A 114190-nucleotide genomic window follows, 5' to 3' on the forward strand; every position below is an offset into this window, starting at 1 on the left:
AGGACCTCCTCGCCCTACACGTAGAGGGCGACCCCGACGCCTTCGGGGAGATCGTTCGGCGTCACCGTGACCGCCTCTGGGCCGTGGCCCTGCGGACGCTGGGCGACCGCGAGGAGGCCGCTGACGCCGTCCAGGACGCCCTCGTCTCCGCCTACCGGGCCGCCCACACCTTCAGGGGCCAGTCGGCCGTCACAACGTGGCTGCACCGCATCACGGTGAACGCCTGCCTGGACCGCGCCCGCAAGGCGGCCTCCCGCAAGACCTCCCCGGTCGACGACACCGAGCGCCTGGAGCAGCTCCTGGAGCCGCACGAGTCCGCCTCGGCTCCCGCGGAGCGCAACGATCTCCACCGCCAGCTGCTGGAAGCGCTCGGCACGCTCCCGCCGGACCAGCGGGCGGCCCTCGTTCTCGTGGACATGCAGGGCTACCCCGTAGCCGAGGCCGCCCAGGTTCTCGATGTCCCGACGGGCACGGTCAAGAGTCGGTGTGCACGGGGCAGAGCCAGACTTCTGCCTCTCCTCACTCATCTCCGTCCGGAAAGCGGCGGTGGTGGCAAGGATCCCGGCGAGAGGCGGAACCGGACCCAGGGGACATCCGTCCCACCGGCAGCGGGTCCCGAAGCCAGGAGGCCGAAGGAGACGGATCCGCGCGATACAGGGCCGAGTGATTCAGCCGCAGTGAAGGGCGGAGGTGGGCGAGCGTGACATCCACGACAGATACAGCCGGGCACCCGGACGTCGCCGAGATCTCCGACCTCACCGAGGGGCTCCTCCCCCCGTCCAAGACAGCCGATCTACGTCGACACCTGGACGAGTGCGAGCTGTGCGCGGACGTCCACGCCTCACTGGAGGAGATCCGGGGACTGCTCGGTACTCTGCCCGGCCCGGCTCGGATGCCCTCCGATGTCGCGGAACGCATCGACGCCGCGCTCGCCGCAGAGGCCCTGCTGAGCGCGACGGCGCCTCATGACGCCGACGCGCCTATGCATGCGGGCGATGCCCGTGCGCTTTCCGCTGCCGACGACGGCAGGTCCGCCAAGGACGACGGCACGCATGTTTCACGTGAAACATCGACAGCATCGGACCGTCCGGCAGGTCACGCCCGCTCCTCCACCACCGGCCCCGGCCGCAAGGACCGCAAGAGGACTGGGCGCCGCAAGGTCGCCGTCCTGGGTGCCGCGTTCACGGCCGCCGCCCTGGGCCTCGGCACCGTACTGCTGACCTCACTCATGGGTGGCGGAGGATCCGGTCCCACGGCCGAGGGCGGGCAGACCACCGCCGACACCTTCTCGGCGGCGAAGCTGGAGAAGCAGGTCGACCACCTCCTCGCCACGAGCGGCAGCACCATCGGCAAGTCCCGGGGCCCGGACGAGAGCATGGGCGTGAGGGGCGGACCCGATACCGAGAGCCCGAAGATCCTCCGGGAGATCACCGTGCCGGAGTGCATCCAGAAGGGCATCGGTCGCGATGACGCGGCGCTCGCCGCTCAGGAAGGCACTTTCCAGGGCAAGGAAGTGCTGCTCGTCGTGCTCACCGACGCCTCTGACGCCGACAAGGTCACCGCTTATCTCGTCGACGCGAGCTGTGTGACACACCCGTCGACCACCAGTGCCAAGGTCCTTCTGACGAAGTCCTACGCACGTAACTGAGAGCCCGACGGTTCGTCTTCATCAGGCGCGGCAACCCCTACGGTGAGGCCTCACCGTGTGCCCGGACACAGTGGGAATGCACGCCCCTTAGGATCCGTTGGGTGGGGTGAGAGTTCTGAAAGGGGCTCCACCGGTCCGACGACGTATTCCAGAGACGAGGAATCAAGCCGTGAGCGACGTCCGAAACGTGATCATCATCGGCTCCGGGCCTGCCGGCTACACGGCGGCGCTCTACACCGCGCGCGCGTCGCTGAAGCCGCTGGTGTTCGAAGGTGCCGTCACCGCCGGTGGTGCGCTCATGAACACGACCGACGTGGAGAACTTCCCTGGCTTCCAGGACGGCATCATGGGCCCCGAGCTCATGGACAACATGCGCTCCCAGGCCGAGCGCTTCGGCGCCGAGCTCGTCCCGGACGACATCGTCAACGTCGACCTGAGCGGTGAGATCAAGACCGTCACCGACACCGCGGGCACGGTCCACCGTGCGAAGGCCATCATCGTCGCGACCGGCTCGCAGCACCGCAAGCTCGGTCTGCCCAACGAGGACGCCCTCTCCGGTCGTGGCGTCTCGTGGTGTGCCACCTGTGACGGCTTCTTCTTCAAGGACCAGGACATCGCCGTGATCGGCGGCGGCGACACCGCGATGGAGGAGGCCACCTTCCTCTCGCGCTTCGCCAAGTCCGTGACGATCGTCCACCGCCGGGACACCCTGCGCGCCTCGAAGGCGATGCAGGAGCGTGCCTTCGCCGACCCGAAGATCAAGTTTGTCTGGGACAGCGAGGTGGCCGAGGTCCAGGGCGAGCAGAAGCTCTCCGGCCTGAAGCTGCGCAACATCAAGACCGGCGAGCTCTCGGACCTGGCGGTTACCGGCCTGTTCATCGCGATCGGCCACGACCCGCGCACCGAGCTGTTCAAGGGCCAGCTGGAGTTGGACGAGGAGGGCTACCTCAAGGTCAGCGCCCCCTCGACCCGCACCAACCTCACCGGCGTCTTCGGCGCCGGCGACGTGGTCGACCACACCTACCGCCAGGCGATCACCGCGGCCGGGACCGGCTGTTCCGCAGCCCTCGACGCCGAGCGCTTCCTCTCCGCCCTGGCGGACGAGGAGAAGGCCGAGCCCGAGAAGACCTCTGTCTGACCCCCATCCACCCCACGCCCCGATCAGTTAAGGAGCCCGCCGTGGCCGGCACTCTGAAGAATGTGACCGACGATTCCTTCGAGCAGGACGTCCTCAAGAGCGACAAGCCCGTCCTGGTGGACTTCTGGGCCGCCTGGTGCGGTCCGTGCCGTCAGATCGCGCCGTCCCTCGAGGCGATCGCCGCCGAGCACGGTGACAAGATCGAGATCGTCAAGCTCAACATCGACGAGAACCCGGGTACGGCCGCCAAGTACGGCGTCATGTCCATCCCGACGCTGAACGTCTACCAGAACGGCGAGGTCGCCAAGACCATCGTCGGCGCGAAGCCGAAGGCCGGCATCCTCCGCGACCTCGAGGACTTCATCGCCGAGTGACGTTTCACGTGAAACACGAATGGGCCAACCCTCTTGGGTTGGCCCATTTGCTTTGGCGGGATACAGCACGGGTCAGAGAGGCCGCAGTACCGGTTCCTTCTGGACCGCGCCGAGAAGCCGGTCGATGGCCATCTCCACGTCTTCCTTCCACGACAGAGTCGTCCGCAGCTCCAGTCGCAGGCGCGGGGAGGTGGGGTGCGGACGGACCGTCTTGAAGCCCACGGCCAGCAGATGGTCGGCGGGCAGAACACACGCCGGCTCTTTCCACCGCGTGTCTCCGAAAGCCTCGATCGCCTTGAAGCCCCGTCGCAGAAGATCCTTGGCGACTGTCTGGACCATCACTCTGCCCAGCCCCTGGCCCTGATAGCCCGGCATGATGAACGCGGTCATCAGCTGCACCGCGTCCGGTGAGACAGGGCTCGTGGGAAACGCCGTCGCGCGAGGAACGTAAGCCGGAGGGGCGTACAGCACGAAGCCGACCGGCACTTCATCGACGTAGACGACTCGCCCGCAGGAACCCCAGTCCAACAGGACGGCGGAGATCCAGGCTTCCTTCTCCAGTGCGGCCGTGCCGGCCTTTACCGCTGCCTCACCGCTGACCGGGTCCAACTCCCAGAAGACACACGAGCGGCAGCGCTTGGGAAGGTCCGGAAGGTTGTCCAGCGTGAGCGGTACGAGCCGACGCCCCATGAAGGCTGTTCCTCGCTTCCTTCGCCCGCGGCATCGCGAGCGGCTGTCAGGGCGCTTCGTTCTCTGAGCAGGCTGCCGACGAATCCGCCGACCGCGCCCAGCCCAAGACCCGCGCTCACCAGTCCGGTGCGGCTCACCGTTCCCATGGACCCCGCCTCCCCTAAGAGGTCTGCCAGGTGGATGCGCCATACCCGATCGCATCGTATCGACGATGCGATTCCATCGATACCGCCAGAAAGCAAAGTGCGGGCCGTGTTCCGGTACACACCGGACACGGCCCGCATGAACGGGTCGGACAGCCGACCCGCCCGAGCCTCAGCCCTCGTTGTCCTCGTCGTCCTCATCGAGCAGGCTCTTCTGCAGGGCGAGCTTCTCGCCCGGAGCAAAGGTGGTGAGGATCCGCTCGAGGTCCTCCGGGGAGGCGAACTCGACGGTGATCTTGCCCTTCTTCTGGCCGAGCTCGACCTTCACTCGCGTCTCGAAGCGATCCGAGAGTCGCGTCGCAAGGTCGGACAGCGCAGGCGAAGGAACCGAGCCGGCCCGAGGGCCCTTGGACCGCGGGTTCTTCTGCGGGCGGGAGCCCATCAGGGTGACGATCTCTTCGACCGACCGCACGGACAGCCCTTCGGCCACCACGCGGTATGCCAGCCGCTCCTGCTCCTCCGCGTCCTCCACGGACAGCAGGGCCCGCGCATGGCCGGCGGAGAGCACTCCGGCCGCCACCCGGTTCTGGACCTTGGGCGAGAGCTTCAGCAGACGCAGGGTGTTGGAGACCTGGGGCCGGGAACGGCCGATGCGGTCAGCCAACTGGTCGTGCGTGCAGTTGAAGTCCTTCAGCAGCTGATCGTAGGCAGCCGCCTCTTCGATCGGGTTCAGCTGAGCGCGGTGCAGGTTCTCCAACAGCGCGTCCAGGAGAAGCTTCTCGTCATCCGTGGCCCGCACGATCGCCGGGATCGCCTCAAGACCGGCCTCACGGCAGGCCCGCCAGCGGCGCTCGCCCATGATGAGCTCGTAGCGCGAGGGAGCGATCTGCCGCACGACGATCGGCTGGAGGAGACCTACCTCCTGGATGGAGGTGACGAGCTCCTGAAGCGCGTCCTCGTCGAAGATCTCACGCGGCTGACGCGGGTTCGGCGTGATCTCGTCGAGGGGGATCTCCGCGAAGTGAGCGCCCATGGGAGCGGCAGGCGTCTCCACGGCGCCACTCGATGGCGGCTCCTCGGTTTCATGTGAAACAGGCGGCAGCGTAGCCACCTTGGCCGCGGCGACCCCACGGTCGGTCAGTACCGGCATGGCGGCCGGGGAGGCGGAAGCAGCTCCCCCTACCGCGGCCGGGGGCACCGTCTTCTCCGTCGGTGCAGCAGGGATCAGTGCGCCGAGTCCACGACCCAAACCCCTCCGTCGCTCGCTCACTGGATCCCCTCCACCATGCTCGGGTTGCTCTGGGCGCCGAAGTGGGCGTTCGTCGGGTCGTAGCTGACACCGACGCCCTTCAGCGCGATTTCTCGTGCGGCCTCAAGGTAGGACAGGGCGCCGCTCGAACCTGGATCGTAGGTCAGAACCGTCTGCCCATAGCTCGGCGCCTCGGAGATACGGACCGAGCGGGGAATGCTCGTCCGCAGCACCTCGTCGCCGAAGTGGTTGCGTACCTCGTCCGCGACCTGGGACGCAAGCCGCGTCCGGCCGTCGTACATGGTGAGCAGGATCGTCGAGACATGCAGGGCGGGGTTGAGGTGCCCCCGCACCAGGTCGACGTTGCGCAGCAGCTGTCCGAGGCCCTCCAGCGCGTAGTACTCGCACTGGATCGGGATCAGGACCTCCTGGCCGGCCACGAGTGCGTTGACCGTCAGCAGGCCGAGCGAAGGAGGGCAGTCGATGAGGACGTAGTCCAGCGGCTGTTCGTAAGCCTGGATCGCCCGCTCGAGCCGGCTCTCACGCGCCACCAGAGACACCAGCTCGATCTCAGCACCGGCGAGATCGATCGTGGCGGGGGCACAGAAGAGGCCCTCGACATCGGGGACCGGCTGGACGACTTCGGCGAGTGGCTTGCTCTCGACCAGCACGTCATAGATCGAGGGAACTTCGGCGTGATGGTCGATCCCCAGGGCCGTGGATGCGTTGCCCTGAGGGTCGAGGTCGATGACCAGTACACGGCCGCCATGCAGGGCCAGCGAAGCGGCAAGGTTGACGGTCGTCGTCGTCTTGCCCACGCCCCCCTTCTGGTTGGCGACCACCATGACACGCGTCTGCTCGGGCCGTGGCAGGCCCTCGCCGGCGCGGCCTAGCGCCTCGACCGCCAGTTGGGCAGCACGACCGATGGGAGTGTCGTCCATCGGGGGCGGTGTTTCACGTGAAACATCGTCCCCCATCGACTCGGTACGGGGACCGGGGACCGGATCGGTCATCGGTCCCGCGATGTTGGCGTCGGACCGCAAGGATTCACTCTCCTCGACTTCAGGCTCGCAATGAACAGAGCCTCCCATGTCTTCGGGGTCGTGAACCAGTGAGGCCTGTTGTTCTGTGGAGAAATCCACCTCTGTGGAAACCTCCGTGCCCCTCCAGGGGGACGGAGAGTCATCGGAAGCACCCTCCTTGAGGGCGCCGAGGGGCTTTCGGTCACGCGGTTCGGCAGCGCGGCCGCGGCTAATGATGCCGTGCAGCAGTGAGCGACGTTTCACGTGAAACACGATGCACAGCAGCGGTGGCCGAACTGTCGCGACACTCCGGCATGGGTAGGTTTGCCAGCTTGTGTGGAGTACGTCTCGTCGTCAGGACGGATCAGCGTCGTCGACGAGCTCGTCCCGTCCTGGCCGCCTTCGCACGCTTCGCCGCGAAGCGTACGCCGCCCGGGCTCTCCCCGACCTCGACGCGCACGACCGTGGACATCGGGTCCACCACGCCCTCGCCGACATGGTGGATCGACGTCTCCACCGCCCCAAGCTTGCTCAGAGCCGTCGCCGCGCTCTTCAGCTCCTCCTCCGCGGTGTCGCCCTTGAGCGCCAGCATCTCGCCGTAGGGACGCAGCAGCGGGATGCCCCAGGTGGCCAGACGGTCCAGCGGAGCCACGGCACGGGCGGTCACCACATGCACGGGCGGCAGCTTCCCCATGACCTCCTCGGCACGACCACGGACGACCGTCACATGGTCGAGGCCGAGCAGCTCCACGACCTCCGTCAGGAAGTTCGTCCGGCGTAGCAGTGGCTCCAGAAGAGTGATCTTGAGGTCCTCCCGGACCAGTGCCAGCGGGATGCCCGGCAGACCGGCCCCCGAGCCGACGTCGCACACCGTCACGCCCTCGGGAACGACCTCCGAGAGCACCGCGCAGTTCAGCAGATGGCGCTCCCACAGACGGGGCACCTCGCGTGGGCCGATCAGGCCGCGCTGCACACCCGCCTCGGCGAGCAATTCGGCGTAGCGGACCGCATCAGCGTAGCGATCGCCGAACACCTCACGTGCCTGTTCGGGCACAGGGGGAAGCTCCGCTGCCTCCGTCACGGGGGACCGTCCTTCCGTACCGCGCCGGCGCTCCGGGCGCCGATCACCAGAACCACACCGAACTAACAGGCTGACAAACTTCGGCCCCGCCTGCGCACAGACGGGGCCGGAGGAAACCGTAAGGACCGATCAGGCGGGAAGGACGACGACGAACCGCTGCGGCTCCTCGCCCTCGGACTCGCTCCGCAGGCCCGCCGACTTCACCGCATCGTGCACGACCTTGCGCTCGAACGGCGTCATCGGCTTCATCTTCACGGGCTCGCCGGTGCTCTTGACCTCGGCGGCGGCCTTGGCGCCCAGCTCGGAGAGCTCGGCGCGCTTCTTGGCCCGGTAGCCCGCGATGTCCAACATCAGCCGGCTGCGGTCCCCGGTCTCCCGGTGCACGGCCAGGCGCGTGAGCTCCTGAAGCGCCTCCAGCACCTCGCCCTCACGCCCGACCAGCTTTTGCAGGTCGCGGCTGCTCGCGTCGCTGATGATCGAGACAGCGGCGCGGTCGGCCTCGACGTCCATGTCGATGTCGCCGTCGAGATCGGCGATGTCGAGCAGACCCTCGAGGTAGTCCGCCGCGATCTCGCCCTCTTGCTCCAGGCGGCTCAGGGTGTCTGCACCCTCGGCAGCGGCGGAGGTGGTGCCTTCCGTCACGGGATGGGCTCCTTCTTACTTCTTGGACGGGGACTTGGGGCGCTGCGGACCGCCCTTGCGCTGCCCGGACTGGGCCTTGCTGCGGCCGCCGCTGCCGGGCTTGGGCGCGTCCTTCTTGGCGGCTTCGGGCTTGGCGTCCTCAGGCTCGGACTTCTCGAGCGAGGTCGGCTCGTCGCCCTGCTTCGCATGGCCGGACTGACGCTGGGCCTTGCTCTGCCGCTTCGGCTGCTGACGCTTGGGCGTCGCCGTGGTGGTCGGCGTACCGTCCTCGGCGATGGTCGCGACGGCGCCCTCGCTCTTCACCACGGTGCCGTCGGTCTGCGCCGCGAGACCGGCCTTGGTCAGGCCGTTGATGAACTTGCGCTCGGACTCGTTGCGGTCGCGGCCCTTGGCGACGATGGCCTTGATGATGGCGCGCTCGCTCCGGCGGCGGGTCTTGCCGTGGCTCGTGACGTGCTTGGTCAGGCGCTCCAGGTAGGCGGCCTGGGCCTTGGAACCCGGGGTCGGGTTGTTGTGGATGACGTACATCTGCTGGCCCATGGTCCACACGTTGGTGGTCAGCCAGTAGACGAGGACACCGACCGGGAAGTTGATGCCGAAGACGGCGAACATCACCGGGAAGACGTACATCAGCATCTTCTGCTGCTGCATGAACGGCGTCTTCACCGTGGTGTCGACGTTCTTCGTCATCAGCTGGCGCTGCGTGTAGAACTGCGACGCCGACATCAGGACGATCATGACCGCCGTGACGATGCGGACGGTGGTCAGCGAGGCGTCGAGGGCGGCGACGTCAGCAGAGCTGTCGGTGAACTTCGCGGCCAGCGGAGCCCCGAAGATGTGCGCCTTCTGCGCGCTCTCCAGCAGGCTCTGGTTGATGACACCGATGGTGTCGTTGTTCGCGATGCTGTTGAGCACGTGGTACAGGGCGAAGAAGAACGGCGACTGCGCCAGGATGGGAAGGCACGAGGAGAGCGGGTTGGTGCCCGTCTCCTTGTACAGCTTCATCATCTCTTCGGACTGACGCTGTTTGTCGTTCTTGTAGCGCTCCTGGATCTTCTTCATCTCGGGCTGCAGTGTCTGCATGGCCCGGGTCGCCTTGATCTGCTTCACGAAAAGCGGGATCAGGCAGATACGGATCAGAATCACCAGGGACACGATGGACAGGCCCCAGGCCCATCCGGTGTCGGGGCCGAAGATGGCGCCGTACACCGAGTGGAACTGGACGATGACCCAGGAAACGGGTGTCGTGATGAAGCTGAAGAGGCTGGCAATCGTGTCCACTAATCATGCTCCTTGGACATTGGACGGGGTCTCTGCGGCCGGGCTCGAAGGAACTTCACCTTCGATGGCCGTTTCGGCGGCGGAGGGCCCGCCCTTCCGTGCGCGCCACGCGTTGCGCACCATTTCGTGCCACCGTGGGCGCTTGCGCGGCGGGACATGATCCACACCGCCCAATGACCACGGGTTGCACCGCAGGATGCGCCAGGCGGTGAGCGCCGTGCCCTTGATCGCACCGTGCCGGTCGATGGCCGTGTACCCGTAGTGGGAGCACGACGGGTAGTACTTGCACACCGGCCCGAGCAGCGGACTGATCGTCCACTGGTACAGCTTGATCAGGGCCAGCAGTGGGTACTTCATCGCGCGCCCCCTCCCAGCAGCCGCTGCAGAGCGGCATCCAGGTCTCGGGCCAGCTGTGCATGGTCGGCATCACCCGAACCGGGCAACGCTCGTACGACTACCAGGCTACCGGGGGGCAGCTGGTCGACTCGGTCGCACATCAGATGGCGAAGCCTGCGCTTCACCTTGTTCCGCACGACCGCGCCACCCACAGCCTTGCTCACGACGAAACCCGCACGCGTCGGGGGAGCGCTCTCCCCAGGCGCGTGCGGGTCCGTGTCACCGCTACGAAGGTGGACGACGAGTGTCGGGCGGCCTGCCCGACGACCTCGTCGTACCGCGGTCGCGAAGTCCTCGCGCCGCCTCAGCCGGTTCTCGGTGGGCAGCACGACGTCATGACCTGATCAGGATCAGGCGGACAGGCTGGCGCGACCCTTGGCACGACGGTTCGCGAGAATCGCGCGGCCGGCGCGGGTGCGCATCCGCAGGCGGAAGCCGTGGGTCTTCGCGCGACGACGGTTGTTCGGCTGGAAGGTGCGCTTGCTCACTCGGGGGCTCCAGAGATAAATCGGTGTTTGGCGGGTGCCGTCCTGGCTGTCACCGTGCGCCCACGAGTAGCTCGCAGTTACGCCCGATTGCACCGCTTCCCGATCACCTGACGTGATCTGTGCCCATCGGAGGCAGGCGGCAGCAGCCATCGACAACTCGACCTGGTTACGGTACGCGCGGCTACGCCATCCGGTCAAACCAGAGGTCACCGGGAGACACTATCCACAGGCTGGGGACAACAACTTGAACCGCACCCGCCGCCCTGACTACCGTGGCTGGACTCCGATTCGTTCCCTTGTCCCCTTGATTCTGGCTCCACCCCTTTGAATCCCGACCCGTCCCACAATCACACGTTCGTGGGACCCCGTGAGAGAGCGTGCCCTGTGGCTGACGTACCTGCCGATCTTGCCGCAGTGTGGCCACGAGTACTGGAGCAGCTTCTCGGTGAGGGCCGAGGGCAGGGTGTGGAAGGCAAGGACGAGCACTGGATCCGGCGCTGCCAGCCCCTCGCGCTGGTCGCGGACACCGCCCTGCTCGCCGTACCGAACGAATTTGCGAAGGGCGTACTGGAGGGCCGTCTGGCCCCGATCGTCAGCGACACGCTGAGCCGCGAGTGCGGCCGTCCGATCCGCATCGCGATCACCGTCGACGACTCCGCCGGCGAGCCCCCGCCCCCGGCCCCGCCGGTGCCACCGCCCGCGCAGCAGTCCCGCTACGAGGAGCCCGAGCTCCCCTCCTACGAGAGCTACGGCCGCCACCGCGCCGACGACCAGCGGACCGGCGGCCCCGACCCGCTGCCCACCGCGCGCCCGGCCTACCCGGGCGAGTACCAGCGCCCCGAGCACACCCCCGGCAGCTGGCCGCGCCCCACGCAGGACGACTACGGCTGGCAGCAGCAGCGCCTCGGCTTCCCCGAGCGGGACCCGTACGCGTCGCCGTCGCAGGACTCCTACCAGCAGGACTCCTACCAGCAGGAGTCCTACGGCGGTCCCTCCCAGGACTACCGCCCGCAGCCGATGGAACGGCCGTCCTACGACGGACACCGCTCGGAGTACGAGCAGCACCGCTCCGACTACGACAAGCACCGCTCCGAATATGAGCAGCAGCGGCCCGACTACGACAAACCGCGTTCCGACTACGACCGTGATGGCCGCCGTGAGCTGCCCGAGCCGCCCGTCGGCTCCGGCCATGTGCACCGCGGCGGCCCCGGCGCCCCCGGCCCGCTGGCCGCGCAGCCCGCACCGGCGCCCGGTCCCGGCGAGCCGACCGCGCGTCTGAACCCGAAGTACCTCTTCGACACGTTCGTCATCGGCGCCTCCAACCGCTTCGCGCACGCGGCCGCGGTCGCCGTCGCCGAGGCACCCGCGAAGGCGTACAACCCCCTGTTCATCTATGGGGAGTCGGGCCTCGGCAAGACCCACCTGCTGCACGCGATCGGGCACTACGCGCGCAGCCTCTATCCGGGCACGCGCGTGCGATACGTGAGCTCGGAGGAGTTCACCAACGAGTTCATCAACTCCATCCGCGACGGCAAGGGCGACAGCTTCCGCAAGCGCTACCGCGAGATGGACATCCTGCTCGTCGACGACATCCAGTTCCTCGCGGACAAGGAGTCGACGCAGGAGGAGTTCTTCCACACCTTCAACACGCTCCACAACGCCAACAAGCAGATCGTGCTCTCCAGCGACCGGCCACCCAAGCAGTTGGTCACCCTGGAGGACCGGCTGCGCAACCGGTTCGAGTGGGGTCTTATCACCGATGTCCAGCCGCCCGAGCTGGAGACGCGTATCGCGATCCTGCGCAAGAAGGCGGTCCAGGAGCAGCTCAACGCCCCGCCGGAGGTACTGGAGTTCATCGCCTCCCGCATCTCGCGCAACATCCGCGAGCTGGAGGGCGCGCTGATCCGGGTGACGGCGTTCGCCTCGCTCAACCGGCAGCCGGTGGACCTGGGCCTGACGGAGATCGTCCTCAAGGACTTGATCCCGGGCGGCGACGACGCGACGCCGGAGATCACCTCCACGGCCATCATGAGCGCCACCGCCGACTACTTCGGCCTCACGGTCGAGGACCTGTGCGGCAGCTCGCGCGGCCGCCAGCTGGTCACGGCCCGCCAGATCGCCATGTACCTGTGCCGTGAGCTGACGGACCTGTCGCTGCCGAAGATCGGCGCGCTGTTCGGCGGCCGCGACCACACCACGGTGATGCACGCCGACCGCAAGATCCGCAATCTGATGGCCGAGCGGCGCTCCATCTACAACCAGGTCACCGAGCTCACCAACCGCATCAAGAACGGCTGACGGAGCAGGCCGGCACAGGGCCGCGAGGCCCGTTCGTACGTCACTGAGGGCGCTTCGGGACAAGATCCCGGGGCGCCCTTCGTCATGCCGCGGACGGCGGCTGTTCGAATAGCTGCCGGGTTACGGCCACTCTCCACAGATTCGGTGACTTTCTGGCGTCCACACCCTGGGGACTGGGAAGTTGTCCAGACTGTGTCCACAGCCGCCCCTGTTGAAGGACGATCGGTCCAGGTCAACTGCATGTGGATTCGTGGACGAACGATCTCCACAGACTGTGGACAGCGAGAAGATCCACAGGCTGTGCATGAAGTTGTCCACCGACAACCCACAGGCTGGGGCCAGTTGTCCCCAGCGATCCCCAGCTTCTCCACACCGCTGTCCACTGTTCGGCAACGCGACGCGCCTCGTCACCGGGTCGAGTGAAAGGCGTCACACAAAGGTGCCGGGTTGGCCTGTGGGAAAGGTGGGTAAAGCTGGGGACGGCGCTGGGGAGAAGTCGGCCCAGGCTGTGCATGGGGTGTGCAGAACTTTCCGTTCTCCACAGAAACACCCGGTTGTCCACTGCCGTCGCCCACAGGGCCCGTGGACAAAATCTCTGCTCTGAGCTGGGAAAACGTGGTTATCCACGGTATCCACAGGCCCTACTACTACTCCCAACTAGAGAGAGCTGGGAATCCGTTTCGAAGAGGGTCCTGTGCACAACTCGCTGTCCGGCTCCCGGCTGCCCCTCGTCACGACTTGACCCCGAGAGGCACCTACTGTCAGTGGGGTGCGTCAGACTGTTCCCGGTGTCCTTCCCCTCACTGGGGCCGACGACACCGAGACAGACGACGAAGCCAGGCAGGCCGAGAAGCGCCGGCAACAGCAGGAGGCGGCAACAGTGAAGATCCGGGTGGAACGCGACGTACTCGCGGAGGCCGTGGCCTGGGCGGCGCGCAGCCTCCCGGCCCGTCCGCCGGCGCCTGTCCTCGCCGGCCTCCTGCTGAAGGCCGACGACGGTCAGCTGAGCCTGTCGAGCTTCGACTACGAGGTCTCCGCTCGCGTCAGCGTCGAGGCCGAGGTCGAGGAGGAGGGCACGGTCCTCGTCTCCGGCCGGCTGCTCGCCGACATCTGCCGCGCTCTGCCCAACCGCCCGGTGGAGATCTCCACAGACGGTGTACGGGCGACCGTGGTCTGCGGCTCCTCGCGATTCACACTCCACACCCTGCCTGTGGAGGAGTACCCGGCCCTGCCGCAGATGCCGACCGCCACCGGCACCGTCCCCGGCGAGGTGTTCGCCTCCGCGGCCTCCCAGGTCGCCATCGCCGCCGGCCGTGACGACACGCTGCCCGTCCTGACCGGTGTGCGCATCGAGATCGAGGGCGACACCGTCACCCTGGCCTCCACCGACCGCTACCGCTTCGCGGTCCGCGAGTTCCTGTGGAAGCCGGAGAACCCGGAGGCCTCCGCGGTCGCCCTGGTCCCCGCCAAGACGCTCCTGGACACCGCCAAGGCGTTGACCAGCGGCGACAGCGTCACGCTGGCGCTCTCGGGCTCCGGCGCGGGCGAGGGCCTGATCGGCTTCGAGGGCGCCGGACGCCGTACGACGACCCGTCTGCTCGAGGGTGACCTCCCGAAGTACCGCACGCTGTTCCCGACCGAGTTCAACTCCGTCGCCGTGATCGAGACCGCCCCCTTCGTGGAGGCCGTCAAGCGTGTCGCCCTGGTCGCCGAGCGGAACACCCCGGTGCGGCTCAGCTTCGAGCAGGGCGTGCTGATCCTGGAGGCCGGCTCCAGCGACGACGCACAGGCTGTGGAAAGGGTCGACGCCCAGCTGGAGGGCGACGACATCTCGATCGCCTTCAACCCGACGTTCCTGCTGGACGGCCTGAGCGCCATCGACTCCCCGGTGGCCCAGCTGTCGTTCACCACGTCCACCAAGCCCGCGCTGCTCAGCGGCAAGCCCGCGCTGGACGCCGAGGCGGACGAGGCCTACAAGTACCTGATCATGCCGGTGCGCCTGAGCGGCTGAGCAGCCGACAGTTGTCCACAGGCCGGTGGAGAAGTCACCCCGGCCTGTGGGAGAACCCGCAGGTGAGGGCGTACGTATGAGCGCGTATGCCCACGGATGTGCGCGTGCGTCCGGGTTTAGGCTCTGGCGTGGGCACGCAGGTGCCTCACACGCCACAGCAACCTAAGGAACAACTGATGGAGCTCGGTCTCGTCGGCCTCGGCAAGATGGGCGGCAACATGCGCGAGCGGATACGCCGCGCCGGCCACACTGTCATCGGCTACGACCGCAACCAGGACCTCGCGGATGTCCACAGCCTGGAAGAGCTTGTGGGCAAGCTCCCCGGCCCGCGCGTGATCTGGGTGATGGTCCCCGCCGGCGCCGCGACCCAGTCGACGATCGACGAGCTCGCCGAGCTCCTCGAGCCCGGTGACGTCGTGGTCGACGGCGGGAACTCCCGCTGGACGGACGACGAGCGGCACGCCGAGGAACTCGCGGCCAAGGGCATCGGCTTCGTCGACTGCGGCGTCTCCGGCGGCGTCTGGGGCCTGGAGAACGGCTACGCGCTGATGTACGGCGGTGACGCGGAGAACGTCGCCAAGGTGCAGCCCTTCTTCGACGCCCTCAAGCCGGAGGGCGACTTCGGCGCCGTGCACGCCGGCAAGGTGGGCGCGGGCCACTTCGCGAAGATGGTCCACAACGGCATCGAGTACGCGATGATGCAGGCCTATGCCGAGGGCTGGGAGCTGCTGGAGAAGGTCGACTCCGTGACCGACGTCCGGGAGGTCTTCCGCTCCTGGCAGGAGGGCACGGTCATCCGCTCCTGGCTGCTGGACCTCGCGGTGAACGCCCTCGACGAGGACGAGCACCTCGACAGGCTCAGGGGTTTTGCACAGGACTCCGGTGAGGGACGCTGGACTGTGGAAGCCGCCATCGACCACGCGGTGCCGCTGCCGGCGATCACCGCGTCGTTGTTCGCGCGGTTCGCGTCCCGTCAGGACGACTCGCCGCAGATGAAGATGATCGCGGCGCTGCGCAACCAGTTCGGCGGCCACGCGGTGGAGAAGAAGTAGCCCGCTCGGCGCGTCCGGGCCGAGCACGACAAGACCGAGAAACGAGAACAAGTAATCCACACCCTGGGGATGCCGACCTGGCACCCTCGGGGGGTGGCCCGGTTGTCCACAACTGGGGACGGTTCAACCACACGTTGGGGGAGGTCGGCGAACGACCATGCACGTCACGCATCTGTCGCTGGCCGACTTCCGCTCGTACGCCGGCGTCGAAGTCCCGCTCGATGCGGGCGTCACCGCCTTCGTCGGCCCCAACGGCCAGGGCAAGACGAACCTCGTCGAGGCCGTCGGCTATCTCGCCACCCTCGGCAGCCACCGTGTCGCCTCCGACGCCCCCCTCGTCCGCATGGGCGCCGACCGGGCGGTCATCCGGGCGCAGGTCCGCCAGGGCGACCGGCAGCAGCTGGTCGAGCTGGAGCTGAACCCGGGCAAGGCCAACCGGGCCAGGATCAACAGGTCCTCGCAGGTCAGACCCCGTGACGTCCTCGGCATCGTACGGACCGTGCTGTTCGCGCCGGAGGATCTCGCCCTGGTCAAGGGCGACCCGGGCGAGCGGCGCCGCTTCCTCGACGAGCTGATCACCGCCCGCTCCCCGCGCATGGCGGGCGTGCGTTCCGACTACGAGCGCGTCCTCAAGCAGCGCAACACCCTGCTGAAGTCGGCCGCGCTGGCCCGCCGGCACGGCGGCCGCTCGATGGACCTGTCCACCCTCGACGTCTGGGACCAGCACCTGGCGCGCGTGGGCGCCGAGTTGCTCGCCCAGCGCCTGGACCTGATCGCGACGATCCAGCCGCTGGCCGACAAGGCGTACGAGCAGCTGGCTCCCGGCGGCGGCCCGGTCGCCCTGGACTACAAGCCGTCGGCTCCCGGCGAGGCGCACACACGCGAGGACCTCTACGAGCAGCTGATGGCGGCGCTCGCCGAGGCCCGCAAGCAGGAGATCGAGCGCGGGGTCACGCTCGTGGGCCCGCACCGGGACGATCTGCTGCTCAAGCTCGGTCAGTTGCCCGCCAAGGGATACGCCTCGCACGGCGAGTCCTGGTCCTACGCGCTGGCCCTGCGCCTCGCGTCCTACGACCTGCTCGGGGCCGAGGGCAACGAACCGGTACTGGTCCTCGACGACGTGTTCGCCGAGCTGGACGCCCGGCGCCGTGAGCGGCTGGCCGAGCTGGTCGCGCCCGGCGAGCAGGTCCTGGTGACGGCCGCGGTCGACGACGACGTCCCGCACGTGCTGACGGGGGCGCGCTACACGGTGGCCGAGGGGACGGTGGAGCGCGTATGAGCGAGAACCCGTCCGAGAACGCCCCCGACGCCCCCAAGAAGGCCCCCGAGCCCTCCGGCGTAGACCTCGCGCGCGTGGCGCTCAGGGCGGCCAAGGAACAGGCACGCGCGCGTGGGGACGCGGCGCAGCAGAAGAAGCAGGCACGGCGCGGCGGTGGTCTGCGCTCCGGCGCGCGCGCCGACGGCCGCGACCCCATGGCGCTCGGCTCCGCCATCAACCGCCTGATCAGCGAGCGGGGCTGGGAGACCCCGGCCGCGGTGGGCGGTGTGATGGGCCGCTGGCCGCAGATCGTCGGCGACGACGTCGCCAAGCACTGTGTGCCGGAGAAGTACGACGAGGACGAGCGGGTCCTGGTCGTGCGCTGCGACTCGACGGCCTGGGCGACGAACCTGCGGCTGCTCGCCCCGACCCTGGTCGCCCGCCTCAACGAGGACCTCGGCCACGGCGCGGTACGGCACATCAAGGTCAACGGCCCCGGCGGCCCGGTCCGCCGCTACGGCCCGCTGCGCGCCCCCGGCAGCACGGGGCCCGGCGACACGTACGGATGAGCGGGCCGGCCGACGGCGCCTGATCGGCCTTCTCGGCGTGTGCGGAACCCCCGCCGACGGCCCCGGAACCCCCGTAACAGCAGCCCCGAGAGCCCCGTCGGCCACAAGTGACCGACATCACATCAGTAGCCGTCGCCGGTCACGAAACGACGCCGACGAGCCCCTTCTCGTACGACCGCACGCGGTTGCGAATCGCGACCTGACTCCTAAGTAGCAAAGGGTTGACGGCCGGAAGCGCTGAGTGGCTCTGTGAGCCTCTTGGAGCCCCCATCCGTATATCGGGAGTCGGAAGAGGCAGGTTCAGGGCGGCACATGCGGACTCAGGTACCGGCAAACCCCCATCACTGTCGGCGCTACCGGTAGACTGGAGCCCAATCCCGCCCCAATCGTGGGGACCGTCCGGGAAAAGCTGAGCAACGCTGATCAAGGCTTACCAACGCAACATGCCGCAGCCGCTCCGGCAACCCGCCGACGAGCCTGGCTCGTGCTGTGCCAGAAAGGGCGCTTCGTGGCCGATTCCGGCAACCCCAACGAGAACATCCCGTCCACCGACGCCGGCGCCAGCAGCGCGGTGACCCCGTCGAACAGCGAGGTCACCGCCTCCTACGACGCCAGCGCCATCACCGTCCTCGAGGGTCTGGACGCGGTTCGCAAGCGACCCGGTATGTACATCGGTTCGACCGGCGAGCGCGGCCTCCACCACCTCGTGTACGAGGTGGTGGACAACTCCGTCGACGAGGCGCTGGCCGGTCACGCGGACACCATCGAGATCACGATCCTCGCCGACGGCGGCGTGCGCGTCGTCGACAACGGCCGCGGCATCCCGGTGGGCATCGTCCCCTCCGAGAACAAGCCGGCGCTCGAGGTCGTGCTGACCGTGCTGCACGCGGGCGGCAAGTTCGGCGGCGGCGGCTACGCGGTCTCCGGTGGTCTGCACGGCGTGGGCGTCTCCGTCGTGAACGCGCTGTCCTCGAAGGTCGCGGTCGAGGTCAGGACCGACGGCCACCGCTGGACGCAGGACTACAAGATGGGCGTCCCCACGGCCCCGCTCGCCCAGCACGAGGCGACCGAGGAGACGGGCACGTCGGTCACCTTCTGGGCCGACGCCGACATCTTCGAGACCACCGACTACTCCTTCGAGACGCTCTCGCGGCGCTTCCAGGAGATGGCGTTCCTCAACAAGGGTTTGACGATCAAACTCACTGACGAGCGCGAGTCGGCCAAGGCCACGTCCGGCGCGGACGAGGCCGGCGCGGACGAGACCGCCGAGGTCAAGAAGGTCACGTACCACTACGAAGGCGGCATCGTCGACTTTGTGAAGTACCTCAACTCCCGCAAGGGCGACGTGGTGCACCCGTCGGTGATCGACCTCGAGGCCGAGGACAAGGACAAGGCCCTCTCCCTCGAAGTCGCCATGCAGTGGAACAGCGGCTACAGCGAGGGTGTGTACTCCTTCGCCAACATCATCCACACGCACGAGGGCGGTACCCACGAAGAGGGCTTCCGCGCGGCGCTCACCAACCTGATCAACAAGTACGCGCGCGACAAGAAGCTGCTGCGCGAGAAGGACGACAACCTCACGGGTGACGACATCCGCGAGGGTCTGACGGCGATCATCTCGGTGAAGCTGAGCGAGCCGCAGTTCGAGGGCCAGACGAAGACCAAGCTGGGCAACACGGAGGCCAAGACCTTCGTGCAGAAGGCGGTCTACGAGCACCTGAACGACTGGCTGGACCGCAACCCGAACGAGGCGGCGGACATCATCCGCAAGGGCATCCAGGCAGCCACCGCGCGCGTGGCGGCCCGTAAGGCCCGCGACCTGACCCGCCGCAAGGGACTGCTGGAGAGCGCCTCGCTCCCCGGCAAGCTCTCCGACTGCCAGTCGAACGACCCCACCAAGTGCGAGATCTTCATCGTCGAGGGTGACTCCGCCGGCGGCTCGGCCAAGTCCGGCCGCAACCCGCAGTACCAGGCGATCCTCCCGATCCGAGGCAAGATCCTCAACGTCGAGAAGGCGCGGATCGACAAGATCCTCCAGAACCAGGAGATCCAGGCGCTGATCTCGGCCTTCGGCACGGGTGTGCACGAGGACTTCGACATCGAGAAGCTCCGCTATCACAAGATCATCCTGATGGCGGACGCCGACGTCGACGGCCAGCACATCAACACCCTGCTGCTGACCTTCCTGTTCCGCTTCATGCGGCCGCTGGTCGAGGCCGGGCACGTGTTCCTGTCCCGTCCCCCGCTCTACAAGATCAAGTGGGGCCGGGACGAGGTCGAGTACGCGTACTCCGACCGCGAGCGTGACGCGCTCCTGGAGATGGGCCGTCAGCGCGGCAAGCGCGTCCGCGAGGACTCGATCCAGCGCTTCAAGGGCCTCGGCGAGATGAACGCCGAGGAGCTGCGCATCACGACCATGGACCAGGAGCACCGCGTCCTCGGCCAGGTCACCCTCGACGACGCCGCCCAGGCCGACGACCTGTTCTCGGTCCTCATGGGCGAGGACGTCGAGGCGCGCCGCCAGTTCATCCAGCGCAACGCCAAGGACGTCCGCTTCCTCGACATCTGAGTCGGTCTCAGCTGACCGCACCAGGAAGGATCTTCACCAGCAATGACCGACGAGAACACTCCCGTCACTCCTGACGAGGGACAGACCCTGCGTGTCGAGCCCGTCGGGCTCGAGACGGAGATGCAGCGCTCGTACCTCGACTACGCGATGTCCGTCATCGTCTCGCGTGCGCTCCCTGACGTCCGTGACGGCCTCAAGCCCGTCCACCGCCGCGTCCTGTACGCCATGTACGACGGCGGTTACCGCCCCGAGCGCGGCTTCTACAAGTGTGCGCGCGTCGTCGGCGACGTCATGGGCAACTACCACCCCCACGGCGACTCCTCGATCTACGACGCCCTGGTCCGTCTCGCCCAGCCGTGGTCGATGCGCATGCCGCTCGTCGACTCCAACGGCAACTTCGGCTCTCCGGGCAACGACCCGGCGGCGGCCATGCGCTACACCGAGTGCAAGATGGCGCCGCTGTCGATGGAGATGGTCCGTGACATCGACGAGGAGACCGTCGACTTCACGGACAACTACGACGGCCGCTCCCAGGAGCCGACCGTCCTGCCGGCCCGCTTCCCGAACCTGCTGATCAACGGCTCGGCCGGTATCGCGGTCGGCATGGCGACCAACATCCCGCCGCACAACCTGCGCGAGGTCGCGTCCGGCGCCCAGTGGTACCTGGAGAACCCCGAGGCCTCCCACGAGGAGCTGCTGGACGCGCTCATCGAGCGCATCAAGGGCCCGGACTTCCCGACCGGCGCGCTCGTCGTGGGCCGCAAGGGCATCGAGGAGGCGTACCGCACCGGCCGCGGCTCCATCACCATGCGCGCGGTGGTCGAGGTCGAGGAGATCCAGAACCGCCAGTGCCTGGTGGTCACGGAGCTGCCGTACCAGACGAACCCCGACAACCTCGCGCAGAAGATCGCCGACCTGGTGAAGGACGGCAAGATCGGCGGCATCGCCGACGTCCGCGACGAGACGTCGTCCCGCACCGGTCAGCGCCTGGTCATCGTCCTCAAGCGGGACGCGGTCGCCAAGGTCGTGCTGAACAACCTCTACAAGCACACCGACCTGCAGTCGAACTTCGGCGCGAACATGCTGGCGCTGGTGGACGGCGTGCCGCGCACGCTGTCGCTGGACGCGTTCATCCGCCACTGGGTGACGCACCAGATCGAGGTCATCGTCCGCCGTACGCGCTTCCGGCTGCGCAAGGCCGAGGAGCGCGCGCACATCCTGCGCGGTCTGCTGAAGGCCCTGGACGCCATCGACGAGGTCATCGCGCTGATCCGGGCCAGTGACACGGTCGAGATCGCGCGTACGGGCCTGATGGACCTCCTGGAGATCGACGAGATCCAGGCCAACGCCATCCTCGAGATGCAGCTGCGCCGACTGGCCGCCCTGGAGCGCCAGAAGATCATCCAGGAGCACGACGAGCTCCAGGCGAAGATCACCGAGTACAACGAGATCCTCGCCTCGCCGGTCCGCCAGCGCGGCATCGTCAGCGCGGAGCTGGCGGCGATCGTCGAGAAGTTCGGCGACGACCGCAAGACCATGCTGGTGCCCTACGACGGTGACATGTCCATCGAGGACCTGATCGCCGAGGAGGACATCGTCGTCACGGTCTCGCGCAGCGGCTACGTCAAGCGCACCAAGACCGTCGACTACCGCGCGCAGAAGCGCGGCGGCAAGGGCGTACGCGGCACGAAGCTGAAGGAAGACGACATCGTCGACCACTTCTTCGTCTCGACCACCCACCACTGGCTGCTGTTCTTCACCAACAAGGGCCGGGTGTACCGGGCGAAGGCGTACGAGCTTCCGGACGCCGGCCGTGACGCGCGCGGGCAGCACGTAGCCAACCTGCTGGCCTTCCAGCCGGACGAGGCGATCGCCGAGATCCTCGCCATCCGCGACTACGAGGCGGTGCCGTACCTCGTACTCGCCACGAAGGCGGGACTGGTGAAGAAGACGCCTCTGAAGGATTACGATTCGCCGCGCTCCGGCGGTGTCATCGCGATCAACCTCCGTGAGATGGAGGACGGTTCCGATGACGAACTGATCGGTGCCGAGCTCGTTTCGCCCGACGACGATCTGCTTCTGATCAGCAAGAAGGCTCAGTCGATCAGGTTCACCGCCACGGACGAGTCGCTGCGCCCGATGGGCCGCGCGACCTCGGGTGTCAAGGGCATGAGCTTCCGCGAGGGAGACGAGCTGCTCTCGATGAATGTTGTTCGACCCGGTACGTTCGTGTTCACTGCCACCGACGGCGGGTACGCGAAGCGGACCGCGGTCGACGAGTACCGCGTCCAGGGTCGCGGCGGCCTCGGTATCAAGGCCGCCAAGATCGTCGAGGACCGCGGCTCTCTCGTCGGCGCGCTGGTGGTCGAGGAGACCGATGAGATCCTCGCCATCACGCTGGGCGGCGGTGTGATTCGTACGCGAGTCAACGAGATCAGGGAGACGGGCCGTGACACCATGGGCGTCCAACTGATCAACCTGGGCAAGCGCGATGCCGTCGTAGGTGTCGCACGCAACGCCGAGGCGGGACGCGAGGCGGAGGAAGTCGACGGCGACGTGGTCGTCGACGAGACCGCCGAGGGGGCCGCGACCGCCGGCACGGACGAGGACGCACCCTCGGCCGAGTAGCACGAGGAGAGAGTCATCGTGAGCGGAGCCACGGGCGCCGGATCGTCCGGTACCTCGACCGGTTCTACGGCCGGTTCGGAGACGGGCGGCGGCCGTGGCTCCGCCGCGCCTGCGACGGACACGCACACCACGCAGCTGAAAGCGATCAAGTCGCCGGCGAAAGGCGCTCCCGCGCCGGACGCACCCGGATCCCAGGGGGGAACCGTGACGGACACCCGAGGCCCGCAGGCCCAGCAGTACGCGGCCGGGGCGGCTCCGGGCGCCCAGCCGCAGCCCCAGCCCCACCCCGGGGCGGCCCAGCAGGCCGCTCCGGCGCCGGGCTCGCCGCTGCCCGGGGAACGGCAGTCGCAGCAGGCCGCAGGGCCCTACCACCCGCCGCAGGCGTACCAGACGGGCGCTCCGGCGGGCGCGGTGCGCCGGCCCCGCACGGGCGCGCGTACGACGCCGCGCACGCGCAAGGCGCGGCTGCGGGTGGCCAAGGCCGACCCGTGGTCGGTGATGAAGGTCAGCTTCCTGCTCTCCATCGCGCTGGGCATCTGCACGATCGTCGCGTCCGCGGTGCTGTGGATGGTCATGGACGCGATGGGCGTCTTCTCGACGGTCGGCGGCACGATCTCCGAGGCGACCGGCTCGAACGAGTCGAACGGCTTCGACCTCCAGTCGTTCCTGTCGCTGCCGCACGTCCTGATGTTCACGTCGATCATCGCGGTCATCGACGTCGTCCTGGCGACGGCGCTGGCGACGCTCGGCGCGTTCATCTACAACCTCTCCGCCGGCTTCGTGGGCGGTGTCGAGCTGACGCTCGCAGAGGACGAGTGAGGTTCGCCGAGGCCGGTTGACGGTTGCCGTCGGGAGGCGGTTCCAAACCTCTCCTGACGGTCCCCCGACAACCGATTTTGGGACTGCCCACGTCGTGCGCTAATCTTCAGGAGTCAGCGCGCGGGACACACACCGCAGAGCGCGGCGGGGCTATAGCTCAGTTGGTTAGAGCGCATCCCTGATAAGGATGAGGCCACAGGTTCAAATCCTGTTAGCCCCACATCGCGAAGAACCCCAGCCGGTCACGGCTGGGGTTCTTTCGGTATTCGGCAGCCTGTTTCCGGAGTCCCGGCAGATCTAAGCTCTGCGGATGACCTTGGAATGGGAACAGGTAATCGTGCACTCGGAGGATCCGGCTGCGCTGGGGCAGTGGTGGGCCGAGGCTCTGGGCTGGGTCGTGGTCCACTCCTCCGACGACGAGTTCGAGATCCGTCCGGCGCCCGATCGCATGCCGGGACTGGACTTCGTACGGCTCGACGAGGCCAAGCAGAGCAAGAGCCGGCTGCATCTCGACTTCCGGCCCGACGACCAGGACGCCGAGGTGGCGCGGCTGGAGGCGCACGGGGCCAAGCGCGTCGACATCGGCCAGGGCGTGCAGTCGTGGGTCGTCATGGCAGACCCCGAGGGCAACGAGTTCTGCATCCTGGGCCCACGGCGTCAGTAAGGGTCCCTGAGTGCGCGTGTGCCCGGTTGTCAGTGCCGGGTGAGAGCCTTTCGGCATGATCGTCGAACGGGCATACGCGCATGTCGCCGAGGACGAGCGGGAGGAAGGCGACGGCTGGCCCTGGTCGGTGCCCTGTGTGCGGCAGCTACTGGACGACGGCCTGAGATTCACCGCACCGGTCACGTTCCTGGTGGGGGAGAACGGCTCGGGGAAGTCGACCCTCGTCGAGGCGCTGGCGGAGGGCTTCGGCCTGGACTCCTGGGGCGGATCCGCGGGCTACAAGTACGCGACTTGGCGTGAGCCGTCGGTCCTGGGCGGCCGGATGAAGTTCGAGGCGACGGCAGCCGGTCGTCGCATGCTGCGCGGGCCTCGGACGCGCCGCAGAGGGTTCTTCCTGCGGGCGGAGACGGCGCTGGACGCGCTGGACCGTGAGCAGAAGTCGGGAAGGCTGTCCGGTGCCGCGGACGAGATGAGCCACGGCGAGGGCTTTCTGATGGCCTTCCGCGAGCGGTTTCAGGAGCCTGGGCTGTACGTCCTGGACGAGCCGGAGGCTGCGCTGTCCTTCGCTTCTTGTCTTCAACTCGTGGGGCTGCTGCACGAACTGGGGCGTTCCGGCGCACAGATCATCTGCGCGACGCACTCACCCGTGCTCACGGCGCTTCCTGGCGCCGAGATCATCGAGGTGGGTGACCACGGAATGCGTCCCGCCGGCTGGCGGGATCTGGAACTCGTCGATCATTGGCGGCGGTACCTCGACGACCCGTGGACCTATCTCCGGCACATCGTCGATACGCGATGAGACGGGGACGTGGACGGGCGAAGTGGTTCGCCGTGGTGTTGCGGGTTTCAAGCAGGTGGTGTTGCGAGGTTCAAGCGGAGGGTCACAGCTCGGGTGGAGCCGGGGGTTCAGCGCTGGTGCGGGACCAGTGGCTGCGCCGGTTGCGCGGCGTGGGCGCATTCTCGGGTGGTCGAGGCTGTCGCGGCCGCTTCCGTCTCGCTGAGCGGGCGGTGTCTGCAGCTGGGGGTCTTTCCGTGAGCCTCGGCTCGGATCCGCTGCTTCATCGTGGGGGGTAGCGCTCTGGCGTAGGACCACGCCCATTGCGGCATCGCCGGCACCGGCAGCTCGGCGCTGCGCTTGTCGTCGTCGCCGTTGCTCCGGCGGCTCGTCTCGGTGTGCGGTACGGCCGCGGCGGCGGTGTTGGTGACGAATCCGAGCGCGGTGCACAGCGCGAGGAAGGCGGTGACGACTGCCGTCCACAGGTTCATGACCTTGTTCCTGGTCATGGCCCCTCACTTTCGGGTTGGGCGATTTGCGTACTTTCCCAATGATGTGTATGGGCGCTCGGAAGTCATGGACCGACGCCCGTGGCGCGTCGATCTTCAGATGAACAGCACTCGAATGGACGCATGGCACTCGATGAGTGAGCGAAGATGGAGGAAAGGGGCCAAAGGTCACCGTCCGTCGGGGTGTGATCACCCTCCGATCGGAGCGGCGGCATCCGCTTCTACTGGGCTGTAGCGGCGGGCAGTTGAGCCCGGACTCAGGTCACCGATTGATATCGACCGGTGTGTATAGTCGGGCGCCAGAGGTCCCCTACGTCAAGGAAAGACGAGGTCGCGCGGTGAAGAAGCTTCTCCTGGTCGCACTGGCCGCCATCGGCGGGCTCCTCGTGTACCGCCAGATCCAGGCGGATCGCGCCGAGCAGGATCTGTGGACGGAGGCGACTGACTCCGTGCCCACGGGTTCGTGAGCCACGACATCGGATTGCACACAGACCCCGGTCGCCCGAGCGGCCGGGGTTTTGTGTACCCGCCGCAGCGCACGGCGTCCTCGCTTCGAGTTGCGCGAGCGGACCGGAGGTCGTAGAGCCGGGCTTTTCGGACGGCCGTGCGGATTGTGGGGGTGCCGCGCGGCCGGGCTGGGCAGGATGGGCGAGTCCGAGGTCCGGTTGTGGTGTGACGAGGGGTGGCGCGTGATGAGGCGGCGTACGGCGCGGTGGCGTCCCGCGAGGATGTGGCGCGGTTCCTCGCCGGTACGCACGCGTGCGGCCGGCCTGGTTGCGCTGCTGCTGTGCGCGACGGCCGCCCTGCCGGCGGGGCCCGCCCTCGCCGCAGGAACCCCCGGTCCCTACGCCTTCGCGCCGGACGCCCGGCCCGTCAGCGGCGGGGCGAGCACCGCGGACGCCGGGGCTATCACTCCGGGCGCGACCTACAGGAGCTCCCTCCCCGGCGCCGGAGAGACCCATTACCGCATCGACCTGGACGACACCTCGGACGCGTATGTCTCCGTGACCGCCGTCCCCGACGCCGGCAGCACGATCCACGCGGGCGACGGAATCAAGGTGTCCGTACGGGACGCCCAGGGCCGCTCCTGCTCGCAGGACACAGAGACCTTCGGCGTTGTCCGCAGCCCCCGTCCGATCGCGGCATGGGGCATGCGCGAGATCTCGGCCGACCGGCCCCACTGCGAGACGGCGGGTGCCTACGACGTGATCGTCGAGCGCGTCACCACGGCCGAGTCGGTGCCGGACACCTGGGACCTGGAGCTCTTCACGGCCACCGAGTCGCCCCTGAAGCAGGCCGGCGAGACGAGCGCCCCCGAGACCTGGGACTCCGCCTCGCCCGACCCCCTCACCGGCGACGGCGAGCGACGCAAGGGCGGTGCCGGGTTCGCCTCGGCGGTGCCGGTCGGCGAGGGCGTGTGGACCTCCGACATCCAGCCCGGGCGGACGCTCTTCTACAAGGTGCCGCTCGACTGGGGCCGCCAGCTCCACGCCACCGCCGAACTGGGCGCCGCGGACGGCGGCGACGGCTACGCGGTCGGCGCCCTGAACCTCGCCCTCTACAACCCCGTGCGCGGATTCGTCGACGACGCCGGCGCCAACTACGACGGCAGCGAGAAGGCCGCCGAACTCGACCCCCTGCCTCCGGTCGCCTACGAGAACCGGTACGCAGGCCCGGACCGGCTCGGCGCCATGCGGTTCGCCGGCTCCTACTACCTCGTGGTGCATCTGTCGGCCGCGGTGGCCGAGAGGTACGGCGACGGGCCGTTCGAGCTGACGCTGCGCGTGCAGGAGTCGGGCGCGGCGCAGGCCGGGCCCGGTTATGCGGGGGAGTCCGAGCCGGGGGACGTGTTCCAGCTCTCCGCGGGCGACCGGGAGGCGGCCGCGGCGGACGACGCCGGCAACGGGGCCGGGGGCATCGAGAACGCCGCGCTGACCGTGCTCGCGGTCAGCGGCATCGGGGCCGGGACCTTGGTGCTGGTGGTGCTGGGGGTGTGGGCGGTGGTCGCTCGGCGGAGGGTTGGGGCCTTGTAGGTGTGGGGCCAGAGGGCGGGGAGTGGTGAGCCCGCCGCTCAGGGGTTGGTGAGCCTGTCGTGCGCGAGGGGCTGGTGAGCCTGTCGTAAACGAGGGGCTGGTGAGCCTGTCGTAAACGAGGGGCCGGTGAGCCAGTTTTCAGCGCTGGGTCGGTGCGCCTGTCGCTCAGAGCCGGGCCAGTGCGGCTGTCGCTCAGAGCTGGGCCAGTGCCCAGAACCCCACGGCGTAGCAGGCCAGCGCCAGCAGCAGGAGCGGCACCGCGACCTTGGCGGGTGGGCCGGGGTGGCGCGCGGGGCCTCGGGCCCCTCGGCGGACGGCTCTGTGACCGCCGCGGCGGCGTTGCTGCGGAACTGGGGGAGCCGAAGGTGGAACCTGCGGGCTCTGAGCGGTGTACGAAGCAGTAGAGGCATCGACGCGCTGGTGCTGTGGCGGCGTCGTCGGAGGCTGAGGCGGGTAATGCGGCGTGTGCGGTTGGGGGGAGGACAGGACGTGCGTGGTGTCGTAGGGGGAGCTGTTGGCAGGGGGCTTGCCGGCCTGGGGACTGCCGGCCGGGTGGTGCTGCACGCCCTCGTGGCCGGGGCCGTGGTTGTGGCTGGGGCTGTCGCTGCCCGTCTGCACCCGGCCCTGGGTCGGTCCTTGCGCCGGTCCTCGTGCCGCGTAGGGCTGTGGCGAGGGCGTTTGCCCCTGCGGGATGGAGCCAGTGGGCTGCGGGAGCGGCAGGTGGAAGCTGCCGGTGTCCGACATGCTGACGGAGCGGCTGCTGTTGCTGTCGCTCGGCGGCTGGGAGGCGGGTGGCTCCGCCGCCGGACGGCCCGGATCGCTGTACGCGGCATCAGAGCTGGTGCCGGCCGCCCCGAGTCCCGTGCCGTCGCTCCGCACCGAGCCCACGCTTCTCGGATCAGGCCCGACCCCGTTCGCCGATCTCGGCGTCCCCGTCGAGCCCTCACCGAGCGGGAACTGCCCGGAGCCGGTCCGGTCCCCTTCGATGCCCGGAGCCCGCTTGAGCGGTCCCTCCGGTGCGAACCCCGGTGGCAGTGGACCGAGTTGGTCGAAGATCTCGATGATCTCGTCGTCGGGGCCGGGTTCCGGCAGCAGCTCGACGGCCGCGGCGAGGGCCTTGCGCGCCCCCGTCGCCGTGCGGAACCGCGCGTCCGGATCAGGTTGCAGCAGCGAGGCCACGACCTGCCACAGCGGTTCCGGAATGCCCTTGGGCGCACCCGGCGTCCCGTGCGTGGTGAAGTACTGGACGAGTGCCTTGGAGTCCGGCTTGGCGCCCTCCAGGAGGTACACCGCCACCAGCCCCACGGCGAACAGATCGGCGGGGAAGTCCGGTTCCGCGCCCATGAGTTGCTCGGGAGCGAGATAACCGGGAGTTCCCACCACGAGGTTGGTCTCGGTCAGACGGGGCTCGCCGAGCCGCATCGCGATGCCGAAGTCGGAGAGCCTGAGCCGCGGTCGCCCCGTGCCGGTGGCTTCGAGGAGCAGGTTGGCGGGCTTGATGTCCCGATGGACGACGCCTTCCGAGTGCACCGCGGCGAGCCCCGCGAGAAGCTGGTCGAGAAGGGTGCAGACGAACGAGGGCGGCAAGGGGCCGTAGTCCCCTATGAGATGGACCAGCGAGCCACCGGCCACCAGGTCCATGGTGAACAGGACCTTGTCGTCGTCGGCGGCCCAGCTGGCGGGCGCGAGCACATGGGGGTGATCGATCCGCAGCGCCTGTTCGCGGACGAACCGCAGCAGCGAGTGCGCGTCGCTCTGCTGTAACACCTTGGCGGCCACATAGCGCCGGCGGCGATGGTCGAAGGCGCGCCAGACGGCGCCGACGCCCCCGCGTCCGATCGGGTCGACCAGTTCGTAGCGCCCGGCGAAGACCTCACCCATGGCTGTGCGTCGCTCCTCCCCCTCCGGTTACCCCCCTTGCTTCCCCCACGACGAGCGATACGACTCCCCCTCGCTGACCGTCCTTCGCGGACTCCCCCGCACGACCCCCTCGTGCCCGCTCAGGACTCCAACCGTCGGCCCGGCTGCCGATACCCCCTCGGCGACCGGGCCAGGGGGTCAGTTCTGGTGGGACTGGTAGTGCGCGACCGCGTCGGAGGTGCGGCCGGCGCCGTACACCCGGAGGAACTCTGCCAGTTCCGGGTGGGTGGGGGCGAGGGTCTCAGCGGCCTCGATGATGTCGCCCGCGGCGGCGACCGAGCGCAGCAGCGACTGGATCTCGCGCACGACCCGCTTGACGGTGGGCGCGCCCGAACTGTTCGTCGTGTGCGTGGTGTTGCTGAGCACCGAGCCCCCCTGCGACTTCTTGATCTCCTCCATGCGCTCGGTGGCCTCGGCCGCGCTCACACTGCCGTCCGCGACCTGCCCCGCCAAGTCCTGCAGCAGCTGCACCCGCTGGACCACGGCGGGATTGCCGATCTTCGCCCGCTGCCCGCTCATCAGCTGCGACAGCATCGGTGCTGACAGTCCCAGTACCCCCGCGAGACGAGCCTGGTTGAGACCAAGATCGTCGATGAGCTTACGGAAGAGCGTCCCCAGCGGCTCCCCGTACCAGTTCCGCTGCAGATCCCGCGCTCTTGCGGTGGCTTCCTGCTGTGCGGCGTCCATTGCGTCTCCCCATCGCTTCCCCAAAACTGCGGTTCGCTGTAGCGAACCACGCCGAGCATCCTACGGAGAGTGGTCGTTTACCGGGACCCCCAATCCTTTTGCGGGATCCGGGGGGCGACCGGGTACTCTGGTCTTGGCGCCCGCCGGTATGGGGTTTTCCTCCGGCCGGACGTTCCTCTTTGAGGGGCCTTAGCTCAGTTGGTAGAGCGCTGTCTTTGCATGGCAGATGTCAGGGGTTCGACTCCCCTAGGCTCCACATATCAGCCCCCTGACCTACGGAAACGCAGGTCAGGGGGCTTTTTTGGTGTGCTGCTGCTCCTGAGTGCCCGTCAGGTGACGAAGGGCGTAGAGACGGCGAAGTGCCGTGGAGACGACAAAGTGGTGTGCGCCCACTCATGGGGTGCACACCACTTTTCGTCGCCTACGGCGCCCGGGCCGTGGGTGAGAGGTCGTACGCGAGAAGCCGTAACGGAAGGCCCTCAGATCACCGGCCTTCAGATCACCGGCCCTCGTCCGTCACCGGCCCTCGTCCGTCACCGGCTCTTGGCCGCCGCCGGCTCCGGCTCCGGTCCTTCAGCGGCCCTCGTCCCGCCGGGCGGCCTCCTCCTCGGCTTCCTTCGCCTGTACCTCCGGGTCCAGGCCGCTGCCGTCCACGGACGTCAGGCGGTTCGACTCGGGTACCTCCGTCGCGGCGGGCGGCTCGACCAGCCAGTCCGGGTTGGCCTGCTTGTCCCACCACTTCCACGCGGCGATGGCACCGCCCGCGAGGATGCCCAGCACGGCCAGCGTCTTCACGACGCGGCCGGTCCTGGCCCGCCGCTCGTGCTTGCGGACCAGTCGCTGGATCTCCTGCGGCGAGACCTGGCCGCGCAGCGCGGCCAGTGCGGCGGCACCGCGCGCGGCGGCCTCGTCCCGCACGGGGACGGCCGCGGCGACCGCCTGCTCGATCCGCGGACGGGAGTAGTCGGCGGCCTGTCGGGCAGCCTTTCGGGTACGGACGGCGGCTTCATGAGCGGCGAGGTCGACCTTCGGCGGCACATGGGTAAGGGCCTGCTCCAGCCGCGGTGCGAGATGCGCGTCGTACTGGAGACGGGCCTGGGCGCGGGCCTGCTCGGTGGCCTGCGTAACCATCGGCGCCAGCCGTACGCGTGCCTCGTGCGCATACAGTGCGGCCCTGTCCTTGGCGGTGTCGGCGTAGGGCGCCACCACTTCCGCGGCGTGCAGCACGCTGTCCTTCGCCGAGCCGGTCGCGGCGCGCACGCTGTCGATGCGGGTCACGGGATCCTCCTCCTCGGTGGCGTACGGTATTTCGACTTTCCACCCTTTTACGGATCATGCCTGTCGGAGCGCTCCGCGGCATGTGTGGTCGGGCATATGGGTGCCGAATTACTTGATCAATCCCAATAACGGACCAATGTGGTTCAACGGTGGCTTGTCGTCGACAATGCCACGGTTCGTCGCCTCTCGCCCCCGCCACGTACCCACTCAGTCACTTTTCTGCACGAGAAGCGCCCGGTTGCCTGCCGGTGAACGAGTGGCGGGCGACGGATCCCGCAGACCGTGCGAGGATCGGGGGGTCACAGGAAGACAACGGAAGGCAGATCGTGGCTGAGCAGCTTTACGCCACCCTGAAGACCAACAACGGCGACATCGAGGTCCGGCTCCTCCCGAACCACGCGCCGAAGACGGTCAAGAACTTCGTCGAACTCGCCAAGGGCGAGCGTGAGTGGACGAACCCCGAAACCGGCGAGAAGTCCACGGCCAAGCTCTACGACGGCACGGTCTTCCACCGGGTCATCAGCGGCTTCATGATCCAGGGCGGCGACCCCCTGGGCAACGGCACCGGCGGTCCCGGCTACCAGTTCGAGGACGAGTTCCACCCGGACCTCGCCTTCGACAAGCCCTACCTGCTGGCCATGGCCAACGCCGGCCCGGGCACGAACGGCTCGCAGTTCTTCATCACCGTCGCCCCCACGACGTGGCTGAACCGCAAGCACACGATCTTCGGCGAGGTCAACGACGGCGCGAGCCAGAAGGTCATCGACGCGATCGCGACCGCGCAGACGAACCCGCGCACCGACCGTCCCGTGAACGACGTCGTCATCGAGTCGGTCGTCGTGGAGACCCGCGAGGGCTGAGTCCGACACGTCCCGCAGGGAACCAAACGCCCCGCTCGTCCGTAAGGATGAGCGGGGCGGTGCATTAGGCGTGCATCGCGTACGACGACCTAGGGGACCTCATGGACCAGCAGGCCGGCAGCTCGCAGGACGCGCAGAGCCTGCCCGGCTGCTACCGCCACCCTGACCGCGAGACCGGCATCCGCTGCACCCGCTGCGAGCGACCCATCTGCCCCGAATGCATGGTCAGCGCCTCGGTCGGATTCCAGTGCCCCGACTGCGTCCGCGGCGGCTCCGGCACCGGGCACGCCCCCTCCGCCGCCCAGCCCCGCACCATCGCGGGCGGCACCGTCGCCGCCGATCCCCGGCTGCTGACCAAGATCCTCATCGGGATCAATCTCGCGGTCTTCATCGCCGTTCAGACCAGCGATCGGCTGCTGAGCGACCTCGTACTCGTCGGCACCTGGCCGCCGGCCCCGTTCCATCCCACCCAGGGCGTCGCCGAGGGCGAGTGGTGGCGCCTGGTGACCTCGATGTTCACGCACGAGGCCATCTGGCACATCGCGTTCAACATGCTCAGCCTCTGGTGGCTCGGCGGTCCCCTCGAAGCAGCCCTCGGCCGGGTCCGCTACCTCGCGCTCTACTTCTGCTCCGGCCTCGCCGGCAGCGCTCTCACCTATCTGCTCGCCGGTCCCAGCAGCGCCTCGCTCGGCGCCTCCGGTGCCATCTTCGGTCTCTTCGGCGCCACCGCGGTGCTGATGCGCCGCCTCCAGTACGACATGCGGCCGATCATCGCCCTGCTGGTGATCAACCTCATCTTCACCTTCGGCTGGGGCAACATCGCCTGGCAGGCCCACATCGGCGGCCTCGTGGCCGGCGTCGTCATCGGCTACGCGATGGTCCACGCCCCGCGTGAGCGCCGGGCCCTGGTGCAGTACGGCACATGTGCGCTGGTCCTGGCCGTGGTGGTGCTGATGACCGTGCTGAGGACCCTCCAGCTCAGCTGAGCCCGGACGTTATCCACGTGAGCGGCCCTGTTGTCCACAGCGTGTGGCGGATCTTGTGCGTACGGTGCGGGAACGGCTACGCCCCCTGCTTTTGACCTGTGTTTCCGCAGGTCAAGCAGGGGGCGTACAGGTGTTCGGGATGCCTTCGGGTGACCGGTGTGGCAGTCATACCGGCGTCAACCCCCGATGGGTTATCCACAGATCGTCGTCTTTTCCCCAGTCAGCTTGTGGAAATTGCTGCAAGGCTGTGGATAACTCAGCGGATAGCCCTGGGCAGAGCTGCGTTCACCGCGAGGTGGCCGAGGGTTCGGGCGCTACTTCCACTGGGTGGAGACGCCGAAACCGGCGGCGATGAAGCCGAAGCCCACCACGATGTTCCAGTTGCCCAGCGCCTCGATGGGCAGCGAACCGTCCGTCACATAGAAGACGACGATCCAGGCCAGGCCGAGGATGAACATGGCCAGCATCACGGGGGCGACCCATGAGCGGCTGTTCAGCTTGATGGCGGTCGCCTGCTTCGACTGCGGCGGCGTGTAGTCGGCCTTCTTGCGGATACGTGACTTCGGCACGAGGGTCTCTCCTGTCGATGCGCTGCGTGGCCGCGCAGGGAACTGGTCGGGCTCGGGGAGGTGTACAAGGGGACTCTGCTGGCTCCTCCGGGCGTCCGTTAGCGTAGTGCTTCCGCGGCGCCGAAGGAGATAAGGGTACGTTGAGCAATTCTGCCGACTCTCCCCCAACGGGATCCAGCCCTGCCCGCGGCCGTTTCCGGCCGGTGCGGGTGCTCACCGCGGCGGTCTTCGCTCTCGCCGGGCTGATTTTCTTCACCAGTTTCAATACGGCCAAGGGCACCAACATCCGCACGGACACCTCGCTGCTGAAGCTCTCGGACCTGATCCATGAGCGCAGTCGCGAGAACGGCGAGCGCAACGACGCGAACGCGTCCCTGCGTGACGACGTCGAGGCGCTCGCCGAGCGGGACGACGGCAGCACCGAGGCGGAGGACGCCAAGCTGACCGCGCTGGAGCACAACGCCGGCACCCAGAAGCTGACGGGCGAGGCCATCTCGGTCACGCTCAACGACGCCCCGCCGGACGCCACGGCCAAGCTGCCGGGATACCCCGAGCCGCAGCCCGACTACCTGGTGATCCACCAGCAGGACCTCCAGGCCGTGGTGAACGCGCTGTGGCAGAGCGGTGCCAAGGGCATCAAGGTCATGGACCAGCGACTGATCTCCACCAGCGCCGTGCGCTGCGTGGGAAACACCCTGATCCTCCAGGGCCGCGTCTACTCACCGCCGTACAAGATCACGGCGGTCGGTGACCCGGAGAAGATGCAGCAGGCGCTCGCCGCCTCGAAGGCGATCCAGAACTACATGGTCTACGTCAATGTCTACGGTCTCGGCTGGAAAGTCACCGAGGACGGAACGGTGACTCTGCCCGGCTACTCGGGCACAGTGGATCTGCAATACGCCAAGCCCGTGGAGTGACCTTCCCTGGAGCTGCCGGTGCGCGTCGTCGTGAGGACCGTCAGCGAGCTCTGCATCACCGTCGGCACCGCGATCGTCCTTTTCGTGGTCTATGTACTTTTCTGGACGGGCGTGAAGGCCGACAACGTCATGGACGACCAGATCGACCAGCTTCAGGAGCAGTGGGCGCAGAGTGCGGTGCGCCCGCCGGACACGGCTCCAGGCGGCGTCGCGGCGAGTCCGGGGGCGACCGCGAGCCCGCCGAGGCCGGCGCCGTACACGGCGGACAAGCCCTTCGCGATCATGTACATCCCGCGGCTTGGTTTCACGTGGAACAAGCCGGTGCTCGAAGGCACCGCCACCAAGACCCTGAAGAAGGGCCTCGGCCACTACGCGAACACCACCCAGCTCGGCCAGAAGGGCAACTTCTCGGTCGCCGGTCACCGGCGCACGTACGGCGATCCCTTCAAGGATTTCCCCAGGCTGCGGCCCGGTGACGCGGTGGTGCTGACCGACGGAACGACCTGGTTCACGTATCGGATCGACAAAGGCCCCTACAAAACACTGCCCGCCGACGTTGAGGTGATTGACCCTGTGCCCCGTAAGTCGGGGTACACGCGTGAAGGCCGCTACCTGACGCTGACCACGTGCGATCCCGAGTGGGGGCACAGTCATCGGCTGATCGTGTGGGCCCACCTGGACTCCACCCAGCCTGTGGAGGCCGGGAAACCGGAAGCGTTGCGCCGTTAGTCTGTTGGCTGTACGGCGTGAGTCTGAGTGCCGTGGTGCGACGGAAGGGACGGCATGTACGGCTGGATCTGGCGGCATCTGCCGGGGAACGCGTGGGTGAAGGCACTGCTCTCGCTCGCGCTGGCCATGGCCGTCGTCTACGTCTTGTTCAACTACGTCTTCCCGTGGGCCGAACCGCTCCTGCCCTTCAACGATGTGACGGTGGACAACCAGTGAGCGCGCGCATTCTCGTCGTGGACAACTACGACAGCTTCGTCTTCAACCTGGTCCAGTACCTCTATCAGCTGGGCGCGGAGTGCGAGGTGCTGCGCAACGACGAGGTGTCGACGACGCACGCCCAGGACGGCTTCGACGGCGTACTGCTCTCGCCGGGCCCCGGAACTCCCGAGGAGGCCGGCGTCTGCGTCGAGATGGTGCGGCACTGCGCCTCCACCGGGGTGCCGGTCTTCGGCGTCTGTCTCGGCATGCAGTCGATGCAGGTGGCGTACGGCGGCGTCGTTGACCGTGCGCCGGAGCTGCTGCACGGCAAGACCTCGCTGGTCGAGCACGAGGGCAAGGGCGTATTCGCCGGTCTGCCCTCGCCCTTCACGGCGACCCGCTACCACTCCCTGGCGGCGGAACCGGCGACGGTCCCGGCCGACCTCGAGGTCACGGCACGCACGCACGACGGCATCATCATGGGCCTGCGCCACCGCGAACTCCCGGTCGAGGGAGTCCAGTTCCACCCCGAGTCGGTGCTGACCGAGCACGGGCACCGGATGCTGGCCAACTGGCTGGTGGAGTGCGGTTACGAAGGCGCGGTGGCGAGGTCGGCGGGGCTCGCCCCGGTGGTGGGCAGGGCCACGGCGTGACCGCCCTGCGCCCTGAGCGCGAGTCCGGCGCCGCCTACGGGGAGTCCTTCGCGGACTCCTACAGCGGCACCGGCGACCAGGGGAGCTCGTACGGGCAGCAGCCGTACGAGGGCTCCGGTGCGCTCGGGGACTGGTACGGCGGGGAGAGTTACGTCACCCAGGCGCAGCAGGCCGCCGAAGCGCGGGACGCGGCCGGGTACGGCGGCGACGGCTACGGAACCGGCGGCTACGGCACCGAGGGCTACGCCGGTCAGAGCTACCGCGACCAGGCGCCGTCCGTGGCCCAAGAGCCGTACGCGGAGCCGTACATGCCGCCGGCGGACGACGAGACCGTGGCGCTGCGGGTTCCCGACCCGCCGCCCTCCCGTGAGCCCATATCGCCCTCTCCCGCCTCATCCGCCGCTTCCGCCTCTTCCGCCCCGACGGGTGGTCGTGCGGCCCGCAGAAAGGCCGCCAAGGGGCGTCACGGGCGCCATGGCGGAACACGCCAGGCGTCGGACGCGGCCGAGACGGACTCGGAGAGCTCCGGTGCTCCCCTCTCCCGTATGGAGGCCCGTCGGCAGGCCCGGGCGCGCAAGCCCGGTCCGGCCACGGTCGCCAGCCGGGCGATCGGTGAGGTGTTCATCACGACCGGCGTGCTGATGCTGCTGTTCGTGAGCTACCAGCTGTGGTGGACCAACGTCCGGGCACACGCCCAGGCGGACAAGGAAGCCAGCAGCCTCCAGGAGGACTGGGCCAGCGGCAAACGCAACCCGGGGAGCTTCGAACCGGGGCAGGGCTTCGCCCTCCTGCACATCCCGAAGCTGGATGTCGTCGTGCCGATCGCGGAGGGCATCAGCAACAAGAAGGTGCTCGACCGGGGAATGGTCGGCCACTACGGCGAGGGCAAGCTGAAGACGGCGATGCCGGACGCCAAGACCGGCAACTTCGGCCTGGCCGGGCATCGCAACACGCACGGTGAACCGTTCCGCTACATCAACCGGCTCGCCCAGGGCGACGAGATCGTCGTCGAGACGCAGGACAAGTACTTCGTGTACAAGATGGCGTCGATCCTGCCGGTGACGTCGCCGAGCAATGTGAGCGTGCTGGAGCCGGTTCCGCCGGGGTCGGGTTTCACCGGACCGGGCCGCTACATCACACTCACCACGTGCACGCCGGAGTTCACCAGCAAGTACCGGTTGATCGTCTGGGGCAAGATGGTCGAGGAACGGCCGCGCAGCAAGGGCAAGCCGGATGCGCTCGTCAGTTAAGGGCAGATGAAACGTGGCAGCGACCACCGAGGGCACGGAAGACCACACGGCCGCGCCCGCCTCACGACGTCCCCCTCGCCGTCGGCGCATGGGCCCGATCGCGACGGCCGTCAGCGTCTTCGGGGAACTACTCATCACGGCGGGCCTGGTACTGGGCCTGTTCGTCGTCTACTCCCTGTGGTGGACGAACGTCATCGCCGACCGGGCGGCGGACAAACAGGCCGACAAGGTCCGTGACATCTGGGCCCACCAGGACGACGACTCCGGCCGGCCCGCCGAGTTCGACGCCAAGAACGGCGTCGGCTTCCTGCACGTCCCGGCGATGACCAAGGGCGAGATCCTGGTCGAGAAGGGCACGACGTCGAAGATCCTCAACGACGGCGTCGCCGGCTACTACACCGACCCCGTCAAGGCGACCCTGCCGACCTCGGACAAGAAGGGGAACTTCTCCCTCGCGGCGCACCGGGACGGCCACGGCGCGAAGTTCCACAACATCCACAAGCTCAAAAAGGGTGACCCGATCGTCTTCGAGACGAAGGACAAGTGGTACGTCTACAAGGTCTACGCCGTCCTCCCCGAGACCTCGAAGTACAACGTCCAGGTCCTCGGCGGCATCCCGAAGGAATCGGGTAGGACCAAGGCCGGCCACTACATCACCCTGACGACCTGCACCCCGATCTACACGAGCCGCTACCGATACGTCGTGTGGGGGGAACTGGAGCGGGTGGACAAGGTGGACGAGCAACGGACGCTGCCGGAGGAACTCCAATAGCGCGTGGCGCGCTGTCCGAGGCACCGCTCTGGACTGCTGCGTCGATCATTTTCGGTCGCTGAACCGATGTGGGCATCGGGTGATCATCGCGCCTTGTCCCCGACGGGTGGCTCACAGCCGTCCAGCCATTCGGGCCTGGGACCCGGGGGCCGGTGGCGATCAGGCCCTGAAGGATCTCCGCGGTTCTCTTGTGGATAGATTGTGTGATTTTTGAAGTTTCTGCCGACTTCGCCGTACTTCGCGACCTGGCCGAAACTTGATCAACTTCGCCATAAGTCTCTTGAGCTGCCCACCTCCCCGAGCAATCATCTGAGCCGGTAATCGCCGGGAAGCCCTGCGTGAGGTGAGCGGGCCCCCTGGCAACCAATGGGGAGGAAACATCATGAGAAATCGTGCGCGCATAGCCACCACCCTTGCCGCCACAGCGGTTGTCACCGTCGCGTTCGCCGGTTCGGCGTCCGCCGCAGAGACCGCCAGCTGCTCGACGACCGGGGCGCGCGGCAGCATGGGGGCGACTTACCCGTCCGGGGACCAGTGGCCGTACGGCGAATTCAAGATTGCGTTGTCGGTTACGGACACGTCCGCCGATGGGCACCATGTACGGGTCCGTCTCCTCACCAAGCCGGTCGGGAGCCAGCAGGTCCTTCCGTGGGCGTGGCACTCCCTCACCTCGGGCTCGGGTAACACCCTCACCCTGAGCACCACCGCTCAGAGCTCGTACGGCATTCTCGAAACCGGGGTCGAGGTGGCGCGTTTCGAAGGCGGCACCAAGCTCAACTCCTGCACCGACTGGTCGTAACCGCCAGCCGGGCGCGACGACCGTTGAGTCACGCATCGAGCCCCGGTTCCCTGAGATCAGGGAACCGGGGCTCGGTCGTTCGGTTCGGGGGTCAGTCGTCCGTGCGGGCCGACACTCCGTTGACGCCCCCGAAGATCTGGCCGCCGTTGTCGCCGCCGCCGTTGTTGTTGCCGCCCTGGCCGAAGGCGACCAAGTTGACCGCAGTGCCCTGGGCGACCTGGGTGTTCGGCTGCGGGTCCTGGCTGATGACCACGGCGTTGTCGTCCTGGGATCCGCTGATCTGGCCGACCGACAGACCCGCCTGCTCCAGCGCCTTCTTGGCGTCCTTCAGCGACAGCTGGGTCAAGGTCGGGACCGTGGCCTGCTGCTGCTCGGCCTGCTTGCCGATCTGGATGGTCACCGTGGAGTCCTTGTCGACCGCGGAGCCGGCCGTCGGGGAGGTCGAGATGACCTTGCCGACCTGGTTCGGGTCCTGGGTGTCCACCTCTTGGCAGTTGCCCGACAGATCGTTGGCCTCCATCTGGGCCTTCGCCTCGTCACACGTCTTGCCGAGGACGTCGGGAACAGTGGACTGCTCCTTCTCCTTGGCGACGGTGAGGGTGATGGTGCTGCCCTTCTCCTGCTCAGTGCCGCCCTCGGGGTCCTGGCTGATGACGACGCCCGGGTTGCGGTCGGACTCCTCGGTCTTCTGCTGGACGTCGAAGCCCTTGTCCTCGAGGTCGGACTTGGCCTTCTCGTAGGGCAGGCCCTCCACGTCCGGCACCGACACCTTCGGCGCCCCGGTCGACACCACGATGTCGACGCTGGTGTTCTTGTCGACCTTGGTCTTGGAGCCGGGGGACTGCGAGCAGATCTTGCCCTTGCTCTGGTCCTCGCACTCCTGCTTCGTGACCTTGCCGATCGTGAGATCGACATTGCCGAGCAGGTCCCTCGCGCTGCTCTCCGTCTCGCCGACGACGTTCGGCACAGCCACCTGGCTGTTGCTCGCCGTGTCGCCGTCGAAGACCCACTTGCCGATCAGGATCGCGCCGACGAGAACCAGCACGGCCGCGACGGCCAACAGGATGGTGGAGGTGTTGGACTTCTTCTGGCGGCGCCGGTCCGGGCGGTCGTCGTAGCCGTAGCCACCGTCGTCCGGGTTCATCGGCGGCAGCATCGACGTGGCGCCGGCGTCCGCGGAGCGCAGGGCCGTGGTCGGCTGGTCGTCCGGGTAGCCGCCGTAGCCCACGGAACCCATGGCCGCGGTGGCGGCGACGGGCTGGCCGTCGAGGCACGCCTCGATGTCGGCACGCATCTCGTCGGCCGACTGGTAGCGGTAGTTGGGGTCCTTCGTCAGGGCCTTCAGCACGATCGCGTCCATCTCGGGCGTGATCTCGGGGTCGAAGACCGATGGGGCCTGGGCCTCTTCCCGAACGTGCTGGTACGCCACGGCCACCGGGGAGTCACCCACGAAGGGGGGCCGCACCGTCAGGAGCTCGTACAGCAGACAGCCGGTGGAGTACAGGTCCGACCGCGCGTCGACCTGCTCACCCTTGGCCTGCTCCGGGGAGAGGTACTGGGCGGTGCCGATGACGGCCGAGGTCTGCGTCATCGTCATGCCGGAGTCGCCCATGGCGCGGGCGATGCCGAAGTCCATCACCTTCACCTGGCCGTTGCGCGTGAGCATCACGTTGGCCGGCTTGATGTCGCGGTGGACGATGCCGCTGCGGTGCGAGTACTCCAGGGCCTGGAGGATCCCGATGGTCATCTCCAGGGAGCGCTCCGGCAGCAGCTTGCGGCCGGAGTGAAGCAGCTCACGGAGCGTCGAGCCGTCTACGTACTCCATGACGATGTACGGGATCGACACATTGTCGATGTAGTCCTCGCCCGTGTCGTAGACCGCCACGATCGCGGGATGGTTGAGCGAGGCGGCCGACTGGGCCTCCCGGCGGAAGCGGGCCTGGAAGGACGGGTCGCGCGCGAGGTCCGCGCGCAGCGTCTTCACCGCCACGGTGCGGCCGAGCCGGGTGTCATGCGCGAGGTAGACCTCCGCCATGCCACCACGACCGAGCACCTGGCCCAGCTCGTACCGGCCGCCGAGGCGACGCGGCTCTTCCATAAGCTACCTACCAGCCCTCTCCGTCGGTCCCGACCTCACCCTTGTGGGTGGGGCGGTGTGCCGTCCGGGCATACCGTACCCGGCTCATCTTGTGTGACCTGGCCAAGCCCGTAACCCGATACAGGACCGGTATCGCAACGTGCACCGATGTGAAGGGGACGTGAGCAGGTTCACTTCTTGCTCTTGATGACCGCCTCCATCACGCTCTTGGCGATAGGCGCGGCGAGGCCGCCACCGGAGATGTCGTCGCGGACCGCGTTCTGGTCCTCCACCACGACGGCCACGGCCACCGGGGCGCTGCCGTCGTCGAGCTTGGCGTAGGAGATGAACCACGCGTAGGGGTTCTCGCTGTTGTCCACACCGTGCTGGGCGGTACCGGTCTTGCCGCCCACCTTCACGCCGCTGATCCGAGCGTTCTTGCCGGTGCCGTCCTCGACGACCGTCTCCATCATCGACTGGAGCTTCTGAGCGTTCTCCGCCGACAGCGGCTTGCTCATCTCCTCCGGGTCGGTCTTCTCGATGGCGTCGAGGTTGTTGGTCTGGAGCTCGTCGACCATGTACGGCTTCATCAGCGTGCCGTTGTTGGCGACGGCCGAGGCGACCATGGCCATCTGGAGCGGCGTCGCGGCGGTGTTGAACTGGCCGATGGAGGACAGGGCCGTCTGCGAGGGGTTCATGTCGTCGGAGAAGACCGACGCGCTGGTGCGGGTCGGGGTGAACTGCTCCTCGGTGAAGCCGAACTTCTTGGCCGTCTCCAGCATCTTGTCGTTGCCGAGGTCGGAGCCGACCTTGCCGAAGACGGTGTTGCAGGAGAACTTGAGGGCGACCCGCAGCGTCGCGTTCTTGCAGGGGATGGTGCCCTCGTTCGGCAGCTTGGTGGTGGTGCCTTCCATGACCCACGGGTCCGGCGAGTCCGTCTTCGCGTCGGCGTCCGTGTACAGCCCGTGCTCCAGCGCCGCGGCCGCGGTGACGACCTTGAAGGTCGAGCCGGGCGGGTAGACCTCACGCAGCGCCCGGTTGAGCATCGGGTCGTCGGGGTTGTTCTTCTTCTGGAGCGCCGTCCACGCCTTGGAGTCGGTCGTGGTGGAGTTGCCGGCGAAGGACGAGGGGTCGTACGACGGGAAGGACGCCAGCGCCAGGATCTTGCCGGTGGACGGCTCCAGGGCCACGACCGCGCCCTTGCCCCGGTCCTTCAGACCTTCGTACGCGGCCTTCTGCGCGGCGGCGTTGAGGGTGGTCACCACATTGCCGCCCTCCCTCTCCTTGCCCGTGAGCATGTCGAGGGTGTTGCGGAAGAACAGCCGGTCGTCGTTGCCGGTGAGGATGCCGTCCTCGATGGACTCCAGCTGGTTGGCGCCGAAGGCCTGCGAGGCGTAGCCGGTGACGGGCGCCCACATGGGGCCGTCCTTGTACGTGCGCTTGAACTTGAAGTCGCCCGACGTCGTCTCCGTGTGCCCGGTGATCGGGTTGCCACCGACGATGATGTCGCCGCGAGGCGCGGAATAGCGGGCGATGAGGACGCGACGGTTGTCGGGGTCCTCCCTCAGGGTGTCGGCCTTGGCGTACTGCAGCCAGTTGTCCCGTATGAGCAGCGTGAGGATCAGCAGCCCGCAGAAGATGGCGATCCGGCGCAGGGGCTTGTTCACGGGCGGACCACCTGGGTCATCTCGGCGTCGGGGTTGGGGGCAGGAGCGGGCGCCGGGCGGCGAGCGGTGTCGCTGATGCGGAGCAGGATGCCGACCAGGGCCCAGTTGGCGATCACGGAGGAACCTCCGGACGCCAGGAACGGCATCGTCATACCGGTCAGCGGGATCAGGCCCATGACGCCACCGGCGACCACGAAGACCTGGAGCGCGAAGGCGCCGGAGAGGCCGACGGCCAGCAGCTTGCCGAACGGGTCACGGGCGGCCAGGGCGGTGCGCACGCCGCGCTCCACGAGCAGGGCGTAGATCAGCAGGAGCGCCATGACGCCGGCCAGGCCCAGCTCTTCGCCGAAGGTGGCGAGGATGAAGTCGGAGTTGGCTGCGAACCGGATGAGCTCGGAGTGGCCCTGACCCCAACCGGTGCCGAGGGTGCCGCCGGATCCGAACGCCCACAGTGCCTGCATGGCCTGCTCGGAATGGCCGCCCACGCCTTGCCGGCTGAGGGTGTACTCGCGCATCGGGTCGAGCCAGGCGTCCACGCGCTGCTGGATGTGCGGCTCGAAAGAGGCCACGCCGACGGCGCCGACCGCGGACATCAGCAGACCGAAGACGATCCAGCTGGTCCGCTCGGTGGCGACGTACAGCATGATGACGAACATTCCGAAGAACAGCAGCGACGTACCGAGGTCGGTCTCGAAGACCAGGATCAGGATCGAGATCGCCCAGACGACGAGGATCGGCCCGAGGTCGCGGCCGCGCGGCAGGTACAGGCCCATGAAGCGGCGGCTGGCGAGGGCGAGAGCGTCGCGCTTGACCATCAGGTAGCCGGCGAAGAAGACCGCGAGCACGATCTTCGCGAACTCACCGGGCTGGATGGAGAATCCGGCGACCGAGATCCAGATCTTGGCGCCGTAGAGGTTCTTGCCGAGTCCCGGCACCAGCGGCAGAAGCAGCAGGAACAGCGCGCCGACCATGGAGATGTAGGTGTAGCGCTGCAGGACCCGGTGGTCCTTGAGGAAGATCAGCACCACGACGAACAGCGCGATGCCCAACGCCGTGTACATCAGCTGTCGAGGTGCGGCGGAGCCGGCCTGCCCGATCTGCTGGAGCAGCTTGGACTGGTCGAGTCGCCAGATGGCGACGAGTCCGAGTCCGTTCAGCAGCGTCGCGAGCGGCAGCAGCAACGGGTCCGCGTACGGCGCGAACTTTCGTACGGCGAGGTGGCCGATCCCGGCCAGGAGGCCGAGCCCGAGGCCGTAGCCGAGCAGGCCGGCCGGTACCTCGTCATTGATCGCCAAGCCCACGTTGGCGTAGGCGAACACCGGGATGACGACCGCGAAGATCAGCAACGCGAGCTCGGTGTTGCGCCTGCTCGGCGCGCCGATCGCGCCGATCGTGGAAGTGTGATGCGTCGGCGAGTTCGTAGTACTGCTCATGGTGTGACGGGGCCTCTCGCGGCTTGCCTACTGCGTACCGCAGTTCGAAACGACCTTCTGCTCTTCCTCCGAGAGTGTGGGGCCGGGGCTTGGCGTCGCAGTCGGTGTCGGGGAGGTGGACGGGGGCGGGGACTTGGTCGACGCCGAGGGATTCGGTGTCGGTGTCGCCTTGGACGTAAGAGAGGTACGGGTGGTTCCCGTGGTACCTCCGGCCTCGCCCTCACCGGTCTTGGCGTTCTGCTCGCTCTGGGCGGCCTGCTGTGCGGCACGCTTCTTGCACGCGGTGGCCTGGAGCTGGAGTTCGTCGATCTTCGCCTGGGCGTCCTTCAGACCGCCCTCGGCGATGGTCGCCTCGACGAGCTTCTGCTGGTAGGGCGGCAGGTACTTGAGTTCGATCTCGGGGTGATCCTTCTCCACCTTCGAGAGCGAGACCCAGGCCAGGTCCTGGCTGATCCCGCGGTACAGGGCGACGTGTTCCTCGTTCGTGCCGACGTAGTACTGCGTCTGCGTCCAGCGCCAGCCGCCGTACATCCCGCCGCCGATGACGGCGAGCGCGAGGACCGAGTAGAAGGATCTCTTCAGCCACTTGCGGCCCTTGCGGGGCTTGACGAAGTCGTCGTCGGTGTAGTCCCCGAAGCCGCCCGCCGGGGCGTACCCGGTGGTGTCGCCGGAGCCGGGCGGGCCGAACTCGCCGCCCCCGCCGCCCTGGCCGGGCACCTGGCGGCCGAGCCCGGAGGCGCGTCCGGCCGGGGTCTGCATGATGCCGTTGTCGTGCAGGTGGTGCGGTTGGTTCTCGGCGACCGCGCCGACCACGACCGGGGTGTCGGACAGCTGCCCGGCGAGCGTGTCGCCGGTGTCCAGGTCGAGGACGTCCGCGACGATCACCGTGATGTTGTCCGGGCCGCCCCCGCGCAGCGCGAGCTGGATGAGCTCCTGCACGGTCTCCTGCGGGCCCTGGTAGCTGGCGAGGGTGTCCTCCAGGGTCTGGTGGGACACGACGCCGGACAGGCCGTCGGAGCAGATCAAGTACCGGTCGCCGGCGCGGACTTCACGGATCGACAGGTCGGGCTCGACATGGTCGCCGCTGCCCAGCGCGCGCATCAGCAGCGAGCGCTGCGGATGCGTGGTCGCCTCCTCCTCGGTGATGCGGCCCTCGTCGACGAGCCGCTGCACCCAGGTGTGGTCCTGCGTGATCTGAGTGAGGACGCCGTCGCGCAGCAGGTAGGCGCGCGAGTCGCCGACGTGCACGAGGCCGAGGCGCTGACCGGTCCACAGCAGGGCGGTGAGCGTGGTGCCCATGCCCTCGAGCTGGGGGTCCTCCTCGACCATCGAGCGCAGCTGGTCGTTGGCGCGCTGCACGGCCGTGCCGAGCGAGGTGAGGATGTCCGAGCCGGGGACGTCGTCGTCGAGGGCGACGATGGTGGAGATCGCCTCGGAGGAGGCGACCTCGCCCGCGGCCGCGCCGCCCATGCCGTCGGCGATGGCGAGCAGGCGGGGTCCGGCGTATCCGGAGTCCTCGTTGCCCTCCCGGATCATGCCTTTGTGCGATCCGGCGGCGAAGCGCAGTGACAGACTCATGCGCACCTCGCCCGTCGGCTCCGGGTACATCCGCACGGTGCCCACCCTCCGGTCGGGAGCGCGCCGGGGCCCTTGGTGTGGGCCACCGCTGCGTGCTCGCTCCGCTCGCTCATTGTCGTACTACTTCCGCAGCTCGATGACGGTCTTGCCGATGCGGATCGGCGCGCCCAGCGGAATCGGTGTCGGGGTCGTGAGCCGCGTTCGGTCGAGGTACGTGCCGTTGGTGGAGCCCAGGTCCTCGACGATCCACTGGCCGTCGCGGTCCGGGTAGATCCTGGCATGCCTGCTGGAGGCGTAGTCGTCGTCCAGCACGATCGTGCTGTCGTGCGCGCGGCCCAGGGTGATGGTCTGGCCCTGCAGCGCGACGGTGGTGCCGGTCAGGGTGCCCTCGGACACGACCAGCTTCGAGGGAGCGTTACGGCGCTGCCGGCCGCCGCCGCCCTGCTGGCCGCGCTGCTGCGGAGGCGCCGCGGCCTGCCTGGCGGCCTGCTGCTGCCGTCCGGCCTCCCGCCTGGACCCGCGCTGGGTGACACGCGTACCGAACAGGTCGCTGCGGATGACCTGCACGGCCACGATCACGAACAGCCACAGTACGGCCAGGAAACCCAGCCGCATGACCGTGAGGGTCAGCTCTGACATTGCCCCCGCTTCACCCTTCGGCTTGCCGGTAAATGATGGTGCTGCTGCCCACGACGATCCGCGAGCCGTCGCGGAGCGTAGCGCGGGTGGTGTGCTGCCCGTCCACCACGATGCCGTTGGTGGACCCGAGATCCTGGATCGTCGAGGGCGTTCCGGTCCGGATCTCGCAGTGCCGGCGGGAGACGCCGGGGTCGTCGATCCGCACGTCGGCATCGGTGCTGCGACCCAGCACGAGCGTGGCGCGGGAGATCTGATGGCGGGTGCCGTTGATCTCGATCCAGTAGCGGGTGCGGCCGCCGGCCGCGGGTGCGGCGGGAGGACGCTGACCGCCCGCGGGCTGCGGGTAGCCGTAGCCGCCGGGACGCCCACCGGGCGGCGACGGCGGCATGGGCGGGGCTCCCGCGGGCGCGGCGGGCTGCGGGTAGCCGTAGCCGCCCTGGGCGCCGCCGGGCCGCCCGGGCGGGGCGGCGGGTGCGGGGGCCTGCTGGCCCTGCTGATCGGTGGAGCCGGCGAGCGTACGGCTGCGCACGCGGTACAGGCCGGTGTCGAGATCGTCGGCCTTCTCCAGGTGCACCTTGATCGGGCCCATGAAGGTGTAGCGCTGCTGCTTGGCGTAGTCGCGGACCATGCCAGCGAGCTCGTCGCCGAGCTGGCCCGAGTAGGGGCTCAGCCGCTCGAAGTCCGGCGTGCTCAGCTCCACGATGAAGTCATTGGGTACGACGGTCCGGTCGCGGTTCCAGATCGTCGCGTTGTTGTCGCACTCGCGCTGAAGCGCGCCGGCGATCTCCACGGGCTGGACCTCGGACTTGAACACCTTGGCGAAGGTGCCGTTGACCAGACCTTCGAGACGCTGCTCGAACTTCTTCAGGACTCCCATGGGGCACCTCCTCCGTAGCCTGCTTGGTCCTGCATCCCGCCGGGCGGGCACTGCCTTACCTGGTACTGCTTACTGATCGTATCCACGCGCCGGTAAATCGGCTGGTTCCCCCTGTCGGCCCGGTCGACGGGTGTCGACGCCCTCGAAGTTCCCTCCGGAGCTCCCCTTCGAACTCTTCGAGGACACAGTCTTCCCATGGATCGTAGAGGCGGCCGCAAACCAGTGTCCCGCACCTGACTGTGGACCCCGACCGGCTTCTGGGGAGATGCCCAGGACCGGTACGAGGTTGATACGTGAACATGTACTCCCTGATACGGAGCGCGGGGAGCCGCGGATCGGTCACCGTGCCGGGGCCTTCGGCGACTGCGCTGGTGGGCGCCCGCACCGGCCCGGGCGGGCGGCTGCCTGCGGATAAGGGATGTGAACCCACCCTGGCCGCCGTGCTAATGTTCTGGGTGTCGGAAGGCGCCGGACCGCAAGCGAAGGCCCCGAGGACACACCCAATGCGCGGGTGGCGGAATAGGCAGACGCGCTGGATTCAGGTTCCAGTGCCCGCAAGGGCGTGGGGGTTCAACTCCCCCCTCGCGCACTCTCGAAGAGGCGGCATCGTCAACACGATGCCGCCTCTTCTGTTGTGTTCGCCACGTTGTGCTGTCCACCACCCTCGGGGCAGGGCGCCTTGGCGCCGTGACCTGTGATGAAGCTCTCAGGTCACGGCACGGGCCGAGTGCCGGGTCGGTGGCTCAGCCCGCCGCGACGACCGTGGCGAGCGTCACGGCGGCGGGCAGGGCCTGGACGAAGAGGATGCGGCGGTTGGCGGTGGCCGCGCCGTAGACGCCGGCGACGACCATGCAGGACAGGAAGAAGATCTGGACCTGGCGACCGGTCGGGTCGTCGGCGATCAGCCCCCAGACCAGGCCCGCGGCCAGGAAGCCGTTGTAGAGGCCCTGGTTCGCGGCCAGCGGCGCGGTGGCGCGGGCCATTTCGGCATCGAAGCCGGAGAGACCGCGGCCCGGGCCGCGCTGCCACAGGAACATCTCCAGCACCAGGATGTAGGCGTGCAGCAGCGCCATGAGGGCGACGAGGACGACTGAGATCGCATGCATGCGGTGATTGTGCCGGGGGGTTCGGGGGTGGGTGGGGGCGGGGCTGACGGGGCGTGGAGCCGGGGCCGGTGCGGGGCGGCGGTGGCTCCCCGGTAGGCGCGTCCTCGTAGGGGATGGGGGAGGCGTCGAGGCCGACCGGCCGCTACGCGTGCGTGGAGCCCCGCTGTGGCTTGCGGGGCTCCACGCGTGTGTGCGGCCGTCGGAGCCGCTGGTGTGGTCGGCGGAGCGGGCCGGTGCGCTCGGTGGATCAGCCCGTCGGTGTTACGCCGCGAGCTTCTGGGCCAGCTGCTTGGCCTTGGTGGTGGCCTCGTCGAGGGCGCGCTCACGGGAGGCCTCGAACAGGGGGACCAGCTCGGCCATCGCGGGGTTGGCCGGGGCCATCGTCAGCTCCGGGACGATGAAGTCGAGGTCGGCGCCGAGGAAGTCGGCCAGGATCGCCGACAGGTAGTTCTGCACGTACTCGTAGCCCTCGCGCGGGGTGCCCGGACCGTACGCGCCGCCGCGGCTGGCGACGACGGTGACCGGGGTGCCCTTGATCGACTGGGCGTCGCCCGCGGTACGGCCCATCAGCACCACGTTGTCCAGGTAGGCCTTCAGGGTCGACGGGATCGTCAGGTTGTACATCGGGGCGCCGATCAGCACGGCGTCCGCGCTCTCCAGCTCCTCGATCAGCTTCACGCGCTCGGCGAAGGCGGCCGCCTGCTCCGGGGTGTGCGTCGCCGGATCGGAGAAGCCCGCCGTGTGGGAGTGGGCGTCGATGTGGGGCACCGGCTGAGCGGCGAGGTCGCGGTGGATCACCGTGCCCTCGGGGTGCTGCTCCTGCCAGATACGCCGGAAGGTGTCGGTGACGGCACGGGAGGAGGAGGCGCCGGTCGAGAAGACCGAGGAGTCGATGTGCAGGAGCGTGGCCATGGGGGTCTCCAGGAAGGACGGGAGCGGACAGGGGGAATCCGTGCACAGGGACGTATCTGTCCGCAGGAACTGAAAGTTCGTACTCGACTATGGATAACACAGTCACTTACTTTTTTTCATCCCCGTACCGCAGGGCAGTACCCTGAAGGGCATGGCGGGTGAGCAGAGTCACGACGTGGCGCAGTGCAAGCGGGTCGACGAGGGGATCAGCCGCGTCTTCCAGCTGCTCGGAAAGCGCTGGACCGGCCCGATCGTGTCCGTCCTGACCTCGGGCCCCGCCTACTTCGTCGCCCTGCGCCGGGCGATCCCGGGCATCAGCGAGCGCATGCTCTCAGACCGACTCACCGAGCTCGCCGCGGCGGGACTGGTGGTGCGTGAGGTCTACGAGGGGCCGCCGCTGCGGGTGGTGTACCGGCTGACGGAGTCGGGGGCGGCGCTGGAGCCCGCGCTGGCCGAGTTGGGCGGGTGGGCGAAGAAGTACCTGGGGGACGGGGAGCGGCCGGAGGGCTGCTGAAGGTCATTGCCGGGGGGAAGGGAGTGGGGCACGCCCTGCCGTGGCTGAACCCCGCCGCCGGCCACACGCCCCTGCAAGCCACTTTGCTTTCGCCCGCCACCCACCCTTGCGGGCTCAGGCCCCCTCGGCCGCCCGCCCCCGTCGGCAGTAGGCGGACACCGGCACCGCCAAGCGGGTTTTCCACATCTGCGGAGTTGTCCACAGGGTCTGACGCGTTCCGGCCACCGGTTGTAACGTCGGCACGAGTTGATGTTCGTGCGTGAGCGGGGGAGGCGGTCGGTATGACCGAGGTCGGTGCCGAGGCTGTGGCGGCGGAGGCGGCTGCGGCGACGTCGGAGTCCGGGGAGCGCACGGCGTCCGCGGCGCGTCGGCTGCCGCGCGTCCAGGGGTTCGCCGAGTGGCCCGGCGGCGGATCGCCGAAGGAGGAGGGCAAGGAGCTGCGCAAGCGGGTACCGCGCGCCGAGCACGCGGTGTTCGACCTGGACGACTCCCGCCCCGGCGCCGTGGCCGCCGTCGAGGAGTCCAACCTCGGCCGGCTCACCGACCTCACCCCGATAAGGGTCGGCAGGATGGCGGCGACGCCCTTCGCGTTCCTGCGCGGCTCGGCCGGGCTCATGGCCTACGACCTCGCGCGCACCCCCATGACCCGGATCCGCGCCCAGATCTGCGGCGACGCGCACGCGGCGAACTTCGGCCTGTACGCCGACGCCCGCGGCGGCCTGGTCATCGACCTGAACGACTTCGACGAGACGCTGTACGGCCCCTGGGAGTGGGACCTCAAGCGGCTCGCCACGTCGCTCGTGCTCGCGGGCCGGGAGGCCGGCGCCGACGAGGACAAGTGCCGCAAGGCCGCGCACGACACCGTCGGTTCCTACCGGCGCACCATGCGGCTGCTGGCCAAGCTCCCGGTGCTGGACGCGTGGAACGCGATCGCGGACGAGGAGCTCGTCTCCCACACCGACGCCCATGACCTGCTCGGCACACTGGAGCGGGTCGCGGAGAAGGCGCGGGCCAACACCAGCGGCCGCTTCGCCGCGAAGTCGACTGCGCCGACCGAGGACGGCGGGCGCAGCTTCGTCGACGCTCCGCCGGTGCTGCGCCGGGTGCCGGACGAGGAGGCGGCAGCGGTGGCCGCGTCCCTGGAGAGCTACGTCACGACCCTCTCCGAGGACCGCCACCCACTGCTGTCCCGGCACGCGGTGCACGACGTGGCGTTCCGCGTGGTCGGTACCGGCAGCGTGGGCACCCGCTCCTACGTGGTCCTGCTGCTGGACCACCGCGGCGAGCCGCTGGTCCTTCAGGTGAAGGAGGCCCGCCCCTCCGCCCTGGTCCCGCACCTGGTGACGGCCGGCTTCGAGGCGCCCGGCACGGACCACGAGGGGCGGCGCGTGGTCCTCGGCCAGAAGCGCATGCAGGTCGTCAGCGACATCCTGCTCGGCTGGACGACGGTCGACGGACTCCCCTTCCAGGTCCGCCAGTTCCGCAACCGCAAGGGCAGCGTCGACCCGGCCGCGCTGGCCGCCGACCAGATAGACGACTACGCCCGCATGACCGGCGCCCTCCTGGCCCGCGCCCACTCCCACAGCGCCGACCCCCGCCTGATCGCGGGCTACTGCGGCAAGAACGAGGAACTGGACGAGGCGATCGCCGAGTTCGCCGTCGCCTACGCCGACCGCACGGAGGCGGACCACGCCGAACTCGTGACGGCGGTGCGGGACGGGCGGATCGCGGCGGAGATGGGCGTATGACGAAAGCCTCCGGTGTGTGAGGACGCCGCCCGGCGTGTGACGGCCGGCTGGGGCATGGGGCCGAGGCCGCCCGGTGTGGACGGACACTTTGGGGCAGGGTCGAGGCCGCCCGGCGGGTGACGGACGCTTCCCCGCGGGTGACCGACGCCGCCCGGCCTACGCCGCACGTCCAGCGGCCGGTGACGGATGCTGCCCTGCCCGTCACGCTCGCCTCCCCCGAGGCAACGGCCGGCGTAAGGGTCCGCGCCCCCGGCCCGGCGTCCGTGGCGACGCCGGTGTTCGAAGGGCCGGGCCCGGTGTGGCCTACGCTGGGCGGGTGATGACGCCGGAAGCTGAGCAGTCCCAGGCCGAGCCCGCTGGTGAGGGGGCGCCGAACGGTGCCGAGGTGCCCGTCGGCGGAGTCGAGCAGGGTGGTGAGGCGCGGGTGACAGCCGCCGAGACGGCAGAAACAGCCGCGGAGTCGCCAGGGGAAGCCCAGCAGTCGGCCGACGAAGCTGTGGAGCCGGCCGGAGGAGCTGCGGATTCGGCCGATGAGGCGGTGGAGTCGGCTGAAGGAGCCGTGGAGTCGGCCGATGAAGCGGTGGCGGCCGTCGACGAAGCAGTGGCTGCCGCAGAGGATGCCGCGGCTGTGGAGGAACCGGCCGAGCGGCCCGAGGCGCGGTTGGAGCGGGCCGTGCGGGCCGCCGAGCAGGCGCTGATCGAGTACGAGATCGCGGTGGAGACCTTCCGGGTCGAGGTGGACAACTTCTCCCGGCTGCACCACCAGAAGCTCGGCCCGATGTACACCCGCCTCGACGAGCTGGACGCCCGGATCGCCGAGGCCGTGGCCGCCCGTACCGGTGACCCCGAGGACATCCGCAAGGCCGACGAGGCCCGTGCCCGGGTGATGCCGATGCCCGGCGTCGAGGAGCTGTTCCACGGCTGGATGGACGGCAACGGGCTGTTCCCGGAGGCCGCGGCGATGCTCACGGATCAGCCGGTACGGCCCCCGCAGCGGGTGCGCCCCAGCGACGAGGCCCGCAAGCTCTACCGCGAGCTGGCCCGCAAGGCCCACCCCGACCTCGCGCAGGAGGAAGCCGAGGGGGCCAGGCGCGAGGAGTTCATCACCCGCGTCAACGCCGCCTATGCCCGTGGCGACGAGGTGCTGCTTCGGGAGCTGGCCGAGGAGTGGGCCGCGGGGCCCGCGCCCAAGGAGCAGGGCCCGACTCCCAGCGAGGAGCTCTACGCCCGCCTCGAATGGCTGGCCCAGCGCAAGGAGATGCTCACGCTGGTCGCGAAGGACCTGGAGGAGAGCGCGATCGGCGCGATGCTCCGCCTGGCCCCGGACGACCCGGACCGTCTTCTCGACGAGATCGCCGAGCAGTTGCTGGCCCAGGTCGAGGCGCGGGAAGCGGAGCTGGCGGCATTGCTCGGCTAGCCGCCGGGTGACCCGTGCCCGTCAGGTAGCGTCGGAGTCATGAATTTCGGATCTGCGGTGCCCACCGTCGAGGTCACCGACCTCAAGGACGACGACTTCCTTCTGGACGTCCGTGAGGACGACGAATGGCGGGCGGGCCATGCCGATGGCGCACTGCACATTCCCATCAGCGAGTTCGTGGCCCGCTACGGCGAGCTGACCGAGGCCGCCCCGCAGGACGGCCGGGTCAACGTGATCTGCCGCTCCGGCGGCCGCTCGGCGCAGGTCGCGATGTACCTGGTCCAGCAGGGCATCGACGCCGTGAACGTCGACGGCGGCATGCAGGTGTGGGCGGCGGCCGGACGCCCCGTCGTGAACAACGAGGGCCAGCCCGGCTTCGTGCTCTAGGGCGCCCGGCTCAGTGATGTCGGGCGCCTGGCTCCGTGCTGTAGGGCGCCCGGCTTCCGCGGCGCGGGGCATCCGGCTCCCGCCCGTCAGCCCAGCGGATGCGCCGCCAGCAGATCTCCCAGGGCCTCCTCGTGTGCCGCTGCCGGGCCGAGTGTCAGTTCCAGGTGCTTGGCCCAGGCGTGGTACCGGTGCAGCGGGTAGTCGACGTCGGCGCCGAAGCCGCCGTGCAGATGCTGGGCGGTCTGCACGATCCGGCGTACGCCCTCCGAGGCCCAGATCTTGGCCACGGCCACGTCCCCGGAGGCCGGCAGTGCCCCCGATGCCCCCGAGGTGATCCGCCAGGCGGCCATCCACAGGGTGGCCTCCATCGCGCGCAGGTCGATGTAGCGGTCGGCGGACTGCACCGCGACCGCCTGGAACGTGGCGATGGGATGCCCGAACTGCTCCCGCTTGCTCGCGTACTCGGACGTCATCCCCAGCACCCGCTCCCCCAGCCCGAGCGCCAGCGCACACGTCCCCGTGGCCAGCAGCTCGCGCAGCCACTCCCACGCCCCCTCGGTGTCGATGACGTCCCGCGCCGTCAGCCGCACCGACTCCAGCCGCAGCTCCCCCAGCCGTTCCCCGCTGGTCGAGAACTGCTCGGCGAGCGAGACCCCCTCCGTATCGCGCGGCACCAGCGCGAGGACGGTCAGATCGGCGTCCGTACGGGCCGGCACGGCGACGAGATCGGCGTCGTACGCCCAGGCCACCGCGGTCTGCACCCCGTCAAGCACCCACCCGGAGCCGTCCCGTCGGGCGGTGGTGGCGAGCTCGGCCGGGTCATGGCCGGTGCGGCCGTGCGCGGCGACCGTCAGCACCAGCTCTCCGCGCCCGGCGCGGGCCAGCAGGTCGGCCCTCAGCTCCGGGCCGCCGTACGCCTGGACGGCGGCCATCGCGGCGCTGCTCTCCAGCAGGGGCACCCTGGCCAGCACCTTCGCCGATTCGCGCAGGACCTGGCACAGCGCGACGGCGTCGAGGCCCGCGCCGCCGTACTCCTCGGTGAGGAGCAGGCTCAGCAGGTCCGCGTCGGCGAGCCGGTCCCACAGGGGGCGGTCGAAGGTGTCGGCGACGGCGCCCGGGGTGAGCGCGGGAGAGGGCACGGCGTCCGGCGCGACCCCGGCGAACACTCCGCGCGCCGCCTCGGCCGCCGCCTGCTGCTCCTCGGTGAAGGTGAAGTCCACGGTCCCTGCCCTTCCACACCCACGGCGATCTGACGGTGCGTCAAGATAGAACAGGTTCTAGAAGAAGGGAATGGTCCCGTCGGCACCCCCGTAAGGTGTGGGCAACATCGGTCCGGCAGGGGCTGTGCCCGGCGGGTCGGCCTGAGTACCGTTCCCGTGCGAGCGCTGAGGCAGGACGGACCGGAATCGGGAATCGGGGCAGGATGGACGCGTACGACGCAGGCTCGGCCGCCCGGCACGGGCCGGACCGGGAGCCGCACCCGGTGCCGCCGCCCGCCCCGCCCGCCGAACCGTCGCTCGCCGTCCCGCCGCCGCCCGCGCTCGAACCCGAGGCCCGCGCCGGTGTGGCCGCCCTCTCGCTGCGGTACCAGATCGTCGCCGCGCTCGCCGTCGCGGTGGTGGCGATCGTCGTCTGTGTCCACACGGGGATGGTCTTCCTGCACGTCGCGCCGTCGAACACGGTCACCAAGAAACACGGCGGGGCGATCGACGACTGGATATACCCGGAGTTCGAGCAGAACTGGAAGCTGTTCGCCCCCAACCCGCTCCAGCAGAACATCGCGGTGCAGGTCAGGGCCCAGGTCGGCACAGGCGGCGACGGCACGCGCACGACCGGCTGGTACGACCTGTCCGCCCAGGACGGCGAGGCCATCGACGGCAATCTCCTGCCCAGCCACACCCAGCAGAACGAGCTGCGCCGGGCCTGGGACTTCTTCGTCGCCACGCACGACACCGAGAACCGGCCGGTGGGCCTTCGGGGCGCCCTGTCCGAGACGTATCTGCGGCGCATAGTGGAGCTGCGGCTCGACCGCGCGGACGCGGCAGGCGAGGGCGGCGTCGTCGAGCGCGTCCAGGTCCGCTCGCGCACCACCAACGTGCCCCCGCCGAAGTGGAGCCAGGAGCAGATCTCGGACAAGCCGAGCTACCGGGTGCTGCCCTGGTGGTCGGTGCCCGAGGACCGGGCCGCCGCCGACGCCGCCGGCATCGGCGCGGGAGGCACCCGGTGAACCGCTTCGCCCTCGCGGTCTCCTCCGCCATCGCCCGCGTGACGGAGTCCGCCCTCGGCCCGTATCAGACGGCCGTGATCCGTATCGGCTTCAGCGCGACCTGGCTGCTGTTCCTGCTGCGCGAGTTCCCGCACCGCCAGGAGCTGTACGGCCCCGACGGGCCCTGGGACTTCGACCTCGCCCAGCAGCTGATCGGGACGAACGGCTCCTTCACCGCGCTGATGTGGTTCCGCGGCGGGATCTGGTTCGAGACGGTGTACCTCTTCGCCGTCCTGACGGCTGTGCTGCTGCTGGCCGGCTGGCGCACCCGGGCGATGTCCGTGCTGTTCATGGTGGGCGTGCTCTCGCTCCAGAACCGGTCCATCTTCATGGGCGACGGCGGCGACAACGTCCTGCACCTGATGTGCGTCTACCTCGTCTTCACGCGCTGCGGTCAGGTCTGGTCGCTGGACGAGCGCCGGGCACGGCGCGCGCGTGAGGCACGCGCGAGTGGTGCGCGCGTGGCGCCGGACCGGGTGGGTCCGGCCCTGTGGAGCGTGTTCGGGTTCGTGCTGGTCGCGGTGACCGCGGCGGGCCGGCTCGACGGCGACCTGACCGTGCCGTTGATCCTGTGGATCAGCTGGCTGGCCCCGGCCGTGTGGTGGATCGTGGGCCGCCGCGCGCGGTCCGCCGAGCCCCGCATCCTGCTGGACGTCATCGGCAACGTCGTGCACAACGGCGCCCTGCTGGTGATCATGGCCGAGGCGTGTCTGATCTACGCCACCGCCGGCTGGTACAAGATCCAGGGTTCGCGCTGGCAGGACGGCACCGCCGTCTACTACCCGCTGCACCTCGACTACTTCTCGCCCTGGCCCGCGCTCGCCGACGTGCTGTCGTCCAGCGGCACCATGGTCATGCTGATCACCTACGGCACGGTCGTCGTGCAGGTCGCCTTCCCGTTCACGCTGTTCAACCGGCGGGTCAAGAACGTCCTGCTCGCGGCGATGATCACCGAGCACGCCGTGATCGCGGTCGTGCTCGGCCTGCCGTTCTTCTCCCTGGCGATGATCGCGGCGGACGCGGTGTTCCTGCCGACGTCGTTCCTGCGCCGGCTGGGCGATCTGGCCGCACGCGCGCGTGGCCGGCTGGCCGGGCTGGTGCGGCGCGGCGACTACCCGGTCAAGCCCCCGGCCCCGCGTAGCCCGGAGAACCCCGAGCAGGCGCACGTAGGCTCTTCGGCATGACCCTGGCCTCCTGGAACCGGCTCGCCGAGACCTCCGTCCTGCTCGACGGCTTCCACGCCCTCAAGCACGCCGTGCGCTTCGGCGCCGAGGTCCCGGTCGCGGTCGCCGTGGACCGGGAGGCCGCGCTGGCGCTCGCCGACGAGCTGGCGCCGGACGTACGGGACGCCCTGGACGCGCTCCTGACCGAGGTCCCGGAGTCGACGTACAAGTCCCTGGTGCCGCGCCCGCACCCCACGGCGGTGGCCGCCCTGGCGGTACGGCCGTCACGCGCCGCCGGCCTCGGCAGGCTGGCGCACACCCCGCGCACCGCCCCGGTCGTGGTCCTCGACAACCCCCGCAACCTCGGCAACGCGGGCGCCGTGATCCGTCTGGCCGCCGGTTTCGGGGTGACCGGAGTGGTCACCACCGGCACCCTCGACCCCTGGCACCCCACGGTCGTGCGCGGCGGTGCGGGACTGCACTTCGCGACGGTCGTGGAGCGGCTGGCGGTGCCGGAGCTGCCCCCGGGCCCGCTGTTCGCCCTCGACCCCGAGGGCGACGACATCCGGGGCGTGAAGCTCCCGGACGACGCCGTCCTCGCCTTCGGGTCGGAGCGCAGCGGCCTGTCGGCCGAACTGCGTGCGCGCACCGACCACTTGCTGTCCCTGCCGATGCGCCCCCAGGTCTCCAGCTACAACCTGGCGACGAGCGTCGCGATGACGCTGTACCACTGGAGTCTCACCGGGGGCGCCGCGCGGGCCTAGGCCTCCCGGCGCACCTCGACGACGCGGAACCGGTTGGCGACGAACGCCCCGTCGCACAGCGCGGAGTTGGCCGCCGGGTTGCCGCCCGACCCGTGGAAGTCGGAGAACGCGGCCGTCTGGTTGACGTACACGCCGCCCGTGAGGTTCAGCGACAGCTGGGCCGCCTCCTCCAGGCAGACCTCCTGGATCGCGCCCTCGACCTCGTCGTCGGTGGTGTACGCGCCGACGGTCATCGCGCCCTTCTCGCGCACCGTGCGCCGCAGCAGCTCCACCGCGTCGGCGGCCGAGTCCATCGCCACGGCGAACGACACCGGCCCGAAGCACTCGCTCATGTACGCGGCCTCGTCGTCCGGCTTGGCGCCGTCCAGCTTCACGATCACCGGCGTGCGGACGACCGCGTCCGGGAACTCGGGGTTGGCGATCTCCCGCGAGGCGAGGGCGACTTCGCCGAGCCCGGCAGCCGCCTCCAGGCGGGCCTTGACGTCGGGGTTGACGATCGCGCCGAGCAGCGCGTTCGCGCGGGCGTCGTCGCCGAGCAGGCCGTCGACCGCGCGGGCGAGGTCGGCGACGACCTCGTCGTAGGTCTTGGGGCCCTCGTCGGTGCGGATGCCGTCGCGCGGCACCAGGAGGTTCTGCGGGGTGGTGCACATCTGGCCGCTGTACAGGGACAGCGAGAAGGCCAGGTTGGACAGCATCCCCTTGTAGTCGTCGGTGGAGTCGACGATCACCGTGTTGACGCCGGCCTTCTCCGTGTAGACCTGCGCCTGGCGGGCGTTGGCCTCCAGCCAGTCGCCGAACACGGTCGAGCCGGTGTAGTCGATGATCCGGATCTCGGGGCGGGTCGCCAGGGTCTTGGCGATGCCCTCGCCGGGCCGCTCGGCGGCCAGCGCGACGAGGTTCGCGTCGAAGCCCGCCTCGGCGAGGACCTCGCGCGCGACCTGCACGGTGAGCGCGAGCGGCAGCACCGCGCGCGGGTGCGGCTTGACCAGGACCGGGTTGCCGGTGGCGAGGGAGGCGAACAGGCCCGGGTAGCCGTTCCAGGTCGGGAAGGTGTTGCAGCCGATGAGCAGGGCGGTCCCGCGCGGGACAGGTGTGAACTGCTTGGTCAGCGCGAGCGGGTCGCGCTTGCCCTGCGGCTTGGTCCACTCCGCGGTGTCGGGGGTGCGGACCTGCTCGACGTAGGCGTACGCCACCGCCTCCAGGCCGCGGTCCTGCGCGTGCGGGCCGCCCGCCTGGAACGCCATCATGAACGCCTGGCCGGAGGTGTGCATGACCGCGTGCGCGAACTCGTGCGTCCGGTCGCTGATCCGCTTGAGGATCTCCACACACACCACCGCGCGCATCTCAGCGCCCGCGTCGCGCCACGCGCGCCGGCCGGCCTGCATGGCGGGCAGCAGCGTGTCGATGTCGGCGTGCGGGTATTCGACGCCCAGCTCGATGCCGTACGGGGACGTCTCGCCGCTCACCCAGTCGTCGGTGCCGGGCTGGCCGAGGTCGAGGCGGTTGCCCAGGAGGGCGTCGAAGGCCGCCTTGCCCGCCGCCGCGTCCAGGCTGCCGTTCTCGCCGTAGGCCTTGGGGTGCTCGGGGTGCGGTGACCAGTACGCGCGTGTACGGATTGCTTCCAGCGCCTGGTCGAGGGTGGGCCGGTGCTTGGCGATCAGCTCGTGGGCGGTCAGTTCGGCGGCCATGCGGGACCAACTCCTTGATTCCAGAGCTCTCCGTCGAGCTCATGACCTGGGCAGAAACATGGGCAGGAACAGCCAGACAGAGTTAGAGTAACCGAACGATCGGTCGGTTCAAGGGGGTCCGCCGCATCTGTGGAAAACCCCGTGCGGGAGGATCGCGCACATGACAGCTCTCGACCTCAGCAGCCCCGTGGCCGTCGTCGGCACCGGCACCATGGGCCAGGGCATCGCCCAGGTCGCGTTGGTCGCCGGCCATCCGGTACGGCTGTACGACGCCGTTCCCGGGCGCGCGCAGGCGGCGGCGGACGCGATCGGCGCCCGTCTGGACCGGCTCGTCGCCAAGGACCGCCTCACCGGCGCCGACCGCGACGCGGCACGTGCCCGGCTGCTGCCCGCCGAGTCCCTCGCCGAGCTCGCGGACTGCGCCCTGGTCGTCGAGGCCGTCCTGGAGCGCCTCGACGTCAAGCAGGAGCTGCTGCGCGAGCTGGAGGGCGTCGTCGACGAGGACTGCCTGCTCGCCACCAACACCTCGTCCCTGTCGGTCACGGCCATCGGCGGTGCCCTCGCGAACCCGGGCCGCTTCGTCGGCCTGCACTTCTTCAACCCCGCGCCGCTGCTGCCGCTGGTCGAGGTCGTCTCCGGGTTCGCCACCGACGTCACGTCGGCCACACGCGCGTACGAGACGGCACGGGCCTGGGGCAAGACGCCGGTGGCCTGCGCCGACACCCCCGGCTTCATCGTCAACCGCATCGCCCGGCCCTTCTACGCCGAGGCCTTCGCGGTCTACGAGGCGCAAGGAGCGGATCCGGCCACCATCGACGCGGTGCTGCGCGAGTGCGGCGGCTTCAAGATGGGCGCCTTCGAGCTCACCGACCTGATCGGGCAGGACGTCAACGAGTCCGTCACGCACTCCGTGTGGCAGGCCTTCTTCCACGACGTGCGCTTCACGCCCTCGCTCGCCCAGCGCCGCCTGGTCGAGTCGGGCCGGCTCGGCCGCAAGAGCGGGCACGGCTGGTACGACTACGCGGAGGACGCCGAGCGGGACGAGCCGCACACCGCCGAGAAGCGGCAGCAGCCCGCCTACGTCGTCGCCGAGGGCGACCTTGGCCCCGCCTCCGAGCTCCTTTCGCTGATCCGCGAGGCGGGCATCCCGGTGCGCGAGGAGGAAGAGGACCACGGCACGCGTCTGGTGCTGCCGAGCGGCGGCCAGCTGGCGCTCGCCGACGGCCAGACGTCGGTGGAGTTCCGGGACGTCGTGTACTTCGACCTCGCCTGCGACTACCGCCGTGCCACCCGGATCGCGCTGTCCGCCTCGCAGGACACCGCGCCGCAGACCCTCACCGAGGCCATCGGCCTGTTCCAGGCGCTCGGCAAGGACGTCAGCGTCATCGGCGACGTCCCCGGCATGATCGTCGCCCGCACGGTCGCCCGGATCGTCGACCTGGCGCACGACGCCGTCGCCAAGGGCGTGGCCACCGTGGAGGACATCGACACCGCGATGCGGCTCGGCGTGAACTACCCCATGGGGCCCTTCGAATGGAGCCGCCGCCTGGGCCGCGGCTGGGCCTACGACCTGCTGGACGAGCTGCACGTGCGCGAGCCCTCCGGCCGCTACGCGCCGTCTCTCGCGCTCTACCGCCACGCGTACGCCTCCGACAAGCGGGAGGGCAGCACCTCATGACCACCGCCAAGCGCGACACGTACACCCCGGAGACGCTGCTCTCCGTCGCCGTGCAGGTCTTCAACGAACGCGGCTACGACGGCACCTCCATGGAGCACCTGTCCAGGGCGGCCGGCATCTCCAAGTCGTCGATCTACCACCACGTCACGGGCAAGGAGGAGCTGCTGCGCCGCGCTGTCAGCCGTGCCCTGGACGGGCTCTTCGGCATCCTCGACGAGGAGCACGCGCGCGTGGGGCACGCCGCGGACCGCCTGGAGTACGTCGTCCGGCGCATGGTCGAGGTGCTGATAGCCGAGCTGCCGTACGTGACGCTGCTGCTGCGGGTGCGTGGCAACACCGACACCGAGCGCTGGGCCCTTGAGCGGCGCCGCGACTTCGACCACCAGGTGGCAGCGCTGCTGAAGGCCGCCGCCGCCGAGGGCGAGGTCCGCGGCGATGTCGAGGTCCGCCTGGCCACACGGCTCGTCTTCGGCATGGTCAACTCCATCGTGGAGTGGTACCGCCCGGACGGCCGCGGGATGAACGAACGCGAGGTCGCCGAGACGGTGGTCCGCCTGGTCTTCGGGGGCCTGCGCAGGGCGAGCTGAACCCCGCCCGCGGCGGCTGGGCGTGAGTACGCGCGCGTGGCGGTGACGAGTACGGCCGCGGATGTCACGGCTGGTCGGCGGGTGGGGGCGTCGAGGACGCCCGAGGACGCCCTGGGGTTCCACGGCGGGGTGGTCCACTGGGGGTTCGGTCTGCTCGTGCTCGCCTGGCTGCTGCCGCATCGGCGATCCCTGCGAACCGCGCGCCTGGCGGCGGCTGTGACGGGGCTCGTCTGCGTGCTGCTCCCGCTGGCCCTGATGCTGCTGATCGGCCTGGTGACGGCCTCCGCCTGAGGGGCCGCGGTCGGCTCAGCCCTGGGGCTCCAGGTCCTCCTCCTCGAAGACCAGCAGGGTGCGGGAGCTGAGGACCTCGGGGATGCTCTGGAGGCGGGTGAGGACCAGTTCGCGCAAGGAGCGGTTGTCCGGGGTGTGCACCAGGAGCAGGACGTCGAAGTCGCCGCCCACCAGGGCGATGTGCGAGGCGCCGGGCAGTTGGCGCAGCTGTTCGCGGACCGTGCGCCAGGAGTTCTGGACGATCTTCAGGGTGATGTACGCGGATGTGCCCTGGCCTGCACGTTCGTGGTTGACGCGGGCGCCGAAACCACGGATGACGCCGTCCTCGATGAGGCGGTTGATGCGGGCGTAGGCGTTGGCGCGCGAGACATGGACCCGTTCGGCGACCGAGCGTATGGACGCGCGGCCGTCCGCCTGGAGCATCTGGAGGATGTCCTGATCTATGGCGTCGAGCGGCCGGGCCGGCGGCAGGGGGATTCCGTCGTCCGGGCCTTCGGCCATTTGTTCAGGCGCCATGTCCCCCCACCATCCTTCCGTGGACGTACTGCGTTCATTGGAGGCTGTGGAGAACCGTTTGTCCACAGCCTCGGGGGGCCTGTAGCCAAAATGTGCCAACGACCGAACAATCGGTAGGTGAGGCGCATCACAGGAGCCGCGCCTCCCGTAGCCACTCCCACGAGGAGGTGCCGTCATGACGGTCATGGAGCAGCGAGGCGCGTATCGGCCATCGCCGCCGCCCGCCTGGCAGCCCCGTATGGACCCCGCGCCGCTGCTGCCCGACGCAGAGCCCTACCGCGTCCTCGGGACGGAGGCGGCCGCGAAGGCCGACCCCGACCTGCTGCGCCGGCTCTACGCCGAGCTGGTGCGGGGCCGCAGGTACAACGTGCAGGCGACCGCGCTCACCAAGCAGGGCCGCCTCGCCGTCTACCCGTCCAGCACCGGCCAGGAGGCCTGCGAGGTCGCCGCCGCACTGGCCCTTGAGGAGCGCGACTGGCTCTTCCCGAGCTACCGCGACACCCTCGCGGCCGTCGCACGCGGCGTGGACCCCGTCGACGCCCTGACCCTGCTGCGCGGCGACTGGCACACCGGCTACGACCCGCACGAGCACCGCGTGGCCCCCCTGTGCACGCCGCTCGCCACCCAGCTTCCGCACGCCGTCGGCCTCGCCCACGCCGCCCGCCTCAAGGGCGACGACGTGGTCGCGCTCGCCCTGGTCGGCGACGGCGGCACCAGCGAGGGCGACTTCCACGAGGCGCTGAACTTCGCCGCCGTGTGGCAGGCCCCGGTCGTCTTCCTGGTCCAGAACAACGGCTTCGCCATCTCCGTCCCGCTCGCCAAGCAGACCGCGGCCCCGTCGCTGGCCCACAAGGCCGTCGGCTACGGCATGCCCGGCCGCCTGGTCGACGGCAACGACGCGGCCGCCGTGCACGAGGTCCTCGCCGACGCCGTACGGCAGGCCCGCGCGGGCGGCGGTCCCACCCTGATCGAGGCGATCACCTATCGCATCGACGCCCACACCAACGCCGACGACGCGACCCGCTACCGCGGCGACTCCGAGGTGGAGACCTGGCGCGGGCACGACCCGATCGCGCTCCTGGAGCACGAGCTGACCGAGCGGGGTCTGCTCGACGACGCCGGCAGGCAGGCCGCCCGCGACGCCGCCGAGGCCATGGCCGCCGACCTGCGCGAACGCATGAACCAGGACCCGGTGCTCGACCCGATGGACCTGTTCGACCACGTCTACGCCGAGCCCACCCAGCAACTGCGCGAACAGCGGGCCCAGTTGCAGGCGGAGCTGCACGCCGAGTCCGAGGGGTCGCACCGATGACCACCGTCGCCGTCAAGCCGGCCACCATGGCGCAGGCCCTCACGCGCGCGCTGCGCGACGCCATGGCCGCCGACCCGTCCGTGCACGTCATGGGCGAGGACGTCGGCACCCTCGGTGGCGTCTTCCGCGTCACCGACGGACTCGCCAAGGAGTTCGGCGAGGACCGCTGCACCGACACCCCGCTGGCCGAGGCGGGCATCCTCGGCACGGCCGTCGGCATGGCCATGTACGGGCTGCGCCCGGTCGTCGAGATGCAGTTCGACGCCTTCGCCTACCCGGCGTTCGAGCAGCTGATCTCGCACGTCGCGCGCATGCGCAACCGCACCCGCGGCAGGATGCCGCTCCCGATCACCATCCGGGTGCCCTACGGCGGCGGGATCGGCGGCGTCGAGCACCACAGCGACTCGTCCGAGGCGTACTACATGGCGACTCCGGGGCTCCATGTCGTCACGCCCGCGACCGTCGCCGACGCCTACGGCCTGCTGCGCGCCTCCATCGCCTCCGACGACCCGGTCGTCTTCCTGGAGCCCAAGCGTCTGTACTGGTCGAAGGACTCCTGGAACCCCGAGGACCCGCAGACCGTTGAACCGATCGGCCGTGCGGTGGTGCGGCGCTCCGGCCGGAGCGCCACGCTCATCACGTACGGTCCGTCCGTGCCCGTCTGCCTCGAAGCCGCCGAGGCGGCGCGGGAGGAGGGCTGGGACCTGGAGGTCGTCGACCTGCGCTCGCTGGTGCCGTTCGACGACGACACGGTCACCGCCTCCGTACGGCGGACCGGACGGGCGGTCGTCGTGCACGAGTCGGGCGGGTTCGGCGGACCGGGAGGGGAGATCGCGGCCCGGATCACGGAGCGCTGCTTCCACCACCTGGAGGCGCCGGTGCTGCGTGTGGCCGGGTTCGACATCCCCTATCCGCCGCCGATGGTGGAGCGTCACCACCTGCCCGGCGTGGACCGGATCCTGGACGCCGTGGGGCGTCTGCAGTGGGAGGCCGAGAGCTGATGGCACAGGTGCTCGAGTTCAAGCTCCCCGACCTCGGGGAGGGGCTCACCGAGGCGGAGATCGTGCGCTGGCTGGTCCAGGTCGGCGACGTCGTCGCGATCGACCAGCCGGTCGTCGAGGTCGAGACGGCCAAGGCGATGGTCGAGGTCCCCTGCCCCTACGGCGGCGTCGTCACGGCCCGCTTCGGCGAGGAGGGCACCGAACTGCCCGTTGGGGCGCCGCTGATCACGGTGGCCGTCGGCGCGTCGGCCGGCGACGGCGAGAGCGAGGGCTCCGGGAACGTCCTGGTGGGCTACGGCACCTCCGAGGCACCCGCGCGCCGCAGAAGGGTGCGGCCCGGGGAGCCGGTGTCCGCCAACGGGGACGCCGTCGCCAGGGAAGTGGCGGAGGGACCCGTGCCGGTCATCTCCCCGCTGGTGCGCCGCCTCGCCCGCCAGAACGGCCTGGACCTGCGGGAGCTGCACGGCTCCGGGCCGGACGGGCTGATCCTGCGGGCCGACGTCGAGTACGCGCTGCGGGCCGCCCAGGTGCACGGGCGGACCGTGCAGCCGGTGGCCGAGCCGCGCACCCAGGTGGCACCGCCGGCCCCGGCGCCCGCCGCCGTACCGGCCGCGCCGACCCCCGTCCGCTCCTCCGCCCCCGCCGGCGGCATCCGCATCCCCCTCAAGGGCGTCCGCGGTGCCGTCGCCGACAAGCTCTCCCGCAGCCGCCGGGAGATCCCGGACGCGACCTGCTGGGTGGACGCCGACGCGACGGAGCTCATGCGGGCACGGGCCGCGATGAACGCCGCCGGGGGACCGAAGATCTCCCTCCTCGCCCTGCTGGCCCGCATCTGCACCGCCGCCCTGGCCCGCTTCCCCGAGCTCAACTCCACCGTCGACATGGAGGCCAGGGAGGTCGTCCAGCTCGACCAGGTGCACCTCGGCTTCGCCGCGCAGACCGAGCGGGGACTCGTCGTCCCGGTGGTGCGGGACGCGCACGCACGGGACGCGGAGTCGCTGACCGCGGAGTTCGCCCGGCTCACCGAGGCGGCCCGCACGGGCACCCTCACCCCGGCCGAACTCACCGGCGGCACCTTCACGTTGAACAACTACGGCGTGTTCGGCGTCGACGGCTCCACGCCGATCATCAACCACCCCGAGGCCGCCATGCTCGGCGTCGGCCGCATCATCCCCAAGCCGTGGGTGCACGAGGGCGAACTGGCCGTGCGCCGGCTCGTCGAGCTCTCGCTCACCTTCGACCACCGGGTCTGCGACGGCGGCACGGCGGGCGGCTTCCTGCGGTACGTGGCGGACTGCGTCGAACAGCCGGCGGTGCTGCTGCGCACACTCTGACCCAGCCGTCGCGGTCGGCTGCTTCCCCCACGTTCCCTGTGATCGCCGGGGCACGCATACTCGGGGGATGACCGCGTACGAACCGACGGGCGCGCAGGGCGCCGCCGCTGCCGGACAGGACGTCGCGCACGACGCCGTCGTCCTCGCCGGCGGTGCCGCGCGGCGGCTCGGCGGCGTGGACAAACCCGCCGTCAGCGTCGGCGGGCGCCCGCTGCTCGACCGGGTGCTCGCCGCCTGCGCCGACGCGCGCGCCACCGTCGTCGTCGCCGACCCCCGGCCCACCGCACGGCCGGTGACCTGGGCCCGCGAGGACCCGCCCGGCGGCGGCCCGCTGGCCGCCCTCGACGCCGGCATCCGTCACACCACGGCCGAGTCCGTCCTCGTCCTCTCGGCCGATCTGCCGTTCCTCGACGAGGACACGGTCCGGCGGCTGCTGGCCGCCCTGCGCACCGGTGGCGCCGACGGCGCACTGCTCACCGACGCCGACGGCCGCGACCAGCCCCTCGTCGCCGCGTACCGCGCGTCCGCGCTGCGCCGCGAACTGGCCGCGCTCGCCCACGAGCACGACGGCCTCAGCGGCCTCCCCCTGCGCCGGCTGACCGGCGCGCTCGACCTCACCCGCGTCCCCGACCCCGTCGCGTCCTTCGACTGCGACACCTGGGACGACATCGCCACCGCCAGGGCACGCATCAGGGAGCATGGGCACGTGTTGGATGAATGGATTTCCGCAGTCAAGGACGAACTCGGCATCGACCTCGACGTCGACATCAAGGTGCTGCTGGACCTCGCCCGCGACGCCGCCCACGGCGTGGCACGGCCCGCGGCCCCACTGACCACGTTCCTCGTCGGATACGCGGCGGCACAGGCCAAGGGCGGCGAAGGCGGCCCCGAGGCGGTCGCCGAGGCCGCCCGCAAGGCCGCCGCTCTCGCCCTGCGCTGGGCCGAGGAGGCCGCCGCGGCCGAGTCCGACGCCCCCGACGCCACTCCCGAGACCCGGCCGGACGCCGGATGACCGCCCGCGGCATCCGCACCGACGGGGACGCCGAGGACCTCGACGTCGAGGAGGTGCTCGCCCTCGTGAACGAAGACAACGGTCACCGCGCGTCCGGCGACCACGCCCCCGCACCCGCCCCGCAGCCCCGGGGCGCGCGCAAGCCGGACCGGGACGGCCCCGACCGCCGGCACGGCGACAACCCCGACCGCCACCACCGGGCCACCCCCTGGCCCGAGGCCCGCGAGATCGCCGCCCACGCCGCCCTCAAAGCCACCCGGGCCGCCCGCCGTGCCCCCGTCTCCGTCCCCCTCGACGCCGCCCTCGGCCTCACCCTGGCCGCCCCGCTCACCGCCCTGACCGACCTGCCCTCCTTCGACACCTCGGCCATGGACGGCTGGGCGGTCGCCGGCCCCGGCCCCTGGGCCGTACGGGAAGAGGGCGTCCTGGCCGGGCACGCCGAGCCCGAAACGCTCACCGACGGCGAGGCCGTCCGGATCGCGACCGGAGCCCGCATCCCTCTGGACACCACCGCGGTCCTGCGCAGCGAGCACGGCCGCACCGACATCAAGGGCCAGCTGCACGCCACCCGGGAGATCCAGCACGGCCAGGACATCCGCTCCCGTGGCCAGGAGTGCCGCAACGGCGACCAACTCCTCCCCGTGGGCACCCTGGTGACGCCGGCCGTGCTCGGACTGGCGGCAGCCGCCGGATACGACACCGTCACCGCCGTACCCCGACCCCGCGTCGAAGTCCTCGTCCTCGGCGACGAGTTGCTCTCCGAAGGGCTCCCGCACGACGGTCTCATCCGTGATGCCCTCGGCCCGATGCTGCCGCCGTGGCTGCGCGCGCTCGGCGCCGAGGTCACCTCCGTGCGCCGGCTCGGCGACGACGCAAAGGCCCTGCACAAGGCCCTCACCAAGTCCGGCGCCGACCTCATCGTCACCACCGGCGGCACCGCGGCCGGCCCCGTCGACCATGTCCACCCCACGCTGGAGCGCATCGGCGCCGAACTCCTGGTGGACGGCGTCAAGGTGCGGCCAGGCCACCCCATGCTGCTGGCCCGCGTCAAGGAGGACCAGCACCTCGTCGGACTGCCCGGCAACCCGCTCGCCGCCGTCTCCGGACTGCTCACGCTCGCCGAGCCCATGCTGCGCACCCTCGGCGCCCGCCCGGCCCCGGAGCCGTACACGATGCCCCTGAAGGACGCGGCGCACGGGCATCCGTACGACACCCGGCTCATCCCGGTCGTGCTGCGCGGTGACCATGCCGTGCCGCTGCACTACCAGGGCCCGGCCATGCTGCGGGGCATGGCGGCGGCCGATGCCGTGGCCGTCGTACCGCCGGGCGGCGCACGCGCCGGTCAGGAGACCGAACTGCTCGACCTGCCCTGGGCGAGCGCCGGTATCGAGGTGTGTTTCACGTGAAACTTCCGGGCCAGGACGCGATCGCCCGCCGTGCGGACGAGAGAGTCGCGACCTATCGGGTCAGGCTCCCGAAGAAGATAGTGGAGCACCCGTTCCGCCAGGTCGCCAAGCGGGTACTGCTGGCGCTGTCGCTGCTCGTGGCGGCCGCCCTGATCGTCTACGCCGACCACGACGGCTACAACGACAGCTCGGACGGCTCCGTCGATCTCCTCGACGCCTTCTACTACGCCACCGTCAGCCTCTCCACCACCGGATACGGCGACATCACCCCGGTCAGCGACGGCGCCCGGCTGACCAATATCTTCGTCATCACGCCGATGCGTGTGCTGTTCCTGATCATCCTGGTCGGCACCACGCTCGAGGTCCTCACCGAACGGACCCGGGAGGAATGGCGTCTGACCCGCTGGAGGTCCACCTTGCGTGACCACACCGTCGTCGTCGGCTTCGGCACGAAGGGACGTTCGGCGATCCAGACCGTCTGTGCCACGGGCCTGAGGCGGGACCAGGTCATCGTGGTCGATGCGAGTTCCAAGGTGATCGACGCGGCCGTCGCGGACGGGTACGCGGGGGTCACCGGCGACGCGACGCGCAGCGACGTCCTGAAGCGGGCCGAGGTGCACAAGGCCCGGAAGATCATCATCGCGACCCAGCGGGACGACACGGCCGTACTGGTGACGCTGACGGCCCGGCAGCTCAACCGGGGCGCGAAGATCGTGGCCGCGGTCCGCGAGGAGGAGAACGCGCCGCTGCTGAAGCAGTCCGGCGCCGACGCGGTCATCACCAGCGCCAGCGCGGCCGGGCGGCTGCTGGGTCTGTCGGTGCTCAGCCCCGCCGCGGGCATGGTCCTCGAAGACCTGATCCACCAGGGCAGCGGGCTCGACATCATCGAACGGCCCGTCATAAAGGCCGAGGTGGGCAGGACCCCGCGGCAGATCGAGGACCTGGTCGTCAGTGTCATCCGCGGGCACCGGGTGCTCGGCTACGACGATTCGGCCGTCGGGACACTGGAGTTGACCGACCGGCTCATCACCATCGTGCGGGCGTCGCCGGCCATCCAGGTGACACCTGACGACCGGCGACTGCCCCCGGGGATGAAGCCCATCTGACGGACCCACCGCCCTACTTGCGGTTGTACAGCCGCATCGTGATCGGCCCGAAGACCAGCACGAACAGGGCCGCCCAGCCCACCGACCAGGCGACCTCGTCGGCCGGCCAGTCGCCGGCCATCAGCCCGCGCACGGCCGAGGCCAGATGTGTGATCGGGCTGTTGTTCACGAACGCCTGGAGCCAGCCCGGCATGGTCTTCGGGTCGACGAAGACGTTGGACAGGAAGGTCAGCGGGAAGATCACCATCATGCTGACGCCCATCACCGACTTCTCGGAGCGCAGCATCAGCCCGAACATCGTCCAGATCCATGAGAACGCGAACGAGAAGGCCACCAGCAGCGCGATCCCGGCGAGCACTCCGGCCACGCCGCCGTCCGGGCGGTAGCCCAGGATGATCCCGACGGTGAGCATCACGATGGAGGCGATGGTGTAGCGCAGGGCGTCGCCCAGCAGATAGCCGACCATCGTCGACGGCCGCCAGATCGGCAGCGAACGGAACCGGTCGAAGACGCCCTTCTCGATGTCGGTGTTCACCGAGACGCCCGTGTACATCGTGATCATCACGACCGACATCACCAGGATGCCCGGCAGCAGGAACTGGATGTACTCCTTCGGGGACCCGGCCAGGGCGCCCCCGAACAGGTACGTGTACATCAGCACCATCATGATCGGGAACGCGGTGACGTCGAAGAGCTGCTCCGGCACATGCTTGATCTTCAGGATCGCCCGCCAGCCGAAGGTCATGGAGGCCGAGAGGGCGCTGGGCCGCGGCGGGCGCTCCTTGGCGACGAGCAGCGCGGCGAGCGACTCGGCGCTGACGGGGGCGAGGTCCTTGCTCTCGGTCTGCGTCACGGTGCTCATGCCGTCACCTCGTCCTTGTCGGCGTCCGTCTTGCGGGTCTGGTGTCCGGTCTTGTGGGTGTCGTGTCCGGTCAGGGCGAGGAACACCTCGTCCAGGCTGGGCTGGCCCAGCGAGAAGTTGTCGACGGTGATGCCGGTGCGGGCGAGCTCGGCGAGCGCGCGGCCCGCCTGTTCCGCCGCGCCCCGACCGTTCGCGCTGCCCGAACCGACGCGGGCGGTGAGCGCCACGGGGTCGGCTTCCAGCTGCACGTCCGCGTCCAGCGCCAGCCGCAGCACCCGCTCGGCCTCCGGCCGCTGCTCCGGGTCACGCAGCCGCAGATGGACGGAGCCGGCGCCGACGGACGCCTTCAGCTCGCCCTTGGTCCCCTCCGCGATCACCTTGCCCTGGTCGATGACGGCGATCCGGGAGGCCAGCTGGTCGGCCTCGTCGAGGTACTGCGTGGTCAGCAGCACGGTGGTGCCCTGGGCGACGACCGCGCGCACGATGTCCCACACCTGGTTGCGGCTGCGCGGGTCGAGGCCGGTCGTCGGCTCGTCCAGGAAGAGCAGGTCGGGGGTGTTCAGGATGGAGGCGGCGATGTCGATACGGCGGCGCATACCGCCGGAGTAGTTCTTGACCTGCTTCCCGGCCGCGTCGGTCAGCCCGAAGGCCTCCAGCAGCTGTCCGGCGCGCTCCCGCGCGGCGGGCTTGCCGTGGCCGAGGAGGCGGGCCAGCAGGACCAGGTTCTCGGTGCCGGTGAGGTCCTCGTCCACGGAGGCGTACTGCCCGGTGAGGCTTACGCGCCCGCGTACCGCGTCGGCCTCGCGGACGACGTCGTGCCCGAAGACATGGGCCTCTCCGCCGTCGGGCCGCAGCAGGGTGGCGAGCATCTTCACCGTGGTGGTCTTGCCGGCGCCGTTCGGGCCGAGGACGCCGTAGACCGTGCCGGCCGGAACCGCGAGGTCCACGCCGTCGACGGCCCGTGTCTCACCGAATGTCTTCACCAGGCCCGCGGTCTCGATCGCGAGACCGGACGTCGTCTGCGTGCTCATGCTTTCGGGTTCCTTCCGGATGGTCCTTCCGCGTTCTTGGGCTACGCATGGGGAGACCTTTACGGTCGCGCAAACTCATCGGTGGCGCACCGGGATTTTCGAAGGACCCGTCGAAGGACCGAGCGATACGGGGACAAGGTCCTAGGGACTGCGGCGGGGGAGCGAGGAGTAGCGTCCGTCCCATGCATGCGATCACGATTCCCGAACCTGGTGGGCCCGAGGCGTTGGTGTGGGACGAGGTCCCCGATCCGGTGGCCGGTGAGGGCGAGGTGCTGGTCGAAGTGGTGGCCGGGGCCGTCAACCGCGCCGACATCCTGCAACGGCAGGGCTTCTACAACCCGCCGCCCGGCACCTCCCCCTACCCCGGCCTGGAGTGCTCCGGCCGGATCGCCGAGGTCGGCCCCGGCGTCTCCGGCTGGGCGGTCGGCGACGAGGTGTGCGCGTTGCTGGCGGGCGGCGGTTACGCCGAGAAGGTCGCCGTGCCGGCCGGTCAGCTGCTGCCCCTGCCCAAGGGCGTGAGTCTCACGCAGGCCGCCGCGCTGCCCGAGGTGGTCTGCACGGTGTGGTCCAACGTCTTCATGGTCGCCCACCTGCGCCCCGGCGAGACGCTGCTCGTGCACGGCGGCTCCAGCGGCATCGGCACCATGGCGATCCAGCTCGCCAAGGCCGTCGGCGCGAAGGTCGCCGTCACGGCGGGCAGCGGGGAGAAGCTGGACCGGTGCGCCGAGCTGGGCGCGGACATCCTGATCAACTACCGGGAGCAGGACTTCGTCGAGGAGGTCAAGAACGCCACCGACGGGGCCGGGGCCGACGTCATCCTCGACAACATGGGCGCCAAGTACCTCGACCGCAACGTCCAGACCCTCGCCGTCAACGGTCGGCTGGCGATCATCGGCATGCAGGGCGGCATCAAGGGCGAGCTCAACATCGGGGCGCTGCTGGGCAAGCGTGGCGCGATCAGCGCGACCTCGCTGCGGGCCCGTCCGCTAGCCGAGAAGGCGGCGATCGTCGCGGCCGTACGCGAACACGTCTGGCCCCTTCTGGACGCCGGCCACGTACGCCCGGTCGTCGACCGCGAGCTGCCGATGAGCGAGGCGGCGGAGGCCCACCGCGTGGTGGAGGAGAGCGGCCACGTGGGGAAGGTGCTGCTGGTCGCGCCGTAGGGTGGCCGCCCCGACGACCCCGGTGGTTGTTGGCGTGGTGGGGCGGCTGCACCGGCGGCCCGGGCGGCTGTTCGCATGGTGGGGCGGCTGCGCCGATGGTCTCCGGTGGTTGTTGGCGTGGAGGGGCGGCTGCGCCGATGGTCTCCGGTGGGGTGTTGGCGTGGAGGGGCGGCCGCGCCGACGACCCCGTCGGCCGGTCCCGCCGTAGGGCGGCCGCACTGGTCGGCGGCGACAACCGCTAACCGCGTCGCAGTCGCAGGCCCACGAAGGCGAGGCCCAGGCCCAGGCCGATGAGGACGAGGCCGGCGCCGAGGGGCAGTACTTCGAGTACGGGCTCGGCGGGGCCGGCGGCGTGCGGGGCGGGGGGTCGTGCGTGACGGGTCGGCGTGGCGGAGGGCGCGGTGTCCTGGGCGGGGGCGTCGGCGGTGTCCGAGCTCTCCGGCTCGGTGCCGTCGCCGTCCTCCGCCTCACGCTCCGCGTCCGGTGTCCGGGAACCGTCGCGTTCATCGCCCCTCTTGTCTCCGTCCCGCTTGTCCCGCGCCGCCTCCTGCTCCTCCAGCGGCCCCTTCTCCCGACCGGGCCGCTGCCGCCCCTCTCCCGCCCGGCTGCCGGCCCGGGACGGCTTGTCGGAGGGGTCGGGTGAGGACGCGGCGGGCCCGTGGGCGGTGGGCGTGGAGGATTCCCGGGGCTGCTTCCGGGGCTTCTCGGACCGCCCCTCGGACTCCTCCGACGCCTGTGTCCCCTCGGGGGTCTCCTCCGACGTCCCGCTGGGTGACGGGGCGGTCGCCGACGGCTTCTCGTCCTGCGGCGGAGGAACGGCCGACGGCTCGGCCCCGCTCCCGCCCGCGGATCCCGGCGACGCCCCGGCGGCTGCCGGGGGCGAACCCGCCGGCCACGAGGGTGCCCCGGACGACCCGGACAACACGCTCGGCCAGGACAGGACCGCGGAGCCGGACGACGAGCCGGTCGGGACCGCGCCGTGCGGCTCGTCGAGCCCGTACGACACCCCGGCCCCCGGCAGCCCGACGGCCAGCCCCGCCACCAGCACGGTCAGCGTCCCCGCGGGCCACGACAGGGCGCGCGACCGACTCGACGCCGCTCGCGTACGCCCCCGCACCGCCCCCAGCCATGAAGTCATGGAACAACCCTCACAGCACCTGCCGAACCCGGCATTCCGGACTCCGCCACCCGACTCAATCCGGCGCACGGCCGACGCTGGTGTGACCCGCCTCACCGTGCCGCCGGGCTTTTACGAAAACCGTGGGGACGTAAACGGTGGATCACCCCACACCGGGGGCACCACGATGATGAGCTGTACGGGTGCGAGAGAATGGCGGCATGGAGATGCCGAGGAACGAACGGTCGCCCGAGAACCCCCAGATCCTGGTCGTTGGCCAGGACGGGATGGCGCTCACCGGCGGCAACGGAGACGAGGACTCCCGCGAGATCCCGGTGACGGAGCAGGTCGAACAGCCGGCGAAGGTCATGCGGATCGGCAGCATGATCAAGCAGCTGCTCGAAGAGGTCCGCGTGGCCCCCCTCGACGAGGCGAGCCGGGTCCGGCTGAAGGAGATCCACGCCAGTTCGGTGAAGGAACTGGAGGACGGCCTGGCCCCGGAGCTCGTGGAGGAGCTGGAGCGGCTCTCCCTGCCCTTCACGGACGAAGGGACGCCGTCCGACGCGGAACTGCGCATCGCGCAGGCCCAGTTGGTGGGCTGGCTGGAGGGCCTCTTCCACGGAATCCAGACCACGCTCTTCGCCCAGCAGATGGCCGCGCGCGCCCAGCTGGAGCAGATGCGCCGCGCCCTGCCGCCGGGAGTCGGCGGCCACGAGGACGGCGAACAGCACCCGGGCGGCCGCTCGGGCGGTCCCTACCTGTAACCACTCGCCCACGAACGGCAAAGGGCCCGGCAGCACAGGCTGCCGGGCCCTTGCTTGTCGTTCAGGGCGGCGCGTGACAGTCCCGCAGGCGTCAGAAGTAGGGGTTGAGCTTCCCGCCGGAGTAGCAGTTGGTGGTGAGCCCGCCCTCGTTCACCTCGGTGCTGCCGTCGTAGAGCTGAACCTCGACGCCGGCGTGCTTGATGCCGCGGCTGTCCTCCGCGGAGGTGTTCCACGTCTCGGAGGAGCCGCTCCCGCCGGTGACGTGGTGCCAGGACCAGTGCTTGACGGTGCTGCCCGTGTACGTCACCAGGCGGACGGCGGGGTGGTACCCGTCGGCCTTGGTGTCCTTCACGGAGATCTTGAGCGGATCGATCTTGGTCTTGCTGACCCAGGTCCAGGTGGCGGACCCGGTACCCCCGGTGACGGAGCAGGAGGCGCTTGCGCCCGCCGCCGCGGCCGGACCTGCCGCGAGCGGGATGAGAACTGCCGCCACTGCGCCCGCGGTCAGGAGTCCTGCCTTACTTGTGCGCATATATGTCTCCAAGATCACTTAGATTGACATGGGCACACTAGGTGGCGTGGTTCGTGAGGCGCAACGAATTTTGATTTGAGGCTGTTGACACGATGCCCCGGTACACGAAGGACGTCATTCCGGGTTGCCGGTCGAGACCTCGATCGTGATCGTCGGCGGGTTGTCCGGATCGAAGTCCTCACCCGCTGCGGGCGATTGCTGCATGACGGTGCCCTGGCCGAACGTGTTCTCGTCCACGTCCTTCTTGGTGTACTTCCAGTCCGCGGCCCTGAGGCACGCCTCGACCGACTGCCAGTACTTGAACTTGAAGGCCGGTACCCGCGCCTTGTCGGGGTCCAGATACGACTCCGAGGGTTCCGTGCAGTCGGACGTCTCCACCGTCTTCGTGCTGTCGCCCTCGCGGTACCCCGCCTTCTTCGTCGCCGAGGACGTGGCGGTCGCGTCGCCGCCCCCGCCGCCGTCGTCCTCATTGCCGCCGCCGTTCAGCGCGAGTGCGGCGATCAGGCCGACCACCGCGACGATGGACACGACGATCGAGCCGATGATGACGGGGCGGTTGTTCTTGCCGCCGCCCGAAGTGGGCTGCGTCTGGGGCGAGATGGTGTACGGCGGCGGCGTCGCGAGGCCGGGCTGGGAGTACGCCGAGGGCGCGGGCGTCTGGAAGCCCGGCTGCTGCTGCGGGTAGCCGTACGCCGGCGAGGGCGCCGACGGCGGCGGTGTGCCGTACGGATTCGGCGGCGGGGTCGGCTGGTACGGCGTCTGGACGGGGCCCCCGGGCGGTGGCGTCTGGCCGACCGGCGGGAACACCGAGGCGCCGACGCCCTGACCGCTCTGCGTGTTCGCGCCCGGCACGATGCTCGGCGGCGCAGCCTGGAAGGACGCCGCCACGCGCAGGCACTCGTCGCGCATGGCCTCGGCGCTCGGGAAGCGCTCGTTCGGGTTCTTCTTCAGCGCGCGGGCGACCAGCGCGTCCACGGCCGGCGGCAGCGCGCGGTTGATGGAGGACGGAGCGACGGGCTCCTCCTGCACATGCGCGTACGCGATGGCCAGCGGCGAGTCCGCGTCGAACGGCAGCCGCCCGGTGACGAGTTGGAACAGCATGATGCCGACGGAGTACAGGTCGGAGCGGGCGTCCACGGCGCGGCCGAGGGCCTGCTCCGGCGAGAGGTACTGCGGGGTGCCGACCACCATGCCGGTCTGCGTCATCGACGTCACACCGGACTGCATGGCGCGCGCGATGCCGAAGTCCATCACCTTGACCACGCCACGCTTGTTCAGCATCACGTTGCCCGGCTTGATGTCCCGGTGGACCAGCCCCATCTCGTGGCTGATCTCCAGGGCGGCCAGCACATCGGCGGTGATCTTCAGCGCCTTGTCGGCGGGCACGGCGCCCAACTGCCGTACGTCCTCGTCGAAGACCGAGCTGAGCGGGCGGCCCTCGATGTACTCCATGACGATGTAAGGGGTCGTCATGCCGTCGACGGTGTCCTCGCCCGTGTCGAAGACCGAGACGATATTGGTGTGCGTGAGCTTGGCCACTGCCTGGGCCTCACGGCGGAAGCGCTCGCGGAACGCCTGCTCGCGGCCGAGCTCGGTGTGCAGGGTCTTGACCGCGACCTGCCGGTCGAGCACGGAGTCGTAGGCGAGATGCACGGCGGCCATGCCGCCCTGGCCGAGCAGGTCGCGCAGCTGATACCGGCCGCCGGCCAGCGCCCGCCCCGCGCCCGCGCCCTGTGCGCCGTCCTGGCTCATGTTCTGCGTCCCCCGTGCCCCTTGGGCGCCTGCGACCCCGTGGACCGGGTGGTCCCGAGTGATCCAATGTGCTATTCCCGGCCAAGTCTGCCCCACGGCACTGACAGGTCAAGCGCGGTGCCCGTTCCGTGACCGTACGCGAAGGGAGCGTCGCGGAAGCGTTACAGGGGCCGTACGGTCGGTGCACAGAATTTGCACGAGGAGACGGGGTACCGGTTTCATGGCCCGTCCGCCTTCGTCCGGCCCGGGCCACCGTCTCGGACCGGCGGCTTGCGCGGAGGCTGTAGCGTGGCCGACGGAGACCGTAACAACACCGCGCGCACCGCGGGCAGAAACGACGGCGAGGACTGATGGAGCAGCAGCAGCGCGCTCAGGGCCCGTCCGACCCCGAGGCGGCTGGCGGCGGTATGTCAGACGCGCCGGAAATGTGGGGTAATGGCGGACTTGTCGGGGACGGCCGTTATCGGCTGACCCACAGACTCGGCCGGGGCGGCATGGCAGAGGTGTTCGCGGCCGAGGACGTGCGTCTCGGGCGCACCGTGGCGGTCAAACTGCTGCGTTCCGACCTCGCCGAGGACCCGGTGTCCAAGGCCCGCTTCACGCGCGAGGCCCAGTCGGTGGCCGGCCTCAACCACCACGCGATCGTCGCCGTGTACGACTCCGGTGAAGATGTCGTGGGCTCGCACAGCGTGCCGTACATCGTGATGGAGATCGTCGAGGGCCGCACGATCCGCGACCTCCTCCTCAACGCGGAGGCACCCGGCCCCGAGCAGGCGCTGATCATCGTCTCCGGTGTTCTGGAGGCCCTCGCCTATTCGCACCAGCACGGCATCGTGCACCGCGACATCAAGCCCGCCAACGTCATCATCACCAACAACGGCGCCGTGAAGGTCATGGACTTCGGCATCGCGCGTGCCCTGCACGGCGCGCAGTCGACGATGACCCAGACCGGCATGGTCATGGGCACCCCGCAGTACCTCTCCCCGGAGCAGGCGCTCGGCAAGGCGGTCGACCACCGCTCCGACCTGTACGCGACCGGCTGCCTCCTCTACGAACTGCTCGCGCTGCGGCCCCCGTTCACCGGCGAGACCCCGCTGTCGGTGGTCTACCAGCACGTCCAGGACATCCCGACCCCGCCGTCCGAGGTCTCCGACGCGACGCCGCCGGAGCTCGACGGCCTGGTCATGCGCTCGCTCGCCAAGGAGCCGGACGACCGGTTCCAGACGGCCGAGGAGATGCGCGGCCTCGTCCAGTACGGCCTTCAGATGCTGTACGACCAGGGCGGCCACACCGGCACCTGGAACACCGGCCCGGTGGCCATGCACGAGGGCCGGCACACCCCGGCGTCGGGCTTCGCGAACACGACCGTCATGGGGCACCCGGGCGACCCGGCCTCCGGTACGACGCAGATCCCGCAGCCGATCCTGCCGGGCGGCTACGGCGGCGGTGACGACGGCGGCTTCGAGGGGCACGGCAACCGGGGCAGCGGCCGCGGCAAGTTGTGGATCCTCGCCGTCCTCGCGGTGATCGCCATCGCGGCCGGGGTCGCGCTGGCGCTGAACAACGGCACCGGCGGCGGAGGCGGCGACACCAAGGAGACGCCGACCACGTCGCAGACCACCGACGAGAACAAGGCGACCGACGAGCCGACGGACGAGCCGACCGACGAGCCGACGGAAGAGGTCACCGACGACGGCTCCGGCACGGGCTCCGACCCGGACTACACGCCGACCGAGGAGCCGACGCAGGAGCCGACGGAGGAGCCCACCCAGGAGCCGACGGAGGACCCGACCACGTCCGAGCCCACGGAGGAGCCCACCGAGGAGCCCACCGAGGAGCCGACGGAGGAGCCCACCGAGGAGCCGACGCTGCCGACCACCCCGCCGGCCACGGGCTGACCGTCCGGCCGACGGCGGATCGGCACCGAACCTTGACGCGCGCGTGGGGCCCGGAAACGGGCTCCACGCGCGCGTGCCGTTTCAGGGCACCAGGGATGCGCCCCGCTCAGCCCGTGAAGGCGTCCCGGACCGCGTCGTACTCCCGCGTCCACCACACCGCCAGCGCCGAGACCGCCGGGAACTGCGCGTCCGCGCGGGTGTCGCCGCGCTCGTAGTGCCAGCGCAGCATCCAGAAGTCGTTCAGCCGCTCCCACCACACACGGTGCACGGCCGCCGCGAGCTCCTCGGCACCGGCGCCTGCTGTACGCCGGTACGCGCGCGTGTACGCCGCCACCTTCGCGAGGTCGAGCACTCCGGTGGGCCGTACGAAGAAGATCGCGGCGGCGCGGACGGCCTCCTCCGCGCGGGGCTGCACGCCGAGCCGGTCCCAGTCGACGATCGCGGCCGGCGCGTCGCCCCGGTAGAGCAGGTTGAAGGGGTGGAAGTCGCCGTGCACCCAGCCGGCCGAGGTCCCGTGCGGGGGACGCCGCCAGGCGTGCCGCTGAAGGAGTTCGCGGCGTTCCAGCAGACGGTGGCGGGCGAGTTCGTCGAAGGAGCCGGCGGGGCGCCGGCGGCGGACCCGGGCGAGCAGGTCGTCGATGAGGGCGAAGGTGTCGGCGGGATCGGCGCTCTCCGCCCGCGCCCGCCCCGCGACCGGCATCACGCGCTCCAGTCCCGCGTGCACCGCGCCCAGCAGGGCCCCCAGCCGTTCGCACTGCCCGCGTGTGAGCTGACCGCCGTGGCGGTGCCGCCCGTCGATCCAGGGGTGCAGGGCGAATGCCTGGCCGCCCACGACGGCGACCGTACGTCCGTCGCGGTCGGCCAGCGGCGGGGCCACCGGGACGCCGAGGTCGGCCAGGTGCCGGGTGGCCCGGTGCTGGCGGGCGATGGCGGCCGGGTCGGCGGTCTCGGGGTCGTGGTGGTGCTTGAGGAAGTAGCGGCCGCGGGTCGTGCGCAGCCGGTATCCGCGGTTCAGCAGGCCATGGTCGACGGGATCGCAGGCCAGCGGGTAACCGGCGGAGTACTGGCGGAGAAGGGCGCCCAGAGGGGGCGCGTGAGGCACTAGCGGTGGTACACAGGAGCGCGGCACGCGCCGATGCTAGGGCAACGGCTGATCCCGTGAGCTGGGCGTTGTCGCAGCCAGTCAATGCCAGTCGCCGTCAGTCACTTCCGATCGCCGGACCGATCAGCGGCGCTCTCGCAATTCTTGATCGCTTTTTACCGAGTCGGATTACCGGACATTTCCTTCTTCGCCCATGAGGGCGATGTCACACCACTGTGGTGATCCGTCCCTCGGCGACTCTTCCCGTGACCTGGCTCACCGATATAACGTGCCGTTGTTCCGGCCCCCTGCAAGGCTGTGACCAGGAGTTGTTCCCGACTTTGGCGATTTACTTGGAAATCCAAGCAAAATCGCAGGTCAGGAGGGGTTTCACAGAAATGTGGAGCACTGGGTAACGTGCTTTGTGCAGGGCGCTCGCCGGGGCACCTGTCACGCCTGTCCCCCAACGAGCCGCACCCACCCTGTGCGTCTGTAGGGCTTCAGGTGAGCCGCACTGGCACCCGGCGAACCCGGGTAGCCGGACCGACGGAGGAGCACACGTGACCGTGGAGAGCACTGCCGCGCGAAAGCCGCGACGCAGCGCCGGTACCAAGAGCACGGCCGGCAAGACCACAACCGCAAGGAAAACGACGAGTACGGACCCCGAACTCGTTCAGTTGCTGACGCCGGAAGGCAAGCGCGTCAAGAACGCCGAGTACGACAAGTACGTCGCCGGCATCACCCCCGACGAGCTCCGCGGCCTCTACCGCGACATGGTGCTCACCCGACGCTTCGACGCCGAGGCCACCTCCCTGCAGCGCCAGGGCGAGCTGGGCCTGTGGGCGTCGCTGCTCGGCCAGGAGGCCGCCCAGATCGGCTCCGGCCGGGCCACCCGCGAGGACGACTACGTCTTCCCGACCTACCGCGAGCACGGCGTCGCCTGGTGCCGCGGGGTCGACCCGACCAACCTGCTCGGCATGTTCCGCGGCGTGAACAACGGCGGCTGGGACCCGAACAGCAACAACTTCCAGCTGTACACGATCGTCATCGGCTCCCAGACGCTGCACGCCACCGGCTACGCGATGGGCATCGCCAAGGACGGCGCGGACAGCGCGGTCATCGCCTACTTCGGCGACGGCGCCTCGAGCCAGGGCGACGTGGCCGAGTCCTTCACCTTCTCCGCGGTCTACAACGCGCCCGTGGTGTTCTTCTGCCAGAACAACCAGTGGGCGATCTCCGAGCCGACCGAGAAGCAGACCCGCGTGCCCCTCTACCAGCGGGCACAGGGTTACGGCTTCCCGGGCGTCCGCGTCGACGGCAACGACGTCCTGGCGTGCCTGGCCGTGACGAAGTGGGCGCTGGAGCGCGCCCGCGCCGGCGAGGGACCCACCCTGGTCGAGGCGTACACCTACCGCATGGGCGCCCACACCACCTCCGACGACCCGACGAAGTACCGCGCCGACGAGGAGCGCGAGGCCTGGGAGGCGAAGGACCCGATCCTGCGCGTCCGCCGGTACCTGGAGGCTTCAAACCACGCGGACGAGGGATTCTTCGCGGAACTGGAGACCGAGAGCGAGGCGTTGGGCAAACGAGTGCGCGAGGCGGTCCGTGCCATGCCTGACCCGGACCGATTCGCCATCTTCGAGAACGTGTACGCGGACGGGCATGCGCTCGTCGACGAGGAACGCGCCCAGTTCGCCGCCTACCAGGCGTCGTTCGCGGACGTAGAGGGGGCCTGACATGGCGGAGAAGATGGCTCTGGCCAAGGCGATCAACGAGTCGCTGCGCCGCGCCCTGGACTCGGACCCCAAGGTCCTCATCATGGGCGAGGACGTCGGCAAGCTCGGCGGCGTCTTCCGTGTGACGGACGGCCTCCAGAAGGACTTCGGCGAGAGCCGCGTCATCGACACCCCGCTCGCCGAGTCGGGCATCGTGGGCACGGCGATCGGCCTCGCGCTGCGCGGCTACCGCCCCGTGGTGGAGATCCAGTTCGACGGCTTCGTCTTCCCGGCCTACGACCAGATCGTCACGCAGCTCGCGAAGATGCACGCGCGCTCGCTGGGCAAGGTCAAGCTGCCGGTCGTCGTCCGCATCCCCTACGGCGGCGGCATCGGCGCGGTCGAGCACCACAGCGAGTCCCCCGAGGCGCTCTTCGCGCATGTGGCGGGCCTGAAGATCGTGTCGCCGTCCAACGCATCGGACGCCTACTGGATGATGCAGCAGGCCATCCAGAGCGACGACCCGGTGATCTTCTTCGAGCCCAAGCGGCGCTACTGGGACAAGGGCGAGCTCAACACCGAGGCCATCCCGGGCCCGCTGCACAAGGCGCGCGTAGTCCGCGAGGGCACCGACCTCACCCTGGCCGCGTACGGCCCGATGGTGAAGCTGTGCCAGGAGGTCGCCGCGGCGGCCGCCGAGGAGGGCCGCAGCCTGGAGGTCCTGGACCTGCGCTCGGTCTCCCCGCTGGACTTCGACTCCATCCAGGCGTCCGTGGAGAAGACCCGCCGTCTGGTCGTGGTCCACGAGGCCCCGGTGTTCTTCGGTTCGGGCGCGGAGATCGCCGCCCGGATCACGGAGCGCTGCTTCTACCATCTGGAGGCCCCGGTGCTGCGGGTGGGCGGTTACCACGCCCCGTATCCGCCGGCGCGTCTGGAGGAGGAGTACCTGCCGGGCCTGGACCGGGTGCTCGACGCCGTCGACCGTGCCCTGGCGTACTGAGGAGAGGGTCGTGACGACGATGACTGAAGCGTCCGTGCGCGAGTTCAAGATGCCCGACGTGGGCGAGGGACTCACCGAGGCGGAGATCCTCAAGTGGTACGTCCAGCCGGGCGACACGGTCACCGACGGCCAGGTGGTGTGCGAGGTCGAGACGGCCAAGGCGGCCGTGGAACTGCCCATCCCGTACGACGGGGTGGTCCGTGAGCTGCGCTTCCCCGAGGGCACGACGGTGGACGTCGGTACGGCGATCATCGCCGTGGACGTCGCGGGTGGGGCGGCGCCCGCCGCCGCGCCCGCCGATGTGCCGGAGGCCCCGGCGCAGGCCGCGGAGGAGGAGGCCGAACCGCAGGGCCGCCAGCCGGTGCTGGTCGGCTACGGCGTTGCCCAGACCTCGACGAAGCGCCGCCCCCGCAAGGGCGCGGACGTCCCGCGTCAGGAGCCCGCGGCGCAGGCCCTGCAGTCCGAGCTGAACGGCCACGGGCCCGCTGCCGTCGCGGAGGTGGCCGCGACCCGGCCGCTGGCCAAGCCCCCCGTGCGCAAGCTGGCGAAGGACCTGGGCGTCGACCTGGCGACGGTGACGCCCACCGGCCCGGACGGCATCATCACCCGCGAGGACGTCCACGCGGCGGTGGCCGCCGAGCCGGTGCCGCAGGCCGCCCCCGCGGCCCCGGCCGCCGCGCCCGCGGCCGCTCCGGCGGCGCCGGTCACCTTCGACACGGCGCGCGAGACCCGGATCCCGGTCAAGGGCGTCCGCAAGGCGACCGCGGCGGCGATGGTCGGCTCGGCGTTCACGGCCCCGCACGTCACGGAGTTCGTGACGGTGGACGTGACGCGCACGATGAAGCTGGTCGAGGAGCTCAAGACGGACAAGGAGTTCGCGGGCCTGCGCGTGAACCCCCTGCTGCTGATCTCCAAGGCCCTGCTGGTCGCGATCAAGCGCAACCCGGACGTCAACGCGTCCTGGGACGAGGCGAGCCAGGAGATCGTGCAGAAGCACTACGTCAACCTGGGCATCGCGGCGGCGACCCCCCGCGGCCTGATCGTCCCGAACATCAAGGACGCCCACGCCCGGACGCTCCCGCAGCTGGCGGAGGCGCTCGGCGAGCTGGTCGCCACGGCGAGGGAGGGCAGGACGACCCCCGCCGCCATGCAGTGCGGCACCGTCACCATCACCAACGTCGGCGTCTTCGGCGTCGACACCGGTACGCCGATCCTGAACCCCGGCGAGTCCGCGATCCTCGCGGTCGGAGCCATCAAGCTCCAGCCGTGGGTCCACAAGGGCAAGGTCAAGCCCCGTCAGGTCACCACCCTGGCGCTGAGCTTCGACCACCGTCTGGTCGACGGCGAGCTGGGCTCCAAGGTGCTGGCCGACGTGGCGGCGATCCTGGAGCAGCCGAAGCGGCTGATCACCTGGGCGTGAGCCACATCGAGTGACGAAAGGGGCGGCCACCGTCGGGTGGCCGCCCCTTTGCGTGTGACGAGGAGATCAGATACGGGCGTAGCCGTAGGTGATCAGCTTCTTCACGTCGGCCGTGCGGTTGGCCTCCGAGGAGGAGGTCAGCACGGCGCCCATCACCTGCTCGCCGTTGAGCGTGGCGGCGAAGACCAGGCAGTACTTGGCCTCGGTGCCGGAGCCGGTCTTGATGCCGAGCGTGCCGTTCCAGCCGAGCAGGGCGTTGGTGTTGTTCCAGGCCGCCATGGTCCGGGTGGCACCGGTCTTGGTGATCGTCTTGGCCGTGTAGGACTTCGTCTTCACGACGGCCTTGAACGTGGTGCTCTTCATCGCGCTGCGGGCGAGCTTCGTCAGGTCGCGCGGCGTCGAGTAGTTCGACCCATTGCTTATGCCGTCGAACGAGTCGAAGTGCGTGTTGGTCATGCCCAGGCTCTTGGCCATGGTGTTCATCTTGCCGATGAAGTTGGCCGTGCGGGCCTTGACCGTGGTGCCGGTGCCGAACTTGTCGGCGAGCGACATGGCGGCGTCACAGCCGGACGGCAGCATCATCCCGTAGAGCAGCTGACGCACGGTGACCTTGTCGCCGACGATCAGCCGGGCGGAAGAGGCGCCCTTGGAGACGATGTAGTCGCTGACCTCCTTGCGGATGGTGACCTTGGTGTCCAGGTTCAGATTCGTCTGCGAGAGCACGACCTTGGCGGTCATGATCTTCGTCGTCGACGCGGTGAGCCTCTTCGTGTCCGCGGACTTGGAGAAGAGGGTCGTGCCGGTGGCGCCGTTCATCAGGTATCCGCCCTTGGCGGTGATGGTCGGCGCCGTCACCGCCTGCGCGGGAGCCGCGGTGAGGGCTCCCGTGGCGAGCACGGCACCGGTCGTCACGGCGACGGCCGCGGCTCTGCGGATACGGCGGCCCTTGGTGGCGATTATCAACTGAAATACCCCGATTGCGTCGAATGCCCCGAATATGCGGCCGAATTGGAGGGGAAAGAAAGTGGGGCCGCACGTGTGTGACACGTAATTAGCACAGAAGGTTGTGCCGCAGCTGGCGCCAATGTCGCTTCTTTGCCGGAGGATTCCCGGGCGGTCCGAATGATGGACGAACGCCGACATGCGTACGTGTTGTATCTATGCTGTGGGCATGCCTTCCGCCCCGCCCGCACCCCTCAAGCAGCCCCCCGCCGCCGACCGTGTCTACACCCACGTCAAACAGGGCGTCCTGGACCGCCGTTACGAAGGCGGCACGCTGCTCACCGAGGGCGAGCTGGCCGAGGCCGTCGGCGTGTCGCGCACCCCGGTGCGGGAGGCGCTGCTGCGCCTGGAGGTCGAGGGGCTGATCAAGCTCTACCCGAAGAAGGGCGCCCTGGTGCTGCCGGTCTCCGCGCAGGAGATCAAGGACGTCGTTGAGACGCGGATCCTCGTCGAGGAGCACGCGGCCCGCAAGGCCGTCCCCGCGCCGCCCGGCCTCATCGAGCGCCTGGAGGAACTGCTCGCCCGGCAGAAGGAACAGGCAGCCGCGGGCGACCTCGCCGCGGCCGCCGTCACCGACCGCTGCTTCCACGCCGAGATCGTCCGCAGCGGCGGCAACGAAATCCTGTCCCGGCTCTACGACCAGCTGCGCGACCGCCAACTGCGCATGGGCGTCGCGGTCATGTACTCCCATCCCGACCGCATCGCCAAGACCCTCGTCGAGCACGAGGAGATCCTCCAGGCGCTGCGCTCCGGCGACACCGAGGCCGCGGTCGGCCTTGTCCACCGGCACATCGACTGGTTCTCCCACCTCGCACGGGGTGAGGAACGATGAGGTCCGCCGCACTGCCGGGCGATCCTCCGGGCGGCCGCCGCGCCGTCGCCGTCTGGGGCATAGGCGTCTCGGTCTACTTCGTAGCCGTCATCTTCCGTACGTCACTGGGGGTCGCCGGCCTCGACGCCGCGGACCGCTTCGAGGTCAACGCCTCCGCCCTGTCGACGTTCTCGATCCTCCAGCTCCTCGTGTACGCGGGCATGCAGATACCCGTCGGCCTGCTCGTCGACCGGCTCGGCACCAAGAAGGTGCTGGCCATCGGCACGGTGCTGTTCACCGCGGGCCAGCTCGGCTTCGCCTTCTCGCCGTCGTACGGCACGGCACTCGCCTCGCGCGCGCTGCTGGGCTGCGGCGACGCGATGACGTTCATCAGCGTGCTGCGGCTCGGCACCCGCTGGTTCCCGGCCCGGCGCGGTCCGCTGATCGCCCAGCTCGCCGGTCTCGTGGGCATGGCCGGCAATCTCGTCTCCACGCTGGTGCTGGCCCGGCTGCTGCACGGGGTCGGCTGGACGGCGGCCTTCGCGGGCAGCGCGGGCGCGGGCGCCGTGGTGCTCGTGCTGACCCTGCTGCTCCTGAAGGACCACCCCGAAGGACACGAGCCGGAGCCCCTGCCCCACCAGGGCTCGGCATACGTACGACGTCAGATCGCCGCGTCCTGGCGGGAGCCGGGCACCCGCCTCGGGCTGTGGGTGCACTTCACGACGCAGTTCCCGGCGATGGTCTTCCTGCTGCTGTGGGGAATGCCGTTCCTGGTGGAGGCACAGGGACTGTCCCGGGCCACGGCCGGCGAACTGCTCACCCTCGTCGTCCTGTCCAACATGGTCGTCGGCCTGGTCTACGGCCAGGTCGTGGCCCGCCACCACGAGGCACGCCTCCCGCTGGCGCTCGGCACCGTCGCGGCGACGGCCGTGATGTGGGCGACGACGCTGCTCTGGCCCGGCGCGACGGCGCCGATGTGGCTGCTGATCGTGCTGTGCACGGTGCTCGGGGCGTGCGGTCCGGCCTCCATGCTCGGCTTCGACTTCGCCCGCCCGGCGAACCCGCCGGAGCGTCAGGGCACGGCGTCCGGCATCACCAACATGGGAGGCTTCGTGGCCTCGATGACGACGCTCTTCGCCATCGGCGTGCTGCTGGACGCGACCGGCGACGACTACACCGTCGCCTTCTCGTTCGTCTTCGTCCTCCAGGCCCTCGGCATCAGCCAGATCCTGCGGCTGCGCAGGCGCGCGGCGCGCAGGGAGCGGGAACGGCTGGTCGCCAGCAGGGTGGAGACGGTGCACGTTCCCGCGTGAGCGCATCAGCCTGCGAGGTCAGAGGGCCGGGACAAGAGTGAGATACGCGAGCCCCAGCACCCCGCGGTAGCTCATCCACTGGGCGCGATGGCGGTCGAGGCGCTCACGGGTCTCGTCCGCCAGGGGGTGCCCGGGGTTCCGCGCCAGCCACACCTCGGCGTCCGCCTGGTACGCCGACTCGAACTCCTCCCACTCGTCGAGGTTCGCCGTCTCCGTCCACTCCGGACGGAACCCGGCGGCGACCACGAGGTCGAGCAGGGCCGCGAGATCGTGCTGGTCGCTCGCCGCGGCCCCCGGCCACATGCCGGCGAGTTCTGCCTGGGTGGGGGGTCGCTGCCAGAAGCCCTCGCCGAGCAGGACACGGCCGTCGTCGCTGACCAGACGGCGCAGTTCACGCAGGGCTTCGGCGAAGTGCCCCGGCGGCTCGGCCGCGCCGAGGGCATGGCTCGACCCGACACACAGGACGAGATCGGCGGGGCCGCGGGAGGTTCCCGTCGCCGACTCCTCGACGAACCGGGCGCGTTCGGTGAGCCCACGGGCCTCGGCGTTGCGCCGGCCTCGGGCGAGGTCCTCGGCGTTCAGGTCCACCCCGACGCCGGTGGCCCGCGGCGCGGCATCGAGGACGCGGAGCATCAACTCGCCCCAGCCGCAGCCGATGTCCAGGACGGTACGGGGATCAGTGCCGGCCAGCCGCCGGACGAGACTCTGTGCCCGTGCCTCGGACAGCGGGCCGTGGAAGGTCAGTCGGGTCAGGCGCGGGGGTCGGGCGGACGTGGACGCGGAGTGTGTGTCGGTGTCGGTCACGCCGGGACGGTAGCCGCGGTCGGGCGGCGGACGACACCGGTTTTCCTGCCGCCGCCCCTGCCCGTCCCCGCCCGCAGTGCCTACTGCGTGACGGTGAAGTTCCGCAGGATCGCCGCCGTCAGATTCGGGTCGCCCTCCGTCTTCAGCCGGTCCGCCACCGACTCCGCCGTGATACGGCCGCAGGCGAGGCGGACGAAGGTCTCCCAGTCGAGGGTGAGGGTGGCGGCGGGGCCGAGCGCGGGGGCCGTCTCCAGAGTGCCGCGGCCCTGGATGTCGATCCGGATCGTGCGCAGGAACTCGACCGGGCCGTGCACGTCGAGGACGATCGCCGAGCTGCGCGGGGCGTCGGCCTTGGTGGCGACGATGTCGGGGAACTGGGAGAGAAGCACGTCACGGGCCACGTGCGCGCCGGGGGAGTCGAGGTTGCCCGGGCGGCCGAGGGCGGCGCGCAGATCCTGCTCGTGCACCCACACGTTGAAGGCGTGGCCCCGCATCGACTCCTCAAGGGTGATCTCCGCGCCGAGCGGCCCGCGCACCTTGGTTCCGGGGTCACGGGACTCGTTGCGCAGCTGCCGGTTGCGGCGGATGACCGTGTACTCGAGCTCGGAGGTCATCTCCGGCGCCGTGTGATGACGGCGGACGTCGACCTGCATCTCCATGTACCGCTGGTGGTCGTTGGTGACGTGGTAGAGGTCGCGCGGGAGCGTGTGGATGGGGCGCGGGTCGCCGAGCATCTCGCAGTCCAGGCCGATGACATGCGAGACGACATCGCGCACCGACCAGCCGGGGCAGGGCGTACGCCGATTCCACTCGCCCTCGACGAGCGGTGTCACCAGCTCGGATATCGCATCGATGGAGTGGGTCCAGGCGTCGGCGTAGGGCTGGAGGGTGGGATGCAGACTCACGGAACGGGACCCCTCGGCGGTCGGTACACGGGCGGGTTGTGGCGGCGTTGCCAGTGGGAGGTGGCGGCTGTCGGCGGGTGTCTTGAACGCTAAGTTACGCTGCTGTGAGGCACCCCGGCAGTGCTTTCGTGTGACGATCGTAGGCCCGGATGGACGGCTCGAATGCCAGGACGGTGGTAGTGTGCGCGCCTCTCTGCTCCAGATCGACGTCAACGAGGGCGAATCGGTCGAATCGCGCCGTGGCCGCGTAGCCGCACTCGTACGGGAACAGGCCGGAGCCGATCTGGTCGTGCTGCCCGAGCTGTGGACCACCGGGGCGTTCGCCTACGAGGGCTTCGCCGACGAGGCCGAGCCGCTCGAGGGGCCGACGTACGAGGTGATGGCGAAGGCCGCGAGCGACGCGGGCGTGTGGCTGCACGCGGGCTCGATCCCCGAGCGGGCTCCGGCCGGCAGTGGCTCCGCCACGGGCGACGGGCCGCTCTACAACACCTCTCTCGTCTTCTCCCCCTCCGGTGAGCTGGCCGCCGCCTACCGCAAGATCCACCGGTTCGGCTTCGACAAGGGCGAGGCGGTGCTGATGGCCGCCGGCGAGGACCTCGTGACCGTCCGCCTGCCCGGGACCACGCTGGGCGTGGCCACCTGCTACGACCTCCGGTTCCCCGAGCTCTTCCGCGGTCTCGTCGACGCCGGCGCCGAGACCCTGGTCGTCCCCGCGGGCTGGCCGGAGCGCCGCCGGGCGCACTGGACGCTGCTGGCTCAGGCGCGGGCGGTGGAGAACCAGGCGTTCGTGCTCGCCTGTGGAACGGCCGGGACGCACGCCGGAGTTCCGCAGGCCGGTCACTCGATCGTGGTCGACCCCTGGGGCGAGGTGCTGGCGCAGGCCGGCACGGGGGAGCAGGTCCTGACGGTGGAGTTCGACCCCGGCAAGGTCGCGCTGACCCGGGATCAGTTCCCGGCGCTCAAGGACCGCATGCTGGGACTGGCGGCGCCGCGCCGCTGACCCGGACCAACCCCGGGCGCGGGGACCGGCCTCAGTCGTCCCCCCGCTCCTTCTCCGCGAGGTGGATCACGCACACCGCCACCGCGATCAGCAGCGCCGGATCGGCGTCCTCCCGGACCACGTCGACGCCGTAGGTGTCGCGGACGTGCAGCCGGCGCCGCGAGACCACGGCCAGCAGTTCACCGTCGTACTCGACCGCGAACTCCCGGTCCAGGATCTTGCCGCTGACGTCGAGTTCCGTGCTGCCGTCGGCCAGGGCCACCCGGTAGTGGTTGCGCAGCAGGGACAGCCGCTTGCGGCGGATCGTGGCCAGCGGTCCGCCGTCGCGCTCGATCACCATCGTGTCGCGCAGGGCGAACATCTTCTGGTGGATGTCGATGACGACGTTGCCCTGCGTGTCCTTCAGCTCGAAGGTGTCCCGCAGCCGCATCGCCTTGCCGTCGACGAGGAACACCTTGCTGCCCCGGTCGTCCTCGATCCAGTAGTCGTCACCGAAGCCGAGGAGCCGGTCGCGTACGAGGAATCTCATGACATGAGGGGTTCCCCGCCGCCCGGCCCGAAACGCCGTCTGTAGGCCGACGGGCTGAGCCCGGTCTCGCGCCGCACCCGCGCGCGCAGGTTCGCCGCGGTGCCCAGTCCGCTGCGGGCCGCGACCACGTCAAGGCGCTCCTCGCCGCGCTCGATCAGCCGGCACGCGAGCGTGACCCGCTCCCCCGTCAGCCAGGCCAGCGGCGTCGTCCCCAGCTGCGCCCGGAAGCGCCGGTGCAGGGTCGCCGGCGACACCGCCGCCCGCGCCGCCAGGTCCGCCACGGTCAGCGGCTCCCCCAACCGTGCCTGCGCCCACGCCAGCAGTGGGGCCAGCGACTCGTCCGGCACGTCCGGCAGCGGCCGCTCCACGAACTGCTTCTGCCCGCCGTCCCGGTGCGCGGCGAACACCAGCCTGCGCGAGACCGCGTTGGCCACCTCGGCGCCGTGGTCCCGCCGTACGACGTGCAGGCACAGGTCGAGCGCGGCGGCGCTGCCCGAGGCGGTCAGGATGTCGCCGTCGTCGACGAACAGCACGTCCGGCTCCAGCAGGACACCCGGATGCAGCGCCCGGAAGATGTCGGCCCAACGCCAGTGGGTGGTGGCCCGGCGTCCGTCCAGCAGCCCGGCCTCGGCGAGCGCGAAGCTGCCGGTGCACAGGCTCATCACGCGCGCGCCACGCGCGTGCGTGCGGCGGATCGCGTCGCGTACGGCGGCCCCGCGCGGGACGACGTTGTCCGGGCGGCCGGGCACGACGAGGGTGTCCGCCGCGTCGACCGCGTCCAGCGGGGCCACGCCGGTCATCGTGAAGAAGCCGTGGTTCATCCGCACCTCGGGCGTGGGCGCGCAGAGCGTCACGTCGTACAGCGGCCCGTCGAGCCCCAGTTCGGGCCGCGGCAGCCCGAACAGCTCGGTGGCGACGCCGACCTCGAACGGATTGGTGCCCTCGTCGACGATCACGGCGACCCGATGCCCGGGCTTCGGCTGAGAGGATCCTTGCGCCATATGCGATTCCTAGCACTCGCAGGGCGTCGGGACCACCCCGCACGATGAGCGCATGGAACCCATCTCGCTCGACGCGGCCCTCGCCTCCTTCACCAGGACCTGGAGCCCGCGCATCGTCGCGTCCGTCAACGACTACGACGTCCGCGTGGCCAAGGTCGACGGCGAACACGTCTGGCACGCCCACGACCACACCGACGAGTTCTTCCTGGTCCTCGACGGCGAACTGCACATCTCCCTGCGCGAGAACGGCACGGAGCGCACCGTCGTCCTCCCCAAGGGCTCGGTCTTCACGGTCCCCCGCGGCACCGAACACAAGCCGTACGCCCCCGCCCCGACGTCCATCCTCCTCCTCGAACCCACCGGCACCCTGACAGTCGGCGACCGCCACGACGAGGTACCGGCCCATGTGGACGCCACAACCGGACACGCCCTGGGCTGACTGTCGGTGGCCGGTGGCACCCTGGGGGCATGAACGACTCCGCACCCCGACGCGTCCGCGTCCGCGCCCCCGAGCTGGTCGGCGAGGGCGGCTGGCTGAACACCGGCGGCCGCCCGTACAGCCTCGCCGAGCTGCGAGGACGCATCGTCGTCCTGGACTTCTGGACCTTTTGCTGCATCAACTGCCTGCACGTCCTGGACGAGCTCAGGGAGCTGGAGCGCGAGCACCGGGACACGGTGGTCGTCATCGGGGTGCACTCGCCGAAGTTCGTGCACGAGGCCGAGCACGGGGCGGTCGTGGACGCGGTGGAGCGGTACGGGGTCGAGCATCCCGTGCTGGACGACCCCGAGCTCGCCACCTGGAAGCAGTACGCGGTGCGGGCCTGGCCGACGCTCGTCGTGATCGACCCCGAGGGCTATGTCGTCGCGCAGCACGCCGGTGAGGGGCATGTGCACGCCATCGAGCGTCTGGTGACCGAGCTGGAGGCCGAGCACGAGGCCAAGGGCACGCTGCGGCGCGGCGACGGACCGTACGTGGCGCCGGAGCCGGAGCCGACTGTGCTGCGGTTCCCGGGGAAGGCGCTGCTGCTGCCGAGCGGGAACTTCCTGGTCAGCGACACCACGCGGCATCAGCTGGTGGAGCTGGAGGCGGACGGGGAGACCGTCGTCCGGCGGATCGGCCAGGGCGGTCGCGGGCTCACCGACGGCCCCGCGGAGCGAGCCCGCTTCAACGAACCGCAGGGCCTGGCGCTGCTGCCGGACGGCTCCGTGGTCGTCGCCGACACGGTGAACCACGCCCTGCGCCGCTTCGACCCGGTCAGCGGCCGCACCACCACCCTCGCGGGCACCGGCCACCAGTGGATGCAGGGCGACGCCACGTCCGGCCCCGCGCGCGAGGTCGACCTGTCCTCACCGTGGGACGTGGCGTGGTGGCAGGGCAAGGTGTGGATCGCCATGGCAGGCATCCACCAGCTGTGGGCGTACGACCCGGACTCCGCCTCCGTCTCCGTCACCGCCGGCACCTCCAACGAGGGCCTGGTCGACGGTCCGGGCGCCGAGGCCTGGTTCGCGCAGCCGTCGGGGCTCGCGGCGACGCCCGACCGGTTGTGGCTTGCCGACTCGGAGACCTCGGCGCTGCGCTGGGTCGACCCCGACGGCGCGGTCCACACCGCCGTCGGCACCGGCCTCTTCGACTTCGGGCACCGCGACGGCGCCGCCGAACAGGCTCTGCTCCAGCACCCGTTGGGTGTCACGGCCCTGCCCGACGGCTCGGTGGCGATCAGCGACACCTACAACCACGCCCTGCGCCGCTACGACCCGGCGACCGGCGAGGTCACCACCCTGGCGACGGACCTGCGGGAGCCGTCGGGCGCGGTCCTGGCCGGCGACGACATCGTGGTGGTGGAGTCGGCCCGGCACCGGCTGACCCGGCTGCGGCTGCCCGAGGAGGCCGTCCGCGTCGAGGCGGTCGCCCACCGCACGCGGCGCGCCGCCACCGAAGTGGCCCCCGGCAAGGTCCTGTTGGACGTGATCTTCCAGGCCCCGGCGGGTCAGAAGCTGGACACCCGGTACGGCCCCTCGACCCGGCTGCTGGTCTCCTCGACCCCTCCGGAGCTGCTGCGCACGGGCGAGGGTGCGGGCACCGATCTCGCCCGCACCCTCGAACTCGACCCGTCCGTCCCGGAGGGCGTACTGCATGTCTCGGCGATGGCCGCGTCCTGCGACGACGACCCTCACAACGAGTACCCGGCGTGCCATGTCCACCAGCAGGACTGGGGCGTGCCGGTCCGTCTGACGGAGACGGGCGCCGACCGTCTCCCGCTGGTGCTGGCCGGGATGGACGCTCAGACGCCGTAGCCGTCGCTGTATCCGTCCCTGCGGTGGTGGTGGTCTTCCTCGACGACCGGAGTCGTCGGGGGCACCACCACTCGCTTGCGCCGCGCGATGCTGCTGAACGTCGTTACGCCGATCAATCCCACGATCATGAAGATGACCCCGACCAGGTCGAGATTGACGCCGTCCATCTCCCAGTCGGTCGCGAACGTGAGGATGGCTCCAACGGCGATGAGGATGATGCACCCGCCGAGGCCCATGTGTGTCGCCTTCCTGTCCGGTGGTTCCGGTCGCAGGCGGGTACCCCACGTATCCCGGACTACCCCTCCAGGAACGCCACCAGCGAATTCGCCAGCAGCCAGGGGTCGTCGGCGCCGCACAACTCCCGCACGCTGTGCATCGACAGGATCGCCACACCGATGTCGACGGTCTTGATGCCGTGCCGGGCCGCGGTGATCGGGCCGATGGTGGTGCCGCAGGGCATGGAGTTGTTGGAGACGAAGGACTGGAAGGGGACTTCGGCCTTCTCGCAGGCCGCCGCCCACACCGCCCGGCCCGAACCGTCGGTCGCGTAGCGGTTGTTGACGTTGACCTTGAGGATCGGCCCGCCGTTGACGCGCGGGTGGTGCGTCGGGTCGTGGCGCTCGGCGTAGTTGGGGTGGACCGCGTGGCCGGTGTCGGAGGAGAGACAGAGGGTGCCCGCGAAGGCGCGTGCCCGGTCCTCGTACGACCCGCCGCGCGCGAACACCGAGCGCTCCAGGACGCTGCCCAGCAGCGGCCCGTCCGCACCGGTGTCGCTCTGCGAGCCGTTCTCCTCGTGGTCGAAGGCCGCCAGCACCGGGATGCAGGGCAGTGCGGCGCCGGAGCCGGCGACCGCGGCCAGCGCCGCCGCACCGGCGTGCACCGACAGCAGGTTGTCCATGCGGGGACCGGCCATGAGCTCCTTGTCGCGGCCCAGGTACGCCGGTGCCTCGATGGAGTGGGCCATCAGGTCCCAGCCCGCGACCTCGCCGGCCGCCAGCCCGGCGGTCTCCTCCAGGAAGGCGATCAGGTCGCCGTCGCGGGTGTCGCCGAGGCCCCAGACGGGCTGGAGGTGGCGCTGCTTGTCGAGCTTGAGCCCCTCCGCGGAGACCGAACGGTCCAGGTGGATGGCGAGCTGGGGGACGCGCAGCAGTGGACGGTCCACGTTCACCAGCCGCGTCGAGCCGTCGCGCAGCGTCAGCCGGCCGGCGAGGCCGAGGTCGCGGTCGAGCCAGGAGTTGAGCAGCGGTCCGCCGTAGATCTCCACGGCCACCTGGCGCCAGCCGTGCGCGCCGGTGTCGGGCAGCGGCTTGACCCGCAGGTTGGGCGAGTCCGTGTGCGCGCCGACGATGCGGAACGGCGTGTGGGGCGCCGCGCCCTCGGGGACGTACCAGGCCACGATCGCGCCGCCGCGCAGCACGTACTTGCCACCGCTCGTCCCGTCCCAGGCGTCCGTCTCCGCGACCTGCCTGAATCCTGCCTTCTCCAGCCGCTCGGCGGCGTTCGCCACGGCGTGGTAGGGCGACGGGCTCGCCGCCAGGAAGGACATGAGGTCGTCGGTGTGGCCGCGATCGAAGCGGGGGGGTTCGCTCATGGGGTTCACCTTAACGACGTACGAGGGCCCGCTCCCGGAGAAGGGGAGCGGGCCCTCGTAAGGGCGATGTGGATTGTCCGTGAGTGCCTGGAACGACCGGGTGGAAGCGGTCGTTCCAGGCGTCGTCGCCTCCGGTTAGAAGGCCGCCTCGTCCAGATCCATCAGGTCCAGGTCGACGCCCTCGGCGAGCTTGCGCGCACCGGTGACACCGGGCAGGACGTTGGCCGCGAAGAACTTCGCCGCCGCGATCTTGCCCTGGTAGAAGGCCTTGTCCTTGGAGGAGGCCGTCTGCAGCTTTTCGGCGGCGATCGCGGCGCCCTTGAGGAGCAGGTAGCCGACGACGACGTCACCGGAGGCCATCAGCAGACGGGTGGTGTTGAGGCCCACCTTGTAGATGTTCTTGACGTCCTGCTCGGTGGCCGCGAGGTCGGTCAGCATCAGGCCGACGATCGCCTCCAGCTCCACGGCAGCCTTGGCGAGCTGCTCGCGGGCCGTGCCGAGGTCCTCGCCGCCCTCACCGAGCGCCAGGAACTTCTTGATGTCCTCGGCGAGCGAGTTCAGGGCCGCGCCCTGGTTGCGGACGATCTTCCGGAAGAAGAAGTCCTGGCCCTGGATCGCGGTGGTGCCCTCGTAGAGGGTGTCGATCTTGGCGTCGCGGATGTACTGCTCGATCGGGTACTCCTGGAGGAACCCGGAGCCGCCGAAGGTCTGGAGCGACTGTGCGAGCTGCTCGTAGCCCTTCTCGGAGCCATAGCCCTTGACGATCGGCAGGAGCAGGTCGTTCAGCGCGTGCTCGGCCTTGGCGTCCTCGCCGGCGGCCTCCTTGACGGCGATCGTGTCCTGGACCGAGGCGGTGTACAGCACCAGGGCGCGCATGCCCTCCGCGTACGCCTTCTGCGTCATCAGCGAGCGGCGCACGTCGGGGTGGTGGGTGATGGTGACCTTGGGCGCGCTCTTGTCGCCGAACGCGGCGAGGTCGGAGCCCTGGACGCGCTCCTTGGCGTACTCCAGCGCGTTCAGGTAGCCCGTCGACAGCGTGGAGATCGCCTTCGTGCCGACCATCATGCGGGCGAACTCGATGATGCGGAACATCTGGCGGATGCCGTCGTGCTTGTCGCCGATCAGCCAGCCCTTGGCGGGGTGCTGGTCGCCGAAGGTCATCTCGCAGGTGTTGGAGGCCTTCAGGCCCATCTTGTGCTCGACGTTCGTGGCGTAGGCGCCGTTGCGCTCGCCCAGCTCGCCGGTCTCGAAGTCGAAGAGGTACTTCGGGACGAGGAAGAGGGACAGGCCCTTGGTGCCGGGGCCGGCGCCCTCGGGGCGCGCCAGCACGTAGTGAAGGATGTTCTCCTCCATGTCGTGCTCACCGGAGGTGATGAAGCGCTTCACGCCCTCGATGTGCCAGGAGCCGTCCTCCTGCTGGATCGCCTTGGTGCGGCCGGCGCCCACGTCCGAACCCGCGTCGGGCTCAGTGAGGACCATGGTGGAGCCCCAGGTCTTCTCGACCGCGATCTGCGCGATCTTCTTCTGGACCTCGGTGCCCTCGTCGTGGAGGATGCCGGCGAACGCCGGGCCGGAGGTGTACATCCACACGGCCGGGTTCGAGCCGAGGATCAGCTCCGCGTACGACCAGATCAGGGACGGCGGCGCGGTCGTGCCACCGATGGCCTCGGGCAGGCCGAGGCGCCAGTACTCGGAGTCCATGAAGGCCTTGTAGCTCTTCTTGAAGGACGCCGGGACGGGCGCGGTGTTCGTCTCGGGGTCGAAGACCGGCGGGTTGCGGTCGGCGTCGGCGAAGGACTCGGCCAGCTCGTTCTCCGCGAGCCGGGTCAGCTCCTCCAGGATGCTCTTCGCGGTCTCGACGTCCATCTCCTCGAACGGACCCGTGCCATACAGCTTGTCGCGTCCGAGTACTTCGAAGAGGTTGAACTCGATGTCGCGGAGGTTCGACTTGTAGTGCCCCATGGTGACGACTCCGTAGAGGGATCGGCGAGGCACTTGGATCCTCGCGCTAGTTCACGTACCAACAAGTAGCTACGATGATGCTACCCGTCAGTAATAAGACGCAACCCCGATCCGCAATCTGTGACAGGTCACACCGGAACCGTCAGTGTCGCCGTGTATCCCCGCGCCACACTCCCCTTCATGGCGGCCAGCTGCTGGTCGTGGCCGTCGCTGAAGATCCCGTCGGTCTCCAGGGAGAGGCCGCTCAGGTTGCCCACGCTCCTCTCGTAGCCGTCCGAGGCGTACACGGTCTCGCAGACGTCCTTCGGGAAGGCCAGCTGGGAGGTGTTCGTGATGGCCGTCGCCGCGGTGGCGTCCGCGAGGCTGCCGTACACCTCGAAGTGGATGTGCGGCCAGCGGCCCGCGTAGCAGCCCGGGAAGACGCTTTTGAACGTGACCTGGCCCTTGTCGTCGGTCTCCTGCACGCCGCGCAGGTAGTTCTCCTCGGTGACGCCGTCCGAGTACAGGGAGTAGTTGCCGTCCCGGTCGCAGTGCCAGATGTACACGGCGGCGCCCTTCTTCGGCGTCCCGCAGCCGGAGGCCGCGTCCACGACGGTGAGCGTGACGGTCAGGGGCACGCCCTCGGCGGTGCCGCCGGCGGAGTCGCCGAAGCTCTTGGTGATGTCGTCGCGTACGACTCCGCTCTCCTTCAGGACGTTCACGCCGTTCGAGCCGTCGCCCGGGAAGGGGCCGGCGGTCTCGTCGGGGATGGTCGCGCACTCGGCGGACGAACCGGGTGAGGCGGAGCCCGTGGCGCCCTTGGCGGAGGCGTCGGCCGAGGACTCGCCGTCGGACGTGCAGCCCACCAGGGGGATCAGACCCGCCCCCGCCATCAGCCGGATCATGCGGCGGCGGGCGAGGACCGGGAGGTCGTACGAGAGTCCCCGGTCGTGCTCGTGGACTTCTTCGGCGACTGCTTCGGTGTGGTCTCGGCGCATGGAAAGACGCTAGGAGCAGCAGGCGCGGGAACCCAGGGGCACACGCTGTCAAGTCGCTGTCGTTTCGCTGCAACCCCCGTACCGGTCCGCAGCCCGGCGGGGCTCGGTACGCTTGCGCTCATGTACGGCTACGACCAGAACGTCGGTGCACAGCAGCAGTACGCCCCGCCGCAGCAGCCCATGGCAGGTGGCGTCGGCGGGTACGGCCAGCAGCCGCCGCTCTACCCCGAGCCGTCCCCGCCCTCACTCGCGGACGCGGTGCGCGCCTTCACCACCGGGCAGATGTCCGCCGAGGACTTCCAGCAGGTCTTCGCGACGTCGAAGGTCTACTGCCCGCGCGGCGACAACCCGGGCTTCCTCGCCCTGCACAACACCCAGCAGCCGGTGATCCCGATGTTCACCTCGCTGAAGGAGCTGCGCAGGTACGCGGGCAAGGAGTCCAAGTACTTCGTCATCACCGGTTCCGAGGTGATCGACCTGCTGCCCACCGGCTACGGCTTCGTCGTCGACATGGAGGGCGAGCACCGCATGGTCTTCGACGCGAAGGCCGTGGAGCAGATGGTCGAGTTCGCGATGCGCCGGATGTACGGGTAGCGCTTCGGGAGGGCTGTTTTGCGTCTGCGGGCCCGTTGTGGCTGGTCGCGCAGTTCCCCGCGCCCCTGAGGGGCGCTCAGGATCCCGGCGTTTTGAGGCGCAGGGCCAGGCCGTCCAGGACGATGTCCAGGGCGGCCGCGAACTTTGTGTCCCGCATGGTCGCCGGGTCCGTGGTGGCGACCTCCTCCGTCTGGGCGTAGCCCTTGGCCAGGTGTTCGTGGTCCGCCACCGCCTGCTGGGCCGCAGGCATCAGCCGTGCGATGAAGTCGGCCTCGGTGTCCCCGGAGCGGGCGACCGTGATGAGCCAGGCGCCCTCGGTGGTGCTCATCCCGATGACGTACGACAGGACGGCGTCGATCGCCCCGCCCGGGTCCGGGAACCCGGCAGTCGTGAACAGGGCGGCCAAGCGCTCCGAGTACGACATGAGGTTGGGGCCGAGATAGGCGAGGCCCGCCTGGCCGAGGACCGAGGACAGCCACGGGTGCCGTAGTGCCGTCGTACGGAAGGAGTGCGCGGCCTGCGCCACGGCCGCCCGCCAGTCCGGGCTGTCCGCGGGCGGTACGTCGATCTCGGCGGCGACCTCGTCGACGGCCAGCTCCATCAGCTCGTCCTTGGTCGCGACATGCCGGTACAGGGAGGCCGCGCCGGCGTTCAGCCTGGTGGCGAGCTTGCGCATGCTCAGCGCCTCCACGCCCTCCGCGTCCAGCATGACGATCGCCTCGCGCACGATCGTGGCCCGGCTGAGCGCGGGCTGGTCGGACTCGCGCTGCGGGCGGGCCCACACGGAGGGGATGGAGCTCTGCTTCGTCGTCCTGGCGGCCATCGGCACTCCTTCGCATCCCTGCGTACATCGTTCGCATCGAGCGTACAGGAATGAGATGTTGCGAACACTGTTCCGCTGTGCGTACAGTGTTCGCAACGAAGGAACGGTGTTCACGAACCGGAGGGGAACGGCATGGACGTCAAGGGAACGCGTGATCCACGTCGCTGGTGGATCCTGCTCGTGCTCTGCCTGAGCACGCTGGTGCTGGTCGTCGACAGCATGGCGCTGACCGTCGCGGTGCCCGTGATGACCGGGGAGCTCGGGGCGAGCGCGCAGGAGACCCAGTGGATCCTGGACTCCTACATCCTGGTGTTCGCGGGGCTGCTGCTCACCTCCGGCAGCCTCGGCGACCGGTTCGGACGCCGCAGGGTGATGCTGATCGGGCTCCTGCTCTTCGGGGCCGCGTCGCTGGCCGCGACCTGGTGCACGAACCCCGGCGAGGTGATCGCCGTCCGTGTCGCGATGGGGGTCGGCGGGGCGCTGATCATGCCGTCCACGCTGTCGATCCTCATCACCGTCTTCGACGAGGAGGAGCGCGGCAGGGCGATGGCGGCCTGGAGCTCGGTGTCGATGCTCGGCCTGGTCGGCAGCCCGGTGCTCGGCGGTGTCCTCATCGAGCACTTCTCCTGGCAGTCGATCTTCTTCATCAACGTGCCGATCGTGGCGCTCGCCGTCGTCGCCGGTCTGACCCTGATGCCGGAGTCCAGGGCGCCCTGGCAGAAGCCGGACCCGCTCGGCGCCGTGCTGTCGGCGGTCGGGATGACGGCCCTGGTCTGGTGGATCATCGAGCTCCCGCAGCACGGGGTGTGGACCGCCGCCCTGCCGGTCGCCCTCGCGTCGCTGGCCGGCTTCGTGATCTGGGAGAACGTCACCAAGTCCCCGATGGTCCCGCTGGTCCTCTTCAGGCACCGTAATTTCAGCGGCGGCTCGCTCTCCCTGGCGCTCGTCCAGATCGGCAACGGCGGTCTGCTGCTGGTCCTGACCCAGTACCTCCAGTTCGTGCTCGGCTACTCGCCGATCAAGGCGGGCCTCGCCTTCCTGCCGCTGGCGATCACGGCCCTCGTCGGAAACGGCGTCGGCGTCAAGCTCGCCGCGAAGTACGGCAACCGGTGGGTGATCCTCGCGGGGATGCTGGTGATGGTGGCCTGCTTCGCGCTGCTGACCACGGTCTCGGCGGACTCCGGCTTCACGGTCCCGGCGGTGGCGCTCGGTCTGCTCGGCCTCGGCGCGGGCCTTGCGATGCCGGCCGCGGTCGGCGCGCTGATGGGCACGATCCCCGAGGACAAGGCGGGCGTCGGCTCGGCCCTGAACGACACCGTCCAGCAGGCCGGCACCGCCCTGGGCATCGCGATCCTGGGCTCGCTGCTGTCGAGCGGCTTCGCGGACCGGATGCCCGAGGGGGTGCCCGAGGAGGCCAGGCACTCGATCGCCGGTGCGGTCGCCGGGGGCGACGCCGGTCTGATCGCGGCGGCCCGCGAGGCCTTCACCGCCTCGATGTCCACCACCTTCACGGTCAGCACGATCGGCGTCCTCGCGGCGGCGCTGCTGGCGACCCTGGTCATGCGCGACGACCGCCGCAGCCCGCAGGACGCGGCCGGCACCCCCGACGAGCAGCTCGAACCGGTCGTCTGACCCCCTCGGACCGGCTCTTCCTGACACACTGAGCCGCCGTCGAAGCACCGGGTCCTCGTGACGAAGGCCGGCGCCCGCCCTGGGCGTCGGCCTTCGGCGTGCCCGGGCGGGAATGGCTGCCGCGCTTTTCCCGTTAGGGGTGGCAAGAAGTTCAATGCTCAACTAAACTGGCCGCACAAGGAGGTACCGACATGCCTGCAGTGACCGTCGAGAACCCGCTGACGCTGCCTCGCGTCGCCGCGCCCGCGGAGGCGGTGGCCCGTCCCGTGCTCACCGTCACGACCGCGCCGAGCGGTTTCGAGGGTGAGGGCTTCCCGGTGCGCCGTGCGTTCGCCGGGATCAACTACCGCCATCTGGACCCGTTCATCATGATGGACCAGATGGGCGAGGTGGAGTACGCGCCGGGTGAGCCCAAGGGAACGCCCTGGCACCCGCACCGCGGCTTCGAGACCGTCACCTACATCATCGACGGGATCTTCGACCACCAGGACTCCAACGGCGGCGGTGGCACCATCACCAACGGCGACACCCAGTGGATGACGGCCGGCTCCGGTCTGCTGCACATCGAGGCCCCGCCGGAGGCGCTGGTCATGTCCGGCGGTCTCTTCCACGGCCTCCAGCTGTGGGTGAACCTCCCGGCCAAGGACAAGATGATGGCGCCGCGCTACCAGGACATCCGCGGCGGCAACGTCCAGCTGCTCACCTCCCCCGACGGCGGCGCGCTGCTGCGTGTCATCGCCGGTGAGCTGGACGGCCACCAGGGTCCCGGCATCACGCACACCCCGATCTCGATGATCCACGCGACCCTCGCCCCGGGCGCGGAGATCACCCTGCCGTGGCGCGAGGACTTCAACGGCCTCGCGTACGTCCTCGCGGGCCGCGGCAGCGTGGGTGCGGAGCGCCGCGCGATCCACACGGGCCAGACGGCCGTGTTCGGCGACGGCGGTTCGCTGACCGTCCGCGCCGACGAGAAGCAGGACTCGCACACGCCGGACCTGGAGGTCGTCCTCCTCGGCGGCCAGCCGATCCGCGAGCCGATGGCCCACTACGGCCCGTTCGTCATGAACACCAAGGACGAACTCATGCAGGCCTTCGAGGACTTCCAGAAGGGCCGCCTCGGCACCGTTCCGGCGGTGCACGGAATGAGCGGCGAGGGTCCCTCCGGGGCCTGACCCCGCCCAGGTACGAAAAAGGCCCGGGGCCGCACAGCGTGGTGCGGCCCCGGGCCTTTCGTCACCCCGACCACCCGTCGCCACCCGTCCCCCGCCCCTTCCCCGCTCGTCACCCGCCCGGTCCGCCCGCGCACGACAGCCCCGCCCCGCGCGTGATCCGCTGGAACCGTGCAGGCCCCCACCCCGCTGCTCCCCGATCCCGTACGGCGGCTCGCCGCCTGGTGTGTGGTCGTGCTGCTCGTCGCCGGAGTGGTCTACGTCGGGATCCGGCTGGCCGTGGAGTTCAGTACGGCCGTGGTGCCCGTGCTGCTCGCGCTGCTGGGGACGGCGCTGCTCGGGCCGCTGCACCGGCGGCTGGTGAAGGCCAAGGTCAACCGGTCGGTCGCCGCCGCGCTCACCTGCGTCGCCGTGGTGGCCGTAGTCGGCGGGGCCGTGTACATCGTCGTCGCCGCGGTCGTGGACAGCGGCGACGAGATCGTCGCCTCGCTCAAACAGGCGGGCCGGGACATCGCCGACCACTTCGGGGCCGCCGGCACCTCACTGGACGACGTCGCCGCCAACGCCCAGGAGCTGCTCACCAAGTTCGGCGGGACGGCCGCCTCCGGCGTCATCAGCGGGGTCAGCGTCGTGGGCGAGACCATCGCCATCGGCGTGCTCGCGCTGCTGCTGGTCTTCTTCTTCCTGCGGGACTCCGACCGGGCGGCCGGCGCCCTGCGGTCCGTCGTGCCCGGCAGCGGCGGGGAGCTCGTGGAGGCCATGGCCCGGCGCGCGTTCCAGGCCGTGGAGGGGTTCATGCGGGGGACCACCTTCATCGCCTTCATCGACGCCGTCTGCATCACCGTCGGCCTGGTGATCCTGGATGTGCCGGGCGCGATCGGGCTCGGCGCGCTCGTCTTCGTCGGCGCCTACATCCCCTATCTGGGCGCGGTCATCTCGGGAGCCGTCGCCGTCCTGGTCGCCCTCGCCGACCGGGGCTTCGTCATCGCGCTGTGGGTGCTGGGGATCGTGCTGGCCGTGCAGGTGCTCGAGGGGCATGTGCTGACGCCGGCGATCCAGAGCAGGACCGTGCAGATGCACCCGGCCGTCGTCATGGTGACGATCACCGCGGGCGCCTCCGTGGCCGGCATCCTCGGCATGCTGCTCGCCGTACCTCTCACCGCCGCCGCGTTCGGCGTCGCGCACGAGCTGCGGGAGCGTTACGGCAGCTCGACGTCGAGCGCGACGGTGACTTCGACCGAGCCGCCCCCGGACCCGACGGCGCCCTCGGACTCGTAGAGCTCGAACCAGATGCTCTTGCCCTCGCCGCGAGGGTCGACGCCCCACGCGTGGGCCAGCAGCTCGATCAGCATCAGACCCCGCCCGGACGAGGCCAGCTCCCCGGGGCTGCGCCGGTGCGGCAGGTCGTCGCTGGTGTCCGTGACCTCGACGCGCACCCGGCGGTCGCCGGTCTCGCCCCGCACCTCCGCCAGCAGCAGCGCGTCGGCGTCGGTGTGCACCAGGACGTTCGTCAGCGTCTCCGACAGCAGCAGGACCGCGGAGTCGACCTGGTCCTCGGAGGCCCAGTCGTGCAGCAGCTCCCGCAACTGCTGCCGGGCCACCCCGACCCGCTCCGGCTCGGCCTGCGCGACCGACAGCATGGTGCGCCGGACCGTCGGCGGCCGGGCGGTGTCGGCGTGGCCGTCGCCCTGCCGGCGCAGCAGCAGTACCGCTATGTCGTCCTCGCGGCGGTCGGCGAGCGGGCCGGTGGTGTGGTGGGAGGACGGGCCGTGGACGGCCTGGACCAGGGCGTCGGCGAGCCCCTCCAGGTCGCCGTCGTGCTCCTCCAGGATCGAGCGGATGCGCTTCCAGCCGGTCTCCAGGTCGTGGCCGCCGGTCTCGATCAGCCCGTCCGTGCAGATCAGCATGGTCTCGCCGGGTTCCAGGGTGATCCTGGTCGTCGGATAGTCGGCGTCCGGGTCGATGCCCAGCGGCAGACCGCCGGCCGTCGGACGCGCCAGCACCGTGCCGTCGGTCATCCGGATCGCCGGGTCCGGGTGCCCGGCGCGGGCGATGTCCAGCAGACCCGACGCGGGATCGACCTCGACGTACAGGCAGGTCGCGAAGCGCAGGTCGGACGGGTCCTCGTCGAGGGCGCCGAACGTCATCCCGTGCAGGAAGCGCGAGGCCCGGGAGAGCACGGCATCGGGGCGGTGGCCCTCGGAGGCATAGGCGCGCAGAGCGATCCGCAGCTGGCCCATCAGGCCCGCCGCCCGTACGTCATGGCCCTGGACGTCGCCGATGACGAGGGCGAAGCGGCCTCCCCCGAACTCCGTTCGGGAGGTGCCCCCAGGCAACGGGATCATGTCGTACCAGTCGCCGCCGACCTGAAGGCCCCCGCCGGTCGGGATATACCGCGCGGCGACGCCCATGCCCGGTATCTCGGGGCCCAGCTTGGGCAGCATCGAGCGCTGGAGGCCGTCCGTGAGCTCCCGTGCGGACTCGGCGGCCTCGGCGCGCGAGAGGGCCTGGGCGAGCATGCGGGCGACCGTCGTCAGAACGGAGCGCTCGTCCGGGGTGAAGGCGACCGGATAGGTGAACGCCGCCATCCAGGCGCCCATCGTGCGCCCGGCCACGGTCAGCGGCAGGAACGCCCAGGACTGCCGGTCGAAGTGCGCGGCGAGCGGCCAGGTGACCGGGTAGCGGTCCTTGTACTTCTCGGGCGAGGAGAGATAGACGGCACGGCCGGTGCGGACCACCTCGGCGGCCGGGTAGTCCGTGTCCAGGGCCATGTGCGTGAACGGGCCCTCGTCACCGGGCTGATGGCCGTGGTGTCCGATGATCGTCAGGCGATCGCCCGTCACCCCGAAGACCGCGAGCCCGTCCGGTGAGAAGCCCGGCATCGACAGACCGGCCGCGACCCGCAGCACCTCGGCCGTCGATCGCGCCTCGGCCAGCGCCCGCCCCGCGTCCAGCAGGAACGCCTCCCGCGAGCGCCGCCAGTCGCCGGTCACCGCCGTACGGCCGGAGGAGGTGCCCGGCACCGGCTCGGTGACCTCCTGGAGGGAGCCGGTGACCTCGTACGACCGCTTCTCGCGGTCGAAGGACGCGTGGAAGCGGCTGCGGCCGACCCGGACCACTCGGCCCATGTCGTCCATGATCCGCACCCGCACCTCGCCGAGCGTGCCCTCGGCGACGGCCAGCTGGATCACCCCGCTGATCTCGTTCCAGTCCACCGGGTGCAGCCGTGCGCGCACCTGGGCCTGGCTGAGCGTGGCCCGTTCGGAGGGCAAGCCCAGCAGCCGTGCCGCCTCCGCGTCGACCGTGACCAGTCCCGTGGCGGTGTTCCAGTGCCACAGTCCGGTCGCGAGGGCGGCGAGAATCTCCCCCACCGCGGGCAGGGGCTCACCAGTGCGCATTGCCCCACTCTAAGAAGAGGTGATCGAACGCTGCCACCGAAGCTGTACGGGGCATCGGGTCCCCGGGCCCGGGGCCACGGCCAAATGGTGGGGAGGCGATCTTGGGGTGCCCGGTAGGCTTGGGGGGAGTTTCACGTGAAACAAAGCCCCTCATTCACGGGAACCAAGCCCCCGATCCGCGAAGACTGGATGAACGACGATGCATCGGTACAGGTCCCACACCTGCGGCGAGCTCCGCTCCTCTGACGTCGGCACCGACGTCCGGCTGAGTGGCTGGCTGCACAATCGGCGCGACCTGGGCGGCATCCTCTTCATCGATCTGCGCGATCACTACGGCATCACGCAGCTCGTGGCCCGCCCGGGCACCCCCGCGTACGAGGCCCTGGACAAGCTGTCCAAGGAGTCCACGGTCCGGATCGACGGCAAGGTCGTCTCCCGTGGCGCCGAGAACATCAACTCCGAGCTGCCCACCGGCGAGATCGAGGTCGAGGTCGGCGAGGTCGAGCTGCTCGGTGCCGCCGCCCCGCTCCCCTTCACGATCAACACCGAGGACGGGGTCAACGAGGAGCGGCGCCTGGAGTACCGCTTCCTGGACCTGCGCCGCGAGCGCATGCACAAGAACATCCTGCTGCGCACGTCGGTCATCTCGGCGATCCGCCACAAGATGACGGCGCTGGGCTTCAACGAGATGGCGACGCCGATCCTGTCCGCGACCTCCCCCGAGGGCGCCCGCGACTTCGTCGTCCCCTCCCGCCTGAACCCGGGCAAGTTCTACGCGCTGCCGCAGGCCCCGCAGCAGTTCAAGCAGCTGCTGATGATCTCCGGCTTCGACCGCTACTTCCAGATCGCGCCCTGCTTCCGCGACGAGGACGCGCGCGCCGACCGCTCGCCGGGCGAGTTCTACCAGCTCGACATCGAGATGAGCTTCGTCGAGCAGGAGGACGTCTTCCAGCCGGTCGAGAAGCTGATGACCGAGCTCTTCGAGGAGTTCGGCAAGGGCCGCCACGTCACCTCGCCGTTCCCGCGGATCCCGTTCCGCGAGGCGATGCTGAAGTACGGCTCCGACAAGCCGGACCTGCGGGCCCAGCTGGAGCTCGTCGACATCACCGACATCTTCGAGGGCTCGGAGTTCAAGGCGTTCGCCGGCAAGCACGTGCGCGCGCTGCCGGTGCCGGACGTCTCCGCGCAGCCCCGCAAGTTCTTCGACCAGCTCGGTGACTTCGCGGTCACCCTCGGCGCGAAGGGCCTGGCCTGGGTCCGCGTCGCCGAGGACGGCTCGCTGACCGGCCCGATCGCCAAGTTCCTCACCGAGGAGAACGTCGCCGAGCTGACCAAGCGCCTGTCGCTGGCCGCCGGTCACGCCGTCTTCTTCGGTGCGGGCGAGTTCGACGAGGTCTCCAAGATCATGGGCGCGGTCCGTGTCGAGGCCGCCAAGCGTGCCGGGCACTTCGAGGAGGGCGTCTTCCGGTTCTGCTGGATCGTCGACTTCCCGATGTACGAGAAGGACGAGGAGACCGGCGCGATCGACTTCTCGCACAACCCGTTCTCCATGCCGCAGGGCGGCCTGGAGGCCCTTGAGACCCAGGACCCGCTGGACATCCTGGGCTGGCAGTACGACATCGTCTGCAACGGCGTCGAGCTGTCCTCCGGCGCGATCCGGAACCACGAGCCCGAGATCATGCTGAAGGCGTTCGAGATCGCCGGCTACGACCGCGAGACCGTCGAGGACAAGTTCGCCGGCATGCTGCGCGCCTTCCGCTTCGGTGCCCCGCCGCACGGCGGCATCGCCCCCGGCGTCGACCGCATCGTCATGCTCCTCGCGGACGAGCCCAACATCCGCGAGACCATCGCCTTCCCGCTCAACGGCAACGCCCAGGACCTGATGATGGGCGCGCCGACGGAGCTGGAGGAGGCCCGGCTCAGGGAGCTGCACCTCACGGTGCGCAAGCCGCAGCCGAAGTAGGCGAAATGCAGTGAGGTGGCTCGGAACCGACGCAGGTTCCGGGCCACTTCTCTTTGTGCGGCACATGCAGGGCTCTCACCCAGCCCTTACCTAAGCTCCTGACAGGCGTGGTCCCTAACTTCCCTGCCCATGACGGGAAACCAGACGGCCGAAGGGCCGAAACACAAGAAGGACCTCACGCGTCGCAAGGTCGTCGTGGCCGGCGCGGGCGCGGCGGTCGCGGTGGGCGTCGGCGGCACTCTCGCGGCGGGCGCCTTCGCGGGTGAGAAGAGCGCGGCGGGCACCACGGCATCGGCGAGCGGCAGCGCCTCGGAGACCTGCTACAAGCTGACCTCCGAGACCACCGAGGGCCCCTACTACATCGACGCGGACAAGCTCCGCAAGGACATCACCGAGGACCAGGAGGGCATCCCGCTCACCCTCCGCCTCAAGGTGATCGACGCCGAGACCTGCAAGCCCATCAGGAACGCCGCGGTCGACATCTGGCACTGCAACGCGCTGGGCGTGTACTCGGGTTACGAGGACATGGGCAGCGGCGGTGGCGGTGGCGGCACTCCGCCGTCCGGCGAGCCGACGGGCGAGCCCCCGTCCGGTGAGCCCTCGGGCGGGCCCGGCGGCGGAGGCGGTGTCCACCAGGAGCCGACGGACGACGAGCGCTATCTGCGCGGCACCTGGCGGACGGACCGCAACGGCACGGTGGAGTTCAAGACGGTCTTCCCCGGCTGGTACCAGGGCCGGTGCGTCCACATCCACACCAAGGTCCATGTGAGCGGCACCTGGACGGACGCCGGGTACGAGGGCGGCAACACCTGCCACACCGGTCAGTTCTTCTTCGACGAGGAGAGCGTGCTCGCCTCCGCGGAGGTGGCGCCGTACTCCACGAACACCACCACCCGCACCACGCTCGACGAGGACACCATCTACCCGGACAACGGGACCGAGGGCGGCCTGCTGAAGCTGAAGTACCGCAAGAACGACATCGCGAAGGGCGTGGTCGCCACGATCACGATGGGCGTCGACCCCGAGGCCACGCACGACGGCACGGACGACGCGGTCCAGCCGGGAGCGTCGGCGTCGGCCGGCTGACGCGGACCTGAAGGCATGGTGGGGCGGGAGGCGGTCGTCACTCCTCCGTGGGCGGCCGAAGTGCCTCCTGCTCCAGCAGGCGCTCCGCGATGTCGTCGGCCCAGGCCCGTACCCAGCGGCGCAGGGCCGGTACCGCCTCCGCGTCCAGGCCCCGGGTGGTGAACTCCCGGTCGTCCAGCAGTTCCGTCGCCTCCAGACGGGACTGGAGGTCGGCCGGGTCGAACTCGTCCCAGGCGTGGCGGCGGCCCTGTTCCTCCAGGTCGGGGAAGCTCCAGTGGGCCGCGGCGGCGTGGACGTCGGTGAGGTCGCGGGCGGTGCCCCGGTCGGCCAGCGCGCGGACCTTGGTGCCGATGAGGTCCTCGAGGGAGAGGGCGGGGCCCAGGTCGGTCGCGACGGGCTGCTGCCAGAGGGTTTCCTTCACCAGGTCGACCGGTTGTTCATCGGCGCCTTCCACACCGGTGACCAGGAGGCGCGCGGACAGCGGGTCGATCTCCAGGGGGCGCACCAGCCAGCCGCGTTCCGTCAGTCCCGTGCGGACCGCCGCCGCGACCCGGTCCATCGGCTCGGGGCTCTCGGTGGCCACTTCCAGCGGCCCTTCGACCGAGGCGTCCGGCATCAGGCCGTGCGCCCGGACCGCGTACCCGCCGGCCAGCACGAGCGGGTAAGGGGCGCCGATCGTGAGGACGTCGGTCAGCAGGTGGTGGCGGAGCGGGATCATCGTGCGCCGATTATGGCGGCCCCGCCGAGCCGGCCGGAGTCGGCGGGGCCGGACGTGCGGGCTACTTCGCCACGAACTGCGTAAGGATCGCCTGCACCTCGTAGATGTCGACGCCCTTGGTGAACGTCTTCTCGATCGGCGTCGGCGTCCCCGAGACCCAGATCTTCAGCTCGGCGTCCAGGTCGAAGGTGCCCGCGGTCTCGACCGCGAAGTGCGTGATGCTGCGGTACGGGATGGAGTGGTACTCCACCTTCTTGCCGGTGATGCCCTGCTTGTCGACCAGGATCAGACGACGGTCGGTGAACAGGATGGTGTCGCGTATCAGCAGGTACGCGGCGTGCACCTGCTCACCGTGACCCAGCAGCCGGGCGAAGTCCTGCTGCGCCTGCCCCGAGTCGATGGTGTGCGCGTTACCGAAGAGCGCCATGAATGGATCCCCCCACGTGATGGCTCTACATGATCTTCGCAATGTATAGCGCCTCGGAGGGGTCCAGGCATAGAGGGGTAAACGATCAGGTGTCGTACGAACCGTCCCAGGGTTCGCCGAAGCCCAGATTGTCGGGATGGAGCTCGGCCCACGCCTCCTCGTCGTCCTCGTCGGTGACGAGACCGAACAGCACACCCTCGAAGGTGAGCTGGAAGGGACGTATCGCGATGTCCGTGTACGTCCGCCGGGGCAGGCTGCGCAGCAGCGTCGCCAGCCGGGCGCGGGCACGGGCGAGCGGCGAGTCGCCGCCCTGCGGGGCACGCTGCTGCTCGGCCCAGGTTCCGGCACACCAGATCTCCGAGTCGCGGTACCTGCCGTCGGGATCGAAGGTGTGCAGGACCGCGTAGAGGCGTTTGTGCTCTTCCCAGCCGGTGTCGAGTTCGAAGCCCTTGGGGAAGGCGTAGGTCACCGACCCCATGAACTGCCCGTCCTCGTAAAAGCCGATCGCCTCGGTACGGCCGTGCGGCTCGTACGCGATCGGGATGACCTCAGGGACTGCCATGGCGGAAACCATACGGTCGTGCGGGGGGTCATGGTGCCCCCGGGGTGGGATCGATGCCAACAGGATGGACAACATCCCCGTGATGTCCCCGAGTTGGCCACCGATCGGTCAAGAAATTCACGACAGCCGTGGGAAGAGAACAGCGCCCTTCGTGACTGTGGCGCCCGCGGGGAGCCCGCCCCACTCGGCGGCATCCTGGATCCGCTGGTCCGCGAGGGCGCCGAGGGATGCCTCGGCGCCCAGGGATTCCCACAGCTCGCCGGAGGTCTCCGGCATCACCGGGTCCAGCAGGACCGCCACGGCACGCAGGGACTCCGCGGCCGTGTAGAGGATGGTCGCGAGACGGGCGGCGGCCTCCTCGGAAGGGTCCTTGGCGACCTTCCACGGCTGCTGCTCGGTGAGGTAGCCGTTGACCTGCTTCACGAAGTCGAAGACGGCCAGGATGCCGCCCTGGAAGTCCAGCTCCTCACCGATCCGGCGGTCGGCCTCCGCGACGGCCCTCGCCAGTCCTTCCCGGACCGCCCGCTCGGCCTCGCCGTCGACCGTAGCGGCCGGCAGCTCGCCGTCGAAGTACCTGCCGACCATCGCGGTGACACGGGAGGCGAGGTTGCCGTAGTCGTTGGCCAGCTCGCTGGTGTAGCGGGCGGAGAAGTCCTCCCAGGAGAACGAGCCGTCCTGGCCGAAGGCGATCGCGCGCAGGAAGTACCAGCGGTACGCGTCCACGCCGAAGTGCGCCGTCAGGTCCTGCGGCTTGATGCCGGTCAGGTTGGACTTGCTCATCTTCTCGCCGCCGACCAGCAGCCAGCCGTTGGCGGCGATCCTGCCGGGCAGCGGCAGGCCGTTCGCCAGCAGCAAGGCCGGCCAGATGACCGCGTGGAAGCGGAGGATGTCCTTGCCGACCAGGTGGACGTCGGCGGGGAAGGTCGACCCGAACTTCTCCGGGTTCTCGTTGTAGCCGACGGCCGTGGCGTAGTTCAGCAGCGCGTCGATCCAGACGTAGATGACGTGCTGCTCGTCCCAGGGGACCTTGACGCCCCAGTCGAACGTGGAGCGCGAGATGGACAGGTCCTGAAGGCCCTGCCGTACGAAGTTCACGACCTCGTTGCGCGCGGACTCGGGCTGGATGAAGCCGGGGTGGGCCTCGTAGTGGGCGAGCAGCCGGTCGGTGTACGCGCTGAGCCTGAAGAAGTAGTTCTCCTCCTTCAGCAGCTCCACCGGCTTCTTGTGGATCGGGCAGAGCTTCTGGCCCGCGTACTCGCCCTCGCCGTCCAGCAGCTCGCCGGGGAGCTTGAACTCCTCGCAGTCGACGCAGTACGGCCCCTCGTAGCTGTCCTTGTAGATCTCGCCCCGGTCGTGGAGGTCCTGGACGAACTCCCGCACCCGGTCCGTGTGCCGCTGCTGCGTGGTGCGGATGAAGTCGTCGTTGGCGATCTCCAGGTGCTCCCACAAGGGCTGCCAGGACTCGTGGACGAGCCGGTCCGCCCACTCCTTGGGGCCGACGCCGTTCGCCTCCGCGGTCCGCAGGATCTTCTGCCCGTGCTCGTCCGTGCCCGTCAGGAACCAGACGTCCTCGCCGCGCCGGCGATGCCAGCGGGCGAGGACGTCGGCCGCGAGGGTGGTGTAGGCGTGACCCAGGTGCGGGGCGTCGTTGACGTAGTAGATGGGGGTCGTGACGTAGTACGTCATGACCTCACTCCATCACACCCCGGCGAGGGCCCTCACCTGCTTTAGGCCGCCTCGCCGCCGAAGCGCTCCTTGTAGGCCTCCAGGTCCTCGTCCGTGAGCTTGGCGAAGAGGACCGGGGGGACGGTGAAGGGGGTGCCGACGGGGACGGCCGTGAGGGACCTGGCCTCGTCCGCGGTGACCCAGGTCGCCGTGTCCTCGGGCAGGGCGAACGCCTGGCGCATCGCGGCCGAGCTGGCCGGGATGAAGGGCTCCGAGACCACCGCGTAGAGGTGGATCAGGTTCATCGCGGTGCGCAGGGTGAGGGCCGCGCCGTCCTTGTCGGTCTTGATCTCCAGCCAGGGGGCCTTCTCCTCCAGGTAGGAGTTGCCGGCCGACCACAGGGCGCGCAGGGCGGCGGCCGCCTTGCGGAACTGGAGCGCCTCCATCTGCGACTCGTACTCGGCGAGGAGTTCGGCGATCTGCTCGCCGAGCTTCGCCTCCGCCTCACCGGGCTCGCCGCCCGCCGGGACCTCCTCGCCGAAGCGCTTCTTGGAGAAGGACAGCACGCGGTTGACGAAGTTGCCGAGGGTGTCGGCCAGGTCCTTGTTCACCGTGGCCGTGAAGTGCTCCCAGGTGAAGGACGAGTCGTCGGACTCGGGGGCGTTGGCGATGAGGAAGTAGCGCCAGTAGTCGGCGGGCAGGATCTCCAGGGCCTGGTCGGTGAAGACACCGCGCTTCTGGGACGTGGAGAACTTTCCGCCGTAGTACGTCAGCCAGTTGAAGGCCTTGACGAAGTCGACCTTCTTCCACGGCTCGCGGATGCCGAGCTCGGTGGCCGGGAACATCACGGTGTGGAAGGGGACGTTGTCCTTCGCCATGAACTCGGTGTAGCGGACGGTGTCGTCGGCCTCGTACCACCACGACTTCCAGTCGCGGTTCTCCGGGTCCTGGTCCGACCACTCCTTCGTCGCGCCGATGTACTCGATCGGGGCGTCGAACCAGACGTAGAAGACCTTGCCATCGGCCGCCAGCTCCGGCCACGTGTCCGCCGGGACGGGCACGCCCCAGTCCAGGTCACGGGTGATCGCGCGGTCGTGCAGGCCCTCGGTCAGCCACTTGTGGGCGATGGAGGACGCCAGGTGCGGCCAGACGCCGTCGTGACGGGAGACCCACTCCTTGACCTCGTTCTGCAGCTTGGACTGGAGGAGGAAGAGGTGCTTGGTCTCGCGGACCTCCAGATCCGTGGAGCCGGAGATCGCGGAGCGGGGGTTGATCAGGTCGGTCGGGTCCAGGACGCGCGTGCAGTTCTCGCACTGGTCGCCGCGGGCCTTGTCGTAGCCGCAGTGGGGGCAGGTGCCCTCGACGTAGCGGTCCGGGAGGAAGCGGCCGTCCGCGGGGCTGTAGACCTGGCGGATCGCGCGCTCTTCGATGAAGCCGTTCTCGTGCAGCTTGCGGGCGAAGTGCTGGGTGATCTCGACGTTCTGCGGGCTGGAGCTGCGGCCGAAGTAGTCGAAGGCCAGCGCGAAGCCGTCGTAGACCGCCTTCTGCGCGTCGTGCGCCTGCGCGCAGAAGTCCGCGACCGGGATGCCCTGCTCCTTCGCGGCGAGCTCGGCGGGGGTGCCGTGCTCGTCGGTGGCGCAGATGTAGAGGACGTCGTGGCCGCGCTGGCGGAGGTACCGGGAGTACACGTCCGCCGGGAGCATGGACCCCACCATGTTGCCCAGGTGCTTGATTCCGTTGATGTACGGAAGGGCGCTGGTGATGAGGTGTCGAGCCATCGGGGGCTGCTCCCAGGTCGGATTTCGGGTTCTTGGTTCTTTGCGAACCTTGAAATCGTAGCCGACATGGGTGGGCCGCCCGCTTCCCGTTTTGAGGGGTGGAAGGGGCGGCCCGGGGATCTTCGGTGGGTGATCTACGAGGGCTACGGGCGCCAGTCGATCAGTACGCCGTCGTAGAGCTCCGCGTCCGTGAGCTCCAGGGGGGTCGGGCCCGCGTGGAAGAAGGCCGTGTTGTCGGTCTTCAGCTTGCGGAGGTAGTCGAACGCCTTGTTGTCGTGGTCGCCGAACGCGATGAAGGAGAAGAACACCGAGGGGTGGCTCTTCGCGGCTTCGGTGAGGGCGTGGGTGGCCGGGGTCTTGGCGTCGGGGGCGCCGTCGGTCTGGAAGACGACGAGGGCGGGGGCGCCGGGGGT

The 114190-nt window shown here is 69.8% G+C and carries 107 protein-coding genes and 3 tRNA genes (2 of these 110 only partly in view); 62 read left to right on the top strand and 48 right to left on the bottom strand.

Going from position 1 to position 114190, the window contains the following annotated elements; genetic code table 11:
- The 4 genes from sigM to trxA all read left to right on the top strand — a co-directional run.
- Positions 1-704, top strand: the 3' portion of a protein-coding gene (sigM, locus tag PGH47_RS21430) for an RNA polymerase sigma factor SigM (protein WP_271664772.1). It extends 37 nt beyond the left edge of the window; only the last 704 of its 741 coding nucleotides appear in the window; its start codon lies beyond the left edge, outside the window; its stop codon occupies positions 702-704.
- The gene (locus PGH47_RS21435; RefSeq protein ID WP_271664773.1) at positions 701-1648 is read left to right on the top strand and encodes a hypothetical protein; all 948 of its coding nucleotides are present in this window, start codon (positions 701-703) and stop codon (positions 1646-1648) included. Before sigM ends, PGH47_RS21435 begins: the two co-directional genes overlap by 4 nt.
- A gap of 169 nt (positions 1649-1817) precedes the next feature.
- Complete coding sequence (gene trxB / locus PGH47_RS21440) at positions 1818-2786, top strand: thioredoxin-disulfide reductase (RefSeq protein ID WP_107904975.1); 969 nt, start codon at positions 1818-1820, stop codon at positions 2784-2786.
- A gap of 41 nt (positions 2787-2827) precedes the next feature.
- Complete coding sequence (trxA, locus tag PGH47_RS21445) at positions 2828-3160, top strand: thioredoxin (protein ID WP_107904974.1); 333 nt, start codon at positions 2828-2830, stop codon at positions 3158-3160.
- 72 nt (positions 3161-3232) lie between these two features.
- Here the strand turns inward: trxA and PGH47_RS21450 are convergent, their stop codons facing one another.
- From PGH47_RS21450 to rpmH, 9 genes are all read right to left on the bottom strand, one after another.
- Positions 3233-3850 (bottom strand): GNAT family N-acetyltransferase, encoded by a 618-nt coding sequence (locus PGH47_RS21450; protein WP_271664774.1) that lies wholly within the window; start codon positions 3848-3850, stop codon positions 3233-3235.
- A 315-nt stretch (positions 3851-4165) separates the two neighbouring features.
- Positions 4166-5263, bottom strand: a complete 1098-nt coding sequence (locus PGH47_RS21455) for a ParB/RepB/Spo0J family partition protein (RefSeq protein ID WP_271664775.1) — start codon at positions 5261-5263, stop codon at positions 4166-4168.
- Positions 5260-6333 carry a ParA family protein gene (locus tag PGH47_RS21460; protein ID WP_126901653.1) on the bottom strand — a complete coding sequence of 358 codons (1074 nt, stop codon included), beginning with the start codon at positions 6331-6333 and terminating at the stop codon, positions 5260-5262. The genes PGH47_RS21455 and PGH47_RS21460 overlap by 4 nt, the downstream gene beginning before the upstream one ends.
- Positions 6334-6628: 295 nt before the next feature.
- Positions 6629-7345 carry a 16S rRNA (guanine(527)-N(7))-methyltransferase RsmG gene (gene rsmG, locus PGH47_RS21465; RefSeq protein WP_271664776.1) on the bottom strand — a complete coding sequence of 239 codons (717 nt, stop codon included), beginning with the start codon at positions 7343-7345 and terminating at the stop codon, positions 6629-6631.
- 129 nt (positions 7346-7474) lie between these two features.
- Complete coding sequence (locus PGH47_RS21470; protein ID WP_271664777.1) at positions 7475-7987, bottom strand: Jag family protein; 513 nt, start codon at positions 7985-7987, stop codon at positions 7475-7477.
- A 15-nt stretch (positions 7988-8002) separates the two neighbouring features.
- The gene (gene yidC / locus PGH47_RS21475; RefSeq protein WP_271664778.1) at positions 8003-9268 is read right to left on the bottom strand and encodes a membrane protein insertase YidC; all 1266 of its coding nucleotides are present in this window, start codon (positions 9266-9268) and stop codon (positions 8003-8005) included.
- A gap of 3 nt (positions 9269-9271) precedes the next feature.
- On the bottom strand, positions 9272-9625 hold the full coding sequence (gene yidD / locus PGH47_RS21480) for a membrane protein insertion efficiency factor YidD (protein WP_271664779.1): 354 nt from the start codon (positions 9623-9625) through the stop codon (positions 9272-9274).
- A complete protein-coding gene (gene rnpA, locus PGH47_RS21485) occupies positions 9622-9993 on the bottom strand; it encodes a ribonuclease P protein component (RefSeq protein ID WP_271664780.1) in 372 nt (123 codons plus the stop codon). The genes yidD and rnpA overlap by 4 nt, the downstream gene beginning before the upstream one ends.
- 21 nt (positions 9994-10014) lie before the next feature.
- Positions 10015-10152: a 50S ribosomal protein L34 gene (gene rpmH / locus PGH47_RS21490; RefSeq protein WP_015659252.1), complete on the bottom strand. Its 138-nt coding sequence runs from the start codon at positions 10150-10152 to the stop codon at positions 10015-10017.
- Between the two features lie 384 nt (positions 10153-10536).
- Between rpmH and dnaA the strand changes: the two genes are divergently transcribed.
- The 11 genes from dnaA (at position 10537) to PGH47_RS21545 (ending at position 24819) form a co-directional block, all read left to right on the top strand.
- On the top strand, positions 10537-12450 hold the full coding sequence (gene dnaA, locus PGH47_RS21495) for a chromosomal replication initiator protein DnaA (RefSeq protein ID WP_271664781.1): 1914 nt from the start codon (positions 10537-10539) through the stop codon (positions 12448-12450).
- 880 nt (positions 12451-13330) lie between these two features.
- Positions 13331-14461, top strand: a complete 1131-nt coding sequence (gene dnaN / locus PGH47_RS21500) for a DNA polymerase III subunit beta (protein WP_030967521.1) — start codon at positions 13331-13333, stop codon at positions 14459-14461.
- A 176-nt stretch (positions 14462-14637) separates the two neighbouring features.
- On the top strand, positions 14638-15513 hold the full coding sequence (gene gnd / locus PGH47_RS21505; protein WP_271664782.1) for a phosphogluconate dehydrogenase (NAD(+)-dependent, decarboxylating): 876 nt from the start codon (positions 14638-14640) through the stop codon (positions 15511-15513).
- Positions 15514-15670: 157 nt separating this feature from the next.
- Positions 15671-16792, top strand: coding sequence for a DNA replication/repair protein RecF (gene recF / locus PGH47_RS21510; RefSeq protein ID WP_271664783.1), 1122 nt, complete (start codon positions 15671-15673; stop codon positions 16790-16792).
- Positions 16789-17340 (top strand): DUF721 domain-containing protein, encoded by a 552-nt coding sequence (locus PGH47_RS21515; RefSeq protein ID WP_271664784.1) that lies wholly within the window; start codon positions 16789-16791, stop codon positions 17338-17340. Before recF ends, PGH47_RS21515 begins: the two co-directional genes overlap by 4 nt.
- A gap of 484 nt (positions 17341-17824) precedes the next feature.
- Entirely contained in the window at positions 17825-19909 is a 2085-nt protein-coding gene (gyrB, locus tag PGH47_RS21520) for a DNA topoisomerase (ATP-hydrolyzing) subunit B (RefSeq protein WP_269639132.1), read from the top strand.
- A gap of 42 nt (positions 19910-19951) precedes the next feature.
- The gene (gene gyrA / locus PGH47_RS21525) at positions 19952-22537 is read left to right on the top strand and encodes a DNA gyrase subunit A (protein WP_271664785.1); all 2586 of its coding nucleotides are present in this window, start codon (positions 19952-19954) and stop codon (positions 22535-22537) included.
- 18 nt (positions 22538-22555) lie between these two features.
- Positions 22556-23356, top strand: a complete 801-nt coding sequence (locus PGH47_RS21530) for a DUF3566 domain-containing protein (RefSeq protein WP_271664786.1) — start codon at positions 22556-22558, stop codon at positions 23354-23356.
- A gap of 146 nt (positions 23357-23502) precedes the next feature.
- Positions 23503-23576, top strand: a tRNA-Ile gene (locus PGH47_RS21535).
- 90 nt (positions 23577-23666) lie between these two features.
- Complete coding sequence (locus PGH47_RS21540) at positions 23667-24020, top strand: VOC family protein (RefSeq protein ID WP_271664787.1); 354 nt, start codon at positions 23667-23669, stop codon at positions 24018-24020.
- A gap of 55 nt (positions 24021-24075) precedes the next feature.
- The gene (locus PGH47_RS21545; protein WP_107904959.1) at positions 24076-24819 is read left to right on the top strand and encodes an AAA family ATPase; all 744 of its coding nucleotides are present in this window, start codon (positions 24076-24078) and stop codon (positions 24817-24819) included.
- Between the two features lie 107 nt (positions 24820-24926).
- On the opposite strand, the gene PGH47_RS21550 is transcribed toward PGH47_RS21545, so the two are convergent.
- Positions 24927-25304 carry a DUF6344 domain-containing protein gene (locus PGH47_RS21550; protein WP_271664788.1) on the bottom strand — a complete coding sequence of 126 codons (378 nt, stop codon included), beginning with the start codon at positions 25302-25304 and terminating at the stop codon, positions 24927-24929.
- 338 nt (positions 25305-25642) lie between these two features.
- Between PGH47_RS21550 and PGH47_RS21555 the strand changes: the two genes are divergently transcribed.
- Both PGH47_RS21555 and PGH47_RS21560 read left to right on the top strand, forming a co-directional pair.
- The gene (locus PGH47_RS21555; RefSeq protein ID WP_003999697.1) at positions 25643-25771 is read left to right on the top strand and encodes a DLW-39 family protein; all 129 of its coding nucleotides are present in this window, start codon (positions 25643-25645) and stop codon (positions 25769-25771) included.
- A 225-nt stretch (positions 25772-25996) separates the two neighbouring features.
- Positions 25997-27337: a hypothetical protein gene (locus PGH47_RS21560; RefSeq protein ID WP_271664789.1), complete on the top strand. Its 1341-nt coding sequence runs from the start codon at positions 25997-25999 to the stop codon at positions 27335-27337.
- Positions 27338-27529: 192 nt separating this feature from the next.
- On the opposite strand, the gene PGH47_RS21565 is transcribed toward PGH47_RS21560, so the two are convergent.
- Both PGH47_RS21565 and PGH47_RS21570 read right to left on the bottom strand, forming a co-directional pair.
- A complete protein-coding gene (locus PGH47_RS21565) occupies positions 27530-29218 on the bottom strand; it encodes a serine/threonine-protein kinase (protein WP_271664790.1) in 1689 nt (562 codons plus the stop codon).
- Between the two features lie 177 nt (positions 29219-29395).
- Positions 29396-29944, bottom strand: coding sequence for a helix-turn-helix domain-containing protein (locus tag PGH47_RS21570; protein ID WP_030945501.1), 549 nt, complete (start codon positions 29942-29944; stop codon positions 29396-29398).
- A 183-nt stretch (positions 29945-30127) separates the two neighbouring features.
- Here PGH47_RS21570 and PGH47_RS21575 point away from each other — a divergent pair.
- Positions 30128-30200 (top strand) — tRNA-Ala (locus tag PGH47_RS21575).
- Positions 30201-30517: 317 nt separating this feature from the next.
- On the opposite strand, the gene PGH47_RS21580 is transcribed toward PGH47_RS21575, so the two are convergent.
- Positions 30518-31222: a DUF5324 family protein gene (locus PGH47_RS21580; RefSeq protein ID WP_271664791.1), complete on the bottom strand. Its 705-nt coding sequence runs from the start codon at positions 31220-31222 to the stop codon at positions 30518-30520.
- 326 nt (positions 31223-31548) lie between these two features.
- On the opposite strand from PGH47_RS21580, the gene PGH47_RS21585 reads away from it, so the two are divergent.
- Entirely contained in the window at positions 31549-32082 is a 534-nt protein-coding gene (locus tag PGH47_RS21585; RefSeq protein WP_107904953.1) for a peptidylprolyl isomerase, read from the top strand.
- Positions 32083-32183: 101 nt separating this feature from the next.
- Entirely contained in the window at positions 32184-33068 is an 885-nt protein-coding gene (locus PGH47_RS21590; protein ID WP_271664792.1) for a rhomboid family intramembrane serine protease, read from the top strand.
- Between the two features lie 314 nt (positions 33069-33382).
- Here PGH47_RS21590 and crgA read toward each other — a convergent pair whose 3' ends face one another.
- Positions 33383-33637, bottom strand: a complete 255-nt coding sequence (crgA, locus tag PGH47_RS21595) for a cell division protein CrgA (protein WP_030945488.1) — start codon at positions 33635-33637, stop codon at positions 33383-33385.
- A 140-nt stretch (positions 33638-33777) separates the two neighbouring features.
- Between crgA and PGH47_RS21600 the strand changes: the two genes are divergently transcribed.
- From PGH47_RS21600 to PGH47_RS21630, 7 genes are all read left to right on the top strand, one after another.
- On the top strand, positions 33778-34554 hold the full coding sequence (locus PGH47_RS21600) for a DUF881 domain-containing protein (protein WP_271664793.1): 777 nt from the start codon (positions 33778-33780) through the stop codon (positions 34552-34554).
- Positions 34555-34572: 18 nt separating this feature from the next.
- On the top strand, positions 34573-35283 hold the full coding sequence (locus PGH47_RS21605) for a class E sortase (protein ID WP_271664794.1): 711 nt from the start codon (positions 34573-34575) through the stop codon (positions 35281-35283).
- A gap of 54 nt (positions 35284-35337) precedes the next feature.
- A complete protein-coding gene (locus PGH47_RS21610; protein ID WP_030945481.1) occupies positions 35338-35499 on the top strand; it encodes a hypothetical protein in 162 nt (53 codons plus the stop codon).
- Complete coding sequence (locus PGH47_RS21615; protein WP_126903522.1) at positions 35496-36134, top strand: aminodeoxychorismate/anthranilate synthase component II; 639 nt, start codon at positions 35496-35498, stop codon at positions 36132-36134. The genes PGH47_RS21610 and PGH47_RS21615 overlap by 4 nt, the downstream gene beginning before the upstream one ends.
- Entirely contained in the window at positions 36131-37384 is a 1254-nt protein-coding gene (locus PGH47_RS21620; RefSeq protein ID WP_271664795.1) for a class E sortase, read from the top strand. The genes PGH47_RS21615 and PGH47_RS21620 overlap by 4 nt, the downstream gene beginning before the upstream one ends.
- Before the next feature lie 13 nt (positions 37385-37397).
- Positions 37398-38156, top strand: a complete 759-nt coding sequence (locus PGH47_RS21625) for a class E sortase (protein WP_271664796.1) — start codon at positions 37398-37400, stop codon at positions 38154-38156.
- 382 nt (positions 38157-38538) lie between these two features.
- The gene (locus tag PGH47_RS21630; RefSeq protein ID WP_271664797.1) at positions 38539-38955 is read left to right on the top strand and encodes a hypothetical protein; all 417 of its coding nucleotides are present in this window, start codon (positions 38539-38541) and stop codon (positions 38953-38955) included.
- 91 nt (positions 38956-39046) lie between these two features.
- On the opposite strand, the gene pknB is transcribed toward PGH47_RS21630, so the two are convergent.
- The 6 genes from pknB to PGH47_RS21660 all read right to left on the bottom strand — a co-directional run bounded on the left by pknB (position 39047) and on the right by PGH47_RS21660 (position 47226).
- Positions 39047-41053, bottom strand: a complete 2007-nt coding sequence (gene pknB, locus PGH47_RS21635; protein WP_271664798.1) for a Stk1 family PASTA domain-containing Ser/Thr kinase — start codon at positions 41051-41053, stop codon at positions 39047-39049.
- Between the two features lie 170 nt (positions 41054-41223).
- Positions 41224-42699: a peptidoglycan D,D-transpeptidase FtsI family protein gene (locus PGH47_RS21640; RefSeq protein WP_271664799.1), complete on the bottom strand. Its 1476-nt coding sequence runs from the start codon at positions 42697-42699 to the stop codon at positions 41224-41226.
- Positions 42696-44132, bottom strand: coding sequence for an FtsW/RodA/SpoVE family cell cycle protein (locus tag PGH47_RS21645; RefSeq protein WP_271664800.1), 1437 nt, complete (start codon positions 44130-44132; stop codon positions 42696-42698). Before PGH47_RS21645 ends, PGH47_RS21640 begins: the two co-directional genes overlap by 4 nt.
- A gap of 27 nt (positions 44133-44159) precedes the next feature.
- Positions 44160-45740, bottom strand: coding sequence for a Stp1/IreP family PP2C-type Ser/Thr phosphatase (locus PGH47_RS21650; protein WP_271668114.1), 1581 nt, complete (start codon positions 45738-45740; stop codon positions 44160-44162).
- A 90-nt stretch (positions 45741-45830) separates the two neighbouring features.
- Entirely contained in the window at positions 45831-46349 is a 519-nt protein-coding gene (locus PGH47_RS21655) for an FHA domain-containing protein FhaB/FipA (protein ID WP_030945459.1), read from the bottom strand.
- Positions 46350-46359: 10 nt separating this feature from the next.
- Positions 46360-47226, bottom strand: a complete 867-nt coding sequence (locus PGH47_RS21660) for an FhaA domain-containing protein (RefSeq protein ID WP_107904942.1) — start codon at positions 47224-47226, stop codon at positions 46360-46362.
- Between the two features lie 505 nt (positions 47227-47731).
- On the opposite strand from PGH47_RS21660, the gene PGH47_RS21665 reads away from it, so the two are divergent.
- Positions 47732-47815, top strand: a tRNA-Leu gene (locus PGH47_RS21665).
- Positions 47816-47969: 154 nt separating this feature from the next.
- Here the strand turns inward: PGH47_RS21665 and PGH47_RS21670 are convergent.
- Both PGH47_RS21670 and PGH47_RS21675 read right to left on the bottom strand, forming a co-directional pair.
- A complete protein-coding gene (locus PGH47_RS21670; protein WP_150501200.1) occupies positions 47970-48332 on the bottom strand; it encodes a DUF1304 domain-containing protein in 363 nt (120 codons plus the stop codon).
- A 261-nt stretch (positions 48333-48593) separates the two neighbouring features.
- A complete protein-coding gene (locus PGH47_RS21675; protein WP_271664801.1) occupies positions 48594-49244 on the bottom strand; it encodes an FMN-dependent NADH-azoreductase in 651 nt (216 codons plus the stop codon).
- Between the two features lie 151 nt (positions 49245-49395).
- On the opposite strand from PGH47_RS21675, the gene PGH47_RS21680 reads away from it, so the two are divergent.
- From PGH47_RS21680 to PGH47_RS21700, 5 genes are all read left to right on the top strand, one after another.
- Positions 49396-49758, top strand: a complete 363-nt coding sequence (locus PGH47_RS21680) for a winged helix-turn-helix transcriptional regulator (RefSeq protein ID WP_271664802.1) — start codon at positions 49396-49398, stop codon at positions 49756-49758.
- Positions 49759-50039: 281 nt separating this feature from the next.
- A complete protein-coding gene (locus tag PGH47_RS21685) occupies positions 50040-51506 on the top strand; it encodes a DUF2252 domain-containing protein (protein WP_271664803.1) in 1467 nt (488 codons plus the stop codon).
- A 116-nt stretch (positions 51507-51622) separates the two neighbouring features.
- Positions 51623-51826, top strand: a complete 204-nt coding sequence (locus PGH47_RS21690) for a hypothetical protein (protein ID WP_271664804.1) — start codon at positions 51623-51625, stop codon at positions 51824-51826.
- A gap of 281 nt (positions 51827-52107) precedes the next feature.
- On the top strand, positions 52108-52923 hold the full coding sequence (locus PGH47_RS21695; protein WP_271668115.1) for a hypothetical protein: 816 nt from the start codon (positions 52108-52110) through the stop codon (positions 52921-52923).
- Between the two features lie 57 nt (positions 52924-52980).
- A complete protein-coding gene (locus tag PGH47_RS21700) occupies positions 52981-53310 on the top strand; it encodes a rhodanese-like domain-containing protein (RefSeq protein ID WP_271668116.1) in 330 nt (109 codons plus the stop codon).
- A gap of 86 nt (positions 53311-53396) precedes the next feature.
- Here the strand turns inward: PGH47_RS21700 and PGH47_RS21705 are convergent, their stop codons facing one another.
- Positions 53397-54530: an acyl-CoA dehydrogenase family protein gene (locus tag PGH47_RS21705; protein WP_271664805.1), complete on the bottom strand. Its 1134-nt coding sequence runs from the start codon at positions 54528-54530 to the stop codon at positions 53397-53399.
- A gap of 203 nt (positions 54531-54733) precedes the next feature.
- Between PGH47_RS21705 and PGH47_RS21710 the strand changes: the two genes are divergently transcribed.
- The 3 genes from PGH47_RS21710 to PGH47_RS21720 are packed head-to-tail and all read left to right on the top strand — an operon-like array spanning position 54734 to position 57503.
- Positions 54734-55537 carry a DUF5819 family protein gene (locus tag PGH47_RS21710; protein WP_271664806.1) on the top strand — a complete coding sequence of 268 codons (804 nt, stop codon included), beginning with the start codon at positions 54734-54736 and terminating at the stop codon, positions 55535-55537.
- Positions 55534-56760: an HTTM domain-containing protein gene (locus tag PGH47_RS21715; RefSeq protein WP_271664807.1), complete on the top strand. Its 1227-nt coding sequence runs from the start codon at positions 55534-55536 to the stop codon at positions 56758-56760. Before PGH47_RS21710 ends, PGH47_RS21715 begins: the two co-directional genes overlap by 4 nt.
- Entirely contained in the window at positions 56757-57503 is a 747-nt protein-coding gene (locus PGH47_RS21720) for a TrmH family RNA methyltransferase (RefSeq protein ID WP_271664808.1), read from the top strand. Before PGH47_RS21715 ends, PGH47_RS21720 begins: the two co-directional genes overlap by 4 nt.
- Here the strand turns inward: PGH47_RS21720 and paaN are convergent.
- A complete protein-coding gene (paaN, locus tag PGH47_RS21725; RefSeq protein ID WP_271664809.1) occupies positions 57500-59191 on the bottom strand; it encodes a phenylacetic acid degradation protein PaaN in 1692 nt (563 codons plus the stop codon). The two genes, PGH47_RS21720 and paaN, sit on opposite strands and share 4 nt — an antisense overlap.
- A gap of 160 nt (positions 59192-59351) precedes the next feature.
- Between paaN and PGH47_RS21730 the strand changes: the two genes are divergently transcribed.
- The 3 genes from PGH47_RS21730 to PGH47_RS21740 are packed head-to-tail and all read left to right on the top strand — an operon-like array spanning position 59352 to position 61747.
- The gene (locus PGH47_RS21730) at positions 59352-60869 is read left to right on the top strand and encodes a 3-hydroxyacyl-CoA dehydrogenase (RefSeq protein ID WP_271664810.1); all 1518 of its coding nucleotides are present in this window, start codon (positions 59352-59354) and stop codon (positions 60867-60869) included.
- Positions 60866-61456 (top strand): TetR/AcrR family transcriptional regulator, encoded by a 591-nt coding sequence (locus PGH47_RS21735; RefSeq protein ID WP_107904930.1) that lies wholly within the window; start codon positions 60866-60868, stop codon positions 61454-61456. The genes PGH47_RS21730 and PGH47_RS21735 overlap by 4 nt, the downstream gene beginning before the upstream one ends.
- 36 nt (positions 61457-61492) lie before the next feature.
- Positions 61493-61747: a hypothetical protein gene (locus tag PGH47_RS21740; RefSeq protein ID WP_271664811.1), complete on the top strand. Its 255-nt coding sequence runs from the start codon at positions 61493-61495 to the stop codon at positions 61745-61747.
- Positions 61748-61762: 15 nt separating this feature from the next.
- On the opposite strand, the gene PGH47_RS21745 is transcribed toward PGH47_RS21740, so the two are convergent.
- A complete protein-coding gene (locus PGH47_RS21745) occupies positions 61763-62248 on the bottom strand; it encodes an Lrp/AsnC family transcriptional regulator (protein ID WP_271668117.1) in 486 nt (161 codons plus the stop codon).
- A 190-nt stretch (positions 62249-62438) separates the two neighbouring features.
- On the opposite strand from PGH47_RS21745, the gene pdhA (PGH47_RS21750) reads away from it, so the two are divergent.
- From pdhA (PGH47_RS21750) to PGH47_RS21775, 6 genes are all read left to right on the top strand, one after another.
- On the top strand, positions 62439-63575 hold the full coding sequence (gene pdhA / locus PGH47_RS21750) for a pyruvate dehydrogenase (acetyl-transferring) E1 component subunit alpha (protein WP_271664812.1): 1137 nt from the start codon (positions 62439-62441) through the stop codon (positions 63573-63575).
- Entirely contained in the window at positions 63572-64576 is a 1005-nt protein-coding gene (locus PGH47_RS21755; protein WP_030950496.1) for an alpha-ketoacid dehydrogenase subunit beta, read from the top strand. Before pdhA (PGH47_RS21750) ends, PGH47_RS21755 begins: the two co-directional genes overlap by 4 nt.
- Entirely contained in the window at positions 64576-65910 is a 1335-nt protein-coding gene (locus tag PGH47_RS21760; RefSeq protein ID WP_271664813.1) for a dihydrolipoamide acetyltransferase family protein, read from the top strand. The genes PGH47_RS21755 and PGH47_RS21760 overlap by 1 nt, the downstream gene beginning before the upstream one ends.
- 67 nt (positions 65911-65977) lie before the next feature.
- The gene (locus PGH47_RS21765; protein ID WP_271664814.1) at positions 65978-66922 is read left to right on the top strand and encodes an NTP transferase domain-containing protein; all 945 of its coding nucleotides are present in this window, start codon (positions 65978-65980) and stop codon (positions 66920-66922) included.
- Entirely contained in the window at positions 66919-68328 is a 1410-nt protein-coding gene (locus tag PGH47_RS21770) for a molybdopterin molybdotransferase MoeA (RefSeq protein ID WP_271664815.1), read from the top strand. The genes PGH47_RS21765 and PGH47_RS21770 overlap by 4 nt, the downstream gene beginning before the upstream one ends.
- The gene (locus tag PGH47_RS21775) at positions 68325-69434 is read left to right on the top strand and encodes a potassium channel family protein (protein ID WP_271664816.1); all 1110 of its coding nucleotides are present in this window, start codon (positions 68325-68327) and stop codon (positions 69432-69434) included. The genes PGH47_RS21770 and PGH47_RS21775 overlap by 4 nt, the downstream gene beginning before the upstream one ends.
- Positions 69435-69447: 13 nt before the next feature.
- On the opposite strand, the gene PGH47_RS21780 is transcribed toward PGH47_RS21775, so the two are convergent.
- Together PGH47_RS21780 and PGH47_RS21785 are read right to left on the bottom strand one after the other, a co-directional pair.
- The gene (locus PGH47_RS21780; RefSeq protein ID WP_271664817.1) at positions 69448-70296 is read right to left on the bottom strand and encodes an ABC transporter permease; all 849 of its coding nucleotides are present in this window, start codon (positions 70294-70296) and stop codon (positions 69448-69450) included.
- Positions 70293-71327, bottom strand: coding sequence for an ATP-binding cassette domain-containing protein (locus PGH47_RS21785; RefSeq protein ID WP_271664818.1), 1035 nt, complete (start codon positions 71325-71327; stop codon positions 70293-70295). The genes PGH47_RS21780 and PGH47_RS21785 overlap by 4 nt, the downstream gene beginning before the upstream one ends.
- Before the next feature lie 182 nt (positions 71328-71509).
- On the opposite strand from PGH47_RS21785, the gene PGH47_RS21790 reads away from it, so the two are divergent.
- Entirely contained in the window at positions 71510-72490 is a 981-nt protein-coding gene (locus PGH47_RS21790; protein ID WP_271664819.1) for an NAD(P)H-quinone oxidoreductase, read from the top strand.
- Positions 72491-72728: 238 nt separating this feature from the next.
- Here the strand turns inward: PGH47_RS21790 and PGH47_RS21795 are convergent, their stop codons facing one another.
- Entirely contained in the window at positions 72729-73628 is a 900-nt protein-coding gene (locus tag PGH47_RS21795; RefSeq protein WP_271664820.1) for a hypothetical protein, read from the bottom strand.
- 200 nt (positions 73629-73828) lie between these two features.
- On the opposite strand from PGH47_RS21795, the gene PGH47_RS21800 reads away from it, so the two are divergent.
- Positions 73829-74371, top strand: coding sequence for a bacterial proteasome activator family protein (locus tag PGH47_RS21800; protein WP_030961390.1), 543 nt, complete (start codon positions 73829-73831; stop codon positions 74369-74371).
- Between the two features lie 91 nt (positions 74372-74462).
- Here PGH47_RS21800 and PGH47_RS21805 read toward each other — a convergent pair whose 3' ends face one another.
- Both PGH47_RS21805 and PGH47_RS21810 read right to left on the bottom strand, forming a co-directional pair.
- The gene (locus PGH47_RS21805; protein WP_271664821.1) at positions 74463-74903 is read right to left on the bottom strand and encodes a hypothetical protein; all 441 of its coding nucleotides are present in this window, start codon (positions 74901-74903) and stop codon (positions 74463-74465) included.
- Positions 74904-75017: 114 nt separating this feature from the next.
- Positions 75018-76655 (bottom strand): protein kinase domain-containing protein, encoded by a 1638-nt coding sequence (locus PGH47_RS21810; protein ID WP_271664822.1) that lies wholly within the window; start codon positions 76653-76655, stop codon positions 75018-75020.
- Between the two features lie 350 nt (positions 76656-77005).
- Here PGH47_RS21810 and PGH47_RS21815 point away from each other — a divergent pair, with 350 nt between their 5' ends.
- Positions 77006-78553: a protein kinase domain-containing protein gene (locus PGH47_RS21815; RefSeq protein ID WP_271664823.1), complete on the top strand. Its 1548-nt coding sequence runs from the start codon at positions 77006-77008 to the stop codon at positions 78551-78553.
- Between the two features lie 106 nt (positions 78554-78659).
- On the opposite strand, the gene PGH47_RS21820 is transcribed toward PGH47_RS21815, so the two are convergent.
- Positions 78660-79655: a phosphotransferase gene (locus PGH47_RS21820; RefSeq protein ID WP_271664824.1), complete on the bottom strand. Its 996-nt coding sequence runs from the start codon at positions 79653-79655 to the stop codon at positions 78660-78662.
- Between the two features lie 539 nt (positions 79656-80194).
- Here PGH47_RS21820 and pdhA (PGH47_RS21825) point away from each other — a divergent pair.
- The 3 genes from pdhA (PGH47_RS21825) to PGH47_RS21835 are packed head-to-tail and all read left to right on the top strand — an operon-like array spanning position 80195 to position 83772.
- Positions 80195-81373 (top strand): pyruvate dehydrogenase (acetyl-transferring) E1 component subunit alpha, encoded by a 1179-nt coding sequence (gene pdhA, locus PGH47_RS21825; RefSeq protein WP_271664825.1) that lies wholly within the window; start codon positions 80195-80197, stop codon positions 81371-81373.
- A gap of 1 nt (position 81374) precedes the next feature.
- Positions 81375-82352: an alpha-ketoacid dehydrogenase subunit beta gene (locus tag PGH47_RS21830; RefSeq protein WP_271664826.1), complete on the top strand. Its 978-nt coding sequence runs from the start codon at positions 81375-81377 to the stop codon at positions 82350-82352.
- A gap of 10 nt (positions 82353-82362) precedes the next feature.
- On the top strand, positions 82363-83772 hold the full coding sequence (locus tag PGH47_RS21835; RefSeq protein WP_271664827.1) for a dihydrolipoamide acetyltransferase family protein: 1410 nt from the start codon (positions 82363-82365) through the stop codon (positions 83770-83772).
- A 66-nt stretch (positions 83773-83838) separates the two neighbouring features.
- On the opposite strand, the gene PGH47_RS21840 is transcribed toward PGH47_RS21835, so the two are convergent.
- Positions 83839-84735 carry a D-alanyl-D-alanine carboxypeptidase family protein gene (locus tag PGH47_RS21840; protein WP_271664828.1) on the bottom strand — a complete coding sequence of 299 codons (897 nt, stop codon included), beginning with the start codon at positions 84733-84735 and terminating at the stop codon, positions 83839-83841.
- A gap of 208 nt (positions 84736-84943) precedes the next feature.
- Between PGH47_RS21840 and PGH47_RS21845 the strand changes: the two genes are divergently transcribed.
- Entirely contained in the window at positions 84944-85606 is a 663-nt protein-coding gene (locus PGH47_RS21845) for a GntR family transcriptional regulator (RefSeq protein ID WP_030953275.1), read from the top strand.
- Positions 85603-86898 (top strand): MFS transporter, encoded by a 1296-nt coding sequence (locus tag PGH47_RS21850; protein ID WP_271664829.1) that lies wholly within the window; start codon positions 85603-85605, stop codon positions 86896-86898. Before PGH47_RS21845 ends, PGH47_RS21850 begins: the two co-directional genes overlap by 4 nt.
- A gap of 18 nt (positions 86899-86916) precedes the next feature.
- On the opposite strand, the gene PGH47_RS21855 is transcribed toward PGH47_RS21850, so the two are convergent.
- On the bottom strand, positions 86917-87702 hold the full coding sequence (locus PGH47_RS21855; RefSeq protein WP_271664830.1) for an SAM-dependent methyltransferase: 786 nt from the start codon (positions 87700-87702) through the stop codon (positions 86917-86919).
- 80 nt (positions 87703-87782) lie between these two features.
- Positions 87783-88607 carry a maleylpyruvate isomerase family mycothiol-dependent enzyme gene (locus PGH47_RS21860; protein WP_126902859.1) on the bottom strand — a complete coding sequence of 275 codons (825 nt, stop codon included), beginning with the start codon at positions 88605-88607 and terminating at the stop codon, positions 87783-87785.
- Between the two features lie 181 nt (positions 88608-88788).
- Here PGH47_RS21860 and PGH47_RS21865 point away from each other — a divergent pair, with 181 nt between their 5' ends.
- Positions 88789-89607, top strand: coding sequence for a carbon-nitrogen family hydrolase (locus PGH47_RS21865; RefSeq protein WP_271664831.1), 819 nt, complete (start codon positions 88789-88791; stop codon positions 89605-89607).
- A 31-nt stretch (positions 89608-89638) separates the two neighbouring features.
- Here PGH47_RS21865 and PGH47_RS21870 read toward each other — a convergent pair whose 3' ends face one another.
- Complete coding sequence (locus PGH47_RS21870; RefSeq protein WP_271664832.1) at positions 89639-90136, bottom strand: LURP-one-related/scramblase family protein; 498 nt, start codon at positions 90134-90136, stop codon at positions 89639-89641.
- Entirely contained in the window at positions 90133-91137 is a 1005-nt protein-coding gene (locus PGH47_RS21875; RefSeq protein ID WP_271664833.1) for a GlxA family transcriptional regulator, read from the bottom strand. Before PGH47_RS21875 ends, PGH47_RS21870 begins: the two co-directional genes overlap by 4 nt.
- Before the next feature lie 52 nt (positions 91138-91189).
- Here PGH47_RS21875 and PGH47_RS21880 point away from each other — a divergent pair, with 52 nt between their 5' ends.
- Positions 91190-91576, top strand: a complete 387-nt coding sequence (locus tag PGH47_RS21880; protein WP_271664834.1) for a cupin domain-containing protein — start codon at positions 91190-91192, stop codon at positions 91574-91576.
- 29 nt (positions 91577-91605) lie between these two features.
- Positions 91606-93432, top strand: coding sequence for an NHL domain-containing thioredoxin family protein (locus PGH47_RS21885; RefSeq protein WP_271664835.1), 1827 nt, complete (start codon positions 91606-91608; stop codon positions 93430-93432).
- Here PGH47_RS21885 and PGH47_RS21890 read toward each other — a convergent pair.
- The 4 genes from PGH47_RS21890 to PGH47_RS21905 all read right to left on the bottom strand — a co-directional run bounded on the left by PGH47_RS21890 (position 93420) and on the right by PGH47_RS21905 (position 97962).
- Positions 93420-93668 carry a DUF6458 family protein gene (locus tag PGH47_RS21890; protein ID WP_107904905.1) on the bottom strand — a complete coding sequence of 83 codons (249 nt, stop codon included), beginning with the start codon at positions 93666-93668 and terminating at the stop codon, positions 93420-93422. The genes PGH47_RS21885 and PGH47_RS21890 overlap by 13 nt on opposite strands.
- A 59-nt stretch (positions 93669-93727) precedes the next feature.
- Positions 93728-95023, bottom strand: a complete 1296-nt coding sequence (locus PGH47_RS21895) for a M18 family aminopeptidase (protein WP_271664836.1) — start codon at positions 95021-95023, stop codon at positions 93728-93730.
- Positions 95024-95158: 135 nt separating this feature from the next.
- Positions 95159-96985, bottom strand: coding sequence for an acyl-CoA dehydrogenase (locus tag PGH47_RS21900; protein WP_271668118.1), 1827 nt, complete (start codon positions 96983-96985; stop codon positions 95159-95161).
- Between the two features lie 128 nt (positions 96986-97113).
- Entirely contained in the window at positions 97114-97962 is an 849-nt protein-coding gene (locus tag PGH47_RS21905) for an intradiol ring-cleavage dioxygenase (RefSeq protein WP_271664837.1), read from the bottom strand.
- Between the two features lie 120 nt (positions 97963-98082).
- Here PGH47_RS21905 and PGH47_RS21910 point away from each other — a divergent pair, with 120 nt between their 5' ends.
- Positions 98083-98556, top strand: coding sequence for an SseB family protein (locus tag PGH47_RS21910; RefSeq protein WP_107904901.1), 474 nt, complete (start codon positions 98083-98085; stop codon positions 98554-98556).
- Positions 98557-98632: 76 nt separating this feature from the next.
- On the opposite strand, the gene PGH47_RS21915 is transcribed toward PGH47_RS21910, so the two are convergent.
- Complete coding sequence (locus PGH47_RS21915) at positions 98633-99379, bottom strand: TetR/AcrR family transcriptional regulator C-terminal domain-containing protein (protein ID WP_271664838.1); 747 nt, start codon at positions 99377-99379, stop codon at positions 98633-98635.
- 132 nt (positions 99380-99511) lie between these two features.
- On the opposite strand from PGH47_RS21915, the gene PGH47_RS21920 reads away from it, so the two are divergent.
- The 3 genes from PGH47_RS21920 to PGH47_RS21930 all read left to right on the top strand — a co-directional run bounded on the left by PGH47_RS21920 (position 99512) and on the right by PGH47_RS21930 (position 103458).
- Positions 99512-101011, top strand: coding sequence for an MFS transporter (locus PGH47_RS21920; protein WP_271664839.1), 1500 nt, complete (start codon positions 99512-99514; stop codon positions 101009-101011).
- 191 nt (positions 101012-101202) lie between these two features.
- Positions 101203-102183, top strand: coding sequence for a pirin family protein (locus PGH47_RS21925; RefSeq protein WP_271664840.1), 981 nt, complete (start codon positions 101203-101205; stop codon positions 102181-102183).
- A gap of 168 nt (positions 102184-102351) precedes the next feature.
- Positions 102352-103458: an AI-2E family transporter gene (locus PGH47_RS21930; RefSeq protein ID WP_271664841.1), complete on the top strand. Its 1107-nt coding sequence runs from the start codon at positions 102352-102354 to the stop codon at positions 103456-103458.
- Here the strand turns inward: PGH47_RS21930 and PGH47_RS21935 are convergent.
- Positions 103380-105578 carry an ATP-binding SpoIIE family protein phosphatase gene (locus PGH47_RS21935; RefSeq protein WP_271664842.1) on the bottom strand — a complete coding sequence of 733 codons (2199 nt, stop codon included), beginning with the start codon at positions 105576-105578 and terminating at the stop codon, positions 103380-103382. The two genes, PGH47_RS21930 and PGH47_RS21935, sit on opposite strands and share 79 nt — an antisense overlap.
- A gap of 199 nt (positions 105579-105777) precedes the next feature.
- Between PGH47_RS21935 and aspS the strand changes: the two genes are divergently transcribed.
- Both aspS and PGH47_RS21945 read left to right on the top strand, forming a co-directional pair.
- The gene (gene aspS, locus PGH47_RS21940; RefSeq protein ID WP_271664843.1) at positions 105778-107541 is read left to right on the top strand and encodes an aspartate--tRNA ligase; all 1764 of its coding nucleotides are present in this window, start codon (positions 105778-105780) and stop codon (positions 107539-107541) included.
- A gap of 129 nt (positions 107542-107670) precedes the next feature.
- Positions 107671-108627: an intradiol ring-cleavage dioxygenase gene (locus tag PGH47_RS21945; RefSeq protein ID WP_271664844.1), complete on the top strand. Its 957-nt coding sequence runs from the start codon at positions 107671-107673 to the stop codon at positions 108625-108627.
- Positions 108628-108664: 37 nt separating this feature from the next.
- Here PGH47_RS21945 and PGH47_RS21950 read toward each other — a convergent pair whose 3' ends face one another.
- The 6 genes from PGH47_RS21950 to PGH47_RS21975 all read right to left on the bottom strand — a co-directional run.
- On the bottom strand, positions 108665-109345 hold the full coding sequence (locus PGH47_RS21950) for a nucleotidyl transferase AbiEii/AbiGii toxin family protein (RefSeq protein WP_271664845.1): 681 nt from the start codon (positions 109343-109345) through the stop codon (positions 108665-108667).
- A gap of 61 nt (positions 109346-109406) precedes the next feature.
- The gene (locus tag PGH47_RS21955) at positions 109407-109772 is read right to left on the bottom strand and encodes a PH domain-containing protein (RefSeq protein WP_030950219.1); all 366 of its coding nucleotides are present in this window, start codon (positions 109770-109772) and stop codon (positions 109407-109409) included.
- An 85-nt stretch (positions 109773-109857) separates the two neighbouring features.
- Positions 109858-110334 carry a hypothetical protein gene (locus PGH47_RS21960; RefSeq protein WP_107904894.1) on the bottom strand — a complete coding sequence of 159 codons (477 nt, stop codon included), beginning with the start codon at positions 110332-110334 and terminating at the stop codon, positions 109858-109860.
- Positions 110335-110451: 117 nt separating this feature from the next.
- Positions 110452-112020: a methionine--tRNA ligase gene (gene metG / locus PGH47_RS21965; RefSeq protein WP_271664846.1), complete on the bottom strand. Its 1569-nt coding sequence runs from the start codon at positions 112018-112020 to the stop codon at positions 110452-110454.
- A gap of 41 nt (positions 112021-112061) precedes the next feature.
- Positions 112062-113777: a methionine--tRNA ligase gene (gene metG, locus PGH47_RS21970; protein ID WP_271664847.1), complete on the bottom strand. Its 1716-nt coding sequence runs from the start codon at positions 113775-113777 to the stop codon at positions 112062-112064.
- Between the two features lie 143 nt (positions 113778-113920).
- Positions 113921-114190: the 3' portion of a VWA domain-containing protein gene (locus PGH47_RS21975; protein WP_271664848.1), read on the bottom strand. The gene runs 1401 nt beyond the window's last position; the window shows 270 of its 1671 coding nt (coding positions 1402-1671); its start codon lies beyond the right edge, outside the window — the gene reads right to left on this strand; the stop codon is at positions 113921-113923.

The organism is Streptomyces sp. HUAS 31 (assembly GCF_028198125.1).
GTDB classification, from domain to species: domain Bacteria; phylum Actinomycetota; class Actinomycetes; order Streptomycetales; family Streptomycetaceae; genus Streptomyces; species Streptomyces chartreusis.

What these genes read in the sequence shown, in the direction of transcription:
- PGH47_RS21720 (WP_271664808.1), top strand. Translation starts at nt 56,757, where the DNA reads ATGACCCTGGCCTCCTGGAACCGGCTCGCCGAGACCTCCGTCCTGCTC.
- PGH47_RS21800 (WP_030961390.1), top strand. Translation starts at nt 73,829, where the DNA reads ATGGAGATGCCGAGGAACGAACGGTCGCCCGAGAACCCCCAGATCCTG.
- PGH47_RS21735 (WP_107904930.1), top strand. Translation starts at nt 60,866, where the DNA reads ATGACCACCGCCAAGCGCGACACGTACACCCCGGAGACGCTGCTCTCC.
- PGH47_RS21815 (WP_271664823.1), top strand. Translation starts at nt 77,006, where the DNA reads ATGGAGCAGCAGCAGCGCGCTCAGGGCCCGTCCGACCCCGAGGCGGCT.
- PGH47_RS21670 (WP_150501200.1), bottom strand. Translation starts at nt 48,332, where the DNA reads ATGCATGCGATCTCAGTCGTCCTCGTCGCCCTCATGGCGCTGCTGCAC.
- PGH47_RS21710 (WP_271664806.1), top strand. Translation starts at nt 54,734, where the DNA reads ATGGACGCGTACGACGCAGGCTCGGCCGCCCGGCACGGGCCGGACCGG.
- PGH47_RS21925 (WP_271664840.1), top strand. Translation starts at nt 101,203, where the DNA reads ATGCCTGCAGTGACCGTCGAGAACCCGCTGACGCTGCCTCGCGTCGCC.
- PGH47_RS21795 (WP_271664820.1), bottom strand. Translation starts at nt 73,628, where the DNA reads ATGACTTCATGGCTGGGGGCGGTGCGGGGGCGTACGCGAGCGGCGTCG.
- gnd (WP_271664782.1), top strand. Translation starts at nt 14,638, where the DNA reads ATGGAGCTCGGTCTCGTCGGCCTCGGCAAGATGGGCGGCAACATGCGC.
- PGH47_RS21810 (WP_271664822.1), bottom strand. Translation starts at nt 76,655, where the DNA reads ATGAGCCAGGACGGCGCACAGGGCGCGGGCGCGGGGCGGGCGCTGGCC.
- PGH47_RS21875 (WP_271664833.1), bottom strand. Translation starts at nt 91,137, where the DNA reads ATGGCGCAAGGATCCTCTCAGCCGAAGCCCGGGCATCGGGTCGCCGTG.
- PGH47_RS21650 (WP_271668114.1), bottom strand. Translation starts at nt 45,740, where the DNA reads ATGTACCCGGAGCCGACGGGCGAGGTGCGCATGAGTCTGTCACTGCGC.
- PGH47_RS21915 (WP_271664838.1), bottom strand. Translation starts at nt 99,379, where the DNA reads ATGGCCGCCAGGACGACGAAGCAGAGCTCCATCCCCTCCGTGTGGGCC.
- PGH47_RS21515 (WP_271664784.1), top strand. Translation starts at nt 16,789, where the DNA reads ATGAGCGAGAACCCGTCCGAGAACGCCCCCGACGCCCCCAAGAAGGCC.
- PGH47_RS21780 (WP_271664817.1), bottom strand. Translation starts at nt 70,296, where the DNA reads ATGAGCACCGTGACGCAGACCGAGAGCAAGGACCTCGCCCCCGTCAGC.
- PGH47_RS21960 (WP_107904894.1), bottom strand. Translation starts at nt 110,334, where the DNA reads ATGGCAGTCCCTGAGGTCATCCCGATCGCGTACGAGCCGCACGGCCGT.
- PGH47_RS21895 (WP_271664836.1), bottom strand. Translation starts at nt 95,023, where the DNA reads ATGAGCGAACCCCCCCGCTTCGATCGCGGCCACACCGACGACCTCATG.
- PGH47_RS21645 (WP_271664800.1), bottom strand. Translation starts at nt 44,132, where the DNA reads ATGAGCAGTACTACGAACTCGCCGACGCATCACACTTCCACGATCGGC.
- PGH47_RS21550 (WP_271664788.1), bottom strand. Translation starts at nt 25,304, where the DNA reads ATGACCAGGAACAAGGTCATGAACCTGTGGACGGCAGTCGTCACCGCC.
- PGH47_RS21760 (WP_271664813.1), top strand. Translation starts at nt 64,576, where the DNA reads ATGGCACAGGTGCTCGAGTTCAAGCTCCCCGACCTCGGGGAGGGGCTC.
- PGH47_RS21900 (WP_271668118.1), bottom strand. Translation starts at nt 96,985, where the DNA reads ATGGGGCACTACAAGTCGAACCTCCGCGACATCGAGTTCAACCTCTTC.
- PGH47_RS21880 (WP_271664834.1), top strand. Translation starts at nt 91,190, where the DNA reads ATGGAACCCATCTCGCTCGACGCGGCCCTCGCCTCCTTCACCAGGACC.
- PGH47_RS21785 (WP_271664818.1), bottom strand. Translation starts at nt 71,327, where the DNA reads ATGAGCACGCAGACGACGTCCGGTCTCGCGATCGAGACCGCGGGCCTG.
- PGH47_RS21730 (WP_271664810.1), top strand. Translation starts at nt 59,352, where the DNA reads ATGACAGCTCTCGACCTCAGCAGCCCCGTGGCCGTCGTCGGCACCGGC.
- metG (WP_271664847.1), bottom strand. Translation starts at nt 113,777, where the DNA reads ATGGCTCGACACCTCATCACCAGCGCCCTTCCGTACATCAACGGAATC.
- PGH47_RS21450 (WP_271664774.1), bottom strand. Translation starts at nt 3,850, where the DNA reads ATGGGGCGTCGGCTCGTACCGCTCACGCTGGACAACCTTCCGGACCTT.
- aspS (WP_271664843.1), top strand. Translation starts at nt 105,778, where the DNA reads ATGCATCGGTACAGGTCCCACACCTGCGGCGAGCTCCGCTCCTCTGAC.
- PGH47_RS21610 (WP_030945481.1), top strand. Translation starts at nt 35,338, where the DNA reads ATGTACGGCTGGATCTGGCGGCATCTGCCGGGGAACGCGTGGGTGAAG.
- PGH47_RS21755 (WP_030950496.1), top strand. Translation starts at nt 63,572, where the DNA reads ATGACCACCGTCGCCGTCAAGCCGGCCACCATGGCGCAGGCCCTCACG.
- PGH47_RS21655 (WP_030945459.1), bottom strand. Translation starts at nt 46,349, where the DNA reads ATGTCAGAGCTGACCCTCACGGTCATGCGGCTGGGTTTCCTGGCCGTA.
- PGH47_RS21935 (WP_271664842.1), bottom strand. Translation starts at nt 105,578, where the DNA reads ATGCGCACTGGTGAGCCCCTGCCCGCGGTGGGGGAGATTCTCGCCGCC.
- recF (WP_271664783.1), top strand. Translation starts at nt 15,671, where the DNA reads ATGCACGTCACGCATCTGTCGCTGGCCGACTTCCGCTCGTACGCCGGC.
- PGH47_RS21910 (WP_107904901.1), top strand. Translation starts at nt 98,083, where the DNA reads ATGTACGGCTACGACCAGAACGTCGGTGCACAGCAGCAGTACGCCCCG.
- PGH47_RS21955 (WP_030950219.1), bottom strand. Translation starts at nt 109,772, where the DNA reads ATGGCGCTCTTCGGTAACGCGCACACCATCGACTCGGGGCAGGCGCAG.
- PGH47_RS21805 (WP_271664821.1), bottom strand. Translation starts at nt 74,903, where the DNA reads ATGCGCACAAGTAAGGCAGGACTCCTGACCGCGGGCGCAGTGGCGGCA.
- PGH47_RS21850 (WP_271664829.1), top strand. Translation starts at nt 85,603, where the DNA reads ATGAGGTCCGCCGCACTGCCGGGCGATCCTCCGGGCGGCCGCCGCGCC.
- PGH47_RS21460 (WP_126901653.1), bottom strand. Translation starts at nt 6,333, where the DNA reads ATGGGAGGCTCTGTTCATTGCGAGCCTGAAGTCGAGGAGAGTGAATCC.
- PGH47_RS21745 (WP_271668117.1), bottom strand. Translation starts at nt 62,248, where the DNA reads ATGGCCGAAGGCCCGGACGACGGAATCCCCCTGCCGCCGGCCCGGCCG.
- PGH47_RS21675 (WP_271664801.1), bottom strand. Translation starts at nt 49,244, where the DNA reads ATGGCCACGCTCCTGCACATCGACTCCTCGGTCTTCTCGACCGGCGCC.
- PGH47_RS21945 (WP_271664844.1), top strand. Translation starts at nt 107,671, where the DNA reads ATGACGGGAAACCAGACGGCCGAAGGGCCGAAACACAAGAAGGACCTC.
- PGH47_RS21765 (WP_271664814.1), top strand. Translation starts at nt 65,978, where the DNA reads ATGACCGCGTACGAACCGACGGGCGCGCAGGGCGCCGCCGCTGCCGGA.
- PGH47_RS21950 (WP_271664845.1), bottom strand. Translation starts at nt 109,345, where the DNA reads ATGATCCCGCTCCGCCACCACCTGCTGACCGACGTCCTCACGATCGGC.
- PGH47_RS21920 (WP_271664839.1), top strand. Translation starts at nt 99,512, where the DNA reads ATGGACGTCAAGGGAACGCGTGATCCACGTCGCTGGTGGATCCTGCTC.
- PGH47_RS21870 (WP_271664832.1), bottom strand. Translation starts at nt 90,136, where the DNA reads ATGAGATTCCTCGTACGCGACCGGCTCCTCGGCTTCGGTGACGACTAC.
- paaN (WP_271664809.1), bottom strand. Translation starts at nt 59,191, where the DNA reads ATGGCCGCCGAACTGACCGCCCACGAGCTGATCGCCAAGCACCGGCCC.
- metG (WP_271664846.1), bottom strand. Translation starts at nt 112,020, where the DNA reads ATGACGTACTACGTCACGACCCCCATCTACTACGTCAACGACGCCCCG.
- pknB (WP_271664798.1), bottom strand. Translation starts at nt 41,053, where the DNA reads ATGGAAGAGCCGCGTCGCCTCGGCGGCCGGTACGAGCTGGGCCAGGTG.
- PGH47_RS21545 (WP_107904959.1), top strand. Translation starts at nt 24,076, where the DNA reads ATGATCGTCGAACGGGCATACGCGCATGTCGCCGAGGACGAGCGGGAG.
- PGH47_RS21830 (WP_271664826.1), top strand. Translation starts at nt 81,375, where the DNA reads ATGGCGGAGAAGATGGCTCTGGCCAAGGCGATCAACGAGTCGCTGCGC.
- PGH47_RS21630 (WP_271664797.1), top strand. Translation starts at nt 38,539, where the DNA reads ATGAGAAATCGTGCGCGCATAGCCACCACCCTTGCCGCCACAGCGGTT.
- yidD (WP_271664779.1), bottom strand. Translation starts at nt 9,625, where the DNA reads ATGAAGTACCCACTGCTGGCCCTGATCAAGCTGTACCAGTGGACGATC.
- PGH47_RS21905 (WP_271664837.1), bottom strand. Translation starts at nt 97,962, where the DNA reads ATGCGCCGAGACCACACCGAAGCAGTCGCCGAAGAAGTCCACGAGCAC.
- PGH47_RS21680 (WP_271664802.1), top strand. Translation starts at nt 49,396, where the DNA reads ATGGCGGGTGAGCAGAGTCACGACGTGGCGCAGTGCAAGCGGGTCGAC.
- PGH47_RS21885 (WP_271664835.1), top strand. Translation starts at nt 91,606, where the DNA reads ATGAACGACTCCGCACCCCGACGCGTCCGCGTCCGCGCCCCCGAGCTG.
- PGH47_RS21570 (WP_030945501.1), bottom strand. Translation starts at nt 29,944, where the DNA reads ATGGACGCCGCACAGCAGGAAGCCACCGCAAGAGCGCGGGATCTGCAG.
- PGH47_RS21890 (WP_107904905.1), bottom strand. Translation starts at nt 93,668, where the DNA reads ATGGGCCTCGGCGGGTGCATCATCCTCATCGCCGTTGGAGCCATCCTC.
- PGH47_RS21660 (WP_107904942.1), bottom strand. Translation starts at nt 47,226, where the DNA reads ATGGGAGTCCTGAAGAAGTTCGAGCAGCGTCTCGAAGGTCTGGTCAAC.
- gyrA (WP_271664785.1), top strand. Translation starts at nt 19,952, where the DNA reads ATGACCGACGAGAACACTCCCGTCACTCCTGACGAGGGACAGACCCTG.
- PGH47_RS21790 (WP_271664819.1), top strand. Translation starts at nt 71,510, where the DNA reads ATGCATGCGATCACGATTCCCGAACCTGGTGGGCCCGAGGCGTTGGTG.
- pdhA (WP_271664812.1), top strand. Translation starts at nt 62,439, where the DNA reads ATGACGGTCATGGAGCAGCGAGGCGCGTATCGGCCATCGCCGCCGCCC.
- PGH47_RS21560 (WP_271664789.1), top strand. Translation starts at nt 25,997, where the DNA reads ATGAGGCGGCGTACGGCGCGGTGGCGTCCCGCGAGGATGTGGCGCGGT.
- PGH47_RS21540 (WP_271664787.1), top strand. Translation starts at nt 23,667, where the DNA reads ATGACCTTGGAATGGGAACAGGTAATCGTGCACTCGGAGGATCCGGCT.
- PGH47_RS21770 (WP_271664815.1), top strand. Translation starts at nt 66,919, where the DNA reads ATGACCGCCCGCGGCATCCGCACCGACGGGGACGCCGAGGACCTCGAC.
- PGH47_RS21845 (WP_030953275.1), top strand. Translation starts at nt 84,944, where the DNA reads ATGCCTTCCGCCCCGCCCGCACCCCTCAAGCAGCCCCCCGCCGCCGAC.
- PGH47_RS21590 (WP_271664792.1), top strand. Translation starts at nt 32,184, where the DNA reads ATGGACCAGCAGGCCGGCAGCTCGCAGGACGCGCAGAGCCTGCCCGGC.
- PGH47_RS21685 (WP_271664803.1), top strand. Translation starts at nt 50,040, where the DNA reads ATGACCGAGGTCGGTGCCGAGGCTGTGGCGGCGGAGGCGGCTGCGGCG.
- PGH47_RS21565 (WP_271664790.1), bottom strand. Translation starts at nt 29,218, where the DNA reads ATGGGTGAGGTCTTCGCCGGGCGCTACGAACTGGTCGACCCGATCGGA.